Source organism: uncultured Halomonas sp., assembly GCF_947501415.1.
Classification (GTDB): Bacteria; Pseudomonadota; Gammaproteobacteria; order Pseudomonadales; family Halomonadaceae; genus Halomonas.
In genome coordinates this window covers 1-91,842 of record NZ_CANMVL010000012.1, presented here as the reverse complement: position 1 = coordinate 91,842, position 91,842 = coordinate 1, and the positions used below count along the sequence as shown (strand labels likewise).

Below are 91,842 nucleotides of genomic sequence, written 5' to 3'. Positions count from 1 at the left end.
GCCTGGCGGGGCTTCTCGCGCGATAAGTCGCGCTCCTACGGCTTACAGCGTAAGGCGTATGGCTGGGGTTCAGCCCAGCAGGTGCTCCACGGCGGCACGCTCTTCACGCAGCTCCTGCTCGGTGGCATTCATCCGCTCGCGGCTGAACTCACCGATCTCCAGGCCCTGCACGATCTCGTACTGACCGTTCTTGCACACCACCGGGTAGGAATACATGATGCCCGGCTCGACACCGTAGCTGCCGTCGGCGGGGATACCCATGCTGACGATGCCGTCGCTGCCCAGCGCCCAGTCACGCATATGGTCGATGGCAGCGGAGGCCGCGGAGGCCGCGGAGGATGCGCCACGGGCCTTGATGATGGCGGCGCCGCGCTGCTGCACGGTGGGGATGAAGTCGTTCTCGTACCACTCCTGATCGACCAGCTCCAGGGCCGCCTTGCCGTCCACCTTGCAGTGGGCCAGGTCTGGGTACTGGGTGGCGCTGTGGTTGCCCCACACGATCATCGACTCCACGTCGGTGACATGCTTGCCGACCTTCTGGGCCAGCTGGGTCTTGGCGCGGTTGTGGTCCAGACGCATCATCGCGGTGAACTGGCCCGGGTTCAGGTCCGGCGCGTTGCAGGAGGCGATCAGCGCGTTGGTGTTGGCCGGGTTGCCCACCACCAGCACCCGTACATCACGGCTGGCGTTGTCGTTCAGCGCCTTGCCCTGCACGGAGAAGATCGCGGCGTTGGCTTCCAGCAGGTCCTTGCGCTCCATGCCCGGACCACGCGGACGTGCACCCACCAGCAGGGCGAAATCGGCGTCCTTGAAGGCGACGTTGGGGTCGTCGGTGGCGACGATCTCCTGCACCAGCGGGAAGGCACAGTCGTTGAGCTCCATGACCACGCCGTTCAGGGCGTCCATGGCCGGGGTGATCTCGAGCAGCTGCAGGATGACCGGCTGGTCCTTGCCCAGCATGTCGCCGGAGGCGATGCGGAAGGCCAGGGAGTAGCTGATCTGGCCGGCGGCGCCGGTAATGGCAATGCGAACGGGTTCTTTCATGGTGGCTCCTTGGGTTGTCAACGCGCGGGTTGTCGCCGTGAGGACGAGCCGGGCGGGCAACGAGCCCGCTCTGGCCTGAAAACAAACCGCCAAGATGGTATGCCTGCAGTGCACAAAACTCAATGCAACATAAGGTGAGGAGTGAGCAAGCAGGGTGCGGCAAACCAGTACATGAGAACCCACCGCGAGAATAGTATGCTGGCGGCTTCATGCTCGTTGATGGACCATCCGCATGCCCCGCGACCGCCTTCCACCGCTATCCGCCCTGCTCGCCATCGGACTGGTCATCATGCTGCTCGCCTGGCTGCTGCTGGGCGATCTCCAGGGCTTTCGCGATGCACCGCCGGAGACTTCAACGGCCGCCGAGGGCGACGTCGAGGCGCCCCGGGTGGAGGTGACACTCCGTGAGGCCGAGACCCATGCCCCCACTCTGGTGTTGCAGGGCGAGCTGGAGGCGCATCGCATGCTGGAGCTGCGCGCGCGCCACACCGGCCGTGTAGCTGCCCTGCCGGTGGCGGAAGGGAGTTCGGTCGAGGCGGGAGAGCTGCTGCTCGAACAGGCCCAGGAGGAGTTGCCCGCGCGCCTGACCCAGGCCGAGGATGCCTTGACGCTGGCTCAGGCCGAACTGGCCGGTGCCGACTCCCTGCGCCAGCGTGAGCTGATCTCGCGCACCGACTACCTGCGCCTGAAGGCCAATGTCAGCGGTGCCGCCGCGGAGCTGGCCGCCCTGCGGCGCCAGCGCGACGATACTCGCCTCACGGCCCCCTTCTCCGGCACCCTCGACCGTCTCGAGGTGGAGCCCGGCGAGCTGCTGCAGACGGGAGAGAGCTGGGGGCGACTGGTGGACGACTCGCGGCTCACCGCGGTGGCCTGGGCGCCGCAACAGGATGCCCTGGACCTCGAGGCGGGCCAGTCGGCCGAGCTGCGGCTGTTGGATGGCTCGCGGCTGAGTGGAGAAGTGAGCATGGTGGCCCGCCGCGCCGATGAGGCAACACGCAGCTTCCGGGTCGAGGTCAGCGCCGCCAACCCCGAGGGCCGTCGCCTGGCCGGCGCCAGTGCCACCCTGGCGATCACCCTGCCCGCGCGCCGCGTGCATCGCCTCTCGCCGGCCCTGCTGGCACTCAACCCCGATGGCGAGCTGGCCATCAAGCACCTCGACGCCGATAACCGGGTGGTGCAGACCCCGGTGACGCTGGTGGACGCCGATCTCGAGAGTGCCCGGGTGGCCGGGCTGCCCGACAGCGTGCGACTGATCACCCTGGGAGCCGGCATGGTGGAGGTCGGCGAGACCGTCACCCCGGTCACGCCCGATGCCCCAGAGGGTAACGGCGAAAAGCCCGCCAGCGGCACAAGGAATCGCTAAGATGCGCCAGCTGATCGCGGCCGCTCAAGCGCGCGCCCGCACGACCCTGATGCTGCTGACCGCCCTGCTGCTGGCGGGCCTGGCCGCCTGGCAGGCGATCCCCAAGGAGGCCAACCCCGACGTCGCCATTCCCATCATTTATGTCGCCATGAGCCTGGAGGGGGTCAGCCCCGAGGATGGCGAGCGGCTGCTGGTGCGCCCCATGGAGCAGGAGCTGCGCAGCATCGAGGGACTGCGCAAGATGACCTCCCAGTCCAGCGAGGGGCACGCCTCCGTGACCCTGGAGTTCGACGCCGGCTTCGATGCCGACCAGGCCCTCACCGATGTGCGGGAAAAGGTCGATATCGCCAAGGCGGATCTGCCTTCCGAGGCGGACGAGCCCCGCGTCATGGAGGTCAATGTCAGCCAGTTTCCGGTGCTCTCCATCGGCCTCTCGGGGTCGGTGGACGAGACCCGGCGCGTGGCCATCGCCCGGCGGATCCAGGAGGAGATCGAGGGCATCGCCGAGGTGCTCGAGGTGGATATCGGCGGCGACCGCGAGGAGCTGCTGGAGATCGTGGTCGATCCCCTGGTGCTGGAGAGCTATGGCATCGACTTTGCCACGCTGTTCAATCTGGTCAGCCGCAACAACCGCCTGGTCGCCGCCGGTAGCCTGGATACCGGCGCCGGCCGGCTGGGCATCAAGGTGCCCGGGGTGATCGAGACCCTGGAGGATGTGATGGCCATGCCGGTGAAGGTGGATGGCGACCGAGTGGTGACCTTCGGCGACGTGGCGATCATACGCCCCACCTTCAAGGATCCCGAGGGCTATGCCCGCATCGATGATCAGCCGGCGTTGGTGCTCGAGATCTCCAAGCGCGCCGGCGCCAATATCATCGCCACCGTGGAGCAGGTGCAGGCGCTGTTCGCGCAGGCCGAAGGACTGATCCCCGAGGGCCTCGAGATCACCACCATCACCGACCAGTCCGAGTTCGTCGAGGACATGCTCTCGGAGCTGCTCAACAATGTGGTCACCGCCGTGGTGCTGGTGCTGATCGTGATCCTGGCCGCCATGGGGGCGCGCAGCGCCATGCTGGTCGGCCTAACGATTCCGGGTGCCTTCCTCAGCGGTATCCTGATGATCTGGGCGGTGGGCTATACCCTCAATATCGTGGTGCTGTTCGCGCTGATCCTGGTGGCCGGCATGCTGGTCGACGGCGCCATCGTGGTCAGTGAGCTGGCGGACAGGCATTTGCACCAGGGCATGGCGCCCCGCACGGCCTGGCTAGAGGCGGCGAGCCGCATGAGCTGGCCGGTAATCGCCTCCACCGCCACCACCCTGGCGGTCTTCATGCCGTTGCTGTTCTGGCCGGGCCTCGTCGGCGAGTTCATGAAATATTTGCCGGCCACGGTGATTCTCTGCCTGCTCGCCTCCCTGGCCATGGCCCTGGTGTTTCTGCCGACGCTGGGCGGCGTGTTCGGCGCCCGCCAGGCCTCGTCTCATGCCGCGCCGCTAAGGGCCACCGCCGGCGGTCGCCTCTATCGCATCGCCCTGTCGCGGCTACTCGCCCACCCGGCACTGACCCTGTTGTTCACGCTGCTGCTGATGGCGCTGATCTATACCGCCTATGCACGCTTCAACCATGGTGTGGAGTTCTTTCCCAGCGTGGAGCCCGACTCCGCCCAGGTGGTGGTGCGCACCCGCGGCGACTTCTCCGTCGAGGAGAAGGATGCCATGGTGCGGAGCGTGGAGGCCCGCCTGGCCGGCATGAGCGAGGTCGAGGCGCTCTATGCACGCTCCTTCGCCAACCCCGGTACGCAGCTCGGCGCCGACGTCATCGGCGTGCTGCAGTTCCAACTGATCGACTGGCACCGCCGCCGCCCACTGACCGAGATCTTCGCCGAGATGCGTGAGCGCACCACCGATCTTCCCGGCCTGGTACTGGAGTTCCGCGAACAGCAGATGGGCCCCGGCGAGGGCAAGCCGATCGTGCTGGAGATTGGAGGCCAGACGCCGGAGCTGGCCGACCAGGCGGTGGAGCGGCTGCGCCAGCTGATGAACGAGCTGGGGGGCTTTCGCGATATCGAGGATAACCGCAGCCTGCCCGGGGTGGAGTGGCGGGTCATCGTCGACCGCGAGGCGGCAGCCCGCTTCGGCACCGATGTCAGCAGCGTGGGCAGCGCGGTGCAGCTGCTGACCAACGGGGTTCAGGTCGCCAGCTACCGCCCCGAGGGGGTCGACGACGAGGTCGATATCCGGATTCGCCTGCCGGAAGGCGACCGTACTCTCGACCAGCTCGGCCGGCTGAGCCTGAACACCTCCCGGGGCCAGGTGCCACTGTCACATTTCGTCTCGGTGGAGCCGGCGCCCAAGGTCGGCACCCTGCACCGCATTGACGGGCGTCGCGCCATCACCCTCGAGGCCGATGTGGCCCCCGACGCCAGCGCCGACGAGCGCCTGGGCGCCCTGCTCGAGGCCGCCGGCGAGCCGCCCGAGGGGGTGCAGGTGAATATCGCCGGGGAGCAGGAGGATCAGCAGGAGGCCAGTCGCTTCCTGGCCGGCGCCTTCATGGTCGCCATCGGACTGATGGCGCTGATTTTGGTGACCCAGTTCAACAGCTTCTATCAGGCGGGACTGGTGCTCTCGGCGATCATCTTCTCCACCGCAGGGGTGCTGCTGGGGCTGCTGGCCAACGCCCAGCCCTTCGGCATCGTGATGGTGGGGATGGGCATCATTGCCCTGGCGGGGATCGTGGTGAACAACAATATCGTGTTGATCGACACCTACAACCAGCTGCGCGACGAGGGTCTGGCACCCTTCGAGGCCGCCCTGGAGGCGGGTAGCCTGCGCCTGCGGCCGGTACTGCTCACCGCGGTAACCACGGTGCTGGGCCTTCTTCCCATGGTGCTGGGAATCAACGTCGACCTGTTCGCCCCCAGCCTGGGGATCGGCGCCCCCTCCACCCAGTGGTGGACCCAGCTCTCCAGCGCCATCGCCGGCGGGCTGACCTTCGCCACCGGGCTGACGCTGCTGCTGACGCCGTGCATGCTGGTGCTTGGGGGGCGCTTCGAGCACCGAACGAAAACTATCACGCGATAAATCGCGCTCCTACAGGCGGGAGGCGGCTTCCGCTCGGGCCGCATCGGGCGCATGGCGGGCGTGAATCCGGCCGATCAACTCATCCTCCAGGGCGAAGCGTTCGGTCAATCCATGGGCCAGGCGTTCCAGCCAGGCGGGCAGGCGGCCGAGATGCTGGCGGACACGCCCTGGGCTTGCGTACTCCGCATCGAAGTCGAGCACCAGCCCAGTTGACATCTCCAGTCGCTCCAGCAGGCGGTCGGCCAGTTGCAGCGCCGAGTCATCCTCGAAGGCGCGAGCCTCCTCACGCAGCTGAGGATAGATCTCGAAATGTCCGGCGCTGATATAGTCCATCAGCAGCTCGCTGAAGGCGTCGATGCGCTCCTTGCTGACCGCCTCGAGCTCGGCATCACACCCCTCCTTGAGCTCGACGAAGTCGACCAGCAGCTCACGACGCTGATCCAGCCAGCGATCGATCAACTTGTGTACACCACCCCAGCGCTCAAGAGCGCTCTTGCAGTCTTCCAGCATGGGGGCCTCCGTTCGTTGGGTCGAGCAAGGTACCGAGGGCGTCCAGCGCCCGGCCGGGTCAGCAACAGAGTCGCGCTACCGGGGTGGGCTGTCAATCCTGTCGGAGTAAACGCGTAGGGCCCTCATCGTCAAGAAGACCATTGCAACCATATTCCACTGCCTGGCGATCCTGTTTCCTTGGTAGTCTATGTCGATGCCAACAACACCACGCTACTCCTGAGGTTCTTCATGAAACAGCTCGCTCGCCTGGGTCTCGGCCTGCTGCTCACCACCGGTCTTGCCACCGCTCACGCCGAAGAGGTCAAGATCGGCATGATTACCACCCTTTCCGGGGGCGGTTCACACCTGGGCGTCGATGTGCGTGACGCCTTCCTGCTGGCCATCGAGCAGTCCGGGCGCGACGATATCGAGGTGCTGGTTCAGGACGATGCCCGCAAGCCAGACCTGGCGCGCAACCTGGCCAACGAGTTCATGCAGCGCGACGAGGTGGATCTGATGACCGGCATCATCTGGTCCAACCTGGCCATGGCCGTGGTGCCCTCCGTGGTACGCCAGGGGACCTTCTATCTGTCGCCCAATGCCGGCCCCTCGGCCCTCGCCGGTCGAATGTGCCACGAGAACTACTTCAACGTTGCCTATCAGAATGACAACCTGCACGGCGCCATGGGCGCCTGGATGAAGGAGCAGGGCTATGAGCGACCGCTGATCATGGCCCCCAACTATCCGGCTGGCACCGACGCCCTGGCCGGTTTCAAGCATCTCTACGAAGGTGAGGTCGCCGACGAGCTCTACACCCAGATGGGCCAGACCGACTACGCCGCCGAGATCGCCCAGATCCGCGCCAGCGATGCCGACAGCCTGTTCTTCTTCCTGCCCGGCGGTATGGGCATCTCCTTCATGAAGCAGTGGCAGAACGCCGGGGTGGAGCTGCCGGTATTCGGCGCCGCCTTCTCCTTCGACGAGACCCTTATCAAGGCGGTGGGCGAGGCCGCCATCGGTGCCAGGAATACCTCACTGTGGGCCTACGACCTGGACAATGACACCAGCCGCGCCTTCGTCGAGAGCTTCCAGCAAGCCTACGACCGCATGCCGACCCTCTATGCCGCCCAGGGCTTCGATACCGCCAACCTGATCCTCTCCGCCCTGGGCAAGGCCCATCCCGACGACCAGGATGCCTTCCGCGAGGCGCTGCGCGAGGCGGACTTCGACTCGGTGCGCGGCGAATTCCGCTTCGGCCCCAATCAGCACCCCATCCAGGATATCTACGTGCGTGAGGTGGTCGCCGGCGAGGATGGCGAGCCGACCAATCGCCTGCTCGGCATCGCCGTCGAGGATATCCAGGATATCTACTACCCCGACTGCAAGTTGTGACGGGGCCCTGACGTGTCGGCGACCCTGTTTCTCGAACAACTGATCAACGGCCTGCAGCTGGGCACCATGCTGTTTTTGATGGCCAGCGGCCTGACCCTGGTGTTCGGGGTCATGGGGCTGATCAACCTGGCCCATGGCTCCTTCTACATGGTGGGGGCCTACCTTACCGCCGCGGTCACCGCCGCCAGCGGCTCCTTTATGCTCGGCCTGGGGGCGGGACTGCTCGGGGCCGCCGCGGTGGGGGCACTGGTGGAGCTGATCGTGATCCGCCGCCTCTACCATCGCTCGCATCTCGATCAGGTACTTGCCACCTTCGCCCTGATCCTGATCTTCTCCGAGGGCACTCGCTGGCTGTTCGGCGCCTCGCCGCTGTGGCTGAACACGCCGGAGTGGCTGTCGGGCTATGTCACCCTCCCCGGCGACGCCCGCTATCCGCTCTACCGGCTGGTGATCATCGGCGTGGGCATCACGGTTGCCGTGGGGCTCTATCTGCTGATCTCGCGGACGCGGCTGGGCATGCGCGTGCGCGCCGGTGAGAGCGACCGCGAGATGATCGGCGCCCTCGGCATCGAGATCTCGCGCCTCTACACCGCGGTCTTCGCCCTCGGGGCGGGGCTCGCCGGCCTGGCCGGGGCCATGGTCGGAGCGCTGCAGTCGGTGCAGGTGGGCATGGGCGAGCCGGTGCTGATCCTCGCATTCGTGGTGATCGTGATCGGCGGCATCGGCTCCATCAAGGGCGCACTGCTGGGTGCCCTGTTGGTCGGGGTGGTGGATACCCTGGGCCGGGTCTTCCTGCCGCTGTTCTTCCGTGGCTTCCTGCCCCCTTCCGAGGCCACCGATGTGGGTGCCGCCCTGGCCTCGATGCTGATCTATATCCTTATGGCCATCATCCTGGCCTTCAAGCCCAAGGGACTCTTCACCGTCAATGACTGACCCGACACCTTCCGGCATCGCTCTCAAGGACCCGGCTCCCCCCTCGCCTCGCCGCCTCGGTCGACGAGGCGTGGTGCAACTCCTTATGCTCGCCCTGCTGCTGGTACTGCCGGTGGCCGCCGACCTGCTGGGTCACCCCTATTATGTGAGCCTCGCCTCACGCCTGACGCTGATCGCCATGGCCGCCGTGGGCCTCAACCTGGCCCTGGGTTATGGCGGCATGATCAGCTTCGGTCACGCCGCCTACTTCGGACTCGGCGGCTATATCGCCGGTATCGGCGCCTACCATGCCTTCGATGCCACCGCCTTCATGGGCCTGCTGCCCGGCAGCGACAACCTGCTGGTGCTATGGCCGCTGGCGATGCTCGCCTGTGGCCTGCTGGCGCTGCTGATCGGCGCCGTCTCGCTGCGCACCACCGGCGTCTACTTCATCATGATCACCCTGGCCTTCGCTCAGATGGTCTACTACTTCGCCAACTCCTGGCCCACCTACGGGGGGCAGGATGGCCTGCCCATCTATCTGCGCAACCAGCTGCCGGGGCTCGATACCCAGGACCCGCTGACCTTCTTTCTGGTCTGCTTCACCGGCCTGGTGCTCGCCATGGCACTCACCTCGCGGCTGATGGGCTCGCGCTTCGGTGCGGCGCTGACCATGGCACGGCTCAACGAGACCCGGCTGGCCACCGCCGGCATCTCCCCCTACCCCATCCGCCTGCTGGCCTTCGTGGTCTCGGCAATGATCACCGGCCTGGCCGGTGCGCTGTATGCCGACCTCAACGGCTTCGTCAGCCCCAGCATGCTCAGCTGGCACATGTCAGGCGAGCTGATGGTGATCGTCATCCTCGGCGGGGTCGGCCGCCTCTACGGCCCCCTGGCCGGGGCCGTGCTGTTTATCGGCATGGAGACCCTGCTCGGTGGACTGACCGAGTACTGGCAGCTATTTCTCGGCCTGGTGCTGCTCGGCGTGGTGCTGTTCGCCCGTCACGGCGTAATGGGCTGGCTGGACGGGGGAGAGAGCCCTGGGAGAGAGCCCCATGAGTGACGCGGTGCTGACTCTCGAGGGGCTGCACAAGCGCTTCGGCGCCCTGACGGCCACCGATGACGTCTCGTTGACCCTGCGTCGCGGCGAGATACACGCCCTGATCGGCCCCAATGGGGCCGGCAAGTCGACGCTGATCGCCCAGATCGCCGGCAACCTGCGCCCCGACGCCGGGCGCGTGCTGCTCGACGGCGAGGAGGTCACCGCGCTTAGCGTCGCCGCCCGTGCCCGACGCGGGCTGGGCCGCAGCTTTCAGGTTTCGTCACTGGCCGAGCCGTTGACGGTGATCCGTAACGTGATGATCGGCGTACAGGCGGTGAGTGGCCATAGTTTCCGGTTCTGGACGCCGGTTCACCGCGACCGCCGCCTGCTGGAGCCCGCCATGGCGGCCCTCGCCCGAATGGGGCTGGAGCATCGCGCCTGGACGCCGGTGGCGGCACTCTCCCACGGCGAAAGACGCGCTCTGGAGGTCGCCTGCGCGCTGGCCCTCGAGCCGCGGGCCCTGCTGCTGGACGAGCCCATGGCCGGCCTTGGCCCCGAGGGCTCGGCCCGGCTCACCGAGCTGCTCGAGTCGCTGAAGCAGGAGGTGCCCATCCTGTTGATCGAGCACGACATGCAGGCGGTATTCCGACTCGCCGAACGCCTCTCGGTGCTGGTCGCGGGCCGGGTCATCGCCCATGGCGATGTCGACACCATCCGTCGCGACCCGCGGGTCCGCGACGCCTATCTGGGAGAGTGACCCTCATGCTCAAGATGGAGGCCATCGAGACCCGTTACGGCCCCGCTCAGGCCCTGTTCGGCGTGGACCTGGAGGTTGAGGCCGGCCAGATGGTGGCGCTGATGGGGCGCAACGGCATGGGCAAGACCACCACCATCCGCTCGCTCTTCGGCCTGACGCCGGCCCACGCCGGACACATCCGGTTCGAGGGCCATGATCTGCGCCGGCTACCGCCCCAGCGGATTGCTCGCTTGGGGCTGGGGCTGGTGCTGGAGGGGCGACGCTGCTTTCCCAACCTGACGGTACGCGAAAACCTGCTGGTGGCCGCGCGCCCCGGTGAGTGGACCCTGGCGAGGGTCGAGGGACTCTTCCCGCGCCTGGGCGAACGCGACCGCCAGTCCGCCACGACCCTCTCTGGCGGCGAGCAGCAGATGCTGGCCATTGGCCGAGCGCTGATGACCAATCCACGCTTGCTGGTGCTCGACGAGGCCACCGAGGGGCTCGCCCCGGTGATTCGTCAGGAGATCTGGCACGCCATCCGCCGCCTCAAGGCTCAGGGCCAGGCGATCCTGATCGTCGACAAGACGCTATCGGAGCTGCTGCCAATGGCCGATCACTGCGTGCTGCTGGAGAAGGGGCGCAGCGCCTGGAGCGGGCCGCCCGAGGCTCTCACCGAGTCGCTTCGCGACCGTTATCTAGGGGTGTAGCCGCCTCGTAGGAGCCCGATTTATCGGTGGTCCGACATTTCGGCGATTGAACTGCTGGAAATCGCGCGATAAATCGCGCTCCTACAAAAAACCGCGGCTATCTCCTGTCATCGGCTATGGCATGACAAATCGCGCGCCTACGACTGATGATATATCGGGCGAAAAGCCCTGCCGTTCAAGCGTGAAACCCCTTGATCGTCGCGGCCAGGCATCCGCCATCGAGATAGTGCTCGAGGATCGAGAAGTGGTCGTCGCCGGGTAGCACGGCGTGCTCCACACCGATGCCCTGCCCCTCCAGGTGGGTGGCATACGCTTTCATCTGGCGGGCGAACTCGGTGGACTCCTCACCACCCGCGACGAGGCTGACCCGTGTGGGTACCCGGCAGGGCAGAAAGGCGGGGCTTAACTCCGCCACGTCACGCCCGTCCAGCTGTAGCTTCGGCTGCAACCACGACCAGGGGAAAGGCCCGAGATCATAGAGCCCGCTGATGCAGACTGCCCCGCGCAGCGGGCAGCCCGGCAGGCCATACTCCCCTGCCCAGTCGGTGGCCAGCAGCATGGCACTGAGGTGCCCACCGGCGGAGTGGCCCGAGACGCTGATCTCGGCGGGGTCACAGTCGAGTTCGTCCACATGACGCCAGGCCCACACCAGGGCGGCCCGGGCCTGGCGCACCAGCTCGCCGAAGCGCACCGTCGGGCAGAGAGCGTAGTTGACCACGCCGACCGTGATGCCGGACGCCACCAGGTCATCAACGATAAAGCCGAACTCATGGCTGTCGAGCGAGCGCCAGTAGCCACCGTGGAAGAAGAGATGCAGCGGCGCCCTCTCGCCCTGCTCGAGGCCCTTGGCATGGTAGATATCAAGCCGTTCGGCCAGGCTCGGCCCGTAGGGCACATCGAGAGAGACACGATGACGTGCCCGCGCAGCCTCGCTGCGCGCCCGCCAGTCGGCGACCAGCGCCGCCCCGTCGCGCCCGCGCATGGGGTCATAGGCGGCGTCGATGGCTTCCTGGGTGGCGAAGTCCCGGTAGAGCATGACGGTTCTCACTGAAGGTTATCGCTGAGGGTTATCGCTCGCGGAAGGCCGTGAGCAGCAGGCCGAGTGGCGCCAGCGCCAGCACGATAAAGCCCACCAGCGTCCAACCCGGCAGGGTGACCCCCAGCAGCAGGAAGTCGATATCGGCACACTCCCCGGAGCCCGAGAGCACCATGTTGACCACCTGCTGCAGCGGCAGAATATCCAGCATGTAGTCGAGGCCCGGGCCGCAGCTGGGCACCTCATCGGCGGGGAGCGACTGCAGCCAGAGATGCCGCCAGGCCACACCGATGCCGGTGCCGACCGCCCCCAGGCTCAGCAGGCCATAGAACGTCGCCCCAAGGCGACCGCCGGGGTTGTGGATCGCCGCCACGGCGAACACCAGCCCTGCGGCAATGACCGCTACCCGCTGGAAGATGCACAGTGGACAGGGTTCGAGACCGACAAGATGCTCGAGGCCCAGCGCCACCGCCATCATCAGCACACAGAAGGCCAGACCGGCAAGACTCCAGTGGCGTACCGCAAGCCGTGAAAGCGCACTCATCGGCCATCTCCATCGGTCACCCGAGACTCCCGCGCCTGCTCGAAGTAGTCACTCAGGAAGTCTGCGAAGGAGACACGATCCGCGGCCTCGATCTGGGCCTGCTGTTGATGGGAGGTCTCGATCAGCTCGGCAAGGAGCCGCTCTCGACCGGAAGCCATGGGCTCATGGCGAAGCTGCTCGGCCTGATCCCGGGCAATCGCCAGGATGACATCGGAGAGCTCCTCGCCACTCTCCTTCAGCCGGGCCAGCAGCTGCCCGGAGGGTGTCAGCGTCGGGTCAGCCAGTCGCGGGGCCATGGCGGCCACAGCGTCAACATGCGGCGAGCCCTCCTCCAGACGGTCGAGCAGCTCGGCGACCACGCGCATCTCGTCGAGAATCTCGCCCCCCCAGTCGGCCACGCTGCGCGGCTTGCCGGCGTGACAGAGGCGTAGTTCGGGATCGCGACCCCGCTCCACCACCAGCTGCCGGTTATCGTCGAGCGTTTCGCACTCGGCATCGGGGATCCACGGGCTCTCGGAGAGCAGGCACCACATCACGAAGGCATCGATGAAGCGGATCTGGGTCTCGTCCACGCCCAGGGTCAGCAGCGGGTTGAGGTCGAGACAGCGGACCTCGATATACTCCACGCCACGGGCCTCCAGGGCCTGGCTCGGTGTCTCGTCGTGGCGAGCCACCCGCTTGGGGCGGATATCGCTGTAGTACTCGTTCTCGATCTGCAGGATATTGGCGTTGAGCTGGCGCCACTCGCTATTTTCATTGACCCCCATCGCCTCATAGGTCGGCCATGGGGTGGAGATGGCGTGACGCAGGGTGTTGACGTAGTTGGAGAGGGAGTTGAAGCAGATCTTGAGCTGCTGCTGCACCTTGTTCTGATACCCCAGATCCGACATGCGCAGGCTGGTCGCGTAGCGCGAGATCAGCGTTTCCTGAGCATGGGCCTCGAGCTTGTCGGGCACCCTGCCGTCGGGCAGGAAGCTGCGGTCGATGGCCGGCGAGGCGCCGAACAGATAGAGCAGCAACCAGCTGTGGCGCCGGAAGTTGCGAATCAGGCCGAAGTAGCGCTGCGACCGATAGTCGTTGAACGGAGTGTCGCCGGCACCGTCGATATCACGCAGCAGCGTCCAGAGGTCGTCGGGCAGCGAGACGTTGTAGTGCACCCCGGCGATGGCCTGCATGATGCGCCCGTAACGTACGTCGAGTCCCTTACGGTAGACCCGCTTCATGGTGCCCACATTGGAGCTGCCGTAGTCGGCAATCGGGATGCTGTCGTTGCCGTCGAGACGCGCCGGCATGCTGGCCGGCCAGATCAGTTCGTCACCCAGGTAGCGATAGCTGAAGCGGTGCAGGTCGCCGAGAAACTCCATGGCGTCGGCAGGCCGGCTGGTCACCGGCGTGATGTACTCCAGCAGCGCCTCGGAATAATCCGTGGTGATATGCGGATGGGTGAGTTTGGAGCCCAGCGCATGGGGATGCTGCGACTGGGCGACGCGCCCCTCGCGGTCGACGCGCAGCCCCTCCTTCTCGAGGCCACGGCGCAGTCGGCTGAACTCACCCTGGCAGGCGGGACCCTCCAGGCGGGAAACGAGACTGGTGAGTGTATCGGACAAGGTAACACCCCTTGTGTTGGAAAGGCGCGGTGAAAGGCGCCGAGGCGGCATGCCACGCTGATAGTGAGACGGGCGCCCATGCGGCGCCCGTCGATGTGCTGATTATGGTACCTGAAGGCTGCCATGCAAAGTTAGCCGGCTTCAGGGTCAGGCGCGGTTAACGCCGACCACCGGATCACTGCTTCTGCTTCGCCTTGAGCAGCGCGGCCCCCAGGGCTCCCATCTGCCCCTTGTCGTCGTCCCGGGGGTTCCCTCCCTTGCCGCGCCCGCCCTTGCGGGGCGGCTTGTGGCCACCGGGCCTGGCATCCTGCTGGGCCCGCTCACCGCCGCGGCGGCCAGCGCCCTGCTCATCCGGCTGATCATCGAGGCGCATGGAGAGGCCGATGCGTGCGCGCTCCAGGTCGACGCTCATCACCTTGACCTTGACGATATCGCCGGCCTTGACCACCGTGCGGGGGTCCTCGACAAACTTGTCGGAGAGCGCCGAGATATGCACCAGGCCATCCTGGTGGACACCGATATCCACGAAGGCACCGAAGTGGGTCACGTTGGTGACGCTGCCCTCGAGCACCATGCCTGGCTCCAGGTCCTTGAGGGTCTCGACCCCCTCGCGGAACTCGGCGGCCTTGAATTCGGGCCGCGGGTCACGACCCGGCTTGTCGAGCTCAACGAGAATATCGGTGACCGTGGGCACCCCGAAGCGCTCGTCGGCGAAGTCGGCGGGTTTTACGGCCTTGAGAGTAGCGCTATCACCGATCAGGCTGCCGAGCTCGCGGCCACTTCTTTCGGCGATGCGCTCGACCAGCGGGTAGGCCTCCGGGTGCACGGCGCTGGCATCCAGCGGATTGTCGCCGTTCATGATGCGCAGGAAGCCGGCGCACTGCTCGAAGGTCTTGGGGCCCAGGCGGCTGACATCGAGCAGCTGCTTGCGGCTGGCGAAGGGGCCCTCGGCATTACGCCGCGCGACAATGGCCTCGGCCAGTGCCGGCGAGAGGCCCGCCACTCGGGAGAGCAGCGCACTGGAGGCGGTGTTGAGATCGACCCCGATGGCGTTGACGCAGTCCTCGATCACCGCCTCCAGGCTACGCGACAGCTGCACCTGGGAGACATCATGCTGGTACTGGCCCACCCCGATGGACTTGGGCTCGATCTTGACCAGTTCGGCCAGGGGATCCTGCAGGCGCCGGGCGATGGAGACCGCACCGCGGATGGTGACATCCAGATCGGGCAGCTCCCGGGCAGCATACTCCGAGGCCGAATAGACCGAGGCACCGGCCTCACTGACCATCACCTTGGCGAGTGAGCGCCTGCCGGCCAGCTGCTTGACCAGGTCGCCCGCCAGACGGTCGGTCTCGCGGCTGGCGGTACCGTTACCCACGGCAATCAATGCGACATCGTGACGCTCCACCAGCTGGGCCAGCTCGGCCAGCGAGGCGTCCCAGGCATTACGGGGCGCATGGGGATAGATGGTGGTGTGAGCCAGGAACTGGCCGGTGGCATCCACCACCGCCACCTTGCAGCCGGTGCGCAGGCCGGGGTCGATGGCCAGGGTGGCCTTCTGGCCCGCCGGAGCCGCCAGCAACAGGTCCTTGAGGTTGGCCGCGAAGACCTCGATGGCCTCGAGCTCGGCACCCTCTCTCAACCGGCCCAGCAGCTCGGTCTCGAGATGGGTATAGAGCTTGACCCGCCAGGTCCAGCGCACCACGTCACGCAGCCACTTGTCGGCGGCACGACCCTCATCATGAATGGAAAAGTGTTTGGCAATGGCCACCTGGGCCGGATGGATCGGCGCCTCCTCCTCGCCCGGCAGACGAATCGCCAATGTCAGCACGCCCTCGTTGCGGCCGCGGAACATCGCCAGAGCCCGGTGCGACGGCACCTTGGCCAACCGCTCATCATGCTCGAAGTAGTCGGAAAACTTGGCGCCCTCACGCTCCTTGCCCGGGATCACTCGGGCACTGAGCTCACCTTCGCTCCACAGTCGCTCACGCAGTCGGCCAACCAGTTCGGCATCCTCGGCGAAGCGCTCCATCAGGATCTGGCGGGCGCCGTCCAGTGCTGCCTTGGTGTCCTCCACCGCGGGTATGTCACCCTCTGCGGGGCGCAGATAGCCAGCCGCCTCGGCCTCAGGGTCGAGGGTCGGGTCGCCCAGCAGCGCGTCGGCCAGTGGCTCCAGCCCCGCCTCCCGGGCGATCTGGGCCTTGGTACGGCGCTTCTTCTTGTAGGGCAGGTAAAGGTCTTCGAGGCGCTGCTTGGTATCGGCGGCCTCGATCAACCCGGCCAGCTCGTCGGTCAGCTTGCCCTGCTCGTCGATGGTTGCCAGCACCGTGGCTCGGCGCTCCTCCAGCTCGCGCAAATAGCCCAGGCGCTCATGGAGGTGACGCAGCTGGGTATCGTCGAGACCGCCGGTGACCTCCTTGCGATAGCGGGCAATGAAGGGCACGGTCGCCCCGCCATCGAGCAGCTCCAGCGTGGCGGAGACCTGCTGTGGACGAATGGATAACTCTTCGGCGAGGCGCGCGGTAATGCGTTTGGTGGCGTCCATGTAACCCCTTCACTGGTGCTCGATAATCGATCGCGACAAGGTATCACAAACGCCGAAGCGAGCCACGCACGGGCCGCCCAACGACTTTAGTCCAAGCGTTCGCTTGGTTCTTGGACAGTTGGCATCGAATCCGGCTAGATTCTTGAGAAGTCTGAGGTAAGCACCGATTCAAGGCACAAGCATAACCGTCCACAACCCCCAAACATTTCCAACACAACTGACTCCGACACAAGCGATTCCAGGGCCACAGCAAGCCCACTCCACACCACTACAAACTCCAAACCACCACAAACTCCAAACCACAACAAAGGAGCCGTGTCATGCCGACCGCCGACAGCGCGTCCAACCTTGCCAGCTTTCTTGCTGCTCGCGACTTCCTGATCGAGCACCGCGAGGACTACACCACCGCCTGCAGAGACTTCCGCTGGCCTCGCTTTACTGAATTCAACTGGGCGCTGGACTACTTCGATGTCATGGCCCGCGACAACGACAACCCGGCGCTGTGGATCGTCGAGGAGGATGGCCGCGAAGCACGCCTGAGCTTCGCCGAGCTGGCCAACCGCTCCAACCAGGTCGCCAACTGGCTGCGTTCGCTTGGCGTGAGACGCGGCGAGCGAGCGCTGCTGATGCTGGGCAACGAGGTACCGCTATGGGAGGTGATGCTGGCCGCCATCAAGCTGGGTGCCGTGATCATTCCTGCCACCCCCATGCTGACCGCCGAGGATCTCGACGATCGCATCGCCCGCGGAGAGGTCAAGCACCTGGTCATCGGCTCGGAGCACCTCGAGAAGTTCGAGGGTCAACATCCGGGCCTGACGCGTGTCGCGGTGGGAGGCGCCGCCTCGGGCTGGCATGATTTCGCCGATTCACACCAGAGCAGCGACGCCTTCACACCTGACGGTCCGACGCCGGCCGATGACCCCATGCTGCTCTACTTCACCTCCGGCACCACCTCGCAGCCCAAGCTGGTGACCCACACTCACCAGTCCTACCCGGTAGGTCACCTCTCGACCCTCTACTGGATCGGCCTGAAGCCGGGGGATCGCCATCTCAATATCAGCTCTCCCGGCTGGGCCAAGCACGCCTGGAGCTGCTTCTTCGCGCCCTGGAACGCCGGCGCCTGCGTCTTCCTGTACAACTACAGCCGCTTCGATGCCCCCGCCCTGCTCGATGTGCTGGTGCGCTACGAGATCACTACCCTGTGCGCCCCGCCCACCGTCTGGCGCCTGCTGATCCAGCAGGATCTGGCGGCCCATCGGGTCGCCCTGCGCGAGGCGGTCGCCGCCGGCGAGCCGCTCAACCCCGAGGTCATCGAGCAGGTGCGCCGGGCCTGGGGGCTGACCATCCGCGACGGCTTCGGACAGACCGAGACCACCGCCCAGATCGGCAACTCGCCCGGCCAGCCCCTCAAGTCGGGCTCCATGGGCCGCCCGCTGCCCGGTTACCGGGTGGCGATGCTCGACGCCGAGGGCAAGCCGGCCGGCGAAGGGGAGGTCGCCCTGGCGCTGGGCGAGGATCGCCCCGCCGGCCTGATGGTGGGCTATGCCAACGATCCGGAGCGCACCGCCGCCGCCATGCAGGGGGGCTACTATCGCACCGGCGATGTCGCCAGCATCGATGAGCAGGGCTATATCACCTACGTGGGCCGGGCCGACGATGTCTTCAAGGCCTCCGACTACCGTATCAGCCCCTTCGAACTGGAGAGCGTATTGATTGAGCATCCGGCGGTGGGCGAAGCGGCCATCGTGCCGAGCCCGGACCCGGTGCGCACCTCGGTACCCAAGGCCTATATCATTCCCGCCGCCGGCCATGAGCCCAATGCCGAACTGGCCCGAGATATCTTCGCCTTCACCCGCGAGCGCCTGGCGCCCTACAAGCGCATCCGGCGCCTGGAGTTCGCCGACCTGCCCAAGACGATCTCGGGCAAGATCCGTCGCGTGGAGCTGCGTCAGGCCGAAGCCGACAAGGCCAGCGATCAGCGCGGTGAAATGGAGTTTCTGGAGGGAGACTTCCCGGATTTGAAGGGCTAGCGGAAGGAGTGAGCCCGCCGTAGGAGCCGGATTTATCGGGCGATTCAAAAAACCCGGCACCGCCTTGGCGGTGCCGGGTTCCTATTGGCCATGACATCGGGCTGGATGCAGACCCAGTCAATCCGATCAGGTCAGGCTGGGACCGGCCTTGACGATCTCCTCGCTGACGCCCTCGAACTTCTTGAAGTTGTCGACGAACTTGGCGGCCAGTTCCTGGCGCTGACGGTCGTAGGCATCCTTGTCTTCCCAGGTGTCGCGCGGGTTGAGCAGGCTGGAGTCTACACCCGGCACCGCGGTGGGTACATCGAGGTTGAGGCCGTCGAGATGCTGGGTCTCGACCTCGCGCAGGATGCCGGACTGGATGGCGCTGATGATGGCGCGGGTCGTCGGGATCGAAAAGCGCGCACCGCCCTCGCCATAGGCGCCCCCGGTCCAGCCGGTGTTGACCAGATAGACCTGGGCATCCTTCTCGGCCACACGCTTGATCAGCAGATCGGCATATTCACGCGCCGGACGCGGGAAGAAGGGTGCGCCGAAGCAGGTGGAGAAGGTGGCGGACAGCCCCTCGGAGGAGCCCATCTCGGTGGAGCCTACCTTGGCGGTGTAGCCGGAGAGGAAGTGATAGGCCGCGGCCTCCTTGGAGAGCACCGAGACCGGGGGCAGCACGCCGGACATGTCGCAGGTCAGGAAGACGATGGCATTGGGCTCGCCAGCACGGTTCTCGGGCACCCGCTTCTCGACGTGCTCCAGCGGATAGGCGGCACGCGAGTTCTGGGTCAGGCTGTCGTCGGCGTAGTCGGGCTCGCGACGGTCGTTGAGGACCACATTCTCCAGCACGGTACCGAACTTGATGGCGTTCCAGATTACCGGCTCGTTCTTCTCGGAGAGGTCGATGCACTTGGCGTAGCAGCCACCCTCGATGTTGAAGACGGTGCCCGGCCCCCAGGCGTGCTCGTCATCACCGATCAGGTAGCGCGCCTGATCGGCGGAGAGCGTGGTCTTGCCGGTGCCGGAGAGGCCGAAGAACAGGCAGGTCTCGCCATCCTCGCCGACGTTGGCGGAGCAGTGCATCGGCAGCACGTCGAAGCCCGGCAGCAGGAAGTTCTGCACGGAGAACATCGCCTTCTTCATCTCGCCGGCATAACGCATGCCGGCGATCAGCACCTTCTTCTCGGCGAAATTGATGATCACGCAGCCATCGGAGTTGGTGCCGTCACGAGCCGGATCACACTCGAAGCCGGCGGCATTGAGAATGGTCCACTCCTCCTTGGCGGAGGGGTTATAGGCCTCGGGGCGAACGAACATGGTGCGGCCAAACAGGTTCTGCCAGGCGGTCTCGGTCTGCACTCGAGCCGGCAGATAGTAGTCCGGATCACTGCCTACATGCAGCTCGGAGACATAATGCTCCTTGCCGGTCAGGTACGCCTCGACGCGCTCCCAGAGCGCGGTAAACTTCTCGGCATCGAAGGGACGATTGACACTGCCCCAGTCGATCTTCGCGCTGGTGGTCGGCTCGTCAACGATATAACGATCCTTGGGCGAGCGACCTGTACGGACGCCGGTGCTCACCACCAGGGCACCATTGGCGGCCAGCCGGCCTTCGCCGCTGGACACCGACCGTTCAATCAGTTCGGCGCTGCTGAGGTTGACGTGAGCGTGAGAAGCTTGAGGTGTGGTCATGTCGTTTCCTGGGCCGTCGGCCGATTCTCTCGTGTGCCTGGCGTCGGCGGTGACGCGAAGAGCAAGGGGGCTGTGACGATCACGCCGTGCGGTTACCCGTCCACTGGTCTTGATCGCCTCTGAAAGGCGGCGCCATTATGGCAAAAAGCATCTCGGCGGGGAACGCCCTTTTTAGGCGAAATTCATGTAGTTTTTCTACAACATGAAGAAATTTCGCTACACACCGTCATTGCATCGCAACATCGGCGTGTCAGGGGCGGCTCGGAATCTTCCAGGTTCGAGCCGCTGCCGGCGCATCCTTGTCGCGAGCAGCGGCCTCATCAGGCGGCTAGTGCACCACCGAGGGCGGCTCGTCGCCCTCGGTCAGCAGCGCCTCAACCTCCTCAATGGAGAAGGCGTAACGGGTATGGCAGAAGTGACACTGGGTCTCGATGCCGCCCTGCTCCGCCAGTACCTCGCGCAGCTCCTGGGCGCCCAGGCCCACCAGGGCATCGGCAATACGCTCCCGGGAGCAGGTGCAGCCGAAGCGCAGCGCCTTGGGGTCGAATACCCGCACGGTTTCCTCGTGATAGAGACGCTGAAGAAGCTCCTGGGGGGCGAGGTGCAACAGCTCGTCGCTCTTAACGGTCGCGGCCAGGTGAACGGTGCGATCCCAGGCATCGACATCCTGGTTCTGCGACTCGTCTGGCATGCGCTGCAGCAGCAGGCCACCGGCACCCCGCCCATCGGCGGCCAACCACAGTCGGGTAGGCAGCTGCTCTGACTGGGCGAAGTAGTCGGCCAGGCAGTCGGCCAGGCTATCGCGATCCAGGGCGACGATGCCCTGATAACGGTGCCCTTCGCGGGGGTCCAGGGTGATCATGATCTGCCCTTCTCCCACCAGCTCACGGAACCCGGCCTGCTCGTCGACGGCCGCCGCGTCCTCGGCCATGCGGGCAATGGCGCGAAGCTCTCCACCCGGGTTGGACTCAGCCATCAGCAGCGCCAGGGCGCCGTTGCCGCGCACCTCGATGCTCAGGGTACCGTCGAGCTTGACGGTATCGGTCAGCAGGGCCACCGCGGCGAGCAGCTCGCCAAGCAGGCGGTTCACTGCAGCGGGGTAGTCGTGGCGTTCGAGCACCTCGGCGTAGGCCTGCTCGAGGGTCACGAGCTCGCCGCGCACATTGGTGTTGTCGAACAGGAATCGCTGGATCTGGTCGGTCATGGGTCTCGTATCGGGTCGGGAAATTGGGGGCATTCTAGCAGCCTCACCCCCTTCTCGCGGATACCCTGCCCCGGCAGGCGCTCACGGTCGTGAGGGCGCTCCAGGTCCAGAATGGGGCCATGGGGCACGATTCGGGTGGGGTTGATGGTGTCGTGGCTGTAGTAGTGACGCTTGATATGATCGAAGTCCACCGTCTCCTTCACCCCCGGCCACTGGTAGATCTCGCGCAGGTAGTTGGAGATATTGGGGTAGTCCTCGATGCGACGAAGGTTGCACTTGAAGTGTCCGTGATAGACGGCATCGAAGCGCACCAGGGTGGTGAAAAGGCGGATATCGGCCTCGGTCAGCCACTCACCGGCCAGATAGCGGTGCTCTGACAGGCGTGCCTCCATGCGATCCAGCGCTTCGAAGAGAGCCACCACGTGCTTCTCGTAGACCCGCTGGTCGGTGGCGAAGCCCGACTTGTAGACGCCGTTGTTGATATGGTCATAGACATCGGCATTGATCGCATCGATGGTCTCGCGCAGATCGGCCGGGTAGAAGTCCAGACGATTGCCGGTGATCTCATCGAAGGCCCCGTTGAGCATGCGCAGCAGTTCGGCCGATTCATTGTTGACGATTCGCCCTGCCTGCTTGTCCCACAGGGCCGGCACGGTGACCCGGCCGGTGTAATGGGGGTCGGTCAGCGTATAGAGCTCACGATGATAGGCCACGCCGTTGATCGGATCGCCACTAGAGCCCTCATCCTGATGATAGCTCCAGCCCTGATCGAGCATCAGCGGGCTGACGTGGGAGAGGCCGACAAGATCCTCGAGACCTTTCAGCTTGCGCATGATCATTACCCGATGTGCCCAGGGACAAGCCAGCGAGACATAGAGGTGGTAGCGCCCCGACTCGGCAGGCAGTCCCGGCTGCCCATCGGGGCCGTTCTCACCGTCACGGGTGACCCAGTCGCGAAGCTGCGCGGACTCTCGTACGAATTCGCCGCCATGCTTCTTGGTGTCGTACCACTGGTCGTGCCATTTGCCGTCGATCAACAGCCCCATGGAAGTCCTCCTCAATAAGACGGTAGATACCGCCGGTTGGTGATTTCACTCCCAGCATAGTATTAATCTGTCGATTATCCATCGCATATTGTGGGCATTTTTATTCGACAAAATCGAAAATTATTTCGGCTGCGTCACGCTGCACTCATGTCGCCTTGACCTCTGTCGCCTTGACCTCTGTCGCCTTGACCTCTGTCGCCTTGACCTCTGTCGCCAGTGCCTCAGCCAGCACACGGGTCGCCGGCCCGGCACGATCGCGGTCACGATGGATCAGCTGCACTGGAGTCTCGCGGATGCCGCCGGCGGTAAGCGGAAGCGGGACAAGACGCCCGGCCTCGAGTGCCTGACGGATCCGTGTCTCGGGCAGCCAGGCGAAGCCGAGACCGCGCTTCACCATGTCGATGGAGGTCTCCAGATGGCTCAGAGTCCAGCGCTGCTCAGCCTTGAGCCACCCCTCGTCCATGGCCTGGTGTAGTGCCGAGTCACGCACCACCAGTTGGCGGTGCTGCACCAGGTCACGCAGATCCAGCGGTCGCTCCAGCCGATGCAGCGGGTGGTCTGGATGGGCAACTGCCACGAAGCGTACGCTGGCCAGTGGCTCGCCTAGGAACCCCTGAGCGGCGACCCCCGAGATCACCAGGTCGGCACTGCCGTCGTAAAGCATCTCGATGCCGCCGTTGAGCACCGTCTCATGAAGCTGCACGCGCACATGGGGGTAGGTCTCGGAGAAGGTTGCCAGGGCGCTGGCCAGGGCGTCGGGGGGAAACACCTGGTCTACCGCCAGCACCACCTCGGCCTCGAGCCCTTCGGCAAGGCTGCCCGCCACCTCCTCCAGGGCTTCGGCACTCTCGATCAGCTGTCGCGCTCGCCGCAACAGCATCGCGCCGGCCTCGGTCAAGCGCACCCGGCGTCCGGCCGGCTCAAGAACCTGGACCCCCAGCTGTTCCTCAAGCTTGTGGACCGCATGATTAAGGGTAGAGGGACTCTTGTGAATGGCGTCAGCGGCACGCGCGAAACCGCCATGATCGACGACTGCCGCCAACATTTGCCACTGGGTCAGGGTGACACGAGACATTTCGATCTCCTCGAACTAATAAGGCGAAACTATGCACTTAATTTTCGATAAAAACGACCTAGAATGCCAGCCATGACACTCACTGCCACGAGGGCATGACATGAATTCTCCGGTAGTTCGCCAGGTTCAACAGCTGCAATCGAGCCAACCCAGCCAGGACGGCAATGCCGTCAAGATTCGTCGCATCCACGACTTCGGTGGCGGCCTGGACCCGTTCCTGATGCTTGACGAGCTGGGCTCCGAGCGAGCCGACGACTATATCGGCGGCTTTCCACCTCACCCCCACCGCGGCATGCAGACACTGACCTATGTGATCCACGGTGGCCTGACTCACGAAGACCACCTGGGCCACACCAGCACCATCCACGCCGGCGATGCCCAGTGGATGCATACCGGTCGCGGTATTATCCACTCCGAGATGCCTCTCACCGACCAGCAGGGGCTGCACGCTTTCCAGCTGTGGATCAACCTGGCCGCCAGCGAGAAGATGAGCGCGCCGACCTACCGCGATGTGCGCAGCCACGAGATGCCACGCCTGAGCAATCCGGGTGACGTCCAGGGCGGCAGCGAGCTGGTGGCCATAGGGGGGCACTGGCAGCGCAGCGACGGTGAATCCATCACGGGGCCTCTGGACGCTCTGGCCGGGAAATCCAACCTGGCGCATGCCCGCCTGGATGCGAACAGCGAACTGATACTCGACATCGAGACGCCAACCTTGCTGGTTTATGTATTCGCAGGCGAGCTTGACGTCGGTGAGACCCGGGTACCGGCGGGCCAGCTAGCGCAACTGGGGGACGGCAACCGTCTCGCGCTTTCCAGTGTAGAGGGCGCCGAGGCACTGCTGCTGGCGGGTACCCCCCACAACGAACCCATCGCTCACTATGGCCCTTTCGTGATGAATCATCAGCACGAACTTGACCAGGCGGTGCAGGATTATCGCGATGGTACCTTTGTCGACGGTACGACCTGAGCGACTCCCGAAAACGGCCGGCCGGGGTTGCAATCCCCCGCCGGCTTGGTTCCAATAGACACACTGTTACCAAACAGCGTTCACGTACTTCTCAGCCTACCTCTCATCACCCTGCGATACTGGTAAAAGGTCGCCTGGGGTGCTGTTGCTGTGCATGCATACAGCCTAGGCAACACCCCAGTCATGCGCTATTGTTCGTGTGACTTTTCTCGCCTTACCTTTTTTTCACCGGCCTTTTACCCATGCTGCGAGTCCTACATTCGCTGCCCCGCGCGCACAAGCTATTGCTGTTACCGGTCGCCACCATGGTCACCGTGCTGGGCACACAGAAGATCGTCACCACCTACCAGGATCTCCAGCGCGACTCTCGGTCGCTGGAGACCGTCGTCATTCCCCTCGACGCCGATGCCAACTCCGGACTGCCCTCGCTGAATCTTCAGCGTGGACCCGTCGGAGACGCCATCGAGATGGCCAACCAGGCGCTGGATGCCACACGACAGCGTGTGCCCATCACCCAGCTGAGGGTCAGCGAAGTGGTTGACCTGGAACTGATCGACAAGGCCAATGCCGGCAGCGTCGATACGGCACCGCCCCTGTTGGCTCGTCTCAGCGACGGCACCACACCGCCAAGCGAGCGGCCACCGCTGATGGCCAAGAACCCGGTCAGCAGCTCCTTGAACGAACAGGCAATAACCGTGGCTACGGAGATCACGACTCCTGACGCCAAAACGCTGGACCGCGGCGCCGTACATATCGCTACGCTTGTCGGCACCATCGGCAGCGGCATGCTCGATCACGACGGGAGCCTGGTGGCGAATGCCACCTCCTACGAGGATATTCCCGAAAGTGAGCTGACTCTGCTCGACGATGGGCCGGTGCTGCTCGAGCGTGAAATCGCCGCTCGCGAACCCTATGTCCCGGAGTGGGAAACCTACACCGTGGAACCCGGCGATGCCTTTACACGCATGGCCCAGCAACATCTTGGATTGGGCTACAGCGAGGCCCTGACACTGCTCGAGCAGCTACCCGACCGCAACATGCTCGAGCGCTGGCAGGTCGGCAGCCGGCTCGACTACAAGCTGGACGAGGATGGCAAGCTGATCTCGCTGCGCATGATGCGCGATGCCCGCAGCGGCTTCGTGGCAGAGCGCGATGAGGGAGCCTTCGAGGTCGCCAGCATCGAGCACACTGGTGAAGCCGCCCAGCGGCTGTTTGCCGGTACCGTCAGCGGCAGTTTCACCCGTTCGGCTCAGGCCACCGGCCTCTCCAGCGCCGAGGTCTCACGACTGGTCCATGTCCTCGGCAAGAAACTTGACTTCCGCCGCGACACCCGTCGCGGCGACCGCTTTCAGGTGCTGGTCGAATCCGACGTGATCAATGGGGAGAGCTTCGACCCGCGCGTCCTGGCGGTTCAGTATGAGGGGGAGCGCACCAACCTGACGCTGGTCCGCAATAGCGCAGACAACAACTTCTACACCCCGGAAGGGGAAAGCCTCGACCCCGCCTTCAACCGTTACCCCTTCGAGGGGCGTTACCGGCTGAGCTCCAACTTCAATCCGCGTCGCAAGCATCCGGTGACCGGGCGAATCAGCCCACACAAGGGCACCGACTTCGCCATGCCTATCGGCACGCCGGTCACCGCCCCCTCCGACGGCGTGGTCGAGTCGGTGCGTAGCCACTACGCGGCCGGCCGCTACATCGTGATCCGACACGACAACGGCTATCGCACTCGCTACCTGCACCTCTCCAAGCCGCTGGTCCGTAGCGGCGAACGCGTGACCATGGGGCAACGTATCGCCCTCTCCGGCAACACCGGCCGCAGCACCGGGCCTCACCTGCATTACGAGGTGCTGGTCAACGACAACCAGGTCGATGCCATGCAGGTCAAGTTGCCAGAGAACCGAAGCCTCTCGGGCGACCGCCTGGTAGCCTTCCAGCGCGAAGCCGAACCGCTGCTTGCCGCCCTGCAGTCCGGGGAGGTCGGTCCGGTCGTCGCCAGCACCGGCGAGCGTGATGCCAAGAAGGAGTCCAACGAGGGCTGACCGCGCACGCTCTGTCCCCGCTGCTCCACTGCGCCCCGCCCTCGTGCGGGGCGCCTTACTTTTTAGCCTTACGGAGAGCCCCGTGTCATCCCGCTCACCCCGCCCCGCCCCTCCTCCTGAAAACCGCCTGGCGGCCTTTCTGGGCGTATTTCGCTATAGCCGTCGAGCACTCGCCCTGGTGTGGCAGACCTCCCGGGGGCTCACCGTGGGCCTGGCGATTGCCACCCTGGTGGCCGGCGTACTGCCGGCGGTGGCGGCCTGGCTCGGTCAGCTGATCGTCGATGCCGTCGTGGCCGCCATGGAGCAGCATGCCGAGACGGGCAGCGTGGCATGGTGGCCGGTGCTGCGCTACGTGCTCGCCGAAGGCGGGGTGATCGCCGCCATCGCCCTGGCGCAACGAGCGCTCTCCGCGCAGCAGTCACTGCTACGGGCCCTGCTCGGTCAGAAGGTCAACGTGATGATCCTCGAGAAGGCCGGCACCCTCAGCCTGGCCCAGTTCGAGGACTCGGAGTTCTACGACAAGCTCACCCGAGCCCGTCGCGAGGCGTCGACCCGCCCCCTGGGGCTGGTCAACAAGACCTTCGCCCTGGCCCAGAACGGCATTTCGCTGGTCAGCTTCGGCGTCCTGCTGGTGCAGTTTTCTCCCTGGGCATTGCTGGTGCTGGTGATCGGGGCACTGCCGGTGTTTATCTCCGAGGCCAAGTTCTCCGGCGATGCCTTCCGGCTGTTCCGCTGGCGCTCGCCCCAGACCCGCATGCAGATGTACCTGGAAACCGTGCTGGCCCGCGAGGACAGCATCAAGGAGGTGAAGCTGTTCGGCCTGGAGCCGCTGCTGCTGGAGCGCTACCGGAAGATCTTCGACACTCTCTACGCCGAAGACCGTCGCCTCACCCAGCGCCGAGAGAGCTGGGGTTTCGTGCTCGGACTGCTTGGTACCCTGGCTTTCTACGGCGCCTACGCCTGGGTCGTGGTGGAGACCATCACCGGCACCCTTAGCCTGGGCCAGATGACCATGTACCTAATGGTCTTCAAGCAGGGACAGGCGGCGCTATCGGCAAGCCTGACCTCGATCAGTGGCATGTACGAGGACAACCTCTACCTCTCCAACCTCTACGAGTACCTGGAACAGCCGGTGGCCTCGGAGGCGGGCAGCCTGACCACGGGCTCCCGCCCTGGCGACGGCATTCGCTTCGAGAGCGTGAGCTTCGCCTACCCTGGTGCCGAAAGGCCCGCTCTTTCGAACATCTCGCTGCATCTTCGCCCCAACCAGAGCCTGGCGCTGGTGGGCGCGAACGGCTCAGGCAAGACCACCCTGATCAAGCTGCTGACCCGCCTCTATGAGCCGAGTGCGGGGCGAATCCTGCTCGATGGCAACGACCTGCGCGAATGGGACATCCAGACGCTTCGCCGACGCATCGGGGTCATCTTCCAGGACTTCGTGCGCTACCAGATGAAGGTCGGCGAGAACCTCGGAGCCGGTGATGTAGCCGCCTTCGAGGACGAGACGCGCTGGCAGGAAGCCGCTCGTCGCGGGCTGGCCGACGATTTCATCACTACCATGCCAGAGGGTTACCACACCCAGCTGGGACGCTGGTTCAAGGGGGGGCAGGAGCTCTCCGGCGGCCAATGGCAGAAGATCGCCCTGGCGCGGGCCTATATGCGCCAGAGTGCCGACATCCTGGTACTCGACGAGCCCACCGCGGCCATGGACGCCGCCGCCGAAGCGGCCGTGTACGCCGACTTTCGCGATCATAGCCAGGGCAAGATGACCATCCTCATCTCACATCGTTTCTCCACGGTGCGCGCCGCCGATCAGATTCTGGTCATCGACGGCGGCGAGATCCTCGAACAGGGCGACCACGCCAGTCTGATGGCCGCCAACGGCCGCTATGCCAGACTGTTCAGACTCCAGGCCAAGGGTTATGAATAGGCCCCTGGCGCTTATCTCCTATCGCGCGATAAATCGCGCTCCTACCAGGAAGATCGCTGCCATTGCCCACCGTAGGAGCCCGATTTATCGGGCGATCCAGCGATCGGCTGATAGGCGATCGGCGGTGGCAGATGGCCATTGCCGATGACACCTACAAGGATGACAACGGACGGTCCAGCGCCCGCAGCAGGGCGTCGTCACGCTCGTAGATATCGGGTCGGAAGACCATCCGCCCAGCGGCATCTGGGTGAACCGTCCAGTAGTGCAGGATGATCGGTACCGGCTCGGCCAGTGGCACATTGCGGGTACGACCACTCGCCAGCAGGGCGCGAAGGTCACGATTGCTGCCGGTATCGTCGAACAGCAGCTGAGCGAGCTGTAGTACCCCCTGCACTCGGATACACCCCGAACTGAAGGCACGCCGCTGGCGCGCGAACAGCCCCTTGGCAGGAGTATCGTGCAGATAGACGAGATGGTCGTTGGGAAAGCGGACCACCACCTGACCCAATGCATTGCCTGGCCCCGCGGCCTGACGAATCATCACGCTGCCCGGGTTCGACCAGTCGACCTGACTCGGGCTGAGTCGTCGGCCCGATGGCGTCAGTACCTGCATATTGCGCCGAGCCAGGTAGCTTGGGTCTCGACGCACGCTGGGAATCACGTCTTCACGCAGGATGGTCGGCGGCACCGTCCAGGTCGGGTTGACGGTCAGATGAGTGATCTCAGAACGCAACGAGGGTGTCCGTCGGTAGGGCTGGCCCACCACGATACGTGATCGCCAGACCTCCCCATTGGGACGAAAATAGCTGACACGATAGCCGGCGATATCCACCAGCACGAACGCATTGGGCAGGCCGTGCATCAGCCAACGCGCACGCTCAAGGTTGAGACGGATCTGGTCGATGCGCCTGCCCACCGGCACATTCAGGGCCTCCCTGGTACGCGGGCCAACGACGCCATCCGTTTCCAGCAGGTGACGGTCCTGGAAACGTCTTACGGCCGCCTCCAGCGCGGCATCGAAGCGCTGCGGTGCCGGCGCTTCCAGCTTGGCCGCGGGCAGGATCGAGGTATCCGCCGCCATGACCTCCAGCTCACCGATCTGGGCCAGGCGATCGCGCAGGATCGCCACATCCGGATGAGTCATGCCACGCCTCAGGGCGGGCCCACCCTCGGGCAGCATGGGCCAGCCCCCCAGGCGCTGGATGTTCCGATACCGGGTCAGCCCCTGGCGTAGCCGCTCATAGGGGGCATAGGCGGGACGCACCGAATCGAAAAGTGCCGCGACCCGCCCGGCTGCCACCGCCTGAGCGACCCTCTCCAGAGGCGGAAGCCGCTCATTGATGGGCACCTCCCACTTCGGGTCGATGGTATGCGGGTCCACCTTGCCATGATGGAGATGACGTAGCGCCGTATACAGGGCGCGGGTCGCCCTGATATCGAAGCGTGCCTGAGCAATCTCACTACTGTCCTGAGCCTGACGATACTCAGTCAGCAGGCGGTCGGCGCCATAGTCGTCGGGATCCAGACCATCACTGGCCACCCCCTGCAACGCCTCGACCAGCTCCTGCACCTGCTCCTCTCGCGTCCAGGCTGCCTGGAACGCGCGCGCCGCATAGAAGCCCTCCAGGTTTCCACCCCGCGGAATCAGGACCTGCTCAACCGCGGTCATGCTGCGCTCCTGCGGCGTCGACGGATCCCCCATCGTCATGCCGGATGCCAGCATGATGATCAGCGTCATCGCAGCTATCGCGACAGATCGCCGCATGTTCACCCCCAGTATCGTTTATTGCTAACTTGATGAACCCTTCTCGCCCTTACATCATAGCGAGAAACCAAGAGAGTCGAAGTGATGATGCGATCAACCCTTGCCGCCTGGCTGCTCTGTGCAACCAGTCTGACAGCCAGTGCCTGCGCTCTTGCCGCCCCCACCACCGCCCAGGCTCTTGGCCCCAGGATGCTGGATGGCGAACCCCTGACTCGAACTCTGACTCGCCTGGCACCGAACGCCAGCCGCGAGGTGCTCACGCTGGCCGCCAACGCCCTGTCATGCGCCGACCCTGATGCCGAGCGCCTGGCAGTGATCGATTACTCCCGGCCCTCCAGCGAACCCCGCCTGTGGGTCTTCGACCTGCATCGAAAGACACTGCTCTTCGAGGAGCTCGTCTCCCATGGCCGCGGCTCCGGTGATGCCCTGGCCTCACGCTTCTCGAATACACCGGAGAGCCACCAGTCGAGTCTCGGGCTGTTTCGCACCATGAACACCTACTACGGACGCAACGGCTATTCGCTACGCCTCGAGGGCCTCGAGCCCGGCGTCAACCACCTGGCCTTCGATCGCGCCATCGTGATGCACGGCGCCGACTATGTCAGCGAGTCCTTTATCGAACAGACCGGCCGCCTGGGCCGCAGCCTGGGATGCCCGGCCGTTCGTCAGGAGATCACCTACCCGCTGATCGACAGCCTCAAGGAGGAGCAGTACCTGTTCGCCTACTATCCCGACCCGGAGTGGCTGGCGAGCTCGACCTACCTCGACTGCAACCGCGATCAGGACCGGCAGCTGGCCATGCAGTCACATGACCAACAGTCGCCATTTCCTACCATCAGCAACTGAATTGAGCAGTGACCTCGAGCATTGGCTACGCTCAATGGAGTCCGTCAGCCAACGCTGATAATCGGAGACATGCACCGAGGCGGTCAGGGTCGTGGCCAACACTTGGTCGAGGAGGGGCAGGCAGCATCGCAAGCCTGGATAACGCATCTTGTCGACGAAAACACACAAAGCAACCTTTTAAACCTCAACCTTTACAAAAATCAATCTACCACCAACACTTCCCCTATCCTAAGATTCCAATGACACCGTCTTCATCACAGTCAGGTTAATGACGCCAGATAGAGACACTTGTGGTAGCGAGGCAAGCGCTGAGCATCATGAACTTGAGCATCAAGAGTTCAGGGCCTGTATGGAGTGTTCAACACCCGTAAGAAGAGCTCGAGGCCAGCATGATCAGCAGAACCGACGAGACGCGTCGGTCGTTATCAAATAACAAGCGAAAGCTTGAAGGGTGATGATGGACAAATCACGCTATGTTCTAATGATAGGTGATCAACGTTTGACAGCAAGCACAGCGCTGTCGCTAAAACAGTATGCATGGCAGTTTCAACGTACCAGCTGCCTGATAGAGGCAGAGAAGCTTCTTCTTTCAGCACCGATTCCAATTGGTATCATTCTACTGGAGTCGTCCCACACCTGGTCCTCGCTTGAACTGGAAAAGCTCCTCAGCCTGTCAACAAGCACTCTCTGGGTTGCACTATTAACTGTTGACAGTCTTCAGGAGTACGAGACGCGTGCTTTCATCGCCAGGCACTGTCATGCCTGTATCACCCTTCCCTTGAATCCCGAAGAAGCCAATTATGTGCTGGAGAGCACACTCACCATTTCGGAATTGCTTGCGACGCATTTCGGGACCGGCCACTCACCTCCCGATCCTGGCCGAAAGATTGAGATGATCGGCAATTCCCATGCTATCGAGAAATTACTTAAGGATATCGAGAAAATTGCCCTCGTGGATGCACCGGTACTGATTACCGGCGAGTCTGGTACGGGCAAGGAGCTGACGGCAAGACTGATTCACGATCACTCCACCAGACGTGAAGGTCCCTTCAACGCCATCAACTGTGGCGCCTTGCCTGCTGGCCTAATCCAGACTGAACTTTTCGGACATGAGAAAGGTGCTTTCACCGGTGCAGGAAAGAGCAAGGTCGGTATCATCGAATCGGCATCGGGAGGCACCCTGTTTCTCGACGAAATTGGCGATCTGCCCATGGAGTTGCAGGTACACCTGCTACGATTCCTGGAAGATCATCGTATCCAGCGTCTCGGCAGCCTGCGTGAGATATCGGTGGATGTCAGGGTACTCGCCGCGACCCATGTCGACCTGGAAAATGCCATAGAGTCGGGTGACTTCCGTGAGGACCTGTATCATCGCATAAACGTTCTGCAGGCCAGAACGCCACCCCTACGCGAAAGACCAGAAGATATCGAGGCCCTGGCCTTGCACTACTTCCAGAAGTTTCGCGCCGAGACATCATGCCGAGTACGCGGCTTCAACCATGACAGTCTTGTTACCATGCGCCAACACCCCTGGCCAGGCAATGTGCGAGAGCTTTTAAACCGAGTGCGACGCGCCATGGTGATGTGTGAAGAGCGCCTTATCACGCCTGATGACCTCGGACTGGAAAGACGCAAGGACGTCGTCAGAGCTCGCCCTTCACTGGAGGATATTCGAAACTGCGCGGAGCGCGAGGCCGTTACTGCCGCGCTGGCTCGCAACAGGAACCATGCGCTGCACGCTGCACAGGATCTCGGCATCTCTCGAGCGACCCTGTACCGCCTGATAGACAAGCACTGCGTTCCTCGACCGCTCGATAGCCGAGCGTAACTCACCACAGGAAATGCACTCATGACACCATATCAGCGTGTACTAATCGGCGTCACAACCCCCCTCCTGTTTATCAGTGCGTCACCTCTGTTGGCTCAGGAGGCTGTTCAGCCTGTCGGCCAGCAACCGCCGGAGCGCGAGCCACAGTTCAATGTGCAGTCCATAGCGGAGTATGGTGGTGTACTAACCCCACGTGGACGCCTGATACTCGAGCCGGAGTTCCAGTACTCCCACGAGAGCATTAACCGAATGACCTTCGAAGGGGTCAGTGTGCTCAGCACACTGCTGATCGGAGTGTTCACGGCTCAGGACGTCGATCGCGACAATTACACCGCCTCGCTGACCGGCCGTCTAGGTGTTACCGATCGTCTGGAGCTCGAGATGAAAGTGCCCTACGTCTATCGAGACGAAAACGAGAGAATAAGTGTTCCCATCGATAGAGCTGAAGGCGATAAATTTGATATCGAGCGGGAGCTCTCCGGCGACAGCCTGGGGGATATCGAACTGGCCGCCCACTATCAGCTGAACCGTGGGCAGAACGGCATGCCCTTCTTTATCGGCAACCTGCGCTACAAGACCACCACCGGCAATGGGCCCTTCGATATCGACCGCAATAGCGAAGGTAACCCACTGGAACTCTCGACCGGCACGGGCTTCCACTCGATCGAGCCAAGCATCACCATGCTACTGCCCTCGGCACCGGCGGTCTACTTTGCCAACCTGGGGTATGTCTTTCACCTGGAAGATAGTGTGAATCAGAGCCTATCTGGCCTTGATGCTAATGAAGACCCACTTAATGTCGTTGTCGGCGACGTCGATCCGGGCGATGCCGTACGTCTCAGCTTCGGCATGGCGTACTCGATCAACCCGCGCACCTCCTTTACCCTAGGCTACAAGAACGACTTTATCGGCAAGACCAAGACAGACTATGTCAATGTCGACACTGGTACCACCACCTCGGTACAGTCGCAGACATTGAACGTTGGCTCTCTCCTGCTGGGCTGGAATTACTCGTTAAATTCCGATGTCAATATCAATGTTGGGCTCGAGCTTGGTATCACCGAGGACGCCCCGGACACCACCTTAACCTTTCGCATGCCTATCGGCATGAACGTTTTCTAGGCTGACGCTTGTGGCACGTCCCCAAGAGACCAGATACTAGAGACCGAAAATACGTAACAGGTATAAAAGAGTGAGGCTGCCATTTACAGGCAGCCTCACTCTTTTATGGTTATGGTTTATGGTTTATGGTTTATGGTTTATGGTTTATGGTTAAGGCAATGATCGATGCGGGAACGGTGGAAAATTCGGTGTCAGCGTAGAATACCGGAGAATGAATCCAGAATCGCAGCCCGTTTTCTAGCCGCATCCAGGGCACCGATGTTGTTGAGTCGAACACTGATATCGATTCTCTGTTGAATGTTCCGGTTCGATGCATTGCTGACCACGCCGCTGACGATGGCCCCCCTGGTGATATTATGCAAAGCAGTGGTAAAACCCTTGCTATCGTTCAAGGCAACACCCGAAAAGTCGGCGAGGCCCGTGAGATCCACGCCACCTGGTGTCAGCTCGGTCACAGATAGTGTGCCGGAACCGACCTGGGCCGCCACTCCGCCAGAGTCACGCAGGGTCTGTGATACGATACTGGGGCCTGCCTGAGTGAAATTAACCACAGAAACCAGTTCGACCCTGTCGTCGATCATTGTCTGCAGCCGAGCGCCGAAGTCCGCGTCGAGCCCCCCGATGTTGAATCCGGCACGCATCTGGCCCATTTCCTCATCCGCAATCACGGTACCGCGGTAAAATCCGTCCTGAGCGCCACGAGAGCGCGATACCTCGGCATAGAGCCTGTCCACGTTTTGAACCGAGGCAGGTTCGTAATACTGATAGGTGGCCATCGCAGGAGCCTCGGCCAGCACCTCAGTAGAAAGCGTTGCAGCCTGAGAGCCCGCCGTCAGGAATAGCGCAGCCGCACATCCCCACCCAAGCCGACTTGCCGTACCTTGTCGAAAAGTCTGAGAATTCATCGTGTTATCTCCTTATCACCGACCCAGTTCGTTGTAGGCGGGCAGGGTCAGCAGGCTGGCACCGACGCTCGAACGGTTCACGCCTCTTGAGAGCGGAGATTCAGGCCGAACGGCCCAGTCCTGATCATGGTTGAAGTGCTGGCGGGCCACCTCAATCTCGGCACGTGCACCGAGGACCGTGCCACTCCACAGCTGTTCGAACTGCTCGCGGGGCACCACCAGGGTGCCGGCGGCGGGGTCTCCCACCAGAATACTGTCGGCATCGATTCCCTTGACGACGACGAAGTGCTTGTAGCCACCGGTGTTGACCATGGTGATGGCCGGAACACCGATGCGAATGAAGTCATCCAGCGAGATCCGGAACCCGTCAGCATTGAGCCCACTGCCATCCAGGTAGCGCTTCATATCGAGCATGGAAAACCCATATCTCTGAATCTTCTCGGCGTCACCAGCTCGAATCATGGTCTCGAAGACCTCGGCCTCGGTGGTGTCACGCTGATAGTGGTAGGTCAGCAGCGTCGCCACCGCGGCCGACCCGCAACTGAAGTCGTACTCTTGCCGAACCACCCTGTCCCAGCCTTTCTCCTGTAGGCTCTTGGCCTCGACCTGAAAGTTGCCAAATCGATTGGCAATGGTGACCTGGCCTGCGATGGCCTCCAGACTCCCCAGGGTGAGCAGCAGTGATGCCATGCCACAGCAAAGACTCTGAAACACGTTCATGGCGAATCATCTCTTGGTGGACGTGTTATATCGCGAACATGTATCGCGTCAGTTCGCGATAAACACGCTGATTCCCACCGCATTGTTGATAGAGTTTCCGCTGCCAGTCACGGCGCTGAAGATACCGGTACCGCTATAGCTACCCAGTGCATCTCGCGCGAAGGTGATATTTCCCGACACCATGTTGCCCCCGATATCGAAGGAGGTATCGTTCACCGACGCCTTCATCTTCTGAACGCTCTTGACCGTATTGACGTTGACAATTCTCTGTCCTTCTCGAGCCCTGGCTTGCTCCATCGTCGCAAGATCCATATGCTCCATGGCCCCAAAGCCCTCTATGCCCTCTATGCCCTCTATGCCCTCTATGCCCTCTGTCGGACTCTCACTGACTCCCGCAGCGAACATGGAAACTTCCTGATACAGGTTTGTGCCTGTCTCCGCCAGGCTGCTCGAGGTGCCTACCGACAGCACCGCCGCCAGCAAAAGGGACACCGTCGCCGTGTGGCGATGACGTCCCATGCCAGAGCATGAACCAACCGCTTTATTATTCATGGCGTGACCTCCCGAACTCCATCCCTAGGGACGTTTCATCAAGGAGCCAGTGGATATTGCTCCACCGGCTCCCGATTGTTGCGTCGTTGCAGCGCGTCATGCGCTCCGGATCAGTTGCCGATACTCACGTTGCTGTGAGCCGCCACACTGGTACCGGACAACTGGGAGTTATAGAGGCCGGTGGATACGTTCATGTTGTTGATGCCACCGAACACCCCGCTTCCCACGGAGACGTTGGCCGCGCCAGTGCTCAGGAACGCCGCACCACCGTTACCACCGTTGCCGCCAGCACCGCCACCACCTGCATAAGCGTAGGCATCACCTGTGGCAGCACTGCCTCCACCGCCACCGCCACCGTAGCCGTCGCCGCCTTCGCCAGCCACTGCGCTAGCCCAGCCGGTACCGCTGCCGTCGCCACCAGCACCAGAACCAGTGCCGGTACCGCTACCGCTACCGGTGCCGGTGCCGCTACCTGCACCTCCAGTGCCGGCTGTGGCCCCTGAAGTGGCGCCGGCCGTGGAGTTGGCATTCTGTGAACCACCTGCACCGCCAGGAGCGAGGAAGCCGCCTGAGCCGCCATCGCCGTTCTGGTCATTGTCGGCATTGGAAGCGGAGAGCGCACCACTGCCAGCATCCGCACTACCGCCGGCGCCCAAGCCGAGGCCGGCACCAGTCCCGGTACCAGTACCCGTACCAGTACCATCACCGCCCACCCCGGCGCCAAGGCCCAGCGATCCGGCGCTGCCACCTTGTGCGCCATTTCCAGCTCCACCATTACCGCCGACACCCACCCCGACGTTAAGGGAGAATGCCGCACCACCGGCACCACCGGCAGCACCGGTAGCACCAGCACCACCATTGATATTGATGCGGGCTCCAGTGACAGTGGACGTCATATCCTGGCGAGAGATCACACTGGTGGAAGTGTTGTAGGACTCGCTCATGGCCCAGGCGTCGCCACCACGGCCGGTAGAGCCGCCCATGCCGCCCGTGCCGGAGCCGCTGCCATAAGCACCTGAGCCTGCGCCACCGGTGCCACCATTACCACCACCTCCGCCGAGGCCGAGCAGGCCTCCGGAGTTATCATCACCACCATCGGCGCTACCGCCGGTACCAGCACCACCTGCACCAAAGCCGAGTCCTGCTCCTCCTGTAGAACTACCGCTAGAGCCTCCCACAGCGGTAGCGGTGGAGGTCACATCCTGATCGGCTCCATCGGAGAAGGTTGCGGTTGGGTTGGCATGCGCCGTAGAAATGGCCATTACCAAGGCCAGTAGAGGCGTACCTGCGAGTACAAGATGCTTTTTCATGATCATGTCTCCATTTGTTATTGCTGCTGCAGCCTACGAACCTGCGCCACCTATTTGACTCGCTTATTCCCGGTCCCTTGAATGACGCTCGAGTTCGTAGTCGGTAAATACCAAGCAATCCTCATGCCACTAAACCGGCCAACACCTGTAACACATGACAACATAAAGAAACTTTTCTCTTTTCCCTTAAGAAAGCAGGGATGATGCTGTCAGCACCTCTAACAAAAACTGTCCAACTTCTGAGACAGTCGAAGAGCACATTCCGCTATATATAGGCTATATGCTGCGCCAATTGAGGTTTCAAGAGGCGCTGAAAAGTGCCGCACTTATAAGACCATTAGGCCGTATCGCTAATTTTTACTGGATCCATGCCATCAGCAATAGGTAGCCAGCAAGATGCATCGACTTACACGATCTACACAGCAATTACATTTCTCGTGCCCTATAACGCACTCGTCTTCTTGCCTTTCACACATCGAGAGCCCATTGACAAGAGACTCCCGCATACTGGTCACCCTGAATCCAACTTCTTACGCAGGCCATGCAGTAGCCGTCTGTTCCTCGCCGGTCGCTATCGCTATGCTGCGGCGATACATTGCCGCATTACCGATATCCGACGAGGAGAAGCATGAAAGAGACCAAGCGCATCGATCTGGCACTACAGGGTGGCGGTGCCCATGGCGCGTTCACCTGGGGCGTCATGGACCGACTGCTGGAAGATCCCCGCATCGAGATCGAGGGAATCAGCGGGACCAGCGCCGGGGCCATGAACGGTGTGGTCATGGCCGATGCCCTGACCCGAGGCGACCGCGATACCGCCCGCCAGGCACTGCATGACTTCTGGCAGGCAGTCAGCCGAGCCGGCATGGCCAGTCCTATCCGCCGCGGCCCCCTGGACATAGTGACCGACAACTGGAGTCTGGATCACTCCCCGGGGTATGTGACCATGGATCTGATGAGCCGGCTGCTCTCGCCCTATCAGCTCAATCCCTTCGACCTCAATCCTCTGCGGGATATCGTCGCCGAACGCGTTGACTTCGAGCGAGTGAGGCGCTGTCAGGACCTTCACCTGTTCGTCACCGCCACCAATGTGCGTAGTGGCAAGCAGCGTATCTTCAAGCGCGAGGAAATGAGTCTCGATGCCGTGATGGCCTCGGCCTGCCTGCCCACGGTATTCAAGGCCGTGGAGATTGACGGTGAGGCCTACTGGGATGGTGGCTACATGGGTAACCCCTCGCTGTTGCCACTGATGGAGAACTGCAAATCCCGGGATATCGTCATCGTGCAGATCAATCCAATCTATCGCGAGGCACTTCCCACCAGCGCCGCGGCGATAATGAACCGTCTCAATGAGATCACCTTCAACGCCTCGCTGATCAAGGAGGTGCGAATGATCGACATGCTCCAGCGCCTGCTGGGCGACCAGGGGGTAGATATCGGCTGCTATGCCGGCACGCTCTTTCATCGCATCATCGGCGATGAGGTGCTGGACGAGCTTTCCATCTCGAGCAAGATGAACGCGGAATGGCCCTTTCTCTGCCATCTGCGTGACGCTGGACGCAATACCGCCGAGACGTGGTTAGCGGAGCACTTCCCGGCCCTTGGGCATCACTCCACTCTCGACGTGGAGCAGGTCTATCAGACTGAGGAGTCGTGATCTGCGTTGACACTCCGCAAGCCCCCCGCCTTGTCAGCACCGGAATGGCCCACCATGCTCAGCAATGCGGGGGGACCACTCGCCCCGCCACAGTCCAGGCCAGAGGAGGGATATCTCAGCGCTACTGACACCGTCAGGCCGTTGTCACCTTCCTGACATCGAGCGCTGACAGTGTCGACATCGGGGTGTCACATGACGCCCGTCTAGCGACATTCAGGAGAGCTGCGCCGATGGTACGCATCGACAAGAAGGCCACCCGGCTGTACGTGCTGGACACCAACGTACTGCTGCACGACCCCGCCGCCATCTACCAATTCGATGAGCATGAAGTCGTCATCCCCATGACCGTGCTCGAAGAGCTCGACAAGCACAAGAACGGCATTCGCGAGATCGCCCGCTCGGCCCGCCAGGTCAGTCGCACCCTGTCAGACCTCACCGCCAATGTCGGTCTCGACCAGATCCGCGATGGCATCCCCATACCGCGCCTCAATGGCGCCGAGGGCCGGCTGCGCCTGCTCTGCTATACCGACCTGACGACACTCGAAACACTGGACGACAGCCCCGACAACCGCATCCTCGCCGAAACCTGTCGACTACACGGCGAGCGCAGTGACGCCTCGGTAATCCTGATCACCAAGGACATCAACCTGCGCGTGAAGGCCGCTGCCCTCGGCGTACCAGTGGAGGACTACCTCACCGATCGCGTCTTCACCGACAGCGATGCCATGCTGGAAGGGGTCAAGATCTACCCCAATACCGGAAGTGAACTATGGAACGACCTTGCCCTTGACGTCACGGTGGAGCGCGACCACCAGCACCTCACCTACCACCTGAGCGGCCAGATCCCTGTCGCCTGGCATCCCGGGATGCTGGTCGCCGACGACGAGGAAGGCTTCGAGGCCGTGGTGCGCGAGGTAGGCGACAGGCACGCCCGCCTGAAGCTGTTGACCAACTATCGACACGGCGCCAGCGTGTGGGGTGTGCACGCCAGTGATTGCCGCCAGAACTTCGCCTTCAACCTGCTGATGGACGATGACATCGACCTCGTTACCATTGCCGGAAGCGCCGGCACCGGCAAGACCTTCATGACCCTGGCCGCGGCCTTTCAACAGACCCTGGACAGCAAGCGATTTGAGCGCATGGTCTTTACCCGAGCGCCCATCTCCATGAGCGAGGATATCGGCTTCCTGCCGGGCACCGAGGAGGAGAAGATGTCGCCCTGGATGGGGGCCTTCCATGACAACATGGATAACCTGCTGCGCAATGAAGATGGCGAGTCCAGCTGGGACAACGGCGCCACCCGCCAGCTGCTTGGCGCACGTGTCCAGATTCGGGCTCCCGGCTTCATGCGCGGGCGAACACTCAACGACACCTTCCTGATCATCGACGAGGCACAGAACTTTACTCCCAAGCAGCTCAAGTCGCTGGTCACTCGAGCCGGGCGCAACACCAAGATTGTCTGCCTAGGCAACGTGGGACAGATCGATACGCCTTATCTCACCGCCAATACCTGTGGCATGGCGGCGCTGGTGCAGCGCTTCCGCGACTGGCCCCATGCGGGCCACGTGACCCTCAAGAGCGTGGAGCGCTCTCGCCTGGCGTTGGCCGGGGAGGAGCTGCTTTAACCCGGCTATGCCGGAAGCTGTAATCCGTAAGCTTACGCTGTAAGTAAGTGCCCGCCCTCTGGAGGGGCTACAAGAGCGGGGGGACCCAGCCTTTTGTGCAGCAGGCGGTGCCCCACTCTGGAGCGAGATGGCCAAGGAGGCTGTGCTGCCATCAGGAGCGATGTTCAGCGGTTGCGATTGACCGCCGCCTCGATCAGCGCCTCGCTCTGGCTGCCGGGTCCTTGCCTGAGCACCGTCTGGGCCTCATGCCACAGACAGATCATCTTGCCGCATGAGGCACAATGCACCTTGTCATCCGGGTTCTTCACCTGGGAGACGCGCATCAGATGGCTGCCACAGCTCGGGCAAGGCACCGGCAGGCGTAGGTCTTCGGATAGTCCGGACATGCTGAAGGTCTCCTTCTGGCTGGGAGTGATGTGCTGCCATCGTGGCGAGGTGAGGGGCGGATTGCCACCCCCCGTCGTTTACTCAATGAGTTCCCGTTTCCTCACTGAGGTTCCGTTTTCTTACTGAGCTTCGGGAGCCTGTACGAGCGTCTCGGGTCCACAGATTCGGTTTCGGCCGGCCCGCTTGGCGCGATAAAGCGCGCGATCCGCCTGGGCGAGCCCCGTCTCCAGCGAGGTATCGCCACCAAATACCGCAAGCCCCAGGCTGACGGTGAAGCGCACCCTTTCGTTTCCCGTCTCCAGCGTAATGGCGGCGACCGCTTCGCGCACTCGCTCCAGCATGCTCCACGCCTCTTCAGGCTGGCTATCCACCAGCACCACGGCAAACTCCTCTCCACCGATACGCGCGAAGAGATCATAGGGGCGCAGCGATTCACGACAGGTAGTGGCAAATGCCTGAAGCGCCAGATCCCCCAGGGCATGGCCGTAGGTGTCGTTCAGGTTCTTGAAATAGTCGATATCGAGCATGGCCAGCGACAAGGTCTCGCCATGGCGAGCAGCACGGGCCAGCGCCGCTTCACCCTGCTCGAAAAAGGCACGCCGATTGAGGGCCCCGGTCAACATATCGGTGGCCACTAGCCGCTGCACACGGTGCTCCACCTGCTTGCGCTCATCGACATCGATAAGCAGCCCATCCCACATCAAGTCGCCATCACCACGCGCCAGGGGGGTAGCGCGAGCCTCTACCCAGCGAACCCCTTGGGGAAGCGTGAGGCGAAACTCCAGCTGCCAAGGCGTAAACGATACCGTGGACTGGGCCAGGCAAGTCTCCAGGCGCTGCCGATCATCCACGGGTAAACAGCCAAGCAGGGTTTCGGGGTCTTCCTGGCACTGCTCCGGCGTCAAGCCGAACAATGAGCGCAGTGCTGCGCTGACATAGAGGAACTCGAGCCGGCCATCGCTATCCTGCCGGAGCCGAAACAGCACTCCCGGCACCCTGGAGACGGTGCCATCCAGGCGCTCCAGCAACTGACGGTCGTAAAAAGCCCGCTGGCGCATGCCGGTGACATCAAACTGAATGACCAGCAGCCGTATGGGGGCACGATCGCGCACCAGCGGTTGGATCAGGGTGGTCTGATGACGCAGAGAGCCATCGGCACGACGGCAAAGAAGCAAGCCCTTCCAGGGCTTCTGGGTCGTCATGCTCTGTTCGATGGCCTTGGGAAAATCACCATGCAGCGGATCGATATCGAGCGTCACAGCTCGCCTGCCGAGCAGTTGCCCGGGGGGAAAGCCGGCATGGCGCTCGAAGTCGGGATTGACCTGGCGCACCACCCCCTGCTCGTCGAGCAGCATGACGCTGCCCGGGTAATGCTCCAGAAGCAGCGCGTCCAGGTCAGGCTCCCTGCCCGATCGACCACGCCACCATCGCCACCACCGCTCCCCGATTGCTGCCATCTCATCACCCCGCGTTATTCCCTGCACAAATATCGGGCCTTTCCATGCCCTTCCATCAGCCTAGCCCAGTTTCACCCCGGGCATGCACCGCTCGTGCCGGTGCCGGCAAGCAAGGCGCCCGGCTCGCCGAGCGCCGTATAATCGATTCACCTTCGCCACGGCTAGAGTCCCAACCGCCCGGCCACATAGTCGGCATCCTTGTCACCCCGACCGGAGAGATTGACCAGAATATGCTGGTCGGCAGGCAGGCTCGGTGCGACGCGCATGGCCCAGGCCACCGCATGAGCACTCTCCAGTGCGGGAATGATGCCCTCGACCCGAGAAAGCGTCAGAAAGGCCTCCAGGCACTCGTCGTCGCTGACACTCTGATAGTCAACGCGCCCCAGCTCCTTGAGATAGCTGTGCTGGGGCCCTACCCCGGGGTAGTCGAGCCCCGAGGCGATGGAGTGGACCGGCATCGGATTGCCCTCCTCATCCTCCAGCACATAGCAGGCCATGCCATGCAGCTCGCCCGGCCTGCCCAGGGTCAAGGTGGCCGAGTGGCGCTGGGTATCGAGCCCTTCGCCGGCGGGCTCCACGCCGACAAGATGCACGTCTTCATCCTCGAGAAAGGCGGTGAACATGCCAATGGCATTGGAACCACCGCCTACGCAGGCGACTACATGCTCGGGCAGACGACCCTGCCGTTCGAGGAACTGGCCACGCGCCTCGCGGCCGATGACTGATTGGAAGTCTCGCACCATCTTCGGGAAGGGGTGCGGCCCCACCACCGAACCGATGGCGTAGATGAAATGCTGAGGATCCTTGAGGTACTCCTCGAAGGCGCTGTCCACGGCATCCTTGAGAGTCGCCGTCCCCCGCGTCACCGGAACCAGGGTGGCCCCCAGAATCTTCATCTTGGTGACGTTGGGGTGTTCCTTCTCGATATCCACCTGCCCCATATGTATCTCGCAGGGAATCCCCACCAGGGCACAGGCCGTGGCCAGGGCCACGCCATGCTGGCCGGCGCCGGTCTCGGCGATCACCTTGGTCTTGCCCATGAACCTGGCAAGCAGTGCCTCACCCAGGCAGTGATTGATCTTGTGGGCGCCGGTGTGATTGAGGTCCTCGCGCTTGAGATGGATCTGGGCACCGCCCAGTGTCTCGGAGAGCCTGCGGGCATGGAAGATAGGGCTGGGACGCCCCACGTAATCGGCGAGGAGCTCGGCCAGCTCCTGGCGAAAGTCATCGCGCAGACGGATCTCCTCGTAGGCCGCATCGATCTCGTCCATCACGGCCTTGAGTTCCGGCGGAATCAGCTGACCGCCGAAACGGCCGAAGTAGCCCTGCGCATCGGGAAGGTTGGCATAGGGGGAAGCATTCATGGCGTCGATCCTGCGGGCATGGAAATCGTGACGAATATCCTGCCCGCAGGTGATCAGACTGTCGAGACGACCTTTGGCGACGCCTGATGTGAGAGAGTGGCCCTTAGCCCGCCAGTCGCTTGCTTAGCCAGTGGCCAATATCCGTCACCTGCTGGGGGCAGACGGCATGCGCCATCGGGTACTGACGGTAGTGAGCAGGATAGCCCCGGGACTTGACCTTCTCGAAGCCTGCGCGCCCCAGCGCCTCGGGCACCACCGGGTCGAAACTGCCGTGATGCACCTCGATGGGCAGCTCGCGATTGGCCTCGGCCAGGGAGATGCTCTCGGCGGTCGCGAAGTAGGTGGAGAGCGCCAGCAGCCCCCCCAGAGGCTGCTCGAAGGAGAGCGCCGCCTGATAGGCCACCGCGCCCCCCTGGGAGAAGCCGGCCAGGATGATGCGTCGACTCTCGATACCGAGGTCGATCTGCTCACGCACCAGCCCCTGAATGCGTTCGGCCGAATGCATCAGCTGCGCCTCGTCAACACGACGGTCGAGACTCATCTCCTTGATGTCATACCAGGCTGGCATCACCATGCCACCATTGATGGTCACCGGCAGGCGCGGTGCATGCGGCAGTATAAAGCGCACACTGGCATCGGCCGGCAGCGACAGCGCCGGCACCAACGGCTCGAAGTCGCGCCCATCGGCGCCCAGGCCGTGAAGAATAAAGACGCAGGCGTCGGCAGGCTTGCCGCCCTTGGGGTCGATGATCAGCTCACCGGGCTCGCTCATGGTCAGGGGTCTCCAGCGGAAAAAGGCTCACCCTAGCGCAATGTGCCTGGGCTTGCCATGGCGGGGGCAGTGCCCCAGACAGCAGAAAGGCCCGCCGAGGCGAGCCTTTCATCAACTGCAGAGCAGTCTACATCAGATCAGTCGATGACCTTGATGTTGGAGGCCTGGAGGCCCTTCTTGCCCTGAGTGACCTCGAAGGAGACCTTCTGGCCGTCCTGCAGGGTCTTGAAGCCGTCAGCCTGAATCTCGGAGAAGTGCGCGAACAGGTCGTCGCCGCTGTCGTCCGGAGAGATGAAGCCGTAGCCCTTGGTGTCGTTGAACCACTTGACAGTACCGGTAGCCATTATCGAATTCCTCTAATAGCACTTTGATTTCGCCGGGTAATACCCGAGTTGCAGTGGGTAAAACAAGAAACGTTCCCGGGAAAATCGAGTCGCGCTAGAGCGTTCGATGCCTACCTGGGGTGTTACGACTTGCTAACCAACTGCCAACAGCATGCGCCCTTGGCGAGAGAAGGTCAAACACTATTTGCCTTTGTTCGCCAGAGAACGGCCCGTTTATTCCCCTTTCAGAACCCAGCGGGCGGCCTTCTCGGCAATCATCAGGGTCGGCGAATTGGTGTTACCGCTGGTAATGGTTGGCATCACGCTGGCATCCACCACCCGCAGCCCCGACACGCCGCGCACCCGCAGATGGGCATCCACCACCGCCATGGGGTCGTCGTCACGCCCCATTTTCGCGGTGCCTACCGGGTGGAAGATGGTAGTGCCGATATCGCCGGCCAGGCGCACCAGGTCGTCGTCACTCTGGTACTCCACCCCTGGCTTGACCTCCTCGGGTGAATACCTGGCAAAGGCAGACTGAGAGGCAATTCGTCGCGTGACACGCAGCGAGTCCGCGGCCACCTTGCGATCCTCGGGTGTGCTGAGATAGTTGGGGGTGATAGCCGGCGTCTGGCATGGATCGGCACTCCTGATACGCACCGTGCCACGGCTGGTGGGGTTGAGGTTGCAGACACTGGCGGTGATCGCCGGGAAGTCATGCAGGGGCTGGCCGAATGCCGGCAGGCTCAGCGGCTGCACATGGTACTGGAGGTTGGGGTGCGCATATTCGTCGCTGCTACGCGTGAAGGCGCCCAACTGCGAGGGTGCCATGCTCATGGGGCCGGAGCGCTTGAGCAGATACTCGATCCCGATTTTTGCCTTTCCCATCAGAGAGCCGGCCATGGTGTTGAGCGTCCTGGCGCCGCTGACGCGATAGACCGAACGGATCTGGAGGTGATCCTGCAGGTTCTCGCCCACGCCGGGCAGGTCGGCCATCACGGAGATGCCGTGCTCGGTGAGCAGGTCCGCCGGCCCGATACCGGAGAGCTGCAGCAGCTGGGGCGAGCCGATCGCACCGGCACACAGAATCACTTCGCGTGCGGCGCGGGCCAGTTGCTCCTTGCCGTCCCGCTGCACGCGCACCCCACTGGCCCGCGGCTGTCCCGCGTCGCTAGCAACCTCCAGCCCCATCACCTGGCTGGAGTGCCAGACGCTCAGGTTGCTGCGCTTCTCGACCCCACGCAGAAAGGCCTTGGCGGTGTTCCAGCGCCAGCCCCGGCGCTGATTGACATCAAAGTAGGCGACACCCTCATTGTCACCCCGGTTGAAGTCCCGGGTGCGGGGGATGCCGGCCTCCACTGCCGCGGTCGCGAAATCGTCCAGCACCTGCCAGCTCAGACGCTGTCTCTCCACCCGCCATTCGCCGTCGTGGCCATGATAGTCGGCGTGTTCGGGGTCGGCGTCGGCGCCACTGTCCAGTCGATAGTGATTCTCATGGCGCTTGAAATCCGCAAGGCAGCTCTCCCAGCCCCACTCGGGCTCGCCGGTCATCTCGGCCCAGCCATCATAGTCTCGAGCCTGACCACGCATATAAATCATGCCGTTGATGCTTGAGCACCCGCCCAGGGTCCTGCCGCGCGGGTAGATCAGCGAGCGCCCATTGAGGCCGGGGTCGGGCTCGGTGCGAAAGCGCCAGTCGGTACGCGGGTTGTCGATACAGTAGAGATAGCCCACCGGAATATGAATCCAGTGGTAGTTATCGCGCCCACCCGCTTCAATCAACAGCACCCGGTTGGTGGGGTCAGCGCTCAGGCGGTTGGCCATCAAGCACCCAGCGGTGCCGGCCCCCACCACGATATAGTCGAATTCTTGTTCAGCCATGGCGTGAGTTGTCGCAATATGTTGTGGTCATTATTAGGCGATCAAGCAAACCATAAGGAGACCAATGAGTCACGACACCACCCGACTAAACCGCGAGCGAAACCACTTTGCCGGCCACGAGGCTATCTGGCTGTTCGGCTACGGCTCACTGATCTGGAAGGCCGACTTCCCCTATCTGGAGCGACGCCCGGCGCATATCCATGGCTGGGTGCGGCGCTTCTGGCAGGGTTCCCACGACCATCGCGGCACCCAGGCGGCCCCGGGCCGCGTGGCCACCCTGGTGCGCGAACCGGGAGCGGTCTGCCACGGCATGGCCTACCGCATCACCCCCGAGGTGCTCGCGCCGCTCGATGTGCGCGAGAAGAACGGCTACCTGCGCGAGGTGACCACGCTGTGCTTCGATGACGAGCTCGGCGGCAGCACCCAGGGGCTGGTCTATCTGGCCGGCGCCGACAACGCCGCCTATCTCGGCGAGGCACCGCTGGACGCCATCGCCGAACAGGTCGCCGCCTCTCATGGTCCCAGTGGCCCCAACCGCGACTATCTCGTCAACCTGGCCGCGGCACTGCGCGAGCTCGAGGTCGAGGATGAGCACGTCTTCGCCCTGGCCGCACGCCTGCCCCCGGCCGATTGACGCTGCCCTACATTGTCGCCCTACCCGTCCCCTGCGGTGGGGCACCCCCTCACCGAATCACCACAAATCGGAGTGCGTCATGTTCCGCCTGTCACCTCTCGCGTCGTTTCCCCTGCGTTTCAGCGCCTACGCACTCAGCCTGCTGGGCCTGGCCGTCAGCCTGATCGGTCTGATCACCGCCGATGCCGGTTGGGGATGGGGGGTGCTCGCCTTCGGCCTGCTCTCCGCCCTGGGCACCTATGATGTGTGCCAGCGCGGCCGCACGGTCAGCCGCAACTACCCGATCCTGGCCCACCTGCGCTACAACCTGGAGTCGTTCGGTCCGGAGATCCGCCAGTACTTTATCCAGAGCGACACCGAGGAGGTGCCCTTCTCCCGCGAACAGCGCCGGCTGATCTACCAGCGCGCCAAGAATGTCAGCGACAAGCGGCCATTCGGCTCGCTGCATCATATGCGCCACCCCGGCTACGAATGGATAAGCCCCTCCCTGGCGCCGGCCCATATCGACCCCACCAGCCTGCGTATCACCGTGGGGGCAGAACGCACCAAGCCCTACTCGGCCAGCGTGTTCAATATCTCGGCGATGAGCTTCGGCGCGCTCTCCGCCAACGCCATCAGTGCCCTCAACGATGGCGCCTGCGAAGGCGGCTTCTATCACGACACCGGCGAAGGGGCCATCTCGCCCTATCACCGCCGCGGTGGTGACCTGGTGTGGGAGATCGGTTCGGGCTACTTCGGCTGCCGCAACGAGGCGGGTGACTTCGACCCCGAGCGCTTCCGCGAGAACGCTCGGGATAACGCCGTCAGGATGATCGAGATCAAACTCTCCCAGGGTGCCAAGCCGGGCCACGGCGGCATCCTGCCCGGCGCCAAGGTCACCGAGGAGATCGCCAGCACCCGCGGCGTCCCCCCGGGGCGCGACGTCATCTCCCCGGCGGCTCACACGGCCTTCACCACCCCTCGCGAGTTGATCGATTTCATCGTGCGGCTGCGTGAGCTCGCCGGCGACAAGCCCGTGGGCATCAAGCTGGCCATCGGCCACCCCTGGGAGTGGTTCGCCATCGTCAAGGCGATGCTCGAGGCCGGTGAGCACCCCGACTTCGTGGTGGTCGACGGCGGTGAAGGCGGCACCGGCGCCGCCCCCCTGGAGTTCATCAACCGCCTGGGGATGCCGCTGGACGAGGCCCTGCTGCTGGTCCACAACACCCTGGTGGGGGCCGGTCTGCGCGACCGTGTGAACCTGGCCGCGGCCGGCAAGCTGGTCAACGCCTTCGATATCGCACGCGCCATGGCGCTGGGGGCCGACTGGTGCAACGCTGCCCGGGGCTTCATGTTTGCCCTGGGCTGCATCCAGGCCCGCAGCTGCCACACCGACCGCTGCCCCAGCGGCGTGGCCACCCAGGACACCCTGCGCGGCAGCCGCCTGGACGTGCCGACCAAGGCGCACCGGGTGGCAAGCTTCCATGCCAACACCGTTGCCGCCCTGGCCGAGATGCTCGGCGCCGCGGGGCTTCGCCACTCCTCCGAGCTGGGCCCGGAGCATATCTCCCACCGCCTCACACGCCACAAGGTAAAGAGCTTCGCCGAGCTCCATGACTTCCTGACCCCGGGCGAGCTGCTGGTGGGCGGTGCCGAGCGCCACCCGGTGTTTCGCGACTACTGGGAGAGCGCCAGCGCCGATAGTTTCGCCCCACCCGAGGCACTGACGAGGCTGCGCGACAGCAAGCTCTACTAGTCCGCTCCATCACCCGACAAGAGGGCCCGACGCCTGATGCGCCGGGCCCTCTTCTGCATGCCTGCGTTGGTTAACGGGCGGGCTCCCCGACGGCGGTTCAGTCGCGTTCTATCTCGAGCACCTCGCCATCGAGGATCTTGACCTCCAGCTCACGACCATCGGCGTCATAGCCCTCGATCTCGATGCGACCCTCGCGGTCGGCCTGGAGCTCATCGAACTCGACCAGGCCCTCGGCCACGGCCAGCGCCATGGCGTCACGCACCTCGGCTTCACTAAGCCCCCAGGCACCGCTGTCACGCCGCTTGCGCTCCTCCTTGAAGCTCTCGCCGCTGGCAAGATCGAAGCGCACCTCGGCCTGCCACGCCTCATCGAGCCAGCCCTCCACCTCGAAGCGGCCGTCGCGCTTGGCCTCGATCTCCTCAAAGGTCTGAAAACCGAAATCAGTGGCCTGGGCCAGCACCTCATCGAGGCGCTCTGCCGCCAGACGATCTCCCGCGGCCTGGACCAGGCCGGCGGCACTCATCAGGACGGCCAGGGAGCCGGCCAGGATCAGGGGACGTTGCATAGCTCGTTGCATGGTAGATACCTCCTCTCTTCGGATTGCCAGGCCATTACACACCCGCTGACCTTGCCCCAGGGTGACGCCAGCGTTCATGCTCTGTTCATGTTCCGCCTGGCACCCTGTCCACATGATGACAGCCTCTCTTCCCCTTCCCTTCCCCCACCGCCCTGGCTTGCCGATGCTGGTCGCCCTGCTGCTGCTCCAGGGCGCTGCCCCCGTATCGGCGGATGACCACTGGCATGACCTCCATGCGGCGGTACGCGAGGAGCGAATCGTGCCGCTTCCCACGCTGCTCGACTGGCTGGAGGCACGCTACGCGGGTCAGATACTGGAAGTAGAGCTGGAGCGCGACGATGGCCGCCTCGCCTACGAGATCGAGATGCTCGGCCCCCAGGGTCAGGTGGTGGAGTTCGAGTTCGACGCCGAGAGCGGCGAGCTGGTCGGCATGGAGGGGGTGAAGATCGATGCCATGCGTCGCCGGGAGGATTCGCCATGAAGGTACTGCTGGTGGAGGACGACCGCGCCCTGAGTGAGGCTCTCGGCGAGGCGCTGGGCGACGCGGGGCTGCTGCTCGAACGTGCCGAAAACGGCAGCGAGGCGGACTTTCTGGTGCGCACCGAAGTCTATGACGCGGTGATTCTCGACCTGGGCCTGCCCGACGGTGACGGCAGTCGCTGGCTCGCCGAGTGGCGTGAAGATGGCATCGAGCTGCCGGTGCTGGTGCTTACCGCACGCACCCGCTGGGCCGACAAGGCCGCCGGCTTCTCGGCCGGTGCCGATGACTATGTGACCAAGCCCTTCGAGACCGCCGAGGTGCTGTTCCGACTTCGCGCCCTGGTCCGGCGCAGCCATGGCCATGCTCACCCGGTACTGAGAGTCGGCGAGCTCAGCCTAGACACCCACAGCGGCAGCGTCACCCTGGCCGGCCGCCCCATCAGCCTCACCGCCCAGGAGTCACGCCTGCTCGCCTACCTGGCCCATGCCGCCCCCCGGGTGGTCAGTCGCAGCGAGCTCGCCGAACACGTCTACGACCGTGACCACGAGCCCGACTCCAATGTTATCGATGTGCAGATCAGTCGCCTGCGTCGCAAGCTGGGCGCAACGCGCATCGAGACCCTGCGCGGTCAGGGCTACCGCCTGGTCGGCGACACTCCGCCTCCATGAACTTGCGACGCCTCTCCCTGGCCACTCGGCTGATGCTGGCCAGCCTGCTGATCCTGATCCTGGCACTGCCGCTGGCCGGCATCGGCCTCACTCGCCACTTCCAGGCGACCACCACCGCGGCCTTCGACCAGCGACTCGAATCGCTGCTGCAGGTAGTGATCGCCGGCCTGGCCTGGGATGATGCCGCGGGCACGCTGGTCCAGCAGCGCTCTCTGGGGGAGACGCGCTTCGCGCGGGTGTTCTCGGGCTGGTACTGGCAGATCAGCGACGGGGGTAAGCACACCCTCACCTCGCGCTCGCTATGGGATCAGCGCCTAGCCACCGCCCCCCATCACGAGGTTCTCCTGCGTGATATCCAGGGACCGCGCGACACCTCGCTGCGCGCCATCGAGCGCGATATCCGGCTCGCCCCGCTGGCCTCACCCCTGCATGTCGCCGTGGCCATCTCGCGTGAGCCACTGGATGCCGAGCAGGCCCGCTTCGACCGCCTGGTAGCGCTCTCCCTGACCGGGCTGGGCGCGCTGCTGCTGGCCGCCCTGGCGCTGCAGATCCACTGGGGGCTGGCGCCGCTGCGTCGCCTGCGCCGGGACCTCCGCCGAGTGGAGGATGGCGACACCGAGCGTCTCGACACCCGGTTACCCGCAGAGCTGTCCCGCCTGGCAACGGCCATGAACGGCGTGCTGGAGCGCGACCGACGGCTGATGACCCACGCCCGCCATGCGGCAGGCAATCTGGCCCACGCCCTCAAGACCCCGGTCAGTACGCTGATGACCCTCGCCGACGGCCTCGAGGAGCCCCGCCGCAGCCGACTCCGCGCCGAGCTCCTGCGCATCGATACCGCCGTGCAGCACCACCTGGCCCGGGCCACGGCAGCGGGTGATGCCGGCCTGGCGCCACGCATCACGGTGGGGGAGGTGCTGGCTCCGATCATCGAAGGCCTGGGCCGACTGGCCGAGCGTCGCGGCATCGCCCTGCATGCCGAGCTGCCGGCACCGCTCTCTCTGCGCATGGATGCCCAGGACCTCCAGGAGATGGTCGGCAACCTGCTCGACAACGCCCTGCGCTGGGCCGAAACGCGCGTCCGGCTAAGCGGCGGAGAGGAAGCCGGGGGTGTATGGCTGGCGGTGGAGGACGACGGCCCGGGCATGGATCCCACCCAACGCCGGGCCGCCATGGCGCGTGGTGTGCGCCTCGACGAGCAGCGCTCGAAAAGCGGCCTGGGTCTGGCCATCGTCAAGGACCTGACGGAACTCCACGGCGGCAGATTAACCCTCGACAGCGCCGAGCAGGCGGGGCTGCGTGCCCGGCTCTGGCTCCCCGGCAGCGCGCTGCACGAGAGCGGCTGAACGCCTTACATCACCGGCACGCCGATCAGCCATGTATGCAGATAAAAGGCGAACACGAGATAGGCCACCAGGCCGGCCACCACGGTCGTGACGGTGCCCGCCGCGCTCGGGGCCGCCATCTCTGTACGTGGACGACGACGGGCCGACCGGAAATCGAAGATCGCCCACACCAGGAAGGCGCCGAACAGCACGATATCCCCCAGCCGCCCGTTGGCCAGCAGATGGGCGAAGGCCCAGAGCTTCACGCCCAGGATCATCGGATGACCAAGCCTCGCCTTGAGGTGGTTACGTGGCACATATGCCGCCACCAGCAGCACGAAGGCGGGTATCATGAACAGCGATACGACATGGCGCAGCGCCACCGGCGGCTGCCAGATCCACACCGGATCCAGGCGCGTCTGACCATAGCCCCAGATCACCAGGGCCAGCCCGAGAATCGAAGCCGCCGAATAGGCCGCCTTCCAGGGCAGCTCACCCATCCGCCGAATCTGGGCGCCTCGCCAGTCATCGGCAAGAATGCGCACCGAGTGCGTCCCGAGAAAGATCAACAGGCCGATCAGCAGCACGGTCATGGTCGTAACCTCCATCAATGAAAAAGGGCGGCGTGGAACAAAGCCGCTGCCAGCGTAGTCGGTTGACTTGGCTGGGGCTAGGGAGATCGATCGCCGGGGCTCACCGAACAGACTGACATCAGCAAAGGATGGCCATGCCGCAAGATACGACTCCCCTGCCCGATGTGCTCGCCGGCCCCCTGCTGCGCCGCCTGGCTCCCGACCGCCTGGCACTGTGGCTGGCCACCAGCCGCCCCCTGTCGCTATCGCTCGAGCTGGCTCCCACGAATGAGTCGCCTCGTCGGCTAGCCATTGCCGACGATCATTGCCGGCGAGTGCCGGTGGGGCGTCACGCCTGGCTCTATCTGATCGACCTGCCACTGGAGGACCCGCTGCCTCGGGACACCCTGATCGCCTACGACCTTCGCCTGCACGATGATGATCAGGAGCGCGGCATCGCCGACTGGGGGCCACATCTTCTCGACGCCGATGGCGAACTGCCCACCTTCGTGCTGGCCAGTCGCCACCACCGGCTGCTGCATGGCTCCTGTCGCAAGCCCCACCACGACGGCGGCGACGGCCTGGTGCGCGCCGAGGCGTGGCTGGCCGAGCGTCGCGCAGCCCCCGAGGAGCGCCCCGCCTGGCTGCTGATGACCGGCGACCAGGTCTATGCCGACGATGTCGCCGGCCCCATGCTGGTGGCGATTCATGCACTGATCCATCGCCTGGAACTGTTCGACGAGCCGCTGGAGGGTGCCGTGGTGGCCGATAGCCGGGCGCTGCATGGCGACGCCGCACACTATTACGATCGCGAGTCGCTGCTGCCCGATGTCGAGAGCTCGGAGAATCTGCGAGAGCGCTTCTTCGGCGGCGTGCGCAAGCCGGTCTTCACCTCGGCCAATGCCCACAACCATCTGGCCACCTTCGCCGAGATGGTCGCCATGTATCTGCTGGTGTGGTCGCCGACGCCCTGGGAGCTGATCGAGGCGGGACCGCCGACGCTCGACGCCGAGCATACGGCGCTGTTCCGCGAACAGCAGAGGGTAATCGAGCGCTTCGTGGCGGGGTTGCCGGCCTGCGCGCGCCTGCTCGCTCGGCTGCCCACCCTGATGATCTTCGATGATCACGATATCACCGACGACTGGAACCTCACCGCCGACTGGGAACACACCGCCTACGGCCACCCCTTCTCTCGGCGCATCATCGGCAACGCCCTGCTGGGCTACCTGCTGTGCCAGGGCTGGGGCAACGACCCCGAACGCCTGGCCGAACCGCTGAATGAATGCACGCCTGTGCTCGAGGATGCCAGGGCGAATGGCGGCTGGCTCGACGGCGATGCCCTGGATGCCCTGATCCAGCGCCTGCTGCGCTTCGAAGGCTGGGAGTACCAGGTGTCGGGGGAGCCACCTCTGGTGGTGCTCGATACCCGAACCCGGCGCTGGCGCAGCGAGCGCAGTCCCAAGCGTCCCTCGGGGCTGATGGACTGGGAGGCGCTCAGCGACTTCCAGCAGGCACTGCTCGGCCACCCCTCGACGATCATCGTCTCGCCGGCGCCGATGTTCGGCGTCAAGCTGATCGAGGTGATCCAGAAACTCTTTAGCCTGGCCGGCAAGCCGCTGGTGGTCGATGCCGAGAACTGGATGGCTCACCGCGGCGCCGCCAAGGTGCTGCTCAATATCTTCCGCCACTCGCGCACCCCGGGGAACTACGTCATCCTCTCCGGCGACGTGCACTACTCCTTCGCCTACGATATCCGAATCCGACAGCGCAGCCACGGTCCGCGGCTCTGGCAGATCACCTCCAGCGGCATCAAGAACGCCTTTCCCGACACCCTGCTCGACTGGTTCGACCGCCTGAACCGCTGGCTCTATGCGCCCTGGTCACCGCTCAACTGGCTCACCAAGCGCCGACGCCTGGCCATCACGCCCCGCGATCCGGATCGTGCCCGCGCCGGAGAGCGGCTCTGGAACGGCAGCGGGATCGGCCTGGTCGACTTCGATGAACAAGGCCGCCCCCGCGATATCCGCCAGCTGGACGCCCGCGGCTTCGAGGTGCGCTTTCCACCGGAGTCTCACCAAGAGGCCAGACGCCGCCGCCAGAGCATCAGGCCACCGGCCATCACCAGCCAGGTCATGGCCGCGGCGATCACGTCGTCGAGCACGATGCCGACGCCGCCGGGCATGGCCTCGACCAGGCTCACCGGCGGCGGCTTGGTGGCGTCGAACACACGATAGACCACGAAGGCGGACGCCAGCGCCAGAGGCTGACGCGCCGCCGCCTGACCCACTACCGCCACCGGGAAGGCGACGATCTCGTCGAGCACGATACGACCGTCATCCTTGTCGCCCAGCGCCTGCTCGGCCAGGTGACATACTGGCACCGCGGCCAGCAGCAGCGCCAGCGTGACCACGATCTGCATCCTCCGGGTGCGCCCCAGCAGCCACCAGGCCAGCGGCAGGCCGAGCAGCGAGCCCAGCGTGCCCGAGGCCCAGGGCGAGAGCCCCAGACCGAGGCCGGTGGCCAGGGTCATCAGGGGGTCGACCATCAACCGGCCTCCCGGGCCTGATGTTCAAGCTCCGTGGTCACCTCCCCCGGCAGTGACAGGGCACGACCCAGCTGGTCGAGCCAGGCGCGCTCCATGGCGTTCTGCTCGTCGACCACCGCCACGCTGATCAGGTACATCTCGCGGGCCGCCTGGGGCGAATCGACCTGCGCCGCCAGCGCCTCGGCGTCCAGCGGCGCCTGGAGCTGACGCTCCACCCAGGCATGCAGCTCCTGATCGGCCCCCAGGGCATCGATCTGGCCGGCGATCAGCTCCCGCTCCTGATCATCGATATGACCGTCGGCGCGGGCGGCCATGATCATCGCCTGCAGCAGCTCCAGGCTGCGCCGCTCGCGCGCCTCGCCCCCCAGCTGTTCCACCGGCTCACCCTCGGCGGGCGCTGCACCGGCCTGCCCGCCTGATGAGGAGGCGCCGTCGCGCGAGTTCTGCCACGCCTTCCAGGCCAGCGCTCCCACGCCGGCGATGGCGCCGTACTTGAGCGCCTTGCCGCCCAGCTTGCGGCCCCGCTTGGAGCCCACCAGCAGCCCCAGGGCGCCACCGCCCAGCAGGCTCTTGACATCGATTCCCGAGCCACTGCCCCGATTATCGTCCTCCTGACGATCACCGCCCTGTCCACCGCCAAACTGACGGGAGAGGCCGTCGAGCATCCCCTTGATATCCAGGCCCTGGCCGCCCTCGCTGGACCGGCTGCCGGAGCCACCGGCCTGCTTCATCAGCTGCTCGAGTATCTTGCTGGCATTCATCGCGCTCTCCTCCTGGCTGAACACTCCCCCTACGGGGCATGGGTCGACTCTATCCCAGACATCGACCTTGCAACATCCGTTTCGCTATCCATTTCGACATGCCTTTCGACATCCGCCCCCTGAGACCGCATCATGAAAACCGGACAAGAAACAGGAGCCACCCTGGCCATGAGCGTCACTCTCGATGATATTCGCACCGCCGCCGAACGCATCCGTGGCAGCGTGGAGCGTACCCCCTGCCTGCTCTCGCATACCCTGTCCCGCATCGCCGGCTGCGAGCTCTACATCAAGTTCGAGAACCATCAGTTCACCGCCGCCTTCAAGGAGCGCGGCGCACTCAACCACCTGCTGACGCTAAGCCAGCAGGAGCGACAGCGCGGCGTCATCGCCATGTCCGCCGGCAACCACGCCCAGGCGGTGGCCTACCACGCGGCACGCCTGGGCATCCGTGCCACCATCGTCATGCCTCGCCATACGCCTAACCTCAAGGTGCACAACACCCGCAAGCTCGGGGCGGAAGTTCATCTCGAGGGCGAAGGAGTGGCCGAGGCCGGCGAATATGCTCACCGCCTGGCCGCCGAACGTGACCTGGTCTTCGTGCACCCCTACGACGACGAACGCATCATCGCCGGCCAGGGCACCATCGCTCTGGAGATGCTCGAGGACGCCCCGGACCTCGACACCCTGGTGATTCCCATCGGCGGCGGCGGACTGATCAGTGGCAATGCCATCGCCGCCACCGAGCTCAAGCCCGGCATCGAGATCGTGGGCGTGCAGACCCAGCGCTTCCCCGCCATGCAACAGGCGCTGGCCGGAGAGGAGATCAACTGCGGCCTGGCCACCCTGGCCGAGGGCATTGCGGTCAAGCAGCCCGGCAGGCTGACCCTGCCCATCGTGCGCGAGCGGGTGCGCGACATCGTGCTGGTGGACGAACCGGAGATCGAGCGCGCCATCCTGCTGCTGCTGGAGATCGAGAAGAGCGTGGCCGAGGGCGCCGGCGCCGCCGGCCTGGCCGCCGTGCTCTCCGACCCCGAGCGTTACCGTGGACGCAAGGTGGGACTGGTGCTGTGCGGCGGCAATATCGACATGCTGGCGCTCTCCTCGGTGATTCAGCGCGGCCTGGTGCGCACCGGACGAATCGTGCGCGTGCGTGTGGCGATTCCCGACGTACCCGGCGCCCTGGCCGAGCTGACCCGGCAGCTTGCCGAGCAGCACGCCAACGTCATCCATATCGCCCACCATCGCACCTTTACCGACCTCTCGCTGCGCGCCACCGAGGTGGAGGCCACCCTGGAAACCCTGGGCAGCGACCACACCCACGAGGTGATCGAGGCGCTGCGCCGCGACGGCTACGACCCGGTACTGCCGGCCAACGAGGTCCACCCGGACGAGCGCTGGGCCGGCAGCGATCGCCTTGAGACTGCGAACAGCGCCGGCTAGCCTGGCCCGGCTGCCACACCGTTTCGATCACGCTCACCGACATCGGGAGACCTCCTATGGAACTGACGAGTACGCTCAAGGTACTGGGCGAGTACGACCTGGTGGTCGTGGTGGTGGGCCTGGGCGTACTGGCGCTGGCGACGCTGCTCCAGCGCTTCCGCGATGCTCCCTTCTCCTTTCCGATCATCCCTCTGGCCCTGGGGTATCTCGCCTTCGCCCTGCCCCTTGGCCTGACCCCACCGGATCCCGAGCGACACGGCAGCCTGGCGCTACACCTGACCGAAGCCGGAGTGATCATCTCGCTGATGGGCGTGGGGCTGAAGATCGATCGCCTGCCGAGCCTGCGCACCTGGAGCTCCACCTGGCGCCTGCTGGGCATCTGCATGCCGTTGTCGATCCTGGGCGTGGCCCTGCTGGGCTGGGGGATGCTCGGCCTGGCCCCCGCCGCCGCCGTGCTGCTCGGCGCCGTGCTCGCCCCCACCGACCCGGTGCTGGCCTCGGACGTGCAGGTCGACGAGCCAGGAGAGGCGCTGGATAAGGATATCGATCCTCGCCAGAGCGAGGATGAACTGCGCTTCACTCTGACCTCCGAGGCCGGCCTGAACGACGCCCTCGCCTTCCCCTTCACCTATCTCGCCCTGCTGATGCTCGCCGAGGGGGTGGCGCCATCCGGCTGGCTGATGCAGTGGCTGTTCGTCGATGTGCTCTACAAGATCGTCGTGGGAGCCGGAGCAGGAGCCGCCATCGGCTGGTTGCTCGCTGCCATCCTGCTGCGGCTTCCGGTCGAGACCGAACAGCAGAGGATGAAGGCCGGAACCGGAGCGCTGGCGGGTACGCTGCTGCTCTACGGTCTGACCGAGGCCATCGGTGGTTACGGCTTCCTGGCCGTCTTCATCGGGGCGCTGACCATCAAGCATCGCGAACGGACGCACCAGACCCACAGGTCGCTGCACACCTTCGCCGAGCAGTCGGAGCAGCTGCTGATGACCGGCATCCTGATCGCTCTGGGCGGTGCCATCGCCGGCGGGGTGCTAGCTCCGCTCACCTGGGAGGCCGCGCTGCTCGGCGTGCTGCTGATCTTCGTGATACGCCCGCTGGCCGGCCTTGTGGCGACATTGGGTAGCCGAAGGCTACCCTTCCTTGACCGCCTGGTCGCCAGCTTCTTCGGCATTCGCGGTATCGGCTGCCTCTACTATCTCGCTTATGCGCTGCATAACGGCGACTTTCAGGACGCCGAGCTGCTATGGGCGACCTGCGCCTTTGCGGTGACGCTCTCGATCTGTGTGCATGGCGTGATGGCCACCCCCGTCATGGCGCTTCGAGAGCGGCTTCGCCAGCGAGTGCGCACAAGGTGCGACTGATGCCGGTAAGCCTCGCCAGCCGCCAGAATAAAGGCTCAGCCCCCCGCCCCGTGGCGTCCTCGGGAAAACGAGAAGAGCTCGGACAGCGGGTGGCTGCGCTCCTCTATCAGGGCACGCAACAACCCGGCCCCCAGCATGCTGTAGCTGATGCCGTTACCACCGTAGGCCATGGCGAAGTGCACGCGGGGACCATACTGCTCATGGGGGCCGAAGAAAGGCAGGCCGTCATCGGTCTCGGCAAAGGTGCCTCCCCAGGAGAAGGTGGGGTTGATCGAGAGGTCGGGGAACAGGGCCTTTACCTGCTTGACCAGGATCTCGGCCTTCTCACCCACCTTCTGATCACGTCGGGAAGGAATATCGACGTCGTCATCCTCTCCCCCAACCATCAGGCGTCCGTCCCCGGTGCTGCGCAAATACAGATAGGGACGGGCCGACTCCCAGATCATGGTGGAGGCCAGCGACCCCAGCGTCTCAGGCGCGATAGGGTCGGTGACGAAGGCATAGCTGCTGCGGTTGCTAGCTACCTGCTGGTCGATCCAGGGCTGGGACTCGTAGCCGGCCGCCATGACCAGGTGTCTGCAGTGCAGGGATATGGCATCGGTAGTAGTCAGGGTGACCCGTGCCTCGCCGGGGCGGATATCGACGATCTCGGTGCGATCGAATACACGGCCGCCGCCTGCCAGCAGCCGGGCGAACAGATGATAGGCCATGCGGTATGGGTCCAGACGGGCTGCCAGCGGGGTCAGGATGGCACAGGGCGCCTCGAAGCCGAACCGGGCCCTGATATCATCGCGCTCCAGCCAGTCGGCATTGAACCCGTGCTGTCTGCGTAGCTCGAACTCCCGGCGCAGGCTAGAGACATCCTCCTCTTCACTGGCGTAGTAGAGACTCTGCTGCCTGTCGAAATCCACATCACCCACTTCCCTGGCCAGCGTCTCGATGTCCCGGATGGCCTGAGCACAGCCCCGGTATGCCTTCACGGCCTCGGCTTCGCCCACTATCTCGGAGAGCTCAGTCAGGTGCGTATCGATCTCGTACTGCAGCAGGGCGGTACTGGCCGCCGAGCTCCCCCAGCCGATATCGCGTCGCTCGACTACCACGACATCATGCCCGTGACAGCCAAGCTCATGGGCGATCAGGGCACCGGTAATGCCCCCTCCGACTACCACCACGTCACAGGACACCTCGCGTGTCAGCTTGGGGAAGGCTTGCATTAGGCCATTCTTGACGGCCCAGAAGGGGTAACCGCTCTTGAGATCCATGGGGTATCACCGTCTATGCAGCGGATTCGATGCGTAAAAGCAAGGTAGCTAGCCAACTGACACATCGCGAGTCGTCGGGGACAACTTGAACGGTGTTGCCATCCACGATAACCCTGCCTCTCCCCTTGGAGGCATGGCACCATCGGACCTTCCGGCGTACCCTATATACCCTTCTGTACGTAAAATGAGACGAGGCGATGAGCAGCAAGATCAAAGTCGAGGCCCCCCTGGTCATTCTCCACGGTGACGAGATGGCTCAGGTAGCCTTCGAGAAGATTCTCGACACCTTCGTGACCTCCCGGCTAGAGATCCCCCTCGTCGAGATCGACCTCTCCGCCGAGAACCGCCTGGTGACCAATGGTCAGGTGGTGATCGATGCCGTGGAGGCACTCAAGCATTACGGTGTAGGCATCAAGAATGCCGGCATGACGGTCAACCGCGCGCAGCTCGGTGAGCTACTCGCCAAGCACCCGGACATCGACAGCAGCCGACTGCATCCGCTGGCCACCAAGTCCCCCAACGGCGCCATCCGCAAGGGCATCGGCGGCAACATCACCCGCGAGGACATCCAGTTCCGCAACCTGCTGGTCAAGCGCCCCGAGTGGGTCGGCCGCGATATCGTGGTCGAGACCATGGATACCGGCGGCATCAAGGACAGCTTCAACGAGCTCTCCCGCGACACCGGCGTGGTCAAGCTGATGTTCGTGGGGTCCAGCGGTAACCCGGTGGAACTCCACCGTCGCGAGGTGCAGAAGGGTGACCCCTGGCTGCTGGCGACCAATGACCTGGAGAAGGTCAGGGCCTGGGCACACCGCTTCTTCCAGCGCGCCATCGACGAGAAACGTGATATCTATCTCGGCCTCAAGGACACCGTCATCGCCGGTTATGATGGCGTGATGCGTGCCGCCATCGAGACCATCTTCGAAGAGCACTACCGCGAGCAGGCCGAGGCCCTGGGGCTCAGTTACTTCTATGAGCTGATCGACGCCCAGGCCGCACGCCTGGTTGCCAACCCGCCCGAGCGGGCCATCTGGGGCGTGCCCGACAACAACACCGGGCGCAAGCTCTACAAGCTGGTCGAGCAGCTCAAGCAGTTCGGCATTCCCGACCGCAAGGCCCAGGTCTCCATCTCGCGCATGAGCGCCGGTGGCGGCGACCAGTACGGCAGCTTCAACGCCCCCGCCGACGAGGACGGTATCCTCAAGGTGATCGTCGACGGCGAGGAGAAGCACGCCCGCCACATCAAGAAGGGCGATCCGATCCTGTTGATGTCAAACGACCATGTGGCGATCAGGGACTGGGTGCTGCAGGTGTTCCGCGATGCCTCGCGCAAGAACAAGGAGGTCTACTTCGGCCTCAAGCGCGAGTACATGGAGTACGACGAGGTGTTCAGCACCGTGATCACCGACGTGCGCCGCAAGCTGGCCGAAAACGACACCGCGCCGCCCTCGTTCATGATCATGCGGCCCTCCAGCCAGCTGACCAAGATGATCACCGATCCGCCCCGCAACGCCCTCTACCCGGCGCAGAACCTGGACGGCGATATCTTCTCGGATATCTCCGCCGCCCTGGGTGGCAGCCTGGCCACCGCCAGCTCGATCATCGAGAGCAAGGACGGCACCATGCTGTTCGAAGCGCCCCATGGCACGGCCCACGATCTCTACCTCAAGTACCTGGAGACCGATGGCAAGGAGGCTCACTTCAACTCCTCCGCTCTGCTGTTCGCCGTGGCCAACGCCCTGGAGACCCTGGGCGAACGTGAAGCGAACGCCGCGCTGGTGGAGTACGCCCAACGCCTCAAGGAAGCGCTGATCGACACCGTCGACGCCGGCTTCATTACCGGCGACCTCAAGGGCAAGACCAGCGACCCGGCAAACGAGACCCTGGTCGATATGCAGGGCTTCCTCGACGCCGTGGCCAGCCGGCTCTGAGCGCCTGACATCACCGCTCGACTCCGCGCTTGACCAACCCGGGGCCTGCCTTTGCGCAGGCCCCGCTGCGTTGTGTCACTCGCCACGGGCGTCAAAAATGTCGATACTGATTGCCATCCCACCTGCCGGAGATAGTCCCATGAGCGAGCACGAGCGCACCATCATGGCCTTCGACGAACAGGGCCGTGAGGTGATGATCGACATCCAGGTCAGCGTCAAGGAACTCGGCGAGCTGACCCACGCCGGCCCGGTCAGCGGTCCACCCAGCCTGCGCACCCGCGAAGGCCACCCGGTCAACTACCTGGGAGGCGGCGAGTTCTCGGTGACACTGCCCGGCGAGGAGGAGGCGATCTTTCGCACCGACGACCCCGAGTTCGTCTGAGCCACGTCACGACTCCAGCAGCCAGCACCCCTCTACTCCCAACCGAAAGGAGGCCACAGATGGCCGTAATTCTGCAGGTACACTTCCCTTTCGACGGTCCCTTCGGCGAGGCGATGGTAAAGGCCATGACGCCACTGGCCAGATCCATCAACGACGAACCCGGCCTGATCTGGAAGATCTGGACAGAGGACGAGCAGGCCGGACGCGCCGGCGGCGTCTACCTCTTCGCCACCCGCAGGGACGCCGAGGCCTATCGGCAGATGCATACCGCGCGCCTGGAGGGCATGGGGGTGACCGGCATCGAGGCGCAGGTCCTCGAGGCCAACGAGGCACTATCCGCCATCAACGGTGGACCCATAGAGAGCTGAGTGCCGGAGGTGTGGAAGCAGCCCGGGGTCGGGCTGTTTCCAATAGGAAAACCAGGCCATCGCCAGGCCCCCTGCACTTACCGCTACCACTCGTCACCCTTCGCCATCCCTCGTCACTCCTCAACACCCCTCACCACCCTTCGCCACCCCAACTGGGTAACTGGCGCCTGCGCCTGCCCCAAGCCAACCACTCACCCCTTAGAGCTGACCCATGTCGGTGCAAGTCCCCATGACATCCCTTTCGCTCCCATCCGGGCCGGGATTCTTTTCACCGCCCATTGTTTCCAATAGGAAACATCGTCTACTCTAGGCGCTATGCTATCCGGTTGCCGCTATCCTTGAGGCACCCCGCTTCGTTATTTCCTGTTATCGGAGGCCCCCATGAGCGAGCTGAAGCGCACCCCTCTCTATGACCTGCACGTCGAGCTAGGCGCCAAGCTGGTGCCTTTCGCCGGCTACGAGATGCCGGTGCAGTATCCACTGGGCGTGAAGAAGGAGCATGAGCACACGCGCACCGCCTGCGGGCTGTTCGATGTCTCGCACATGGGTCAGCTGCTGCTGCGTGGCCCCGCCCCTGCCGAGGCACTGGAGACCCTGGTCCCCTCGGATATCGTCGGCCTGCCCGAGGGCATGCAGCGCTATGCGATGTTCACCAACGACGCCGGCGGCATCCTAGACGACCTGATGGTGGCCAACACCGGCGACGAGCTCTATCTGGTGGTCAATGCCGCCTGCCGCGACCAGGATATCGCCCACCTGCGCGACAACCTGCCCGCGGGGCACGAGATCGAGGAGCTGGATCGCGGCCTGATCGCCATCCAGGGACCGCAGACCGCCGAGGTAATGAAACGCCTCTGTCCCGCAGCCACCGAGCTGGTCTTCATGCAGCATGGCCACTTCGAGATCGACGGCATTCCGGTCTGGATCAGCCGCAGCGGCTACACCGGTGAAGACGGTTACGAGATCTCGATGCCCGCCGACCAGACCGACGCCCTGACTCGCCGCCTGCTGGCCGAACCGGAAGTCGAGGCGATCGGCCTCGGCGCCCGCGACTCCCTGCGGCTGGAAGCCGGCCTGTGCCTCTACGGCCACGATATCGACACCACCACCCTGCCGGTTGAGGCCGGGCTGATCTGGGCCATCGCCAAGCCGCGCCGCAACGACGGCGAGCGCCCCGGCGGTTTCCCGGGTGCCGAGGCGATCCTCCAACAGGTCGAGGCCAAGGACCACACCCGCAAGCGGGTCGGTCTGCTCGGCGAGGGGCGTGCTCCGGTGCGTGAAGGCGCCCCGCTGGTCGACGCCGACGGCAACACCATCGGCACCGTGACCTCCGGCGGTTTCGGCCCCAGCGTCGGCAAGCCGGTGGCCATGGGGTATCTGCCCATCGCCCATGCCGAGGTAGGCACCACCGTCTACGCCGAGGTGCGTGGCAAGCGCCTGCCCATGACCGTCAGCAAGACCCCGTTCATCACCCCGGGCTACTACCGCGGCAAATAACGGCCACCCCTGCTGACATACGCGGCGTTTATACGGCAAACCACGCCCTGGGCCGCGACTGAAGTACCGTCTCCTGCCCTGGCGCCACCGCGCCGGGGCAGGCTGCCATCCCAGGGCCGCTGATCCGGCCCCAGGGCAAACCAGCACGCTTCCAACCACCGAGAGACCCTCGATGACTTCCACCCTGAAAGCACTCTTCGGCCCCCTGATGCGCCTGGGCCTGATCACCCAGATTGCCATCGGAATCGTCTGCGGCATCCTGCTCGCCTCCCTCTCTCCGGAGCTTGCGCTCTCGTTTTCACTGCTCGGCGAGCTGTTCGTCTCGGCCCTCAAGGCCGTGGCCCCGACCCTGGTCTTCGTGCTGGTGGCGGCCGCCATCGCCGGTCATCGCAAGGGACAACCCACCCACATTCGCGGCGTGCTGCTGCTCTATGTGATCGGCACCCTGGTGGCGGCGCTGGTCGCCGTGGTGGCAAGCTTCACCTTCCCCACCACCCTGACGCTCGATATGCCCGAAGTCAGCGGCAATCCGCCGGGCGGCATCATCGAGATACTGCGCAACCTGCTGCTCAACGCCGTTGCCAACCCTGTCAGCGCACTGATGGAGGCCAACTTCATCGCCATCCTGGCCTGGGCCATCGGCCTTGGCCTGATGCTTCGCCACGCCAGCGACAGCACCCGTAACACCCTCAACGACCTCTCCGAGGCGGTCTCGGGCATCGTTCGCGTGGTCATTCGTTTCGCCCCCCTGGGCATCTTCGGCCTGGTCGCCAACACCCTGGCCGAAGCGGGACTGGGCGCCCTGCTCGAGTATGGTCAGCTGCTGGGCGTCATCGTCGGCTGCATGCTGTTCGTGGCACTGGTGACCAACCCGCTGATCGTCTTCTGGCAGACCCGTCGCAACCCCTACCCGCTGGTCTTCGCCTGCCTGCGTGGCAGCGCCATCACCGCCTTCTTCACGCGCAGCTCGGCGGCGAACATCCCGGTCAATATGGCGCTCTGCGAACGTCTCGACCTGGACCCCGACACCTACGCCATCTCCATCCCGCTGGGCGCTACCGTCAACATGGCCGGCGCGGCGATCACCATCTCGGTGATCACCCTGGCCGCGGCCAATACCCTGGGGATCAGCGTCGACTTCCCCACGGCCCTGCTGCTGTGCGTGGTCTCGGCACTGGCTGCCTGTGGCGTCTCGGGTGTCGCCGGCGGCTCGCTGCTGCTGATTCCCATGGCCGCCAGCCTGTTCGGCATCTCCACCGATGTGGCCATGCAGGTCGTCGCCATCGGCTTCGTGATCAGCGTGGTGCAGGACTCCACCGAAACCGCGCTGAACTCCTCCACCGACGTGCTGTTTACCGCGGCCGCCTGTCGAGCCGCGGAAAACCGCCAGAACTGACCCGTGTCACTCGAACAGCCGTCACATATCAAGCGGTCACTCAGACAACAAAAGGTGAATGACTATGTCCATCAGCGTATTTGACCTGTTCAAGATCGGCGTGGGGCCCTCGAGCTCACACACCGTGGGCCCGATGCGAGCCGCCTACGACTTCGTCGGCGAGCTCAACGAGCGTGACCTGCTGACCCGTGTGGCCCGCGTGGAGGTCCAGCTCTTCGGCTCGCTCTCTGCCACCGGCATCGGTCACGGCACCGATCACGCGGTGATCATGGGCCTGATGGGCGAACGCCCCGACAGCATCGACCCCGACATCATCGCGCCGGCCATCGAGGAGCTGAAGGAGTCGGAGGCACTGCTCCTGGATGACCGCCACAGCGTCTCCTTCCGCTGGATCCGTGACATGCAGCTGCTCGAGGAGAGCCTGCCACACCACCCCAACGCCATGCGCCTGATCGCCCATGGACACGGCGATGAGCTCTACCGCAACACCTACTACTCGGTAGGCGGCGGCTTCGTCGTCGACGAGGCCCAGGCCGCCCAAGGGGAGCTGGATACCGACCGGACCAAGCTGCCCTTCGACTTCCAGACCGGCGACGAGCTGTTGCGCATGTGCCATGAGCACGGCCTGCGCATCAGCGAGCTGATGCTTGAGAACGAGAAGGCGTGGCGCAGCGAAACGGAGATCCGTGAGGGTCTGCTGACCATCTGGACGGCGATGCAGGCGTGCATCAAAAAGGGCATGGAAGCCGAAGGCGTGCTGCCCGGCGGACTCAACGTCAAGCGTCGCGCCAGGAACCTGCACCAGCGCATGCTGGCCAGCGAGGATGACCACTCGCTGATCGCCTCCACCATGTCGGCCATGGACTGGGTCAACCTCTATGCGCTGGCGGTCAACGAGGAGAACGCCGCCGGTGGCCGCATGGTCACCGCGCCCACCAACGGCGCGGCGGGCATCATTCCGGCGGTGCTTCAGTACTATATGCAGTTCCGCCAGGGCGCCAATGAGCGCGACGTGGTGGACTTCCTGCTGGCGGCCGGCGCCGTGGGCATCCTGTGCAAGAAGAACGCCTCCATCTCCGGTGCCGAGGTGGGCTGTCAGGGCGAAGTGGGCTCGGCCTGCGCCATGGCCGCCGCCGGCCTCACCGAGGTGATGGGCGGCAGCGTCGACCAGGTGGAGAACGCCGCGGAGATCGGCCTGGAGCATAACCTGGGACTGACCTGCGACCCGGTGGGGGGGCTGGTGCAGGTGCCCTGCATCGAGCGCAACGCCATCGCCTCGGTGAAGGCGATCAACGCCGCCCAGATGGCGCTGCGTGGTGACGGCAAGCAGTTCATCTCCCTGGACAAGGTGATCCGCACCATGCGTGATACCGGTGCCGACATGCAGGAAAAGTACAAGGAGACCTCGAAAGGCGGCCTCGCCGTAAACGCCATCGAGTGTTGAGGCTCGCATCGACGGGATGGCACAGCACCGCATGGTGGCCCCCTGCCTGGTGGAGTCGAATCTCAGAAGCAGCGAGGCGTTTCAAGCACGTCGATTGCAACAGCAATGTCGACTACAGTGTATTCGGATAAACATATAACAAGGAAGCCACCATATGCGTCTGTCGACTCTATCCATCCTCGGAGCAGCCATCATGAGCGCAGGACCGGTCATCGCACAGGAGAGCGTCTCCCTGGTCGCGGCGGGCAGCCTGAGCACCGCGCTCAGTCAGGTCGCCGCGGACTTCTCGGCGGCGGGCGGAACAAATGTCGATACCACGTACGGGCCATCCGGAATCATGCGGCAGGAAATCGAGGATGGCGCTACCGCGCATGTCTTCGCCTCCGCGAACATGGCCCATCCGCGTACGCTAGCAGAGGCGGGACGGGGCGGACCTGTTGTCCTCTTCGCCCGAAACCAACTCTGCGGCCTTGCGCAGTCCGGCCTGGACGTCTCGTCCGAGACCCTACTGGAAGTTATGCTGTCCGAGGACACCAGGCTCGGCACCTCGACCCCCGGCGCCGACCCATCGGGCGACTACGCCTGGGAGCTTTTCGCCAGGGCAGACATGGTGCGTGAAGGCGCCCAGGCCGCATTGGAGCACAAGGCCTTACAGCTGACGGGCGGCCCCGACTCCGAGCCGGCCCCCGAGGGACGCAACACCTATGGCTGGGTGATGGAGAGTAACCGAGCTGATCTGTTCCTGACCTACTGCACCAACGCAGTGCTGGCACAACGCGAAGTGGCCGACCTGCAGATCATACAAGTACCCGAGGCCCTGTCGGTCGGCGCCGATTACGGCCTGATGGTGCTGAACGACGCCCCGGCGTCGGCTTGGCGGCTGGCGCTTCATATTCTCTCGCCGGCGGGTCAAGGCGTGCTGGCGGAGTACGGCTTCGACGCGCCAGGCCTGCCGAAAGAGTGACGCCAGGTGCCTGATCGCCCATGGTAACGGCGAAGCCCCCTCCCTCCCTACCACTCGATGGGGCGGCGGCTTCGTCGTCGCCGAGGCCCAGATGGCGCTGCGTGGTGACGGCAAGCAGTTCATCTCCCTGGACAAGGTGATCCGCACCATGCGTGATACCGGTGCTGACATGCAGGAAAAGTACAAGGAGACCTCGAAAGGCGGCCTCGCCGTCAACGCCATCGAGTGTTGAGGTGGGCGCCACGCCGGCGCCCCTTCAAGGCCCCATTGACAGCCTCAAGCCGCCGTCTTACTGTGAACCCAGCGCCGATTTGACTCCCAGCTTGCGGGCGCTCTACAAGTTCCGCTAAAGCGACGCCCAGAGCCCGCTTTAGCCCATGCAAAGCGGGTTTTCTGTTTCTGGCCCTCGGGCCACCGCCGATTTAAGCACCAACTTGCGGGCGGGATACAAATGCAGCTAAAGCGGCGCACGGCTCCACTCCCCTGGGTCGGCGCTTGCCGACTACGCTAACCATCGTCTTACAGGGGATTGGGAGACCACCATCATGACCTACCCGACACAGATCACCGCTGGACAACGCTCGAACACCCCGCGTGACTGCCTCGCAGCACTGGATCTGACCCAGGATGACCTCGTCCGTCCGGAGCTGCGCGATGATGTCATCCTCGCCAAGCGGTTGCCGCGTCATGAAAACACCATTACTGGCCAGCATGCGCCCCTTGATGGCAACCACCGAACCGGACGAACGGGTCTTGCTGTAACATCGTCCAGTCTAAATACTTGATTCAAGCACCAGGGAAGAGAGGAGCCCGACATGGCAGGCAAGGAGGCGACATTGCACCGGCTGGATCGCACGCTGGTGTGGGATGGATTCAAGGCACTGCTGCCCATCTCGCTATTCGTCACCATCTTCGGCATCGCCTTTGGTGTGGCCGCACCCCAGGCCGGCCTCAACGACAGCACCATCATGCTGATGAGCACTCTGGTGTTCGCCGGCGCCTCCCAGTTTGCCGTCCTGGAGCTATGGGAGCCGCAGATCCCGCTGTTCACCATGATGGTGACCGTCTTCGCCATCAATGCTCGTCACCTGCTGATGGGAGCCACTCTCTATCCCTGGCTCGAGCCGCTCCCGCCTGCCAAGCGCTACGGCATCATGCTGGTCGCCTCCGATGCCAACTGGGCCATGGCCACTCAGGAGTTTACCCGCGGTCGTCCCGGACTGGGCGTACTGCTGGGCGGCGGTATCGCCCTGTGGTGCTTCTGGGTCCTCGGCACCTGGCTCGGTCTGAATGTGGGGGGTGCCATACGCGACCCCGCCAGCCTGGGACTCGACATGGTGATGGGCTGCTTCCTGCTGGCCATGGTGGTGGGCGGCGAGAAGAACCTGCGCATGCTGCTGATCTGGGCGGTGGCCGCCGGCGCCTCGCTGCTCGCCTTCTACTATCTGCCGGACAATAGCCACGTGGTGGTGGGAGCCATCGCCGGCGGCCTGGCCGGTGTTATCTGGGGGAAGCGCGATCATGAACATTGAGACAACCGGTCTGGGGACCCTGATCATCCTCCTGGCCATGGCGGTGGTCACCCTGGCAACCCGCTGGGGCGGCGTATTCGTGATGTCCTTCGTGCCCATCGGCTACCGCGTCAGACAGTTTATCCACGCCATGTCGGGCTCGGTACTGGTGGCGCTGCTCGCTCCACTGGCGGTGAACGGCGACAACGGCGCACGCCTGGCCCTGCTGACCACCGCGGTGATCATGCTGACGCTGAAGAAGCCCCTGCCGGCCATCGCCGGTGGCATCCTGGTGGCGGCGCTTTTCCGGCACCTGTGGCCCATGCTGGCGTAGGTCCATGACCGCGTAGCTGTGTCACCCCGTCGCGCGCCGTGACGACCGGCACCTGTCCCCTTGCCTGGCTTGCCGGTTTCACAAAGATGACACTTATGGGCTATAACCTTCCTTGGGTCTATCACCTTCGACGAATGTTTGGCCCACCACCTTCAAGGGGACACTCATGATCAGGATGCGCACAACAACACTAACAGCGGTCGCCATGGCCTCGACGTTGGGGCTATCGGCAGGCGCCGCCTCGGCCGAGGAGCTGAGGATCATCACCTGGGGCGGCTATGCCCCCGACGAGGTGGTGGCGGCGTTCGAGGAGCAGACCGGCATCGATGTGCAGATCACCCTCTCCAACAACGAGGACATGATCTCCAAGCTGCGTGCTACCGGCGGAGCCGGGTTCGACCTGGCCCAGCCCAGCCAGGACCGCATCGTCGGCGTGCAGCGTCAGTTCAATGTCTACAAGCCGGTGGATTACAGCCGCCTGGAGACCGCCAACATGCAGGCCTCGATGGTCGAGGCGACCCAGCAGGCCACCGAGCTCGACGGCAACTACTACGGTGTGCCGGCGGTGTGGGGCACCAGCGGGCTGATCGTGCATGACAGCGTGAAGGATATCGTTACCGACTATACCGACCTGTGCAGCGAGGAGGTGGCCGGCCAGGTCAGCTATCGGCTGAAGCGCCCGACGCTGATGGGCTTCGCCTTCTCCATGGGACTCGACCCCTTCGCCGCCTATCACGACCAGGATGCCTACGCCGATATCCTCTCCCAGGTGGAAGAGAAGCTGATCGACTGCAAGGCCAATGTGAAGACCTACTGGACCGGTGGCGACCAGCTACTGTCGCTGCTGCGTACCGGCGAGGTGAAGGCCGCCATGGCCTGGGATGCCGGCGGCTGGAAGCTGAATGCCGAAGACCCCGAGATCAACTTCGTGGCACCGGAGTCCGGCGCACTTGGCTGGATCGATACCTTCGCCATTCCGCGCCGCAGCGAGAACGAGGATGCCGCCTATCAGTGGATCAACTTCGTGATGCAGCCGGAGATCGCCGCCAAGATCACCAACGCCTCGGGCAACTTCACCGTCTCCAAGGGCGCCGACGAGTTCGTAGATGCCGATCTGCGTGATGCCTACCGCGCCAGCTTCGACGATGGCGCCATCGACAACATCAGGTGGTATCCGCCGGTGCCGCCGGGCCTCGAGACAGTCGAAGGCCAGGTGCTGGATCGCGTTCAGGCCGCGAAGTAACCGGCATGGCAGTTGATATCGATCTGCACTGCCAGGACCTGGTTCGCCGTTTTGGATCGCACACCGCGGTGAACCAGGTATCGCTTGAAATCCCCGCTGGGAGCTTCTTCTCCATTCTGGGCCCCTCGGGCTGCGGCAAGACCACGCTGCTGCGCCTGCTGGCCGGTTTCGACCGGCCAGATTCGGGCGACATCATGATCCGCGGTCAGCGCATGAACGATGTCGCGCCCAACCACCGCCCGGTCAATATGGTCTTCCAGCATCTGGCGCTGTTTCCCACGATGAGCGTGGGTGACAACATCGCCTACGGCCTCAAGCGCCGCAAGGTACCCGCCGCCGAGAGGCGTCGACGCATCGCCGAGGTACTGGAGCAGGTCGGGCTGGCCGGCATGGAGCCACGCTTCCCCCAGCAACTGTCCGGTGGCCAGCGCCAGCGTGTCGCCCTGGCGCGCTGCCTGGTGCTGAAGCCTACCCTGCTGCTGCTCGATGAACCCCTAGGCGCCCTGGACCTGAAGCTGCGCGACCAGATGAAGGTCGAGCTCAAGAACCTGCAGAAGGCCTTCGGCACCACCTTCGTGTATATCACCCATGACCAGTCCGAGGCGCTGGTGATGTCCGACCGCGTCGCGGTGATGCGTGACGGCCGCTTCGACCAGGTGGCCACGCCCGAAGCGCTCTATCGCGAGCCCGCCACTCCCTTCGTGGCGAGCTTCGTCGGCGACAACAACCGCCTCGGCGGCAAGCTGCTGGCGCGGGAAGGCGAGCTGGCGCAGATCGCGCTGGCGGATGGCCGCGCCATCAGCGGGCGCCTGGCCGACACAGGCCGTCATCAGGCACCAGCAATCGGCGACCGGGCCGAGCTGTTTATCCGCCCCGAGTCCCTGGTGCTGGGCGCTTCCGCGCCGGGGCACTGCACGCTGAGGGCCCAGGTACGTACCACCCTGTTCGACGGCGCCAACAGCCGGGTGGAGGTCGAGGCGGCCGGCGAGCGCTGCTATGTGCGCCTGCCTCAGGATGGCAGTGTACCGGTGCCCGAGGAGGGCTCCAGCGTGACGCTGGCATGGGACCCGCAGCTGGCGCGGGTGTTTGCGGCGGAGGCCAGCTGATGCGCTCAACCGGAAAGCTGTCGCTGTGGTTGCTGCTCACCCCCTTCGCGCTATGGATCGTGCTGCTGGTGCTGCTGCCCCATGTGCAGATGCTGCGGGTCTCGTTTCAGGTGCGAGAGAGCTGGGACACCCTGGCCTTCGGCGTGGAGCAGTACCGTAACTTCTTCACCGAGTCCTACTACTGGCGCACCTTCCTGCGCACCGGGGTGATGTCGCTGTTTACCACCCTGATCACCCTGCTGATCGCCTTCCCGGTGGCCTGGTATATCGCCCGGCTGGCACGTGGGCGGGCCAAGGGCTGGCTGTTTCTCGCCTGTCTGGTGCCGTTCTGGGCCAGTGAGCTGGTGCGCACCTACGGCTGGATGATCCTGCTGCGCGAGAGCGGGCTGTTCAGCGCCGCCCTGCAAGGCCTCGGCTGGGTCGATGGGCCGGTGGAAATGCTCTACAACGACGTCGCGGTGATCGTCGGGCTGGTCTACAACGGCCTGCTGTTCATGGTGGTGCCACTGGTCACCACCCTGGAGGGCATGGACGACAACCTGGTCGAGGCCGGCTACGACCTCGGCGGCGGCCATGTCACGGTCATGCGGGAAATCGTCGTGCCCTGGGCCATGCCCGGCATCGTCTCCGGCTGCATCGTGGTGTTCATGCTGACCCTGGGCAGCTACCTCACGCCGATCCTGATGGGGGGCAAGGACAGCGCCTGGTTTACCGGCCAGATATTCACCCAGTTCATCACCCGCTTCAACTGGGAGCAGGGGGCGGCGCTGGGGGTGCTGCTGCTGGTGCTGTCGTCGCTGATCGTATGGCTCGGGCTAAAGCTGACCGGCCAGTCGCTGCGCAAGGTCATGGGCTAAATCGAATGATGAGGATAAGCGGATGATTCGTTCGGTACCCCGCTCGCGCTGGTTCAATGGCCTCTATCTGGCCTACCTCGTCGCCTTCTTCCTCTACCTGGCACTGCCGCTGGTGGTCACCGCCGCCTTTGCCTTCAACGATGCCCCCTTCCCGTCGTTGCCCTGGAAGGGTGCCACGCTGGACTGGTTCATCGCCGATGGCAGTGAGGGACGCACCGGCTTCTTTCACGACAGCGGCCTGCTCGCGGCACTGTGGGTCAGCGTCAAGATCGCCTTCTGGGTGACGCTGGTCAGCGTCGCACTGGGGTGTGGCAATGCCGTGCTGTTCGAGCGGCTCGACTTCCGAGGCAAGGAGTTCCTCTATCTGCTGCTGTTGCTGCCGCTGGTGATTCCCGGGGTGATCCTCGGCGTGTCGATTCTGGTGTTCTACAGCGGCATGGCCAACGAGGTCGCCCGCGCCTGGGCGGTGGAGCTGGATCTGTTTCGTCCCGGCACCCCCCTGGTGGTGATGGGCCAGGTCAGCTTCATCACCACCCTGAGCACCCTGGTCATCGCCGCACGGCTGCGCAAGTTCAACCCCCAGCTCGAGGAGGCGGCCCTCAACCTCGGCGCCACCCCGTTGGTGGCCTGGTTCACCGTGACCCTGCCCTGGCTGCTGCCGGCCATCTTCGGCGCCGCCGCCATGGCCTTCCTGATGTCGTTCGAGAACTTCAATACCACGGTGATGCTCACCGGCAGCGATACCCCGCTGACCGTGGCACTGTTCAACCGGCTGCGCGAAGGCTCCACCCCGGTGCTCAATGCCGCCGCCCTGGTTCTGATGGTGGCCTCGGCGCTGCTGGCCGCCCTGGTTCTGCGGCGCGGTTCCGGCAGCAACGCCTGAGCCTTCTTGGTGGATGGAAGGCCTGTCGAGTTGCAGCACTTGGCAAGTTGAAACACCGGCCGAGTTGAAGTATCGACCGTGGCGGTGGCACCCTGCCTTGGGTACGGCTGCCTAACCAGGGTGAAGCTGACCGACCAGGCCCACCAGCAACAAACGATGCCATATCGCCCTGGTTCATGGACCAGGCAGTCCCAAGGCTCAGGAAAGAGGAGGTAGCAATATGTCAGTGATCGACCAGTTGAACGACACCAAGACCCGGGCCTTTGCCCGGCACTGCTACGAGAAGGGCTCCGAAGAGCAGCTGCGCAAGGCCGCCGAAGGCCCCGCCGACCAGAAGGAGATGAAGCAGTGGGACATCACGGAAGGTGAGTGGGAAGAGGCCGTGGCGGCCGCCCTGGCAGACAAGGAAGTGAAGGACCATCCGCCTGGCGACTAGGTCGGGCTCTCACCGCTAGCCGGCCTCTGCATTCATCCAGCGGTTGACTTCAGTTTCGCCGCGCCACCACGTGACCACCACACTGCGGCCCGGGAGCCGGCAGCGGTGTGCCGAGGGCTTGAGGCAAGAGCGAGAGGCAAGGACTTGGTCAGCAGCGCCCCTTTTTGGCCTGCCCCGGCGGACAGAAATCGCCACCATGCCCATGGCGATGGTCACGGTCGTGATGGCGGCCATCGTCGATCTCGATCAACGGCTCGGACTTGATACGTGCTGGCGTGTAGCTGCAACCGGCCATTACCAGGACCGCCAGCAGCGTTACCAGCACGAAAAGATGGCGTTTCAACATCGGATTAACTCCTTTTAAGTGTCGGCTCGAACGGGGCCGGCGAGCGGGTATCAGTGCCCTCGCCCGGCCCCTGACGCCGCTCAGTCGAGCAGCGCCTCGATATCATTGACCAACGCGAGTGGCACCTCGGCCCCATGCTCCAGGCTACGGGCACGTTCGCGATAACGGCGCTGAGAAGGGAGACGCGCCCCCTGCCCAAGGATCGCCTCGAACAGGCGCCCCGAGCGCTCCATATGGGCGCTCGACGCCTCCCCCGTCAGGCGCGAAGGGTCAATGGCAATGATCAATTCGCCATGATACGGCAATCCACGCCGCCCCTCATCATGCTCGCTGGACTCGACGCTGAGCAGATCACCGATCAGCGGGCCGGCCATCAGTTCGATCATGATCGCCAGCGCCGACCCCTTGTGCTCGCCGAAGGGGGTCATGGCGCCATGATCGAGCACCTCGGCGGGGTCGCTGCAGGGCGCGCCATGACGATCGACGCCCCACGCCTCGGGGATCGCCCTTCCCTCACGCCGATACAGCTCGATATCCCCCCTTGCGATGGCACTGGTGGCGAAGTCGAAGGTGAACGGCGCATCGCCGGGATAGGGCCAGCCGAAGGCAATGGGGTTGGTGCCCAACAGCGGCTGCTTGCCGCCATGTGGGGCCACATAGGCCTGCGTCGGGTTGCAGGCAATGCCTACCAGCCCCTGCTCGGTCAGCCGCTCGAGCTCGACCCACAGCGCCGTGGTATGCACGCAGTGGTTGATCGCCATCAGGGCGATCCCCGCATCACGCGCCTTGGCCACCAGATGCGGCAGACCGAGCTCGAAGGCACAGGGAGAAAAGCCCCCCTTGGCATCGACACGCACCACGCCGGGCGCCACGTCCTCCACCTCGGGGACCGCATCGGCAACGGCGCCCCCCTTCCTGACGGTGTCGATGATACCCAGCAGCCGATAGATGCCATGGGAGTGGCTCGCATCCAGCTGAGCGGCCACCAGGGTGCCAGCGAGGGCGCTGGCCTGCTCCTCGGTGAAGCCATGATGCGCCAGGACTCGATGGCACAGGGCCATCAGGGCATCACGGTCAAGGTGGACGGTCGCCTCTTGGCGCGCTTCATGGTCCTTCATCAATTCATGCTCCGTGAAAATTCAACACTCGTCACCATGACGGACCACTCAGCTGCTCAGGCAACCACATCGCCAGGGACGGGAAGGCGAGCACCAGCGCGAGCACTATCAGCTGCACCACGATAAACGGCACCACGCCGGCGTACATATGCCTTAGGGTCACCTCGGGTGGCGTGATGGCCCTGAGATAGAAAATCGACGGCGCCAGCGGCGGGGTCAGGTAGCTTGTCTGCATCACCACCAGGAATGCCACGCAGAACCAGATTTCGTCGAACCCCAGGGCACGCACGATGGGCATGGCCACCGGAATGACGATCAGCACCACCGAGATCATGTCCAGCACGAAACCGGCCAGGAAGGCGATCAACAGGATCATGCCGATCACCATCCAGGGGCTCATGCCGGTATCCATCAGTAACGACTGCACGGTCGCCATGCCACCGGCAGCGAAGAAGACACCGGCGAACATGTTACCGCCCAGCACGATCAGCAGGATCATCGCCGAGATGTTCAGGGTGCGCAGCGCGGAGTTCCACAGCACGTCCCAGCTCAAGGTACGGTAGGCCAGAGCCAGCACCACCGCGCCCAGCGCACCACAGGCCGCGGCCTCGGTAGGCGTCGCAATCCCCAGCAGAATGGTACCGAGCACCGTCATGATCAGTGCCAGGGTGGGCAGTAGGGCCAACAGCGTGACGCGTACCTTCTCGCCCCAGCTCGTGTCATCCTCCTCCACGGGCATTCGTGGCGCCATTTCGGGCTTCAGATAGGCCACCAGCACGATATAGAGCAGGAACAGGATGGCCATCAGGAAGCCCGGCATCATCAGGCCACTGAACAGCGACCCGACCGACACGCTGGCGACCGGTCCCAGCACCACCACCGTGATCGATGGGGGGATGGCGGTTCCCAGCGAGCCACTCGCGCAGATCGTGCCGGACATCAGCGACTTGCTGTAGTTGTGCTTGAGCATGACCGGAATGGCCAGCAGGCCGATCACCGCCTCGGTGGCACCCACCACGCCACTCGCCGCCGCGAACAGGGTACCCATGACAACTGCCCCGACCCCGAGGCCACCGGGTAGTCGCCGTGTCCAGAAGTGAATCGCCGTAAACAGGCGCTCGGCGATGCCCGAGCGCTCTAGCATCGCTCCCATGAAGATAAACAGCGGCACCGCCGCGAGAATCGAGTTGGAGGCGGTGTCTTCGATTTTGGTCAGTAGCTGATAGGCGGCAGCATCGCCGAACAGGAAGATGCCGAACAGCGTGGCGACCAGAATCATGGAAAAGGCGATCGGGAAACCGGTAATGATCAGTCCGATAAGTGCCGGAAACATGGCCAGCGACAGGAAATCACTCATGCGGAACCCTCCCCGACGGGCGGATTGCCTCGCAGCGTAGCCACTGCCTTCAAGATTTCCGCGATGACCTGGAGCAGAAGCAGCAGAAAGCCGAGCCACCAGCTAAGGAATACCGGCCAGACCACCGGGTTCCAGGCCGAACGCCCCGAGCGCTCACCACTCTCGAGCGCGTCGATGACATACGCACCCAACTCCCACACCAACCAGGCCAACACCGGGAGAAACAGCAAGTATCCCGCCAGGCGCACCGCGGCATTGGTTCGGTCAGCCCAGCGCTGACTCAACAGATCGACACTCACGTGCTGACCCTGGCGCAGTGCATTGGCCATGCCCAGCATGAAGATCGCTCCCATGACCATATAGCTGACCTCGAATGCCCAGAGTGTCGGCCTGCCAAGCACATAGCGGCTGAACACCTCGTACACCAGCGCCGCGATCAGGGGAAAGGTCAGCACCGCGCCTAACCACCCTGCCCAGCGGGTCAGCCGCTCAATTGTATGGATCAGATTCATTTCAGTTTTCCCAGATGGGATTATCGGTGGGGACGCCACACCCAGATGTGGACGTCAGGAAGAAGAGGCTGACGGGCCTCTCTCCTCCTGGCGCCACATCTAGACGGAGGCGCTAGCCGTTACTCGCGGCCCATCGCGCCGATAGGCAGACGATACTGCTGCCAGTTCGACATGGAGTCCTTGAAGTTGCGCTGAGATTCCAGCACACGTGCGAACCACTCATTGTCCTCGGCGTGCTCATCCTCCCACTTGCGAGTTTCCTCGTAGATCGCATCGACAAAGGCAGGGTCCAGCTGGACGATCTCATTGGGGCCTTCGACCAGCTCCTGGTAGGCCTCCAGGTCGGCGTAGGAGCTGGCCAGCCAGGAATCGAACACACTGAGCTTGCCGGCCAGACGCAGCAGCTCCTGCTGCTCAGGATCCAGTTCATCCCAGGCGTCCTGATTCACCTGACACTCCAGGAAGCCTCCTGACTGGTGCACGCCGGGCAGCACGACATACTGCGCCACATCCTGGAAGCCGGTGGGCTTGTTCATCTCCGGGCTACCCCACTCGGCGGCATCGATCACACCGCGATCCAGGGCGTTGTAGATCTCACTGCCGGCCATGACCACGGTGGATGCCCCCAGACGTGAGGCGATTTCGGCCCAGGCACCCGAAGTCCGCAGTCGCAGTCCCTGGAAGTCCTCCAGTGTCTGGACCTTCTTGTTCGAGTGCAGGAAGAGCTCGGTACCCAGGATCGAGCACGGGAAGGCCACAACATCGAAGACTTCGCGCCGGAACTCTTCGTAAAGCTCGGCACCACCGCCCTCATACATCCACATCATGAACTCTTCCGGCGTCAGACCGCTGGAGTGGCCGGCAAGCAGCGCGGCAGTAGGGTCAGTGCCATAGTCGTAGTTGATGTAGTTGTGGCTTACATCGGCAACCCCCGCCTTGACGGTGTTGGTCACGCGAAGAGCGCCGCCTAGGGTCCCCCCCGGGAAAACCTCGATCTCGATGTCGCCGGCGGTCAGCTGGTTGACGTAATCGGCAAAAGTCTGAGCGTCACGCTCCAGCCAGGGCCCTCCGCCCCATGGGGTAGCCATCTTCCACTCTTTATCGGCTGCGCTGACACCTGTGGTGGCAGCCGCCAGGGCAGTCGCCAGGGTGATGCCCGCAACCAGTCGATTCCTGTTATTCATGTTTATCCCCTCAAGGTCTTCTTGTGTATGAGTCGGGCATCAAGAAAGAAAAAAGCCGCATCACACGAGGGCTGCGGCCACCACTAATATGAAGCTGCTTGAATCTTCCGGGACCCTGATTCAGGATTGCATATACGCAATATCAAGTCAAAAATAGAAATACAACGTATATACTATTGATTATTAAGGTATATTTTTATAATCGTTGAAACGAGAGGGCGCCATGAGTGACACCTCGACAGTGCTTCCACGGCCCCTTGAACGGCGCCGTAAACCCGGCTCAATTGGCAAGAGCCTGAAGGCGCTTCGACTATCCAGGGAGCTAACCATTGCCCAGGTGGCCTCTGCATCAGGGACCTCGGCAGCCAGCATCTCGCGCATCGAGAATGGCCGCCTCTCCCCGACCTACGACGTCATCGTTGGCCTGGCCGCGGCCCTGGAGGTAGAGGTCAGCGAGCTGTTCTACTATTCCGAACGCAGCTCTCCTAGCGGCTGGCGCACGCTGACTCGAGCGGGAGGCGGCCCGGTTGTGGAAACCCCCAACTACCGTTTCGAACTGCTCTGCAGCGATATGCTCACCAAGGATTTCCTGGTGTTTGCCACGACGGTGCTGAACACCGACATCGCAGAGTTCGGCGAGCTACAGAAGCATGCCGGACAGGAGCAGATAGTCGTGCAGGAGGGGGAAGTGGAAGTCTGGACCGAGCACTATGAGCCAGTTCGGCTCCAGGTCGGCGACAGCCTGGCACTGGATAGCCAGATGGGTCACGCGGTGATCTCGAAAAGTCCGGAGCCAGCTCGGATCCTGTGGATCAGCAGCGTTTGATCGAAATGCCATGACGTAGCGTGTCGACGTAATGGCAATCGGAGCACCGGCCAATCTCGGTAGACATCCGCCATCAGACCATAGGCGGTGCGGATGGTACCTGTTTGTCCTAGAGCTTCTATTCAAGCTCCGGCAGGGCATCGAACAGATCCGCCACCAGGCCGCAGCTCATCGAGAGCGCGACCTGGAAGATCACGATCGTTATCAGAGCTTCTGCTCAAGCTCCGGCAGGGCGTCGAACAGGTCCGCTACCAGGCCATAGTCGGCTACCTGGAAGATCGGCGCCTCCTCGTCCTTGTTGATCGCCACGATCACCTTGGAGTCCTTCATGCCGGCCAGGTGCTGGATGGCGCCCGAGATGCCCACGGCGATATACAGCTCCGGCGCGACGATCTTGCCGGTCTGCCCCACCTGCATGTCATTGGGCACGAAGCCGGCATCCACGGCGGCGCGCGAGGCGCCCACGGCGGCGCCCAGCTTGTCGGCGATCCCTTCGAGCAACTTGAAGTTGTCGCCGTTGCCCATGCCGCGGCCACCGGAGATGACCACCTTGGCGGCCCCCAGCTCCGGACGGTCGGACTGGGCCAGCTCCTCCTTGATAAAGGTGGACTGGCTGTTGTCGGCGACGAAGTCGACCGCTTCCACGCCGGCGCTGCCGCCCTCGCTTACCGCATCGAAACCGGTGGTGCGCACGGTGATCACCTTCAGGGCGTCCTCGCTCTGCACGGTGGCGATGGCGTTACCGGCGTAGATGGGACGCTTGAAGGTATCGGGCGATTCCACTGCGATGATCTCGGAGATCTGCGCCACGTCCTTGAGCGCGGCGACCCGCGGCAACACGTTCTTGCCGGTGGTGGAGGCGGCGGCCAGCACGTGGCTGTAGTCGCCGGCGAGCTCATTGATCAGCGCCGACATCGGCTCGGCCAGCTGGTGGGCGTAGGCGGCGTTGTCGGCCACGCGGACCTTGCTGACGCCGTCCAGCTTGGCGGCGGCCTCGGCGATGGCAGCGACGCCTTCGCCGGCCACCAGCACATCGATATCCCCCCCGATGGCCTTGGCGGCCGCAACCACATGGGCGGTGGCGCCGGCCAGGGCGCCGTCATGGTGTTCGGTCAGGATCAGAATGCTCATGAAATCACCTTCGCCTCGTTCTTCAGTTTGTCGACCAGCTCGTCCACGGAGCCCACCTTGATGCCACCCTGACGCTCGGCCGGCGGCTCGACCTTGAGCAGCTTGGTCCGGGTCGCCATCTCGACGCCGAGATCCGCCGGGCTCTTGACGTCCAGCGGCTTCTTCTTGGCCTTCATGATATCGGGCAGCTTGGCGTAGCGCGGCTCGTTGAGGCGCAGGTCGGTGGTGACGATGGCCGGCAGGGAGAGCTCGACGGTCTGCAGGCCGCCGTCGATCTCACGGGTTACCTGCACCTTGTCGCCGTCCACGGCCACTTCCGAGGCGAAGGTGCCCTGGGGCAGGCCGGTCAGCGCGGCGAGCATCTGGCCGGTCTGGTTGTTGTCGGTGTCGATGGCCTGCTTGCCGAGGATGACCAGGCCCGGCTGCTCTTCCTCGACCAGCTTGGCCAGTGCCTTGGCGGCACCCAGCGACTCGACGCGCTCGTCGCTCTCGACATGAATGGCGCGATCGGCGCCCAGCGCCAGGGCGGTGCGCAGCTGCTCCTGGGCGGCCTTGGGCCCCACGGTGACCGCGACCACCTCGGTGGCCACCCCTTTCTCCTTCAGGCGTACCGCCTCTTCCACGGCGATCTCGCAGAAGGGATTCATGGCCATCTTGACGTTGGTGAGGTCGACGTCGGAGTGATCCGGCTTGACGCGGATCTTGACGTTGTAGTCGATGACGCGTTTGACCGCGACGAGAATCTTCATCGTGCTCAATGCTCCAGTGAATTCAAATAGCCATGGCGGCCTTCAAGCCGTCGTAGACCGCCTCTTCGGCGGTGCGCGGGGCCAGGCAGTCGCCAACCAGGGTGACCGGTAGCGTGGCCCAGCGATCCTCATCCTCCGGAGACACAACCGGCTCTCCCCCGCAGGAGAGCACCAGATGATCGACTCCTTCGACAACCATCGGCTCGGCTCCGCCGGTGTGATAGAAGTAGACGCTATCGTCGTCGGCGCCGAAGACGCGAGCATAGGTCATCACCCGCACCCCCAGATCGTGGAGACGCGCCACGGTAGAATCACGTACATAGCTTTGTAGCGATTCCCCGGGGTGCAGGCCGTTGACCGCCAGGGTAACCCGCGCTCCTTCTCGGGCCAGCAGCTCGGCCACACCAACTCCGACCCAGTCCCCTTGAGTGTCGTAGATCACCACATGACCACCCGGCAATGAGGCGCCATCGAGCAGCGCCACGGCCTGGCTCACCGGTAGCTCACCCAATAGTTCAAGAGGCGGCGTGTAGGGTCGGGCCCCGGTCGCCACTATGACTCGCTCGAAGCCCTCCGCGACCAGTGCCTGTGGTGTAACGTGTCTCTGGGTCGCCACTTCGACCTCGGCACGCTTAAGTTCTTCCATCAGGTTGGTAATCAGGCCACCGAACTCGCTGCGCCCCGGCAACAACTGGGCCTGGTTGGCCTGCCCGCCAAGCCGGCGCCCGGCCTCGAACAGGGTGACCTCATGTCCACGAGCGGCAGCCACCATGGCGGCCTTCATGCCCGCCGGTCCACCACCGATCACCGCTACCCGCCGCGAGATTTCGGCACGGCCGAGATCGTCATAGAGAAGCTCGCGACCCGACTCCGGGTACTGTATACAGGAGATGGGTATGCCACGGTGAAAATGTCCGATGCAGGCCTGATTGCAGCCGATACAGGCTCGAATACCGTCGGCATCATTCCGACGGGCCTTGGCCGGCATGGCCGGGTCGCAGATCAACGCCCGGGTCATGCCGCACAGGTCAGCCGCTCCGGACCGTATGACTTCTTCGGCCTCATGGGGCTGGTTGATGCGACCGGTCAGGATCAGCGGCAGGGAGAGGTCCGACCGCAGGGAGTGTGACTCCTTACTCAGGTAGGCACTCTCGTAGCTCATCGGCGGCACGATATGCACCGACCCGCCAAGCGTGGCGGAGGTGCCGGCCACCACACTGGCATAGTCGAGGCGGCTCTCCAGATGGCGGAGGGTCTCGATGGCGATGTCCTGGCCCATCCCCTGTTCGTCCCGCTCATCACAGGAGAGGCGCAACCCAACGGCCATCCTATCGCCGACCTCACGACGAATGGCGTCGAGGACCTCCTCGAGGAAGCGTACACGGTTGGCGAAGCTGCCACCGTACTCATCATCACGCCGATTGACCTGAGGGTTGAGGAACTGGGCTGGCAAGTAACCGTGGCTGGCGAGAATCTCGACACCCTGGATACCAGCCAGGCACATGCGCCGGGCAGCCGCGGCGAAGCTCTCGACGATCTCGTGGATCCCGGCGCGCGACAGGCCACGGGGCATCACCCCGAAACGCTCCTGGGGCACGCCGGAGGCGGAGTAGGCAACAGGCCTCAAACCATCCGACGACTCCATGATCTCGCGACCGGGGTGAAAAAGCTGGGCGAACAGTACACTTCCGTGCTGCCCACAGGCTTCAGCCAGGCGTCGATACCCGGGAATACAGGCGTCGTCGTTGGCCATCAGCAGGTGCGACGTATAGCGGGCACTCTCATGTACCCCGGAGACCTGCAACACAATCAGGCCAGTGCCATGGCGGGCGCGCTTCTCGAGATACGCCACCAGGGCATCGTTAACGATGCCATCCTCGGGTAGGCAGGTATCGTGGCCGGTAAACACGATCCGATTGGGGATCGTGCAGGGGCCGATACGGAACGGTGAAAACAGGTTTGGAAACAGCTCCTGAGCACTCATTGCTGGGCCTCCGCTGCTTGGTGAGTTTGCTCACGGCGTTGTGACTTGTGGCCGTAGACACGCTTGACCTGCCAGAAAGCCAGCAGCCCTACACAGAAGACCGATAGGCCGTAGCCCATCGACAGCAGGCCCTCGCCGCTGAACAGATGGAAGTCACGCCCCTGCGCCGTGGCATAGGGGATGGCGTAGAAGGCGACCAGCAATCCGGCGATGACAAGACCAGCCACCATGACCACCAGAGGCCAAGCCAGGGTCTTGTTCACCTCAACCGGATCGAGCTCCTCCTCTGGAGTACGATGCAGCTCATCGAAATAGCGCAGGGCGGAATCCCGAGGACGGGTGACACGGGAGATCACCAGCAGGCATACAAGGTTGGTCACGAAGCCCAGGATGAAGGGGTCCAGGTAGACCGGCAACGACACCACACCGGCCTGGTCCAGCAGCTTGGCCCCGATATTGACCACGAACCCTACCAGCATGCCGATAAAGGCCGCCGGGGCGGTGATGCTACGATTCCAGATACACAGGAATGCCACCGGCCCCCAGGACGAAGCAAACAGGGTTCCCGCGAAGTAGGTGATCCACATCACCGCCGGCGGCTGGAAATACGCCAGTAGCAGGCTGATCGTGGCGGCAGCGAACATGATGATCCGACTGGTGCGCAGCGCCTTGCTATCCTCCTTGCGGGAGGTCTTGAGGATATCGTTGGATACGCTGAAGCCGATCAGTGACAGAAAGGTCGAGCACGACGACAGGGCGGCAGCCATGATGCCGGAGATCAACAGGGTCCCGAGCAGGGTTGGCATCATGTTCATGCCGGCCCATACCATGACGCGCTCAGAGGGTGAGATGTCCGGGTTGGCCAGGTTGATGGCCGCACCGCCAAACATCAACACGACATACAGACCGGCAAGCACCAGACCCGAAATGCAGGCCGAGCGCACTACTACATGCTCACTTCTGGCCATCAGATAGCGGCTGGTCTGCCAGGGGCTGACCGCCAGCACTAGCGACCAGGAGGCACCGAGCACCAACGCCCAGATCAAGGCCTCGCGCCCCGATGCCCAGTAGGCGCCCTCTCCCGTCAGGCCATGCCAGGCGATAATACCTGGCTTGTCCTCATAGGTAGCGAGAGCCGTTAGCGTCGACTGCCAGCTGCCGCCTTCGCCGAACAGATAGGGCAGCGCAAGGATCGAGACCAAGGTAAACAGCAGGAACATGATGGTATCGGTCAGCATCACGCCGCGAGAACCGGAATAGAGCGTGAAGATCATGTAGCCCAGCCACATCAAGACCAATGCCACCCCGGTGGGAATGCCCGCCACGTCGGCGATCAGAATCGATCCCCCCTGGGTGACGGCCAACAGGTACGCGGTCAGGCCGATCACGGTGGTGACCCCCGCCAGCACCTGCATGGCGCGGGAGTCGAAACGTTTGGCGAAGAACTCAGGAATGGTCAGGGCACGGCTGCGGCGTACGAAGCGTCCGAAGAATACCGCCCCGATCACGTAGCCACTGGTATTGACCCCCACCAGGGCGAGCATCAGGAAGGCATATCCATCGTAGGCAAACCCCGTCTCGGCGAGAAACGCATTGGTGCTCAGGAAGCTTGCCACCAGAGTGCCGACGATCAGTAATGTTGGGGCGCGTCGACCCGCTACGAAATAATCGTCCAGCCCTTTGACCTTTCGGCCGGCGTAATTGCCAACCAACAGATAGATGGCGAGGCTGACCAGCAGCCCCCAGAAGTAGATGTTCATAGGATTGTCCTTGTATTAGTAAACCTTTGTATGAACCACCAGGTTGAGATATCACTCAGAGTGAAAAAATATACTAAAATTTTTACCAATACTCATAAGACCTTAGTATTGTGCTGCTGATAAAGACATTGAGAAGCATGCGGTACAATATGCGAGACAATCTTTCCTACAGGGCAGCTACCACCATGACCCCAAGCACTCACCTTCAGGGGAAGCGGATTCGCAGTCTCCGTAAGCTGAAGGGCCTGACCCTGGTACAACTCGCCCAGCGCACCGGCCTCTCGCATGGGTATCTGAGCCAGATTGAGAGGGGGATCAGTCAACCTTCGATCGGCTCTCTGGTGGAGATCGCCCAAGCGCTGGGCGTGACCATGCAGTGGCTCTTCTCGGACCCGCAAGAGGGAGCTGAAGGGAGTGAGCGCCCCCTCGACGATCGACTCGTCAAGAGAAAGCAGCGTATCGAGATCCAGTATCAGGACGGCATCGTCGATCAGCTGCTAACCCCCCGCAGTAACAACAACCTGGAAGTCATCTACTCGAGCTACCCCCCCAGCACAGAGAGTGAACCGTATTCGCACAAGGGCCATGAGGCCGTGCTGGTACTCCAGGGCAGCCTGGAGGTCATGGTGGGTGACGATCGATACGTCCTGGAGGAAGGTGACTGTCTATCGTTCACCAGTAGCGAACCCCACGCTCACCGGAACCTGAGCGAAGGAGAAACCACGGCCCTATGGTTTGTTACCCCCGCCTCTTTCTGAACAAGCGCAAGGGGCCGCCCTCGCCTACTTAAATCACCGCCTTGACCTGAACCCTGACCGCCCCACCCCAACACCGACATTGACCCTTGGGTGGAACAAGGGTCTAAGGTGACAAGTGCTTAGGTCATACACCCCTGGCGAGCATGGCGGCAGAGCCTGCATGCAAGCGGCCAGGCGTATCGCTTGAATTCAGGCCTGATAAGGAGGTTGATGTTATGAGCACCCCCTCTTCTACAGCGTCTACCCAGCATGAAACGGCGCATGTCTACCGCATGAAGATGGAGCAGCATCTCTGCCCGTTCGGTCTCAAGACCGTGGATCTGCTCGAGCGCAAGGGCTACACGGTAGACGACCATCCCCTTACCTCACGCCAGGCCGTCGAGGACTTTCAAGAGCAGGCGGGGGTCGACACCACCCCGCAGGTCTATATCGGTGAAAAGCGCGTGGGGGGCTATGAAGAGGTTCGTGCTTACCTGGGAATGAGTGTTCCCGGCGAGAAGGAGACGACCTATCGACCGGTCATCGCCATCTTTGCGATCTCTCTGCTGATCGGCCTGGCGGTGAGCTGGGTGGCCGGTGGCACGCTCTTCTCGTCACGCATGCCGGAGTATGCAATTGCCACCGCCATGACCCTGCTGGGTCTTCAGAAGCTGCAGGATGTAGAGAGTTTCAGCACCATGTTTCTCAACTATGACCTGCTCGCCCAGCGCCATGTACCCTACGGCTATCTCTACCCCTTCGCCGAAACCCTGGCCGGTCTGCTGATGCTGGCTGGCGCCCTGATCTGGCTTGCCGCGCCCCTGGCGCTGTTTATCGGCACGGTAGGCGCCATCTCGGTCTTCAAGGCCGTCTATATCGACAAGCGCGAGCTGAAGTGCGCCTGCGTCGGGGGCAACAGCAATGTTCCGCTGGGGTTCGTTTCCCTGACCGAGAACCTGATCATGATGGCCATGGGGATCTGGATGCCCCTGAAACACCTCGTGTTGTGATCAGCCCTCCTGGCGACTGTTCCGGCAATGATTGAGGGAGAGCCCCGGGCATCAGGCTGCGCTTACCAGGCAGGCCGCCAGCGCCGCCTCCAGCTGTCGCTCATCCGGCAGGCTGCCCGTCTCGCCGATGACCTCGAGGCGCGAATCGCGGCGCCAGGCACTGTCGGTGAGGGTCAGCACGCCGTCGGCGCGGTTATATAGCTTCCAGCCGGCATCGGTAGAAAAGACCCCCTTTACCCTGAGCGACTGGGGCAGCTCGCTCAGCACATTTCCCAGTCGATCGAGGTCGAAGGTGTCCTGAGGATGCCAGCGCCACCCGAGGGTCGCATGCCCCAGGGCGCCGCCGGTTTCGCGTTGCGGCCTGCCCCGCTCGGGTAACGGGGCTTCGAACGCTCCTGGGGCCAGAACATTGCTCGCGGCTTCCCGCAGGCGACGATGAGCCTCGCTGTCGAGCACTTCCCGCATCACTGGCGCTCTTTCACCATTCTCTTCACCCTCCTCGCCAGCCATCAGCTGCGCCAGGGGGAGCGCACCACCAGGCGCTTCGAGGACCCAGCGTTTGGGGGGCCAGAACCCTTCCAGCCACTCGCCTGCGGCGGATCGCTGTGCCGGAGTGGCCAGGTCGGTCATGGTCAGCGCCACCCCGTCGGCCATGGCGATCTGATCGCGGAAGGTTTCGTGCTCGCGGGCGCGCGGATCATCCAGGCGGCGGGGATCAAGCAGGGCCACAATGCTGCGCACATCCAGCACCTCGGCAAAGGCCTCGCCTCGCAGCACCTCCAGCAGCCCCGCTGGATGACCCAGCCCCGATGGCTCCACGATCACCCGATCGGGACGATAACGATGAAGCAGGTTGACCAGCGTCGCCTGAAGCACGAAGGCCAGCTGGCAGCAGAGACAGCCACCGGGCAGCCCCTTTACCACCAGGTCATCGCGGGCCTCGAACATCGCCTGATCGATTCCCACCTGTCCGAACTCATTGATCAGCACCGCCCAGCGCTCACCGGGCGGCTTCTGCTCGATCAGGCGGTGGATCAGGGTGCTCTTGCCGCTGCCCAGAAAGCCGGTGATCAGGTGAACGGGGATATTGGCCAGAGGCTCGGGCATGGGGGGTATCCTTGGGGTTGGCTGCAAATGTTATAAGATAACATAAGAGCCGGAAACAGGGAGGCCCTCACATCAGCCAAGATAATCCGCCACTCACCTCACATACCACCGCGTTGGCGATGCTGGCTCACCCCTTGATCACGGCCAGCGGCTCCAGCACGACCTCCACCTCGACCAGGTCCGTCTGGTTACGCATCACCGCATCGATATCCTTGTACGAGCCAGGGGCCTCGTCCAGATCCTTGCGCCCGCGCAGGGCGTGCAGCACGCCACGCTGCTTGAGCTGCTTCACCTCCTCCTTGAAGTCCAGCCTTCTGCGGGCCTGGGCACGACTCATCACTCGACCGGCGCCGTGGGAGCACGACGCGAAGGAGTCGGCCTCGCCCTTGCCTCTCACCAGGAAGGAGCGGGTGCCCTGGGAGCCGGGAATCATCCCCCACTCCCCGGCCCTGGCCCGCGTCGCGCCCTTGCGATGCACGATTACCCGCTCGCCGAAGTGCTCCTCCTCGGCCGCAAAGTTGTGCGGCTTGTTGATAAAGTGCGAGAACTCGATCCCGGGCAACACCTCGGCGAACGCCTGCTTTACCCGCTCCATCATCAGCCGCCGGTTGGCCAGCGCAAAGGCGATGCAGTAATTCATCTCGTCGCGATACAGGGCGAAATCCGAGGACGTTGCCGGCAGGTGGGCCAGATCCTGGGGCACCCGTTCCCCCTCGGCCTCGTTCAGGCGTTTCGCCTGCGCATGGTAGTGGTTGGCCACGGTATAGCCGAGGTTGCGCGAGCCCGAGTGGATCATGATCCAGACATGGCCATCCGAGCCCTTCTGCACCTCGATAAAGTGGTTACCGCCCCCCAGGGTCCCGATCTGATACAGCGCCCTGTCGTATTCGCTCGCCACGATCGGCAGGTGTCCCTCGCGCTTGGGCATCCAGGCCTCATCCTGGGGAGCTTCGTGGCGTGCAGCCCCGACGGGCACCGTCTCGCGGATCAGGCCCATGATCGCCTTCAGATCTGCCGTCTCGATCGCGTCGAGACTCGTCCGCAGAGAGCACATGCCGCAACCGATATCCACGCCAACGGCGTTAGGCACCAGAGCGTCGCGGGTGGCCAGCACACCGCCGATGGGCATGCCGTATCCCTGGTGGCTATCGGGCATGATGGCGACGTGCCGGAACGCATAGGGCAGGTTGGCCAGGTCTCGCGCCTGCTCCAGCGCCCCCTCATCGAGCTGTTCGGCCTCAAGCCACAACTTGATCGGCAGAGCCTCCGTGGTGATGACGCTCTTTGCGCAGGACGCCTCAGCGCTGTTCTGTTTCATCAACCCCCTCCTTGCCAGGGTCAAAAACGGTCGGTGGCCACACAACGATTTGCCAGAACCTCACCGCCTTATTACAGTATAGAATAATCAGTTATTTTATAATCACATAAATAGAATAGCGAATAACCGCAATCCACCCTGCCTCGTCGCGCAGAGGATGGCACCGGAAAGCGTTGGACAGCGACAAGAGCCAGCACCGCCTAAGCGGCGGCCGCGGCGTGACAGCCTGAATCCAGGCACAGCCGCGACAGCCCCACCGATAGCCCCAGAAACCCCACACACAGGTATCGCCATTGTTTACGGACCTCGTCAGTGACCTTGATAACGATTCACTGGAGCCAGACCTGTTACTGGACGTGCCTTATGTGCCCACCGATGAAGCGGTGATTGAGGAAATGCTCAGTCTGGCCAATGTCGGCCGGAAGGACATACTTTATGACCTGGGCTCGGGAGACGGTCGAATTGTGGTTGCCGCGGCCAAAACCCGCGATGCCCGCGGCATCGGTATCGATCTTGACCCCTTGAGGGTCGCCGATGCCATGGAGTATGCGGGCTGGACAGGTGTCGAGTATCTTGTCGATTTCATTGAGGAGAGCCTGTTCACGGCGGACATCAGTGAGGCCACCGTCGTTACGCTCTACCTTCTCGACTCTGTGAACGTGGAGCTGCGCCCGCGGCTGCTGAGCACGCTGCGCCCGGGAGCCCGCATCGTGTCACACGCCTTTGACATGGGCGACTGGCGAGCGGATGAACGACGCCGTATCAATGGTACCAACCTCTTTCTATGGATTGTGCCGGCCCAGGTGGCGGGGACATGGGAATGGACAGGACCAGACGACCGGCAGTACCGCGTTGAGCTCAAGCAGAAGTATCAGGATATCACCGGTAGTGCCTGGCTGGAGGGCCAGGCAGCCCGCCTGGAGTACACCGAGCTTCGCGGCAATCGGCTAACGTTGCTGCTGCGTGAACATGACACCGCCCCGCTCGAGCACTTCACCCTGTGCTTTGCAGACGGCCGGCTGGAGTCCGCCACGCAACAGTTTTGACGACCCTCTTGAGGATGCCGGAGCAGCCAATATTGGTCACGATGCTCCCTTGATACCGCCTTTCCTCATCAATCCTCGGGTATGGCGTGCACGTGTATGCCCCCCCTGTGTGCCGAGGTGGACCAGCAGACGCTTCTCCAGGTAGCGGAAGAAGTAGAGGATGGCGAAGGTCAGGCACAGATAGATGGCCGCCACGAACAGGAAGGCGTCGAAGGGGGCATAGAATCGCGCATAGACGAAACGCGCCGCCCCGGTCAGGTCCATGAGGGTGAGCACGCTGGCGATGGCGCTGGCGTGGAGCATGAAGATCACCTCGTTGCCGTAGGCGGGCAGCGCGCGGCGGAAGGCGCTGGGCAGCACGATCCGGCGCAGCATGAGGCGCTGGGTCATGCCATAGGCGCGTGCCGCCTCGATCTCGCCGCGGGGGGTGGACTTGATGGCGCCACGGAAGATCTCGGTGGTGTAGGCCGCGGTGTTGAGGGTGAAGGCGGCCAGCGCCGGCACGAAGGGCTTCTCGAGCAGCACCCAAAGCCAGGTATCCTGGATGCCCTCGACGAACACCACCCCGTAGTAGATCAGGTAAAGCTGTATCAGCAGAGGGGTGCCGCGGAACACGTAGCAGTAGAGAAAGATTGGCAGGCTGATCCAGCGATGCCGTGAGCCGCGGCCGATGGCCAGGGGAATAGCCAGCACCAGGCCGATCACCAGCGACAGGAACACCAGCTGCACGGTGGTCACCAGCCCTTCGCCGTAGTAGCCGAGGGTCTGCAGGGTGAAGATGCTGTTGTCGGCCAGCAGGGTCTCGAGTCGACTCATCAGGGCATCCATCACTTGACCTCCCCGAAGCCGACATCATAGCGTTTCTGCAGGCGGGCGAAGCCCCACTCGGAGACGCTGGCGATCAACAGGTAGATGGCACCCACGATGATCATGAAGGTGAAGGGCTCGCGGGTCGCC

Annotated in this window: 80 protein-coding genes and 3 pseudogenes; 44 read left to right on the top strand and 39 right to left on the bottom strand. The window is 63.8% G+C overall.

The window, feature by feature from the left end; all coding sequences use genetic code 11:
* Positions 1 to 69 precede the first annotated feature (69 nt).
* Positions 70 to 1,044 (bottom strand): malate dehydrogenase, encoded by a 975-nt coding sequence (locus Q0894_RS10440; protein ID WP_195687722.1) that lies wholly within the window; start codon positions 1,042 to 1,044, stop codon positions 70 to 72.
* 232 nt (positions 1,045 to 1,276) lie between these two features.
* On the opposite strand from Q0894_RS10440, the gene Q0894_RS10435 reads away from it, so the two are divergent.
* On the top strand, positions 1,277 to 2,407 hold the full coding sequence (locus Q0894_RS10435; RefSeq protein ID WP_299234842.1) for an efflux RND transporter periplasmic adaptor subunit: 1,131 nt from the start codon (positions 1,277 to 1,279) through the stop codon (positions 2,405 to 2,407).
* 1 nt (position 2,408) lies between these two features.
* Positions 2,409 to 5,486 carry an efflux RND transporter permease subunit gene (locus Q0894_RS10430; protein WP_299234839.1) on the top strand — a complete coding sequence of 1,026 codons (3,078 nt, stop codon included), beginning with the start codon at positions 2,409 to 2,411 and terminating at the stop codon, positions 5,484 to 5,486.
* Positions 5,487 to 5,495: 9 nt separating this feature from the next.
* On the opposite strand, the gene rsd is transcribed toward Q0894_RS10430, so the two are convergent.
* Positions 5,496 to 5,996 (bottom strand): sigma D regulator, encoded by a 501-nt coding sequence (gene rsd, locus Q0894_RS10425; protein WP_299234836.1) that lies wholly within the window; start codon positions 5,994 to 5,996, stop codon positions 5,496 to 5,498.
* Between the two features lie 228 nt (positions 5,997 to 6,224).
* Here rsd and Q0894_RS10420 point away from each other — a divergent pair, with 228 nt between their 5' ends.
* The 5 genes from Q0894_RS10420 (at position 6,225) to Q0894_RS10400 (ending at position 10,764) form a co-directional block, all read left to right on the top strand.
* Positions 6,225 to 7,367 (top strand): ABC transporter substrate-binding protein, encoded by a 1,143-nt coding sequence (locus tag Q0894_RS10420; RefSeq protein ID WP_299234833.1) that lies wholly within the window; start codon positions 6,225 to 6,227, stop codon positions 7,365 to 7,367.
* Between the two features lie 12 nt (positions 7,368 to 7,379).
* Entirely contained in the window at positions 7,380 to 8,300 is a 921-nt protein-coding gene (locus Q0894_RS10415) for a branched-chain amino acid ABC transporter permease (protein ID WP_299234830.1), read from the top strand.
* An 85-nt stretch (positions 8,301 to 8,385) separates the two neighbouring features.
* Positions 8,386 to 9,342, top strand: a complete 957-nt coding sequence (locus Q0894_RS10410; protein WP_299234845.1) for a branched-chain amino acid ABC transporter permease — start codon at positions 8,386 to 8,388, stop codon at positions 9,340 to 9,342.
* Positions 9,335 to 10,078 (top strand): ABC transporter ATP-binding protein, encoded by a 744-nt coding sequence (locus Q0894_RS10405; protein WP_299234827.1) that lies wholly within the window; start codon positions 9,335 to 9,337, stop codon positions 10,076 to 10,078. The genes Q0894_RS10410 and Q0894_RS10405 overlap by 8 nt, the downstream gene beginning before the upstream one ends.
* Positions 10,079 to 10,083: 5 nt before the next feature.
* The gene (locus tag Q0894_RS10400) at positions 10,084 to 10,764 is read left to right on the top strand and encodes an ABC transporter ATP-binding protein (protein ID WP_299234824.1); all 681 of its coding nucleotides are present in this window, start codon (positions 10,084 to 10,086) and stop codon (positions 10,762 to 10,764) included.
* Between the two features lie 175 nt (positions 10,765 to 10,939).
* Here the strand turns inward: Q0894_RS10400 and Q0894_RS10395 are convergent, their stop codons facing one another.
* The 4 genes from Q0894_RS10395 to Q0894_RS10380 form a co-directional block, all read right to left on the bottom strand.
* Positions 10,940 to 11,812 carry an alpha/beta hydrolase gene (locus Q0894_RS10395; RefSeq protein ID WP_299234821.1) on the bottom strand — a complete coding sequence of 291 codons (873 nt, stop codon included), beginning with the start codon at positions 11,810 to 11,812 and terminating at the stop codon, positions 10,940 to 10,942.
* 19 nt (positions 11,813 to 11,831) lie between these two features.
* The gene (locus Q0894_RS10390; RefSeq protein WP_299234818.1) at positions 11,832 to 12,344 is read right to left on the bottom strand and encodes a disulfide bond formation protein B; all 513 of its coding nucleotides are present in this window, start codon (positions 12,342 to 12,344) and stop codon (positions 11,832 to 11,834) included.
* Positions 12,341 to 14,002 carry a glutamate--cysteine ligase gene (gshA, locus tag Q0894_RS10385; protein WP_299234815.1) on the bottom strand — a complete coding sequence of 554 codons (1,662 nt, stop codon included), beginning with the start codon at positions 14,000 to 14,002 and terminating at the stop codon, positions 12,341 to 12,343. Before gshA ends, Q0894_RS10390 begins: the two co-directional genes overlap by 4 nt.
* A gap of 124 nt (positions 14,003 to 14,126) precedes the next feature.
* On the bottom strand, positions 14,127 to 16,496 hold the full coding sequence (locus Q0894_RS10380; protein ID WP_299234811.1) for a Tex family protein: 2,370 nt from the start codon (positions 16,494 to 16,496) through the stop codon (positions 14,127 to 14,129).
* Between the two features lie 320 nt (positions 16,497 to 16,816).
* Here Q0894_RS10380 and Q0894_RS10375 point away from each other — a divergent pair, with 320 nt between their 5' ends.
* Positions 16,817 to 18,526, top strand: coding sequence for an AMP-binding protein (locus tag Q0894_RS10375; protein WP_299234809.1), 1,710 nt, complete (start codon positions 16,817 to 16,819; stop codon positions 18,524 to 18,526).
* Positions 18,527 to 18,652: 126 nt separating this feature from the next.
* Here the strand turns inward: Q0894_RS10375 and Q0894_RS10370 are convergent, their stop codons facing one another.
* The 4 genes from Q0894_RS10370 to Q0894_RS10355 all read right to left on the bottom strand — a co-directional run bounded on the left by Q0894_RS10370 (position 18,653) and on the right by Q0894_RS10355 (position 23,531).
* Complete coding sequence (locus Q0894_RS10370) at positions 18,653 to 20,206, bottom strand: phosphoenolpyruvate carboxykinase (RefSeq protein WP_299234807.1); 1,554 nt, start codon at positions 20,204 to 20,206, stop codon at positions 18,653 to 18,655.
* Between the two features lie 328 nt (positions 20,207 to 20,534).
* A complete protein-coding gene (hslO, locus tag Q0894_RS10365) occupies positions 20,535 to 21,410 on the bottom strand; it encodes an Hsp33 family molecular chaperone HslO (protein WP_299234804.1) in 876 nt (291 codons plus the stop codon).
* Entirely contained in the window at positions 21,407 to 22,456 is a 1,050-nt protein-coding gene (locus Q0894_RS10360; protein WP_299234803.1) for a glutathione S-transferase family protein, read from the bottom strand. The genes hslO and Q0894_RS10360 overlap by 4 nt, the downstream gene beginning before the upstream one ends.
* A 145-nt stretch (positions 22,457 to 22,601) precedes the next feature.
* The gene (locus Q0894_RS10355; RefSeq protein WP_299234801.1) at positions 22,602 to 23,531 is read right to left on the bottom strand and encodes a LysR family transcriptional regulator; all 930 of its coding nucleotides are present in this window, start codon (positions 23,529 to 23,531) and stop codon (positions 22,602 to 22,604) included.
* 100 nt (positions 23,532 to 23,631) lie between these two features.
* On the opposite strand from Q0894_RS10355, the gene Q0894_RS10350 reads away from it, so the two are divergent.
* The 3 genes from Q0894_RS10350 (at position 23,632) to Q0894_RS10340 (ending at position 28,473) form a co-directional block, all read left to right on the top strand.
* Positions 23,632 to 24,501 carry a pirin family protein gene (locus Q0894_RS10350; RefSeq protein ID WP_299234799.1) on the top strand — a complete coding sequence of 290 codons (870 nt, stop codon included), beginning with the start codon at positions 23,632 to 23,634 and terminating at the stop codon, positions 24,499 to 24,501.
* 242 nt (positions 24,502 to 24,743) lie between these two features.
* Entirely contained in the window at positions 24,744 to 26,543 is a 1,800-nt protein-coding gene (locus tag Q0894_RS10345; RefSeq protein ID WP_299234797.1) for a peptidoglycan DD-metalloendopeptidase family protein, read from the top strand.
* Between the two features lie 82 nt (positions 26,544 to 26,625).
* On the top strand, positions 26,626 to 28,473 hold the full coding sequence (locus tag Q0894_RS10340) for an ABC transporter ATP-binding protein (RefSeq protein ID WP_299234795.1): 1,848 nt from the start codon (positions 26,626 to 26,628) through the stop codon (positions 28,471 to 28,473).
* Between the two features lie 151 nt (positions 28,474 to 28,624).
* Here the strand turns inward: Q0894_RS10340 and Q0894_RS10335 are convergent, their stop codons facing one another.
* Entirely contained in the window at positions 28,625 to 30,211 is a 1,587-nt protein-coding gene (locus Q0894_RS10335) for a L,D-transpeptidase family protein (protein ID WP_299234793.1), read from the bottom strand.
* A 111-nt stretch (positions 30,212 to 30,322) separates the two neighbouring features.
* Here Q0894_RS10335 and Q0894_RS10330 point away from each other — a divergent pair, with 111 nt between their 5' ends.
* From Q0894_RS10330 to Q0894_RS10320, 3 genes are all read left to right on the top strand, one after another.
* Positions 30,323 to 31,084 carry a murein L,D-transpeptidase catalytic domain family protein gene (locus Q0894_RS10330; RefSeq protein ID WP_299234791.1) on the top strand — a complete coding sequence of 254 codons (762 nt, stop codon included), beginning with the start codon at positions 30,323 to 30,325 and terminating at the stop codon, positions 31,082 to 31,084.
* A gap of 454 nt (positions 31,085 to 31,538) precedes the next feature.
* The gene (locus tag Q0894_RS10325; protein WP_299234789.1) at positions 31,539 to 32,912 is read left to right on the top strand and encodes a sigma-54 dependent transcriptional regulator; all 1,374 of its coding nucleotides are present in this window, start codon (positions 31,539 to 31,541) and stop codon (positions 32,910 to 32,912) included.
* 21 nt (positions 32,913 to 32,933) lie between these two features.
* Positions 32,934 to 34,034, top strand: coding sequence for a transporter (locus tag Q0894_RS10320; protein ID WP_299234787.1), 1,101 nt, complete (start codon positions 32,934 to 32,936; stop codon positions 34,032 to 34,034).
* Positions 34,035 to 34,225: 191 nt separating this feature from the next.
* Here the strand turns inward: Q0894_RS10320 and Q0894_RS10315 are convergent, their stop codons facing one another.
* The 4 genes from Q0894_RS10315 to Q0894_RS10300 all read right to left on the bottom strand — a co-directional run bounded on the left by Q0894_RS10315 (position 34,226) and on the right by Q0894_RS10300 (position 37,521).
* The gene (locus Q0894_RS10315; RefSeq protein ID WP_299234785.1) at positions 34,226 to 34,939 is read right to left on the bottom strand and encodes a hypothetical protein; all 714 of its coding nucleotides are present in this window, start codon (positions 34,937 to 34,939) and stop codon (positions 34,226 to 34,228) included.
* A 15-nt stretch (positions 34,940 to 34,954) separates the two neighbouring features.
* Positions 34,955 to 35,659 (bottom strand): C39 family peptidase, encoded by a 705-nt coding sequence (locus tag Q0894_RS10310; RefSeq protein ID WP_299234782.1) that lies wholly within the window; start codon positions 35,657 to 35,659, stop codon positions 34,955 to 34,957.
* Positions 35,660 to 35,707: 48 nt separating this feature from the next.
* Positions 35,708 to 36,211, bottom strand: coding sequence for a hypothetical protein (locus Q0894_RS10305; RefSeq protein ID WP_299234780.1), 504 nt, complete (start codon positions 36,209 to 36,211; stop codon positions 35,708 to 35,710).
* A gap of 110 nt (positions 36,212 to 36,321) precedes the next feature.
* On the bottom strand, positions 36,322 to 37,521 hold the full coding sequence (locus Q0894_RS10300) for a hypothetical protein (RefSeq protein ID WP_299234777.1): 1,200 nt from the start codon (positions 37,519 to 37,521) through the stop codon (positions 36,322 to 36,324).
* A gap of 628 nt (positions 37,522 to 38,149) precedes the next feature.
* Between Q0894_RS10300 and Q0894_RS10295 the strand changes: the two genes are divergently transcribed.
* Positions 38,150 to 39,178 (top strand): patatin-like phospholipase family protein, encoded by a 1,029-nt coding sequence (locus Q0894_RS10295; RefSeq protein ID WP_299234774.1) that lies wholly within the window; start codon positions 38,150 to 38,152, stop codon positions 39,176 to 39,178.
* Between the two features lie 230 nt (positions 39,179 to 39,408).
* The gene (locus Q0894_RS10290; protein ID WP_299234771.1) at positions 39,409 to 40,803 is read left to right on the top strand and encodes a PhoH family protein; all 1,395 of its coding nucleotides are present in this window, start codon (positions 39,409 to 39,411) and stop codon (positions 40,801 to 40,803) included.
* Positions 40,804 to 40,967: 164 nt separating this feature from the next.
* Here Q0894_RS10290 and Q0894_RS10285 read toward each other — a convergent pair whose 3' ends face one another.
* The 6 genes from Q0894_RS10285 to Q0894_RS10260 all read right to left on the bottom strand — a co-directional run bounded on the left by Q0894_RS10285 (position 40,968) and on the right by Q0894_RS10260 (position 46,987).
* The gene (locus Q0894_RS10285; RefSeq protein WP_195687751.1) at positions 40,968 to 41,189 is read right to left on the bottom strand and encodes a hypothetical protein; all 222 of its coding nucleotides are present in this window, start codon (positions 41,187 to 41,189) and stop codon (positions 40,968 to 40,970) included.
* 120 nt (positions 41,190 to 41,309) lie between these two features.
* Entirely contained in the window at positions 41,310 to 42,647 is a 1,338-nt protein-coding gene (locus Q0894_RS10280; RefSeq protein ID WP_299234763.1) for a diguanylate cyclase, read from the bottom strand.
* 161 nt (positions 42,648 to 42,808) lie between these two features.
* The gene (trpB, locus tag Q0894_RS10275) at positions 42,809 to 44,011 is read right to left on the bottom strand and encodes a tryptophan synthase subunit beta (protein ID WP_299234760.1); all 1,203 of its coding nucleotides are present in this window, start codon (positions 44,009 to 44,011) and stop codon (positions 42,809 to 42,811) included.
* Between the two features lie 103 nt (positions 44,012 to 44,114).
* Complete coding sequence (locus Q0894_RS10270) at positions 44,115 to 44,783, bottom strand: alpha/beta fold hydrolase (protein ID WP_299234757.1); 669 nt, start codon at positions 44,781 to 44,783, stop codon at positions 44,115 to 44,117.
* Between the two features lie 137 nt (positions 44,784 to 44,920).
* A complete protein-coding gene (locus Q0894_RS10265; protein ID WP_023005734.1) occupies positions 44,921 to 45,127 on the bottom strand; it encodes a cold-shock protein in 207 nt (68 codons plus the stop codon).
* Between the two features lie 213 nt (positions 45,128 to 45,340).
* Positions 45,341 to 46,987 carry a GMC family oxidoreductase N-terminal domain-containing protein gene (locus Q0894_RS10260; protein ID WP_299234751.1) on the bottom strand — a complete coding sequence of 549 codons (1,647 nt, stop codon included), beginning with the start codon at positions 46,985 to 46,987 and terminating at the stop codon, positions 45,341 to 45,343.
* Between the two features lie 64 nt (positions 46,988 to 47,051).
* On the opposite strand from Q0894_RS10260, the gene Q0894_RS10255 reads away from it, so the two are divergent.
* The gene (locus Q0894_RS10255; RefSeq protein ID WP_299234748.1) at positions 47,052 to 47,621 is read left to right on the top strand and encodes a gamma-glutamylcyclotransferase; all 570 of its coding nucleotides are present in this window, start codon (positions 47,052 to 47,054) and stop codon (positions 47,619 to 47,621) included.
* A gap of 79 nt (positions 47,622 to 47,700) precedes the next feature.
* On the top strand, positions 47,701 to 49,356 hold the full coding sequence (locus Q0894_RS10250; protein ID WP_299234745.1) for a glutamate synthase-related protein: 1,656 nt from the start codon (positions 47,701 to 47,703) through the stop codon (positions 49,354 to 49,356).
* 97 nt (positions 49,357 to 49,453) lie between these two features.
* On the opposite strand, the gene Q0894_RS10245 is transcribed toward Q0894_RS10250, so the two are convergent.
* Entirely contained in the window at positions 49,454 to 49,933 is a 480-nt protein-coding gene (locus Q0894_RS10245; protein ID WP_299234743.1) for a PepSY domain-containing protein, read from the bottom strand.
* 112 nt (positions 49,934 to 50,045) lie between these two features.
* Here Q0894_RS10245 and Q0894_RS10240 point away from each other — a divergent pair, with 112 nt between their 5' ends.
* The 3 genes from Q0894_RS10240 to Q0894_RS10230 are packed head-to-tail and all read left to right on the top strand — an operon-like array spanning position 50,046 to position 52,428.
* On the top strand, positions 50,046 to 50,414 hold the full coding sequence (locus Q0894_RS10240) for a PepSY domain-containing protein (protein ID WP_299234740.1): 369 nt from the start codon (positions 50,046 to 50,048) through the stop codon (positions 50,412 to 50,414).
* On the top strand, positions 50,411 to 51,082 hold the full coding sequence (locus Q0894_RS10235; protein ID WP_299234737.1) for a response regulator transcription factor: 672 nt from the start codon (positions 50,411 to 50,413) through the stop codon (positions 51,080 to 51,082). The genes Q0894_RS10240 and Q0894_RS10235 overlap by 4 nt, the downstream gene beginning before the upstream one ends.
* On the top strand, positions 51,079 to 52,428 hold the full coding sequence (locus tag Q0894_RS10230; RefSeq protein ID WP_299234734.1) for a HAMP domain-containing sensor histidine kinase: 1,350 nt from the start codon (positions 51,079 to 51,081) through the stop codon (positions 52,426 to 52,428). The genes Q0894_RS10235 and Q0894_RS10230 overlap by 4 nt, the downstream gene beginning before the upstream one ends.
* A 5-nt stretch (positions 52,429 to 52,433) precedes the next feature.
* Here the strand turns inward: Q0894_RS10230 and Q0894_RS10225 are convergent, their stop codons facing one another.
* A complete protein-coding gene (locus Q0894_RS10225) occupies positions 52,434 to 53,000 on the bottom strand; it encodes an NnrU family protein (protein ID WP_299234731.1) in 567 nt (188 codons plus the stop codon).
* 128 nt (positions 53,001 to 53,128) lie between these two features.
* Between Q0894_RS10225 and Q0894_RS10220 the strand changes: the two genes are divergently transcribed.
* Entirely contained in the window at positions 53,129 to 55,213 is a 2,085-nt protein-coding gene (locus tag Q0894_RS10220; protein WP_299234728.1) for an alkaline phosphatase D family protein, read from the top strand.
* Here the strand turns inward: Q0894_RS10220 and Q0894_RS10215 are convergent.
* Positions 55,153 to 55,509: pseudogene (locus tag Q0894_RS10215) on the bottom strand (phosphatidylglycerophosphatase A); the annotation flags it as partial. The gene Q0894_RS10220 and the pseudogene Q0894_RS10215 overlap by 61 nt on opposite strands.
* Positions 55,510 to 55,523: 14 nt before the next feature.
* Complete coding sequence (locus Q0894_RS10210; protein WP_299234725.1) at positions 55,524 to 56,285, bottom strand: tellurite resistance TerB family protein; 762 nt, start codon at positions 56,283 to 56,285, stop codon at positions 55,524 to 55,526.
* Between the two features lie 132 nt (positions 56,286 to 56,417).
* On the opposite strand from Q0894_RS10210, the gene Q0894_RS10205 reads away from it, so the two are divergent.
* The gene (locus Q0894_RS10205) at positions 56,418 to 57,725 is read left to right on the top strand and encodes a threonine ammonia-lyase (protein ID WP_299234723.1); all 1,308 of its coding nucleotides are present in this window, start codon (positions 56,418 to 56,420) and stop codon (positions 57,723 to 57,725) included.
* Between the two features lie 56 nt (positions 57,726 to 57,781).
* On the top strand, positions 57,782 to 59,086 hold the full coding sequence (locus Q0894_RS10200) for a cation:proton antiporter (RefSeq protein ID WP_299234720.1): 1,305 nt from the start codon (positions 57,782 to 57,784) through the stop codon (positions 59,084 to 59,086).
* 35 nt (positions 59,087 to 59,121) lie between these two features.
* On the opposite strand, the gene Q0894_RS10195 is transcribed toward Q0894_RS10200, so the two are convergent.
* A complete protein-coding gene (locus tag Q0894_RS10195; protein ID WP_299234717.1) occupies positions 59,122 to 60,348 on the bottom strand; it encodes an FAD-dependent oxidoreductase in 1,227 nt (408 codons plus the stop codon).
* Positions 60,349 to 60,545: 197 nt separating this feature from the next.
* Here Q0894_RS10195 and Q0894_RS10190 point away from each other — a divergent pair, with 197 nt between their 5' ends.
* The 16 genes and pseudogenes from Q0894_RS10190 to Q0894_RS10115 all read left to right on the top strand — a co-directional run bounded on the left by Q0894_RS10190 (position 60,546) and on the right by Q0894_RS10115 (position 74,700).
* On the top strand, positions 60,546 to 62,279 hold the full coding sequence (locus Q0894_RS10190; RefSeq protein ID WP_299234714.1) for an NADP-dependent isocitrate dehydrogenase: 1,734 nt from the start codon (positions 60,546 to 60,548) through the stop codon (positions 62,277 to 62,279).
* Between the two features lie 139 nt (positions 62,280 to 62,418).
* The gene (locus tag Q0894_RS10185) at positions 62,419 to 62,661 is read left to right on the top strand and encodes a hypothetical protein (protein WP_299234712.1); all 243 of its coding nucleotides are present in this window, start codon (positions 62,419 to 62,421) and stop codon (positions 62,659 to 62,661) included.
* Between the two features lie 59 nt (positions 62,662 to 62,720).
* Positions 62,721 to 63,029 carry a monooxygenase gene (locus Q0894_RS10180; RefSeq protein WP_299234709.1) on the top strand — a complete coding sequence of 103 codons (309 nt, stop codon included), beginning with the start codon at positions 62,721 to 62,723 and terminating at the stop codon, positions 63,027 to 63,029.
* A gap of 381 nt (positions 63,030 to 63,410) precedes the next feature.
* Positions 63,411 to 64,526, top strand: coding sequence for a glycine cleavage system aminomethyltransferase GcvT (gene gcvT / locus Q0894_RS10175; RefSeq protein ID WP_299234706.1), 1,116 nt, complete (start codon positions 63,411 to 63,413; stop codon positions 64,524 to 64,526).
* A gap of 172 nt (positions 64,527 to 64,698) precedes the next feature.
* Positions 64,699 to 65,922, top strand: a complete 1,224-nt coding sequence (gene sstT, locus Q0894_RS10170) for a serine/threonine transporter SstT (RefSeq protein WP_299234703.1) — start codon at positions 64,699 to 64,701, stop codon at positions 65,920 to 65,922.
* A 64-nt stretch (positions 65,923 to 65,986) separates the two neighbouring features.
* Entirely contained in the window at positions 65,987 to 67,366 is a 1,380-nt protein-coding gene (locus Q0894_RS10165) for an L-serine ammonia-lyase (protein WP_299234701.1), read from the top strand.
* Positions 67,367 to 67,520: 154 nt separating this feature from the next.
* Positions 67,521 to 68,330 (top strand): molybdate ABC transporter substrate-binding protein, encoded by an 810-nt coding sequence (locus tag Q0894_RS10160; RefSeq protein WP_299234699.1) that lies wholly within the window; start codon positions 67,521 to 67,523, stop codon positions 68,328 to 68,330.
* Positions 68,331 to 68,415: 85 nt separating this feature from the next.
* Positions 68,416 to 68,562 (top strand): annotated as a pseudogene (locus Q0894_RS10155) (L-serine ammonia-lyase, iron-sulfur-dependent, subunit alpha); the annotation flags it as partial.
* Positions 68,563 to 68,875: 313 nt separating this feature from the next.
* Complete coding sequence (locus Q0894_RS10150; protein WP_299234697.1) at positions 68,876 to 69,115, top strand: hypothetical protein; 240 nt, start codon at positions 68,876 to 68,878, stop codon at positions 69,113 to 69,115.
* Positions 69,116 to 69,145: 30 nt separating this feature from the next.
* Positions 69,146 to 69,862, top strand: a complete 717-nt coding sequence (locus tag Q0894_RS10145) for an AzlC family ABC transporter permease (RefSeq protein ID WP_299234694.1) — start codon at positions 69,146 to 69,148, stop codon at positions 69,860 to 69,862.
* Positions 69,852 to 70,175 carry an AzlD domain-containing protein gene (locus tag Q0894_RS10140; RefSeq protein WP_299234691.1) on the top strand — a complete coding sequence of 108 codons (324 nt, stop codon included), beginning with the start codon at positions 69,852 to 69,854 and terminating at the stop codon, positions 70,173 to 70,175. The genes Q0894_RS10145 and Q0894_RS10140 overlap by 11 nt, the downstream gene beginning before the upstream one ends.
* Positions 70,176 to 70,341: 166 nt before the next feature.
* The gene (locus Q0894_RS10135; RefSeq protein WP_299234688.1) at positions 70,342 to 71,418 is read left to right on the top strand and encodes an extracellular solute-binding protein; all 1,077 of its coding nucleotides are present in this window, start codon (positions 70,342 to 70,344) and stop codon (positions 71,416 to 71,418) included.
* A 5-nt stretch (positions 71,419 to 71,423) separates the two neighbouring features.
* Positions 71,424 to 72,524: an ABC transporter ATP-binding protein gene (locus Q0894_RS10130; protein WP_299234685.1), complete on the top strand. Its 1,101-nt coding sequence runs from the start codon at positions 71,424 to 71,426 to the stop codon at positions 72,522 to 72,524.
* Positions 72,524 to 73,381, top strand: a complete 858-nt coding sequence (locus Q0894_RS10125; RefSeq protein WP_299234682.1) for an ABC transporter permease — start codon at positions 72,524 to 72,526, stop codon at positions 73,379 to 73,381. The genes Q0894_RS10130 and Q0894_RS10125 overlap by 1 nt, the downstream gene beginning before the upstream one ends.
* Positions 73,382 to 73,403: 22 nt before the next feature.
* Entirely contained in the window at positions 73,404 to 74,264 is an 861-nt protein-coding gene (locus Q0894_RS10120; protein WP_299234679.1) for an ABC transporter permease, read from the top strand.
* A gap of 220 nt (positions 74,265 to 74,484) precedes the next feature.
* A complete protein-coding gene (locus Q0894_RS10115; protein ID WP_299234676.1) occupies positions 74,485 to 74,700 on the top strand; it encodes a hypothetical protein in 216 nt (71 codons plus the stop codon).
* Between the two features lie 148 nt (positions 74,701 to 74,848).
* Here the strand turns inward: Q0894_RS10115 and Q0894_RS10110 are convergent, their stop codons facing one another.
* The 5 genes from Q0894_RS10110 to Q0894_RS10090 form a co-directional block, all read right to left on the bottom strand.
* Entirely contained in the window at positions 74,849 to 75,046 is a 198-nt protein-coding gene (locus tag Q0894_RS10110; RefSeq protein ID WP_299234673.1) for a hypothetical protein, read from the bottom strand.
* 80 nt (positions 75,047 to 75,126) lie between these two features.
* Entirely contained in the window at positions 75,127 to 76,164 is a 1,038-nt protein-coding gene (locus Q0894_RS10105; RefSeq protein ID WP_299234670.1) for an Ldh family oxidoreductase, read from the bottom strand.
* A 31-nt stretch (positions 76,165 to 76,195) separates the two neighbouring features.
* Positions 76,196 to 77,521 carry a TRAP transporter large permease subunit gene (locus tag Q0894_RS10100; RefSeq protein ID WP_299234667.1) on the bottom strand — a complete coding sequence of 442 codons (1,326 nt, stop codon included), beginning with the start codon at positions 77,519 to 77,521 and terminating at the stop codon, positions 76,196 to 76,198.
* A complete protein-coding gene (locus Q0894_RS10095; RefSeq protein ID WP_299234664.1) occupies positions 77,518 to 78,033 on the bottom strand; it encodes a TRAP transporter small permease subunit in 516 nt (171 codons plus the stop codon). Before Q0894_RS10095 ends, Q0894_RS10100 begins: the two co-directional genes overlap by 4 nt.
* A 119-nt stretch (positions 78,034 to 78,152) precedes the next feature.
* Positions 78,153 to 79,217 (bottom strand): C4-dicarboxylate ABC transporter substrate-binding protein, encoded by a 1,065-nt coding sequence (locus tag Q0894_RS10090; protein WP_299234661.1) that lies wholly within the window; start codon positions 79,215 to 79,217, stop codon positions 78,153 to 78,155.
* A gap of 223 nt (positions 79,218 to 79,440) precedes the next feature.
* Between Q0894_RS10090 and Q0894_RS10085 the strand changes: the two genes are divergently transcribed.
* Positions 79,441 to 80,043: an XRE family transcriptional regulator gene (locus Q0894_RS10085; RefSeq protein ID WP_299234658.1), complete on the top strand. Its 603-nt coding sequence runs from the start codon at positions 79,441 to 79,443 to the stop codon at positions 80,041 to 80,043.
* 204 nt (positions 80,044 to 80,247) lie between these two features.
* Here the strand turns inward: Q0894_RS10085 and Q0894_RS10080 are convergent, their stop codons facing one another.
* From Q0894_RS10080 to Q0894_RS10065, 4 genes are read right to left on the bottom strand one after another with little or no spacing between them, the layout of a single operon-like run.
* The gene (locus Q0894_RS10080) at positions 80,248 to 81,174 is read right to left on the bottom strand and encodes an FAD-binding protein (protein ID WP_299234654.1); all 927 of its coding nucleotides are present in this window, start codon (positions 81,172 to 81,174) and stop codon (positions 80,248 to 80,250) included.
* Positions 81,171 to 81,923 carry an electron transfer flavoprotein subunit beta/FixA family protein gene (locus tag Q0894_RS10075; RefSeq protein ID WP_299234651.1) on the bottom strand — a complete coding sequence of 251 codons (753 nt, stop codon included), beginning with the start codon at positions 81,921 to 81,923 and terminating at the stop codon, positions 81,171 to 81,173. Before Q0894_RS10075 ends, Q0894_RS10080 begins: the two co-directional genes overlap by 4 nt.
* 22 nt (positions 81,924 to 81,945) lie before the next feature.
* Positions 81,946 to 83,907: an FAD-dependent oxidoreductase gene (locus Q0894_RS10070; RefSeq protein ID WP_299234648.1), complete on the bottom strand. Its 1,962-nt coding sequence runs from the start codon at positions 83,905 to 83,907 to the stop codon at positions 81,946 to 81,948.
* On the bottom strand, positions 83,904 to 85,667 hold the full coding sequence (locus tag Q0894_RS10065) for a sodium:solute symporter family protein (protein WP_299234646.1): 1,764 nt from the start codon (positions 85,665 to 85,667) through the stop codon (positions 83,904 to 83,906). The genes Q0894_RS10070 and Q0894_RS10065 overlap by 4 nt, the downstream gene beginning before the upstream one ends.
* A gap of 185 nt (positions 85,668 to 85,852) precedes the next feature.
* Between Q0894_RS10065 and Q0894_RS10060 the strand changes: the two genes are divergently transcribed.
* Both Q0894_RS10060 and Q0894_RS10055 read left to right on the top strand, forming a co-directional pair.
* Entirely contained in the window at positions 85,853 to 86,425 is a 573-nt protein-coding gene (locus Q0894_RS10060) for an XRE family transcriptional regulator (RefSeq protein ID WP_299234644.1), read from the top strand.
* 215 nt (positions 86,426 to 86,640) lie between these two features.
* Positions 86,641 to 87,414 carry a glutaredoxin gene (locus Q0894_RS10055; RefSeq protein ID WP_299234642.1) on the top strand — a complete coding sequence of 258 codons (774 nt, stop codon included), beginning with the start codon at positions 86,641 to 86,643 and terminating at the stop codon, positions 87,412 to 87,414.
* 51 nt (positions 87,415 to 87,465) lie between these two features.
* Here the strand turns inward: Q0894_RS10055 and Q0894_RS10050 are convergent, their stop codons facing one another.
* Together Q0894_RS10050 and Q0894_RS10045 are read right to left on the bottom strand one after the other, a co-directional pair.
* Positions 87,466 to 88,521 (bottom strand): GTP-binding protein, encoded by a 1,056-nt coding sequence (locus Q0894_RS10050; RefSeq protein ID WP_299234640.1) that lies wholly within the window; start codon positions 88,519 to 88,521, stop codon positions 87,466 to 87,468.
* Between the two features lie 127 nt (positions 88,522 to 88,648).
* A complete protein-coding gene (locus tag Q0894_RS10045) occupies positions 88,649 to 89,839 on the bottom strand; it encodes an RtcB family protein (RefSeq protein ID WP_299234638.1) in 1,191 nt (396 codons plus the stop codon).
* A gap of 293 nt (positions 89,840 to 90,132) precedes the next feature.
* Here Q0894_RS10045 and Q0894_RS10040 point away from each other — a divergent pair, with 293 nt between their 5' ends.
* Entirely contained in the window at positions 90,133 to 90,885 is a 753-nt protein-coding gene (locus Q0894_RS10040) for a hypothetical protein (protein WP_299234635.1), read from the top strand.
* A 36-nt stretch (positions 90,886 to 90,921) separates the two neighbouring features.
* Here Q0894_RS10040 and Q0894_RS10035 read toward each other — a convergent pair whose 3' ends face one another.
* Positions 90,922 to 91,713: an ABC transporter permease gene (locus Q0894_RS10035; RefSeq protein ID WP_299234633.1), complete on the bottom strand. Its 792-nt coding sequence runs from the start codon at positions 91,711 to 91,713 to the stop codon at positions 90,922 to 90,924.
* Positions 91,713 to 91,842: pseudogene (locus tag Q0894_RS10030) on the bottom strand (arginine ABC transporter permease ArtQ); the annotation flags it as partial. The pseudogene Q0894_RS10030 and the gene Q0894_RS10035, both read right to left, overlap by 1 nt.

Bases quoted from the DNA above. Each gene is read 5' to 3' on its own strand.
- Q0894_RS10210 (WP_299234725.1), bottom strand. From the start codon at position 56,285: ATGAATGCCAGCAAGATACTCGAGCAGCTGATGAAGCAGGCCGGTGGC.
- Q0894_RS10090 (WP_299234661.1), bottom strand. From the start codon at position 79,217: ATGAATAACAGGAATCGACTGGTTGCGGGCATCACCCTGGCGACTGCC.
- Q0894_RS10045 (WP_299234638.1), bottom strand. From the start codon at position 89,839: ATGAAACAGAACAGCGCTGAGGCGTCCTGCGCAAAGAGCGTCATCACC.
- Q0894_RS10295 (WP_299234774.1), top strand. From the start codon at position 38,150: ATGAAAGAGACCAAGCGCATCGATCTGGCACTACAGGGTGGCGGTGCC.
- Q0894_RS10160 (WP_299234699.1), top strand. From the start codon at position 67,521: ATGCGTCTGTCGACTCTATCCATCCTCGGAGCAGCCATCATGAGCGCA.
- Q0894_RS10150 (WP_299234697.1), top strand. From the start codon at position 68,876: ATGACCTACCCGACACAGATCACCGCTGGACAACGCTCGAACACCCCG.
- Q0894_RS10250 (WP_299234745.1), top strand. From the start codon at position 47,701: ATGTTCCGCCTGTCACCTCTCGCGTCGTTTCCCCTGCGTTTCAGCGCC.
- Q0894_RS10190 (WP_299234714.1), top strand. From the start codon at position 60,546: ATGAGCAGCAAGATCAAAGTCGAGGCCCCCCTGGTCATTCTCCACGGT.
- gshA (WP_299234815.1), bottom strand. From the start codon at position 14,002: ATGCCGCCTCGGCGCCTTTCACCGCGCCTTTCCAACACAAGGGGTGTT.
- Q0894_RS10110 (WP_299234673.1), bottom strand. From the start codon at position 75,046: ATGTTGAAACGCCATCTTTTCGTGCTGGTAACGCTGCTGGCGGTCCTG.
- Q0894_RS10265 (WP_023005734.1), bottom strand. From the start codon at position 45,127: ATGGCTACCGGTACTGTCAAGTGGTTCAACGACACCAAGGGCTACGGC.
- Q0894_RS10375 (WP_299234809.1), top strand. From the start codon at position 16,817: ATGCCGACCGCCGACAGCGCGTCCAACCTTGCCAGCTTTCTTGCTGCT.
- Q0894_RS10225 (WP_299234731.1), bottom strand. From the start codon at position 53,000: ATGACCGTGCTGCTGATCGGCCTGTTGATCTTTCTCGGGACGCACTCG.
- Q0894_RS10260 (WP_299234751.1), bottom strand. From the start codon at position 46,987: ATGGCTGAACAAGAATTCGACTATATCGTGGTGGGGGCCGGCACCGCT.
- Q0894_RS10315 (WP_299234785.1), bottom strand. From the start codon at position 34,939: ATGAATTCTCAGACTTTTCGACAAGGTACGGCAAGTCGGCTTGGGTGG.
- Q0894_RS10235 (WP_299234737.1), top strand. From the start codon at position 50,411: ATGAAGGTACTGCTGGTGGAGGACGACCGCGCCCTGAGTGAGGCTCTC.
- gcvT (WP_299234706.1), top strand. From the start codon at position 63,411: ATGAGCGAGCTGAAGCGCACCCCTCTCTATGACCTGCACGTCGAGCTA.
- Q0894_RS10335 (WP_299234793.1), bottom strand. From the start codon at position 30,211: ATGACGCTGATCATCATGCTGGCATCCGGCATGACGATGGGGGATCCG.
- Q0894_RS10280 (WP_299234763.1), bottom strand. From the start codon at position 42,647: ATGGCAGCAATCGGGGAGCGGTGGTGGCGATGGTGGCGTGGTCGATCG.
- Q0894_RS10285 (WP_195687751.1), bottom strand. From the start codon at position 41,189: ATGTCCGGACTATCCGAAGACCTACGCCTGCCGGTGCCTTGCCCGAGC.
- Q0894_RS10165 (WP_299234701.1), top strand. From the start codon at position 65,987: ATGTCCATCAGCGTATTTGACCTGTTCAAGATCGGCGTGGGGCCCTCG.
- Q0894_RS10435 (WP_299234842.1), top strand. From the start codon at position 1,277: ATGCCCCGCGACCGCCTTCCACCGCTATCCGCCCTGCTCGCCATCGGA.
- Q0894_RS10355 (WP_299234801.1), bottom strand. From the start codon at position 23,531: ATGTCTCGTGTCACCCTGACCCAGTGGCAAATGTTGGCGGCAGTCGTC.
- Q0894_RS10195 (WP_299234717.1), bottom strand. From the start codon at position 60,348: ATGGATCTCAAGAGCGGTTACCCCTTCTGGGCCGTCAAGAATGGCCTA.
- Q0894_RS10320 (WP_299234787.1), top strand. From the start codon at position 32,934: ATGACACCATATCAGCGTGTACTAATCGGCGTCACAACCCCCCTCCTG.
- Q0894_RS10245 (WP_299234743.1), bottom strand. From the start codon at position 49,933: ATGCAACGAGCTATGCAACGTCCCCTGATCCTGGCCGGCTCCCTGGCC.
- Q0894_RS10230 (WP_299234734.1), top strand. From the start codon at position 51,079: ATGAACTTGCGACGCCTCTCCCTGGCCACTCGGCTGATGCTGGCCAGC.
- Q0894_RS10200 (WP_299234720.1), top strand. From the start codon at position 57,782: ATGGAACTGACGAGTACGCTCAAGGTACTGGGCGAGTACGACCTGGTG.
- Q0894_RS10440 (WP_195687722.1), bottom strand. From the start codon at position 1,044: ATGAAAGAACCCGTTCGCATTGCCATTACCGGCGCCGCCGGCCAGATC.
- Q0894_RS10350 (WP_299234799.1), top strand. From the start codon at position 23,632: ATGAATTCTCCGGTAGTTCGCCAGGTTCAACAGCTGCAATCGAGCCAA.
- Q0894_RS10205 (WP_299234723.1), top strand. From the start codon at position 56,418: ATGAAAACCGGACAAGAAACAGGAGCCACCCTGGCCATGAGCGTCACT.
- Q0894_RS10410 (WP_299234845.1), top strand. From the start codon at position 8,386: ATGCTCGCCCTGCTGCTGGTACTGCCGGTGGCCGCCGACCTGCTGGGT.
- Q0894_RS10220 (WP_299234728.1), top strand. From the start codon at position 53,129: ATGGCCATGCCGCAAGATACGACTCCCCTGCCCGATGTGCTCGCCGGC.
- Q0894_RS10240 (WP_299234740.1), top strand. From the start codon at position 50,046: ATGATGACAGCCTCTCTTCCCCTTCCCTTCCCCCACCGCCCTGGCTTG.
- Q0894_RS10300 (WP_299234777.1), bottom strand. From the start codon at position 37,521: ATGAAAAAGCATCTTGTACTCGCAGGTACGCCTCTACTGGCCTTGGTA.
- Q0894_RS10420 (WP_299234833.1), top strand. From the start codon at position 6,225: ATGAAACAGCTCGCTCGCCTGGGTCTCGGCCTGCTGCTCACCACCGGT.
- Q0894_RS10125 (WP_299234682.1), top strand. From the start codon at position 72,524: ATGCGCTCAACCGGAAAGCTGTCGCTGTGGTTGCTGCTCACCCCCTTC.
- Q0894_RS10370 (WP_299234807.1), bottom strand. From the start codon at position 20,206: ATGACCACACCTCAAGCTTCTCACGCTCACGTCAACCTCAGCAGCGCC.
- Q0894_RS10255 (WP_299234748.1), top strand. From the start codon at position 47,052: ATGAGTCACGACACCACCCGACTAAACCGCGAGCGAAACCACTTTGCC.
- Q0894_RS10055 (WP_299234642.1), top strand. From the start codon at position 86,641: ATGAGCACCCCCTCTTCTACAGCGTCTACCCAGCATGAAACGGCGCAT.
- Q0894_RS10310 (WP_299234782.1), bottom strand. From the start codon at position 35,659: ATGAACGTGTTTCAGAGTCTTTGCTGTGGCATGGCATCACTGCTGCTC.
- Q0894_RS10115 (WP_299234676.1), top strand. From the start codon at position 74,485: ATGTCAGTGATCGACCAGTTGAACGACACCAAGACCCGGGCCTTTGCC.
- Q0894_RS10070 (WP_299234648.1), bottom strand. From the start codon at position 83,907: ATGAGTGCTCAGGAGCTGTTTCCAAACCTGTTTTCACCGTTCCGTATC.
- Q0894_RS10180 (WP_299234709.1), top strand. From the start codon at position 62,721: ATGGCCGTAATTCTGCAGGTACACTTCCCTTTCGACGGTCCCTTCGGC.
- Q0894_RS10405 (WP_299234827.1), top strand. From the start codon at position 9,335: ATGAGTGACGCGGTGCTGACTCTCGAGGGGCTGCACAAGCGCTTCGGC.
- Q0894_RS10400 (WP_299234824.1), top strand. From the start codon at position 10,084: ATGCTCAAGATGGAGGCCATCGAGACCCGTTACGGCCCCGCTCAGGCC.
- Q0894_RS10290 (WP_299234771.1), top strand. From the start codon at position 39,409: ATGGTACGCATCGACAAGAAGGCCACCCGGCTGTACGTGCTGGACACC.
- Q0894_RS10120 (WP_299234679.1), top strand. From the start codon at position 73,404: ATGATTCGTTCGGTACCCCGCTCGCGCTGGTTCAATGGCCTCTATCTG.
- Q0894_RS10095 (WP_299234664.1), bottom strand. From the start codon at position 78,033: ATGAATCTGATCCATACAATTGAGCGGCTGACCCGCTGGGCAGGGTGG.
- Q0894_RS10035 (WP_299234633.1), bottom strand. From the start codon at position 91,713: ATGGATGCCCTGATGAGTCGACTCGAGACCCTGCTGGCCGACAACAGC.
- Q0894_RS10085 (WP_299234658.1), top strand. From the start codon at position 79,441: ATGAGTGACACCTCGACAGTGCTTCCACGGCCCCTTGAACGGCGCCGT.
- Q0894_RS10105 (WP_299234670.1), bottom strand. From the start codon at position 76,164: ATGAAGGACCATGAAGCGCGCCAAGAGGCGACCGTCCACCTTGACCGT.
- Q0894_RS10330 (WP_299234791.1), top strand. From the start codon at position 30,323: ATGATGCGATCAACCCTTGCCGCCTGGCTGCTCTGTGCAACCAGTCTG.
- Q0894_RS10140 (WP_299234691.1), top strand. From the start codon at position 69,852: ATGAACATTGAGACAACCGGTCTGGGGACCCTGATCATCCTCCTGGCC.
- Q0894_RS10430 (WP_299234839.1), top strand. From the start codon at position 2,409: ATGCGCCAGCTGATCGCGGCCGCTCAAGCGCGCGCCCGCACGACCCTG.
- rsd (WP_299234836.1), bottom strand. From the start codon at position 5,996: ATGCTGGAAGACTGCAAGAGCGCTCTTGAGCGCTGGGGTGGTGTACAC.
- Q0894_RS10325 (WP_299234789.1), top strand. From the start codon at position 31,539: ATGATGGACAAATCACGCTATGTTCTAATGATAGGTGATCAACGTTTG.
- Q0894_RS10135 (WP_299234688.1), top strand. From the start codon at position 70,342: ATGATCAGGATGCGCACAACAACACTAACAGCGGTCGCCATGGCCTCG.
- Q0894_RS10065 (WP_299234646.1), bottom strand. From the start codon at position 85,667: ATGAACATCTACTTCTGGGGGCTGCTGGTCAGCCTCGCCATCTATCTG.
- Q0894_RS10345 (WP_299234797.1), top strand. From the start codon at position 24,744: ATGCTGCGAGTCCTACATTCGCTGCCCCGCGCGCACAAGCTATTGCTG.
- sstT (WP_299234703.1), top strand. From the start codon at position 64,699: ATGACTTCCACCCTGAAAGCACTCTTCGGCCCCCTGATGCGCCTGGGC.
- Q0894_RS10075 (WP_299234651.1), bottom strand. From the start codon at position 81,923: ATGAAGATTCTCGTCGCGGTCAAACGCGTCATCGACTACAACGTCAAG.
- Q0894_RS10270 (WP_299234757.1), bottom strand. From the start codon at position 44,783: ATGAGCGAGCCCGGTGAGCTGATCATCGACCCCAAGGGCGGCAAGCCT.
- Q0894_RS10380 (WP_299234811.1), bottom strand. From the start codon at position 16,496: ATGGACGCCACCAAACGCATTACCGCGCGCCTCGCCGAAGAGTTATCC.
- hslO (WP_299234804.1), bottom strand. From the start codon at position 21,410: ATGACCGACCAGATCCAGCGATTCCTGTTCGACAACACCAATGTGCGC.
- Q0894_RS10145 (WP_299234694.1), top strand. From the start codon at position 69,146: ATGGCAGGCAAGGAGGCGACATTGCACCGGCTGGATCGCACGCTGGTG.
- trpB (WP_299234760.1), bottom strand. From the start codon at position 44,011: ATGAATGCTTCCCCCTATGCCAACCTTCCCGATGCGCAGGGCTACTTC.
- Q0894_RS10130 (WP_299234685.1), top strand. From the start codon at position 71,424: ATGGCAGTTGATATCGATCTGCACTGCCAGGACCTGGTTCGCCGTTTT.
- Q0894_RS10060 (WP_299234644.1), top strand. From the start codon at position 85,853: ATGACCCCAAGCACTCACCTTCAGGGGAAGCGGATTCGCAGTCTCCGT.
- Q0894_RS10080 (WP_299234654.1), bottom strand. From the start codon at position 81,174: ATGAGCATTCTGATCCTGACCGAACACCATGACGGCGCCCTGGCCGGC.
- Q0894_RS10390 (WP_299234818.1), bottom strand. From the start codon at position 12,344: ATGAGTGCGCTTTCACGGCTTGCGGTACGCCACTGGAGTCTTGCCGGT.
- Q0894_RS10050 (WP_299234640.1), bottom strand. From the start codon at position 88,521: ATGCCCGAGCCTCTGGCCAATATCCCCGTTCACCTGATCACCGGCTTT.
- Q0894_RS10100 (WP_299234667.1), bottom strand. From the start codon at position 77,521: ATGAGTGATTTCCTGTCGCTGGCCATGTTTCCGGCACTTATCGGACTG.
- Q0894_RS10360 (WP_299234803.1), bottom strand. From the start codon at position 22,456: ATGGGGCTGTTGATCGACGGCAAATGGCACGACCAGTGGTACGACACC.
- Q0894_RS10185 (WP_299234712.1), top strand. From the start codon at position 62,419: ATGAGCGAGCACGAGCGCACCATCATGGCCTTCGACGAACAGGGCCGT.
- Q0894_RS10305 (WP_299234780.1), bottom strand. From the start codon at position 36,211: ATGAATAATAAAGCGGTTGGTTCATGCTCTGGCATGGGACGTCATCGC.